This window comes from Rhizobium sp. CB2179, from assembly GCF_057653455.1.
The window spans coordinates 3,087,845-3,200,499 of record NZ_CM172781.1 but is presented as its reverse complement, the minus strand read 5'-3'; the positions used below and the strand labels follow the sequence as shown (position 1 = coordinate 3,200,499).

Genomic DNA, 112,655 nt, shown 5'->3' with positions numbered 1-112,655 from the left:
CCGATGCAAAGGGCGAGGTGGTGGATCTCGTTGGCGGACTTGCCGACATTGAGACGCGCAACATCCGCTTCATCGGCGATGCCGCAAGGCGTATTGCCGAGGATCATTTGCGTATCCTGCGCTTCTTCCGTTTCTTTGCCTATTACGGTTCCGGGCGGCCGGATGCCGAGGGGCTGAAGGCGTGTTCCCTCGCGCGTTCGAAACTGACGACGCTTTCGGCAGAACGCGTCTGGTCTGAGTTGCGAAAGCTGCTTGGCGCCGACGATCCTGGTCGCGCGCTGCTCTGGATGCGGCAGGTGGCGGTGTTGACGGAAATCCTGCCGGAATCGGAACGATGGGGGATCGATGCGATCCCTTCGCTGATCGCCACCGAAAAGGCGCTCGGCTGGACACCGGATCCATTGCTGCGCCTTGCGGCGATCGTGCCGCCCGATGCCGCTCGCATGGAGGCGCTCGCAGCCCGGCTCAAGCTCTCGAATGCGGAAGCGGCCACCCTCAAGGCTTGGGCCATGGCAGCGCCAGTCAATGACGACATGTCATCGGCGGCTTTCGAACGGTTGCTTTATCGCAACAGCACCGACGGCATCACGACACGGCTGAAGCTGGCACTTGCGGTTGCGCGCGGCAAGGCTGAAAGCGATTTCGACGAAATGGCGCGGTCTGCGCGGCTCAACAAGCTGCTGGATAAGGCAACGCACTGGAAGAAACCACAGTTTCCGCTGAACGGCGGCGACGTGATTTCGGCAGGAATCGCGTCTGGCCCGCGCGTCGGCGAGCTGCTTGCCGGTCTGGAAAACCAGTGGGTGGAGGAAAATTTCGTTTCCGACCGGGCGGCGCTGCTCGCCCGGCTCCAGGAACGCGTGCAATAATCAGGCTGCGTTCACCTCGTCGCGGATTCGAGCCTTGATATTATCCACCATGTTCTCGCGGATCGTGGTTTCACCGTGAGCGTCTTTCATGTGTTCAACGGCACGGCGGACCACCTCGGCGTCGCTATCTGCCCGTGTATGCCAGGCGCAGCCCGGAACGAGAGTGCCGCATTCGAAAAGTCGCATGGTCTTCTCCTCTGTTCGAAACACAACGAAGATCGCGATCTTACGCGATTCATGAATGTGCGGGGGGAGGGAAGGTTCCGGCCGGCATCGACATGCCGGCCAGTAAAGGCCGTGTCAGTCGGGCATCGCCCAGGCTTTGTAGGTATCCAAAAGGTGGCCGGGCATGTTGCTGTTGGCGGCCGCTGCTTCGTTCTGCAGCTGTTCCGGCGACTTTCCGCCGGCCAGTTGCAGCTTGACCTGCTCGATGAAGCAGGACAGCGGCAGATCCGAGCCGCTCTTGGTCCGCAGTTTCTCGGCAATGCGCGTCAGAAACTCGGATGTGTCGATCGTGCGGGATGTTTCCTGGACATCCGTGGACGCTGGCGAGCCACTTTGTATCGTCATGACAATCCTCCTCCGATTGTTACGCACATACATATAAAGTTAGGACGCACTGAGTTTTCGTGAAGGTCTATCACCTCGAATTTATCGATGAGATATCACAGTTTCATGGCCAGCGGACGACGGGGGGCAACGAAGAGAGAATGGATTCAACGTTGCCGCCGGTCTTCAGGCCGAAGATCGTGCCGCGATCATACAGCAGATTAAATTCGACGTAGCGGCCCCGGCGGATCAATTGTTCGTCGCGATCGGCCTCTGTCCACAATTTATTGAAGTTGGAGCGGACGATTTTTGGATAGACCATGGCGAAAGCCCGGCCGACATCACGCGTGAAGGCGAAATCGGCGTCCCAGCCGCCGGCTTCCTCGCTTGAATGCAGCCAGTCGTAGAAGATGCCGCCGATGCCGCGGGCCTCGTTGCGGTGTTTCAGGAAGAAATATTCGTCGCACCAGGCTTTGTACGCATCATAATCGGCGACGGCATGATTGCGGCACGCGATCTCCATGGCTTTGTGGAAGAGCTGGCTGTCCTCGTCCTCCTGCGTGCGGCGGCGCGACAGCACCGGCGTCAGGTCGGCCCCGCCGCCGAACCAGCGGCTGGTGGTGACGACCATGCGGGTGTTCATGTGCACCGCCGGAACGTGTGGGTTCACGGGATGGGCGATCAGCGAGATGCCGGAGGCCCAGAAACGCGGATCGTCCTTGGCGCCGGGTATCTGGGCGCGGAAATCCGGGGCGAATTCGCCGTAGACAGTGGAGGTATGGACGCCGACCTTTTCGAAGACGCGGCCTTCCATCATCGACATCCGGCCACCGCCGCCAGCACCATTTTCGCGTGACCAGTCCTTGGCGACGAAGCGGCCGGGCTCCTGGTCGGATAGCGGCCCTTCCAACTCGTCCTCGAGGGCCTCGAAGGAGGCGCAGATCGTATCGCGCAATCCCTCGAACCAATTGCGGGCTGCGGCCTTCTTCTCTTCGATATCGTCAGGCAAGCCGATCGGCAGTTCCGGTCTTTCCATTTACGCCTCCGACGGTCGGCATCTCCATCGGAGGCGACTCGCTCATTCTTCATTCACGCCATGATTAGCAGTTGGTGCTGCATCTCGCCAAGCCGAGGCAAGCACCCGGCGCCTCCAAGATTCGACTCGCAAATCGAGAATTTCGATATTACCTTTTCCGAGGAGGTAGATTGATGAAAAAAGTTCCAGGGCCTCCGTCCTTCGACGGCCTGAAGCGCAGGATAGCGAGACATCGGGCGGAAAATCCCCCGAGCAAGAAAGACCATTTCGTGCGTGAGACATATTGCCTCGGCCTCACGGACGCACGCGCCAAGGCGCGCGAATGGTTCGACGAATATCCGAAAGCCGCTTACTGGACCGAGGTGGAAAGCTGGCGCCAGCTCGACGGCGACCAGATCGAATTCACCATGCGCCGTCTGCCCTCGGCAGACTGACCGTCACTTCGCAGTGGCGCGCACGCGGCTTTCGATCAGCAGGCCGTTTTCATCCATGATCGGATGCGCCACCGAGACGATGTGGGCGTTGAGGCGCTTCAGATCGCGCAGCATGTCGAGATGCAGCGAACTCGTTTGCAGGCTGTCGGCGCGACCATCACGCAGGCGTTCGAGGTGGCGCTCGGCAGACTGCTTCTCCATCCGGCGCACCTCGACCTTCACCTCCATCATCTGGCGCGCCAGATTGAAATCGCGGGTGACGAAGATTGTCTGGGCGACGCGCAGATTGTCGATCGTCAAATCGAACAGCTTGCGCAGTTCCTGATGACCGTCCTCGGAAAATTTCAGGCCAAGGGAGATCTTCTTTGCCACCTGCTCCAGCAGGCCCTTCTCGATGATATCGCCCATATGTTCGAGGTTGATCGCATAATCGATGACGACGATCGAGCGGCGGGCGTTCTCGTCGCTGAGACCCTCGCGGCCGAGCTTCGAGAGATAGACCTTCACCGCCTGCTGCAGCCGGTCGACGCGCTCTTCGAGGGTGGATATCTCGGCAAGCTTCGATGCGTCGTTACGCTCGAAAGCTTCGGAGACCCGGATCAGCATCCGCTCGATCAGATCGCCGACGCCGAGCACTTCGCGGGTAGCGCTGGCGAGGGCCACGACCGGCGTCGAAAGCTCCTGCGCATCCAGATATTTCGGCGCGCTGTCGGGTTCGGCTTGATCAGGCACCAGCCGGGCCATCAGGGCAGCGAGCGGCCGGGAGAATGGCCAGGCCAGCGCCGCCAGCAGAAGGTTGAAGGCAAGATGCGCGTCGACCGGCAGCTTGGCAGGACCGAAGGGCAACATTTGGATGAGTTCCGCGCCATATCCCGCCAGCGGCAGGGCGATAAGGCAGCCGAGCGTGCGGACGGCGAGATTGCCGAGGGTGACGCGCCGTGCCGAAACCGGGCCGGACAATGTCGCGACGACAGGCGGTATCGCCCCGCCGAGATTGGCGCCGAGTACGAGCACGATGACGAGTTCGGCGGAGACCACGCCGGCCGAGGCGAGCGAGAGGATGAGCACCACCACCGCAAGGCTCGACGAGGACGCGAAGGCAAGTGCTGCCGAGACGATCATCGCCACGGGCAGGGCGTTATCCAGCAGGCCGATGAAGGCGGCGAGTGCGGGGGAGGCGCGCATCGGTTCCGTCGCAAGGCCAAGAAGGTGCAGTGACAATAGCATCAGCCCGATGCCGATCAGCGCCGTGCCGCCGCCCTGGCTGGCGCTGGAACGGCCGCGGTAGAGCACAATGCCGGCAAGAATCAGGAGCGGAGAGAGCCATTCGATGCCCGTTGCCACGATCCAAGCGGTGATTGCCGTGCCGACATTGGCGCCGAGCAGGACGATCTGCGCCATGCGCGGCTTGATCAGGTCACGCTCGACGAAGGAGGCCGTCATCAGCGCCGTCGCTGTGGAGCTTTGCAGCGCGATTGTCGCGACGAGGCCTGACAGGAAAGAACGAAGACCGCCGCGCGTGCCGGTCGCCAGGCCTGTTCTCAGGCGGGCGCCGAAGGCTCTGGATACGCCATCCTTTACCTGCGCGAGGCCGAACAGCAGCAGAGCCACGGCGCCGAACAGGTTGATCATGATGATTGTAGAGTCCATTTTATTGTTTTTATTCTTCTTTCACAGATCTGGAGAAGTGCTGTTTTCCTCACATGACCGTTCCAAACTTATTGGAATCATGGAGGCCAATGCTGAATTTTTGATTGCCCGGCTAATAAATATACGCCGGTTTGACGGATAGACAACGTTATTTTGCGACATATTCCGGAGCGGATCGGCAATTTCGCGGGCTTTTGCTCTGCCAGCGCCGGTGTCCGTCAGGCCCAGACGGTTTGGCGCATCGCCTCGCCGACGATCATCGCGGCGGAGACGGCGACGTTGATCGAGCGCTGGCCTTCGACCATCGGGATCAGCACGCGCGCATCGGCCCTCTCATGCACCTGATCCGGCACGCCGGCGCTTTCGCGGCCGAAGAGCAGGACATCGTCGGGGCGGAAGGTAAGATCGGTGTAGCGCTCCGCAGCTTTGGTCGAGGCGAGGATCAGGCGGCGGCCGGTGGTCAGACGCCACGCCTCGAAGCGGTCCCAGTTGACATGGCGGGTGAGGGCGGCGGCGGCGATGTAGTCCATGCCGGCCCGTTTCAGGTTGCGGTCGGAGATGTCGAAGCCGGCGGGCTCGATCAGATCGACGGCAAAGCCGAGGCAGGCGGCAAGACGCAGGATGGTGCCGGTATTGCCTGCTATATCCGGCTGATAGAGTGCAAGTCTGAGTGAGGTCATGACGCGCCCTTTTCCCGCTTTCGCCGCTTAGGACCTAATGCAACTGTGATTTCGGCGCAACAGGGCGCATTTTGACATGGAAACGTTCAATTTACGGCAATACGGGGCTGGAAATTTCGCGATTTTCGCGTTATCCATGCCTATCTTCAATCGCCAGCAGGGAGGGTCACAATGAATATTTTGCTCGATATGCGCCTTCCCGCCGTGATGCCGATTAAGGCGACACGCCGCCGCTAGTGCGTATTTCTTCCTGAAATCCCTCTTTTGATCCATTGTGCGGCTGTTTCAGCCTCGCCCCTTGAACGTTCGGTTCCCATATGTGCTTGCATAGCGCTGGGATGGCGCGAAGCCGGGAGCCGGAACGCTGACGTTTCGGAGCAATTTCATGTTTGGCTGGTTCGAACAGCGACTCAATCCCTTTCCAAGCGAGGATCCCGTCGTCCCGCCGAAAGGTCTCTTTGCCTTCTGCTGGCACTACAGCAAGCCGGCCGCGCCCTGGCTCGGCCTGATGGCTGTGCTGACCGCGCTGATCGCGATCGGCGAAGTGGCGCTTTTCCAGTTCCTTGGCGACATCGTCGACTGGCTGACCAATGCCGACCGCGCCACATTCCTGGAGAGAGAAGGCCACAAGCTTTTCTGGATGGCGGCGCTGGTGCTGATCGGCCTGCCTTTGGTAGCCGGGCTCGATTCGCTCATCATGCACCAGATGATGCTCGGCAATTATCCGATGATCGCACGCTGGCAGATGCACCGCTTCCTGCTGCGTCACAGCATGTCGTTCTTCGCCAACGAGTTTGCCGGGCGTGTCGCCACCAAGGTGATGCAGACCTCGCTTGCGGTGCGCGAAACGGTGATGAAGATCCTCGACGTCTTCGTCTATGTCGTCACCTACTTTCTGACGATGATCATCGTGATTGCGGCAGCCGACTGGCGGCTGATGATCCCGATCCTCGTCTGGCTCGCGGTCTATATCAGCATCGTCGCCTATTTCGTGCCGCGGCTTCGCAAGATCGCGGCGGCGCAGGCGGATGCGCGTTCGATGATGACGGGGCGCGTGGTCGACAGCTATACGAATATCGCGACGGTCAAGCTGTTTTCGCATGCGGGCCGCGAGGAGGTCTATGCCAAGGAAGGCATGGACGAGTTCCTGCAGACCGTGCACAAGCAGATGCGCAAGGTGACGCTCTTCCACATCTTCGTCTACGTGAACAACTGCGTTGCGCTCTTCGTCATCTCGGGCATGTCGATCTGGTTCTGGCTGAACGGGGCGATCTCAGTCGGCGCCATCGCCATCGCCATCGGTCTTGCCATGCGCGTCAACGGCATGTCGCAATGGATCATGTGGGAAGTCTCGGCGCTGTTCGAGAATATCGGCACGGTCTATGACGGCATGGAGATGATGAGCAAACAGCACGACATCGTCGACAAGCCGGGCGCACCCACCCTGACGGCGAAGAAGGGCGCGATCCACTATGACCGCATCCGCTTCCACTACGGCAAGAGCAAGGGCGTCATCGACAACCTGTCGCTCGACATCAAGGCCGGCGAGAAGGTTGGTCTGGTCGGCCGCTCCGGCGCCGGCAAGACGACGCTGATGAACCTGTTGCTGCGCTTCTACGACCTGGAGGCCGGCCGCATCACAATCGATGGGCAGGACATCGCCGGCGTTTCGCAGGAAAGCCTGCGTTCGCTGATCGGCGTGGTGACGCAGGACACTTCGCTGTTGCATCGCTCGATCCGCGACAACATCGCCTATGGGCGCCCCGAAGCAACGGACGACGAGGTGATCGAGGCCGCCAAACGCGCCAATGCCTGGGAGTTCATCGAAGGCCTGGTCGACATGCAGGGCCGCGCGGGGCTCGACGCGCAGGTCGGCGAACGCGGCGTCAAGCTCTCCGGCGGCCAGCGGCAGCGCGTCGCGATCGCCCGCGTCTTCCTGAAGGACGCGCCGATCCTGGTGCTCGACGAGGCAACCTCGGCACTCGATTCGGAAGTCGAGGCGGCGATCCAGGAAAACCTCTTCGCCCTGATGGAGGGCAAGACGGTGATCGCCATCGCCCACCGGCTGTCGACGCTGACGGAGATGGACCAGCTGATCGTGCTCGACAAGGGCCGGATCATCGAGGCCGGCTCGCACAGTGAGCTGATCGCAGGAGGCGGCATCTATGCCGACCTCTGGAACCGTCAGTCCGGCGGCTTCCTCTCCGATCACGCCGACGAAGCGGAAGTGGCGGCGGAATAATAAGAGTAATGAGGCCCTCCCTGCGAAAGCGGAGAGGGCCTCGTGAATTCTTAGGGGGGTTCCAGCTTGCCGACCGTTGCTGAAGATCTGAGCGCGTTTGCGTCCTATCCGATCAAAGGCTGTCGGCCCAATCGATCACGCGGTGAGTTTCGACGACGACCATTGTGTGGGCGGCGGCGATCGTGCGAAGCGCGACGAGGCGGCGGTGCTCCTCCTGATCGATCCAGGTGGTAATGGCCTCGGCGACGATCTCGTCGCGCGGCAACCCCAGGGCGAATGCCAGGGCATCCAGCCTTTCTGCAAGCGGAAGCGGAACATGCACATCGAGCATTTTCGTTTCCATGGATATGGTCTCCGGTAAAGCGCGATCGTAACGTGAGATTGTGACCGGTTCGGGGGCATTCAATGGGTATGCCGCCGATGTTACCGATAATTACCAAAATATAACATTCTGTCCGCTTTTCATTCCCTTTGCCGGCACGGCTAATCCGCCTATATCGCTTCTATGTTGCTGCACCCCATCCTCCGCCGGTTCGAAACCTGGATCGATCCGTTCCGCCCACGCGCCAATCTGCAGCCGCCGCGCTCGACGCTCGGATTCATCTGGTTCTATATCGGCCAGGCGAGGATGCCGTTCATCGCCATGCTCGTTCTCGGCGGCACGTCGGCGGCGATAGAGGCCGCACTCTTCTGGTTCGTCGGGCGGTTGGTCGATATCCTCGGCAGCATCACGCCGGGGGCCGGCTGGAGCGGCCTTCTCGCTGCCCATGGCGGCGAATTGTTCGGGATGCTCGCCCTCATCGGGCTGGTGCGCTTCGTCATCGCCTTCCTGATCGCGCTCGTCGACCAGCAGGTGATCACGCCTGGCTTCTACAATCTCGCACGCTGGCAATCCTATCTCCATGTCTCCAGGCAGTCATTGTCGTTCTTCCAGAGCGATTTTTCCGGGCGCATCGTCACCAAGGTCTGGTCGGCCGGACAGGCCACCGGCGATCTCGTCACCTCGCTGATGGAAAGCGTCTGGTTCGTCGGCATCTATGCCGTAACGACGCTCGTGCTCGTCGCCCGGCTGGACTTTTCCCTTGCCGCCGTCGTGCTGTTCTGGCTTGGCGCCTTCAGCCTGCTTGCCCGCCACTTCGTTCCGCGGATCCGCCAGCATTCCCGCGAGACGGCGGAAGCCGGATCGATGCTGAACGGCCGGATGGTCGACTCCTACAGCAACATGCAGACGCTGAAGCTGTTTGCCCGCGACGAGGAGAGCGACCGCTACATGCGTCAGGGCTTTGATATCTATCAGGATACGGTGTTGCGCTTCACGCGGTTCATCACCGGCGTCCGGGCCTCGATGGCGCTGCTCTCCGGCCTGATGATCGTAACGATGGCGGGGCTGAGCGTCGATCTCTGGCTGCGCGGCCTGGTGAGTTCCGGCGCCGTGGCGTTTTCGCTGGCGCTGGTGCTCAGGCTGAATTTCCTGCTCGGACGGCTGATGACGCAGTTCAACGGCATCATGCGCAATCTCGGTACCATCCAGAACGCCGCCGAGCTGATCTCCCAGCCTCTGGGGCTCGTCGATCGGCCGGATGCGAAGTCCCTGGTGATCCGACAGCCCGGCATCCGCTTCGACGATGTTTCGTTCCGTTACGGCAAGGGTCATCAGCCGGTCGTCGAGAATTTCTCCCTGACCATCCGCCCGGGCGAAAAGGTCGGGATCGTCGGCCGTTCGGGTGCCGGGAAATCGACGCTGATGAACCTGCTGCTGCGCCTCTACGATATTCAGGACGGCCGCATTCTCATCGACGGCCAGGATATTGCAGCGGTGACGCAGGAATCTCTCAGGATGCAGATCGGCGTCGTCAGCCAGGACACCTCGCTGCTGCATCGTTCCGTGCGCGACAATATCCTGTTCGGACGGCCCGATGCCGGCGAGGAGGGGCTGGTGGAGGCGGCAAGGCGCGCCGAAGCCATCGACTTCATCGAACGTCTGCAGGATCAGCAGGGTCGTAGAGGTTTCGATGCGCATGTCGGCGAACGCGGCGTCAAACTGTCAGGCGGGCAGCGGCAGCGTATCGCTATTGCCCGGGTCATGCTGAAGGACGCGCCGATCCTCGTTCTCGACGAAGCGACGTCGGCGCTCGATTCGGAAGTGGAAGAGGCGATCCAGTCCAATCTCCATCGGATCATGGAAGGCAAGACAGTGCTTGCGATCGCCCATCGGCTGTCGACGATCGCCGCGCTCGACCGGCTGATCGTCATCGATCTCGGGCGGATCATCGAGGAAGGCAGCCATGACCAACTGCTTCGCCACGGCGGGCTCTATGCCGAACTTTGGGCGCGCCAGTCCGGCGGCTTCCTTGCTACAGACGAGGATGCGGGCTCAAGGGTCGATGACGAATTCCGCCATGAGGCCAAAATGATTTGACCCGAAGCCATTCTCGATGCGGCGAACCGATTTCAGCCGCAGCGGCGCCCGGGTAAAGATATGATCGATCGGAATGCCGAAGGCGCCGGCGCGGATCGGCCATGTCGCGGGTTCCAGCGATACCGTGCCCAGGGCTTGAGTGCGCATGAGATACTGCACGTCGGGCGCGAGAATCGACGTATTGAAATCACCGGCGAGAACGAGTGGTCCCGAAAGGGTAGGGATGATCTCCGCGAGATCCCAGATTTCGAGGCCGTGGAATTCGTCGTAATAAGGTTTGGTCAGGTGCGCGGCGAGGAAATTGACCTTCTGGCCATCGAAATCGATCGTCGAGATCGTCAGCCGGTTGCGCCAGAGCAGGCCGAGATTGCGGATGCGGGGTTCGATCAGCGGACGTTTCGACAGCACCAGCGTGTCGCATTGCTCCATGCCGACGCCGCAGCCGACGTAATAGGGATAGGTCTTCAGCAACCGTGGCAGTTCCGACAGCAGCGGTTCAGCCTCCAGGATGTTGACGGCGTCCGCACCCGAGCCAATGACCATGTCGGCGATGTCAGGGCCGTTTGCAAAATTATCGTTCTCGATATTGAAGGACATCAGCCTGAACAGGGCCGGGCGGCTCTCCTCGACGGATGGTTCGACGAATTCGCGCATCATCACGACACCGTGGACGGCAAGGACCACCGATATTGCGAGGGTCAGCAGGCCATACCAGTGCCGCTTGACGAGAAGGGCAGCGACCGAGGCCACAGTGCCGGCCACCGCCAGATGGACCTGGAAGCTGTAAAAGAAAGATAGCAGATAGAAATCGGTGACGTATCGCAGGGAGATAATGGCGAGAACGAGGGTCGTGAGAACGCTGAATACGCAAAAAATCGTGTCTCTCATCCGCTCCGGTCCGGCTCACTGGCATGGCTTGGACTGCGCCTATCACGAGGGCGTTTTTGTTGCAATGCAACATAATGGCAAGCGCGTGTTTGCCTTAAAAAATTCATCCGAAATTTCCCGCGACATTGTGCCCTCATCCCCTTGCCAAGGCTGGACATAATTTGCGATCAAGCATAGAACGCGCCGGATTGCCGGGGAATCTATGGCCGAATTGTGTCCAGAGAGATTCGCCGGTAGAGGGGGCAGGGCGGAATTCCGCGAAAATTGCGCAGAGGATGTTAGCCGTGAGCGAACACGAAACGACAAGCGAGGGCATGGGCGAACCCACTCGCCGTGATTTCCTTTATCTCACCACTGGTATGGCAGGCGCCGTCGGCGCCGTCGCGGTCGCTTGGCCGTTCATTGATCAGATGCGTCCTGACGCTTCGACGCTTGCTCTCGCCTCCATCGAAGTCGACGTTGCCAGCCTCGAGCCCGGCATGTCCCTGACGGTTAAATGGCGCGGCAAGCCGATCTTCATCCGCAACCGCACGCCTGAGGAAGTGGAAGCGGCAAATGCCGTCCAGCTTGCTGATCTGAAGGACCCGGTCGCGCGCAATGCAAACCTTCCTGTCGACGCTCAGGCAACGGGTGTTGACCGTTCGGGCGGCAAGGGCAAGGAAAACTGGATCGTCATGATCGGCACCTGCACGCATCTCGGTTGCGTGCCGCTCGGCCAGGCCGGCGAATACAATGGTTGGTTCTGTCCCTGTCATGGCTCGGTCTACGACACGGCCGGCCGCATCCGCAAAGGCCCGGCGCCGCAGAACCTGGCGATTCCGACCTTTTCATTTTTGTCCGATACCAAGATCAAGATCGGTTGAGGGGAGACTGATTAATGAGTGGCCATTCCAGCTACGAGCCATCAACCGGCCTCGAGAAATGGGTCGATGCGCGCCTTCCGCTGCCGCGCATGGTCTATGACAGCTTCGTCGCCTATCCGGTTCCGCGTAACCTGAACTACGCCTACACCTTCGGCGCCATGCTCGCCGTTATGCTGGTGGTGCAGATCCTGACGGGTGTTACGCTCGCCATGCACTATGCGGCCGAATCGTCGGTTGCCTTCAACTCCGTCGAAAAGATCATGCGTGACGTGAACCACGGTTGGCTGCTGCGCTATATGCATGCCAACGGCGCATCCTTCTTCTTCGTCGCGGTCTACCTGCACATCGCCCGAGGCCTCTATTACGGCTCCTACAAGGCGCCCCGCGAAATCCTCTGGATCCTCGGCGTGGTCATCTACCTCCTGATGATGGCGACCGGCTTCATGGGCTATGTTCTGCCCTGGGGCCAGATGTCCTTCTGGGGCGCCACCGTCATCACCGGCTTCTTCTCCGCCTTTCCGCTGGTCGGCGAATGGGTGCAGCAGTTCCTACTCGGCGGCTTTGCGGTCGAAAACCCGACGCTGAACCGCTTCTTCTCGCTGCACTACCTGCTGCCCTTCATGATCGCCGGCGTCGTCATCCTGCACATTTGGGCGCTGCACGTCGTCGGCCAGACGAACCCGACGGGCGTCGAGGTCAAGACGAAGACGGACACGGTGCGCTTCACGCCTTATGCGACGATGAAGGATGCGCTCGGCGTCTCAATCTTCCTGATGGTCTATGCCTATTTCGTCTTCTACCTGCCGAACTTCCTAGGCCATGCCGACAACTACATCCCGGCCGACCCGCTGAAGACGCCGGCCCACATCGTTCCGGAATGGTACTTCCTGCCGTTCTACGCGATGCTGCGCTCGATCACCTTCAACGTCGGCCCGATCGACTCCAAGCTCGGCGGCGTGCTCGTGATGTTCGGCGCGATCATCGTGCTGTTCTTCCTGCCCTGGCTCGATACCTCAAAGGTCCGTTCCGCCGTCTACCGCCCCTGGTACAAGCTGTTCTACTGGCTGTTCGTGATCAACGCGATCATCCTCGGCTGGCTCGGTTCGCAGCCGGCGGAAGGCTTGTTCACCACGATCTCGCAGATCTGCACGCTCCTCTACTTCGCTTTCTTCCTGGTCGCGATGCCGGTTCTCGGCTTGGTGGAAACACCGCGTCGCATCCCGAACTCGATCACCGAAGCGGTGCTCGAAAAGCGCAACAAGACCGTAGCGGTCAAGGCATAAGCGAGCGACGGAAGGGAATAGAAATATGAAAACGCTTGTTACAAGCATTCTCTCGCTCGCATTTGCCGCCGGTCTCGGCAGTGCGGTGCTGGCCCAGGAGGCGACGCCCGCCAACGGTGCGGCTCCGGCCCATCACGCGGAAAGTGAGACGCCGCACTATCCGCTGAAGGAGCCGAAGGAGGAGGAATGGACTTTTGCCGGTCCGTTCGGCCACTACGACAAGGGTCAGCTTCAGCGCGGCCTCAAGGTTTACACCGAAGTCTGTTCCGCCTGCCATTCGATGAACCTCGTGCCCTTCCGCATGCTTGATGAGCTCGGTTATTCCGAGGCGCAGGTGAAGGCTTTCGCCGCGAACTACGAGGTCCAGGACGGCCCGAACGCCACCGGCGAGATGTTTACCCGCAAGGCGGTCCCCTCCGACCACTTCCCGGCGCCTTTCGCCAATGCGGAGGCCGCTGCTGCCTCCAACAACGGTGCGGCTCCGCCTGACTTTTCGCTGATTGCAAAGGCTCGCGAGGTCGAGCGCGGCTTCCCGCAATTCGTCTTCGACATCTTCACGCAGTATCAGGAAGGTGGCCCGGATTACATCCACGCGCTGCTGACCGGCTATGAAGAGCCGCCGGCCGGCTTCCAGGTGGCGCAGGGTTCACATTACAATCCTTATTTTCACGCTGCCGCCGTCCTTGCCATGCCGAAGCCGCTCTCCGACGGTCAGGTGACCTATGACGATGGCGCGCCGGCGACGGTCGACCAGTATTCGAGGGACGTCTCCGCCTTCCTGATGTGGGCCGCCGAGCCGCATCTCGAGGAGCGCAAGCGCACGGGCTTCATGGTCATGATCTTCCTGGCGATCTTCACGGTGCTGATCTACCTGACGAAGCGCTCGATCTACGCCAATAAGGAACACTGAGCGGTTCCCCGCCAGATTTCGAAAGGCGGCCTGCGGGCCGCCTTTTTTGTTGGTTCCGCCCCTGGCAATTGATAAAGTCCGGCCAGTTTCATGCCTTCGCAGATATGGATTTTCCATGAACAATACGACTTCGGAGCTTGCAGCCAGCATCCGCTCCATTCCCGACTACCCCAAACCCGGCATCATTTTCCGCGACATCACCACACTGCTCGGCAACCCACGCGCTTTCCGCCGGGCGGTCGATGAGCTCGTGCAGCCCTATGCAGGCACGAAGATCGACAAGATCGCCGGCATGGAGGCGCGCGGCTTCATCCTCGGCGGCGCGGTGGCGCACCAGCTCTCCTCAGGCTTCGTGCCGATCCGCAAGAAGGGCAAGCTGCCGCACGAGACCGTGCGCATCGCCTACAGCCTGGAATATGGCGTCGACGAGATGGAGATGCATCGCGATGCTGTCCAGCCCGGCGAGAAGGTGATCCTGGTCGACGACCTGATCGCCACCGGCGGCACGGCGGTCGGCGCGACGAAGCTGCTGCGCCAGATCGGCGCGGAAGTGGTCGGCGCTTGCTTCGTCATCGATCTGCCGGACCTCGGCGGACGCAAGAAGCTGGAAGAGCTCGGCGTCGTCGTGCACACGCTGGTCGAATTTTCCGGCCACTGAGCCCTCGTCCTCGTGCCTGCAGCGTCAGTCGAATTCGAGCACGCCGCTTTCGAAGCGGATAACGGTATCGCCGTTTTGATTGACGCCCTCGCAGAGGATGGTGTTGAGGTGCCATCCCGGCCGCGACGCGAGCGCCCGGCTGGAGAGGAAGGCGACGGAATAGGTCACGACGTCGCCTGCGAAAACCGGCCGCAGCCATTGCAGTTTCTGGAAACCGGGTGAGGGGCCGAGGTTCGGTGACGTCTGGCCCTTTTGCGCGAGTGCGGCGCTTTGCCTTTCCCAAAAGGCGAGGAAGGTCCGCATCCAGGCGGCGGCGGTGTGCCAGCCCGAGGCGCAGAGATCGCCGAAGAGGGTGTCTTTGGCGGCTTCTTTGTCGACGTGGAAACGCTGCGGATCGTAGCGCGTCGCGAAACGGATGATGTTTTCCTCGGTAAAAGTGTACTTGCCGATCTCGGCCTTCTCGCCAACCGCGTAAAGCTCGGACATCCTCATGCTGATGTCTCCGGGCTTATGCCGATATCCGCGGGCCGGGCACGCATGCCGAACATGACTGAATTCTCCGAGACGCAGACGAGTTCGCCGCGCTGGTTTTCTACCTCGTGGCGAAACTTGACGATGCCTATGCCAGGGCGCGAGCGCATCGGCCGGGCTTCAAGCACGGTCGAATGGCCAGATAGCGTGTCGCCGGCAAGCACCGGCTTTCGCCATTCCATCAGATCGACGCCCGGCGCACCTTCGCAGAGCGAATGCAGCACATAACTGTCGGCCATCATGCGCATGAACATAGAAGAGGTATGCCATCCGGAAGCGGCAAGGCCGCCGAGAATGCTGGCGCGGCCGGCAGCCTCATCGATATGCATCGGTTGCGGGTCGAATTCGCTTGCGAACTCAATGATTTCCTCGGTGGTCACCAGCTTCGGGCCAAGCGCGAAGCGGCGGTCGAGCTGGAAATCCTCGAAGGAAAGCTTTTCTGCCGACATTCGTTCCTCCCGCCATATGCAGCGCACAATGCTTACAATAGCATCCGCCCGGGCTCAATGATTCCGGGGAGATAAACCGGCATGACTGAACTAAGGTCGATACTTGACGAGGCCGTGCGCCAGGAGCTGATTTCGCCGGAGGCGGGCGGGCGGCTTTTGCCGTTCCTGATGGAGCGCGGGGTCGCCGTCGTCGGGGGCGGCGTCGCTGAGGCACAGCCGGCAATGGCGGCGGAGGGGCAGGCCTGGTCGGATACAGAGACGCCAAGCTTCGTGCGCGGCTTCCACGACGTGCTGATCACCATCGGCGTCGTGGTGGCGCTCGGCGGCCTCTGGGGGCTTGCCGCACTTTATGCCGTACTGCCTACGATCATCGTGCTTTCGGAAATCCTGGTGCGCCGCCAGCGGCTTGCCCTGCCGGCCGTCAGCCTGACGATCGCGCTGTTCTGCTGGACATTCCTGCTGATGTCCTTCTTCTTCAAACCGGGAACATCAGCCTTCAATAATATTGGGGCGGAGGCGACGCAGTTCGTCGCCGGCTTCCCGATCGTTCTCGGCCTCTATTATGCCCGGTACCGCGTGCCGCTGTCGCTGGCGCTCTGCATCACCTCGGCCCTTGCACTGGTGTTCACCTTGCTATTGCGCCTCATGCAATGGGCGAGTGGCGATCCGCAATTCTTCTCCAACCATCCCCTCCTGTTCGCGGTGGTCTTCCTCGTTTGCGCGCTCGGGCTGTTTGCAACGGCGCTCTATTTCGACCTCGGCGACCGGTTGCGCCGGACGATACGCTCCGATATCGCCTTCTGGCTTCATCTGGGTGCGGCACCGGCACTGCTCTTCAGCGTAAGGCTGCTGATGTCGTTCGACGGCAATTTGCTGGATGTTGCCCGGGCCGTGTCGATCAAGACGCCCATCATTGTCATCAGCGTGGCGGTGTTGATGCTGATCGGCCTTGTCATCGACCGGCGCGCCTTCGTCACGTCAGGCCTGCTGTCGCTCGGTTTTGCGATCTACGGCATTTTCCGCCAAGGGAGTGCGACTGTTGATACCTATATCTTCACGACGCTGATCGTCGTTGGAGCGATCGTGCTCATCATCGGAACAGGCTGGATGCCGCTGCGCCGTATCGTGCTGCGGGCGCTGCCGCTGGTAATCTCGCAGAGATTGCCGCCTGCCGTCGCGGGGGCGGTATCGTAGACCTTATGATTTCGCCCAAACCGCCGAGCAGTTTGGGCGAGATGCATTGGTCGAGACAGCAGCGGTCTGCGATCAGGTGTTGAAGCGGAAATGGATGACGTCGCCGTCTTGGACGACGTATTCCTTGCCTTCGTCGCGCGCCTTGCCGGCATCCTTGGCGCCGACTTCGCCGTTGTATTTGATGTAGTCGTCATAGGCGATGGTGTTTGCGCGGATGAAGCCACGCTCGAAATCCGAATGGATGACGCCGGCGGCCTGTGGCGCCTTGGTGCCGCGCTCGATCGTCCAGGCGCGCGTTTCCTTCGGGCCGACAGTGAAATAGGTGATGAGGTGGAGCAGCTTGTAGCCGGCCCGGATCAGCCGGTCGAGGCCGGCCTCGTCAAGGTCGAGGGCGGAGAGGAATTCCTTGGCTTCTTCTTCGGGAAGCTGGGCAACCTCCGATTCGATCGCCGCCGAGATGACGACGGTTTCGGCACCCTGTTCCTTCGCCATGACGGCAACAGCCTCGGTGAATTCGTTGCCGGTCGAAGCATCGCCTTCGGCGACGTTGCAGACGTAGAGCACCGGATGCGAGGTCAGAAGATTGAGGCTCTTGAGGATGACGATTTCTTCCGCATCGAGCGTCGACAGCAGCGTGCGAACCGGCTTGCCTTCGTTGAGCAGCTTCAGCGAGGCATCCATGATCGGCAGCATCGCCACCGATTCCTTGTCCTTGCCGGTGGCGCGCTTGCGCGTCTGCTCGGTGCGGCGCTCCAGGCTTTCGAGGTCGGCAAGCATCAGCTCGGTCTCGATCGTCTCGGCATCGGCGACCGGGTTGATGCGCCCCTCGACATGCGTGATGTCGCTGTCTTCGAAGCAGCGTAGCACATGGACGATGGCGTCGACTTCGCGGATATTGGCGAGGAACTGGTTGCCGAGGCCTTCACCCTTCGAGGCGCCGCGCACCAGGCCGGCAATGTCGACGAAGGAGATGCGGGTCGGGATTAGTTCCTTGGACTTGGCGATGTCGGCAAGCTTGCGCATGCGCGGATCGGGAACGGCGACTTCGCCGGTGTTCGGCTCGATGGTGCAGAAGGGATAATTCGCCGCCTGTGCCGCCGCCGTCTTGGTGAGCGCGTTGAAGAGGGTCGATTTGCCGACATTCGGCAGCCCGACGATACCGCATTTGAAGCCCATCGCTAAAACCTGCTGTTCTTGAATTCCTTGCTGGTGCCTATGGGATAAAGGAGCATTATGGTCAAGTCTTAGAGAGCTTTTAACGTCGCTCACTTGCCGATGGATCGGTGCTGGCCTATTCTTGAAAGCGATGGAGATTTCGACATATTGCTGATTTCATCAGAATGCCGGTCGCTGTTCGCATGGACGCAGTTGCCCCTCTCAGTATCGAAGCCGGCGACCTGCCCCTGCCTGTTTGAGGCCGGGAGCCGCGCCGGTTGACCGTCGAAAATTCGTCATCGACAATGATTAGCTGGTTTTGAAGATTACCAACTCCATGTCATCAACGGGTGGATTTTTCCGATGAGTGACAATGACATTGCCCTGAAACCGAAGACCAAGGTGAAGCCGAAGCTGGATAAGCCGAAGCTCTACAAGGTCATCCTCGTCAATGACGATTATACGCCGCGCGAATTGGTGATCATGATCCTGAAGGCCGTCTTCCGCATGAGCGAGGAGACCGGCTACCGGGTGATGATGACGGCGCACAAGCTCGGTTCATGCGTGGTCGTGGTCTGCGCCAAGGACATCGCGGAGACCAAGGCCAAGGAGGGCATCGACCTTGCCAAGGGCATGGGCTATCCGCTGATGTTCACCGCGGAGCCGGAGGAATAGGCATTTCGGGTTCAGGGCCGGCGGATCTGATAGCCGGTCTTGTCCTGAACGAAGCCGCAATTCTCGTAGAAGCGCAGCGTCGCCGGGCTCTTCGAGCCGGTGAGCAGCATCACCTTGTAGCAGCCGGCCTTCCAAGCCTGCGTCACTGCATGGCCGATGACGGCGCCGGCATAACCGCGCTGGCGGTGATCGGCGTGGGTGACGACGTTTTCAATCAGCGCATAGGAGGCGCCGTTGCGCGTCATGTTCGGCACGACGATCAGGGTGGCGGTTGCAACGGCGAGATCGCCGGCGAAGCCGATGAAAACGGTCATGCCGGGCTGGGCGAGGATGATGGAGAAGCGCTCTTCAGCCAGGGCCCTGTCGAGAACCGGATCGGTCTGGTTCAAGTGCTGGTAGAGGATGGTCAGCCCGGGAAGGTCGCCGGCGGCTGCGGCACGGATGGCGAAATCTTCGTGCGGCACCGGTCTCATTCCCCCTTGTTGCCGAACATCTTCTTCAACATGTCGGCCATCGGGCCGGAGGCCGGCAGCTTCGGCTGATTGTGGTTGCGGGCCTGATGGATATGCGACTGGCCGGCCGGCTTCTTCTCGGCGTCCTTCTTTTCCTTCGCCGGTTTCTCCTCCTCGGCCTTGCCGCCGAGCGCCAGCGCGATCTTGTTCATCAGCTGCGAATCCTCGTTTCGCACCAGCATGTCGGCATTGTCGGCGAGCGTGTCGAGAAGCGGCTCCAGCCAGGCCTTGTCGGCCTTGGCGAAATCGCCGAGCACATGGTTCTGCACCATTTCCTTGATGCCGGGATGGCCGATACCGAGGCGCAGCCGGCGGTATTCCCTGCCGCAATGCGCATCGAGCGACTTGATGCCATTGTGGCCGTTATGGCCGCCGCCGGTCTTCAGCCGCGCCTTGCCCTGGGGAAGGTCGAGTTCGTCGTAGATCGCTACAAGATCGGTGGGCTGGAGCTTATAGAAGCGCATCGCCTCGCCGACGGACTCACCGGAGAGGTTCATGAAGGTTTGCGGCTTGATCAGCAGCACCTTCTCGCCGGCGACCTCGCCCTCGGCGATCTCGGCCCGGAACTTCTTCGACCAGGGCGAGAAGCCGTGGCGCCGATGGATGGCGTCGACGGCCATGAAGCCGATATTGTGGCGGTTGCCGGCGTATTTGCCGCCGGGATTGCCGAGACCCGCGATGATCAGCATGGCCTGTCTTTCCTCGCTAAAGCATGTCGTGCAAAAGTGTGCAGCGGTTTTGCGACAACGACATGCGTAAAAACAAAGACCTAAGGCGCGATAAGCGAATCTGAAAGATCCCGACGCGCTTTAGAACTTACCGCCGTTCACCACCGCGAAATGAAAGCAAAGTCAAGCGGAAAGGGCAGTTGTCGCCAGGGTCATTCCGACAGGTTCATGCCGTATTTTAGGAAGATCTGCTTCTGGTCGCCATCGGCGATCAGCTTGTCGAGGGCAGCCTGCATCCTGGTGAGCAGATCGTCTGGAAAGTTCTTCTCGCAGGCGATGCCCATCGGCTGGGAGGAGAGCACGGTCACTATCTCCACCGGCTGGTCGACCCGCAACTTCTCGAAATAGAGTTCGGAGATCGGCATCATGTCGATGCGCCCGCCAAGCAGTTTGCGCAGCGTCGCGTTGAAGTCGCTGGCGACATCGAGCTTGGTGAAGCCTTTCTCTTTCAGGATCGTCTCGGTGTAATCCTCGCGCTGCGTGCCGACCGTATATTTCTTCGCCTTGTCCAGATTGTCGGCGGTGACGCCCGAGCCCTTGCGGGTGATCAGGATGTTGCGGTCGATGAGCAGCGGCTCGACCCATTTGAACAACGGGTCGCGTGCGCCATTGTGGGCGGTCGCGAAGACACAGGTCATCGGCGCCGTGCGGGCAAGGCTAAAAGCGCGCGCCCAGGGCATGATCTCGATCGTGTAATCGACGCCGATCGCGGCCATCACCTTTTCGACTTGCTCGACGGTCGCGCCTTTGATCTCCTTGCCTTCGCGATAGTTGAAAGGGGCATAGTCCTCGGTCGTGAACGTCACCGTTTGCGCATGGGCGGTGCAGGGCAGCGCCAGACATGCGAGAAGCAGGAGCTTTTTCATCTGTATCATCTCCTTGGTTCGTCGTTTACGAGGCGCGTGCGACGGCCGACTGCAAGGCCATCAGTTGCTCGATCAGCGTGGCTGCGTGCTGTGGACGATGGAAGAGATAGCCCTGACCATAGTCAAGCCCCATCTGGTGGAGCGTGCGGCATTCCTCTTCGGTCTCGATGCCCTCGGCAATGACGGTGCAGTTCATCTTGTGGGAAAGCGTGGTGATGCCTTCGATCAGCATGCGGCTCTTCTGGCGCACGTCGTCGTCGCCGTCGTTGATCGCGCGGGTGAAGGACTGGTCGATCTTGATGATGTCGACGGGGAAGCGGTTGAGGTAGCTCAGCGACGAATAGCCGGTGCCGAAATCGTCAAGCGCGATGCGGCAACCGAAGCGACGAAGCTCCGTGACGATCATGCGGATCTGCGGGTTGTCGTGCATCAGCACGGCTTCGGTGATCTCGACGACGATGCGCTCGGGGCGGATGCCGTGGCGACCGACGATGGCGGCAAGACGGGCCGGCAGCGCCGGCTCGAACTGCAACGGCGAGAAGTTGATGGCGAGATAGGTATCCTGCATGCCTGATATGCGGGAAATCTCCGCGAGGTTGGCGATCGCCTTTTCCATGATGACGTTGCCGACGCGGACGATCTTTGCCGTTTCCTCGGCGACGCTGATGATCTCGGCCGGCGGCATCAAGCCCTTCTGCGGATGGTTGAGGCGCATCAGCGCCTCGAAACCGGCAATGCCTCGGCCGTTCAGGGTAACGATCGGCTGCAGAAAGGCTTCGAACCAGTTGTCGACGAGGCCGGCTTCGATATTGGCCTCGATTTCGGCGCGGCTGCGGGCACGGTCGAGCATGGCATTGTCGAAGAGCTGCGCGCCGTTCTTGCCGTCGCGTTTCTTGGCATACATCGCCATGTCGGATTTCTGGAGCAGTTCGGCCGCGGTTGCGGCATGATGCGGATAGATGGCGATGCCGACGGAAGCGCTCAGATGCATGTCGGGGGCGAACGGCGTTTCGAAGATCGAGGCAATCTGCTCGCACATCACCTTGGCGCGTTTTTCGGCGTCCTTCGCCGGCAGCAGGATGGCAAATTCGTCGCCGCCGAGACGGGCGGCCTCGTCGGAGGGGGCAAGATGGGTCTTCAGGCGCTCGACGAGCTCGATCAGCGCCATGTCGCCGGCGGCGTGGCCCATATTGTCGTTGATCCACTTGAAGCGGTCGAGATCGACGAAGAGGCAGGCGAGTTCGTGGCCGGCAGCGTCGGCGGCGGCGATCTTGTTGTCGAGTACGGCTTCGAAGCCCTGGCGATTGAGAAGACCGGTCAGGTGATCGGTGATTGCCTGGCGGTGGTTGCGGTCCTCGGAGGCCTTGAGTTCGGTCACATCGGCCATGACCGATAGCGAGAGGCGGTCTTGAGCGCCAGCGCCCGCCTCCGATTCCATAATAAGGACGTCCATGGTGCGGCCATCCAGGCAGATGAACTTGACGGTGACGGTCATGCCGCTTTCGCCCTGGCGGCGCTTGACGAATTTGTCGCGGGTCGGGGGAGTGACGAGATCGGCGAAGTTGCGGCCGATGATGGCGGCGCGGTTGTAACCCGTGGCAAGCAGCCAATAATCGCTGACGGCGGTGATGCGGTCTTCCTCGTCGAGCGAGAAGAGCATGGCGGGCGTCAGATTGTAGATGTCGGTGGCGCGGCGGTGGGCAAGCTTCAGCTCCTTTTCCTCGCTTTCGAGCTTGGTCTGCATCTCGTTGAAGCTATGGGCAAGCCGCCCCATCTCGTCGTTCGACTGCCAGTCGACATGGTGGCGGGAGCCCAGCTGGCGGGTGGCCTCGATCGCCGCCGTCAGCCGCATCAACGGCTGGATGACGAAGAAGCGGTTGCCGATCAGCGCCGTGCCGAAAACGGTCAGCACCGCGAAGATGAAGATCGAGATGAAGACAACCTCTTCCTGCTTCAGGCCGGAAAACAGGCCGAGCGCAGGATAATAGACGCTGATGCTGCCGAGGTTCTTCGGACCGTCGACGGTGTTGTAGATGATGGCGCGCGACACCTGCACCAGCTTGCCGTCGAAGGAGCGCGGAATGGTGGACTGGCTGACGTCGAGCTGGCCTGACTGGTCACGCACTTCGACCTTGACGATGGCGCCCTGGGAAACGACCGTCGCGCTGATCTGAGTGACGCTCTCCTCATCGAGATCCCACAGCGGTTTGGCCAGCGCCTGGGCATTGGCGACAAGAAGAACGGAGATATGGTCGCGTATTTCCTTGTCGGCCCGTTCCGAGGAAAGAAATAGGAAGAGAACAAAGAGGGGAGCGACAAAGACGAGCAGCGCTCCGCAAACTATCGCAAAAAATCTGTTCTCAACGGAATTGTTCATGGTTCCGTCTACTCCCCCAGGCCGGCCATATTTGCTGTCGCGCGTTGAGGCGGGCTTCTTCGCAGCTGACGAAACATGCTTTCACGAATTTGTTAAATGTTGCTGAAACGGGGCGTTTCCGGACAATGAAAAGCCCGCTTTCCAGGGGAAAGCGGGCCATATGCTTTACAAATTGGTCGAAGCGATCAGGCTTCGGCTCCACCTTCCGCAGCACTCTCGTCAATGCCGCCAGCCGGGGCAATGATGGTCGCGATCGTGAAGTCGCGGTCGATCACAGGAGTGACACCCTTCGGCAGGGTGACTTCCGCGATATGGATGCTGTCACCGATCTTCTTGCCGCTGAGGTCGATGTTGAAGAACTCAGGGATTGCATCGGCCGGGCAATGAACTTCGACTTCATGGCGAACGATGTTCAGAACACCGCCGACCTTGAGGCCCGGGGACTTCTCTTCGTTGATGAAGTGCACGGGGATTTCGACGGTCACCTGGGTGTTGCCGGAGACGCGCAGGAAATCGACATGCATGGTGAAGTCACGGACCGGATCGAGCTGGTAGTCCTTCGGCAGAACCTTGTGCTTCTTGCCGTCGACGTCGATCGTCGCCACGGTGGTCATGAAACCACCGGCGTGAATGCGCTTCGTCACCTCATTGGTGTTGAGAGCGATAGCAATGGGGGCCTGCTTGTCACCATAGATGACAGCGGGAATCAAACCGTTGCGGCGAAGTTCACGGGCGGACCCCTTACCAACCCGTTCGCGCGCCTCGGCCTTGAGCTCGTAAGTTTCCTGGCTCATGGCTATTCCTTTCGAGGTTATTTGGAGAGTTCGGCGGCGGGCAAAAGCCTTGTTCCGACGAACCGGAGGCGGTATGACCCGACCTCATCCGCGTTGCCTCCAAGGGTGTCTACACGGACCGGTGGCCTATATTATAAGTCGATCGGAAACGCAAGTTGCGGATTTGGGTTGTTTTTCGCCCATATACACGCTTTCGCCAAGGTTTAACCATCGAAAACGAAATCGGCGGCGATTAATAGATCCTGCGTTTGCCGGCCAATATAAGCAGGGCCGTCTCAATTTGCCGGTTGCCTCTCATGTTGCGTGTCCTTTCCTGCATCACCGTCGAACACAGCCTTCCGCATCTGATCTTCGCCACCGTTATTTGTGTGCTCGGATCGATGCTGTCGATGCGCCTCTTCACCCGGGTGCGCCGATCGCAGGGGTTGCAGAAAACCAACTGGTTGTTTCTCTCTGGTTTTGTTGGCGGCTCGACCATCTGGACGACGCATTTCATCGCCATGCTCGGTTACCAGACGCCGGTGGCGAACGGCTATGAGCCGACGTTGACGCTGCTGTCGCTGTTTGCCGCCGTCGCGACGACGATGACCGGCTTTACCATCGCGTCAATCGCGCAGAAGAGCCCGCTTATCGAGGCAGGCGGCGTTATCGTCGGCCTCGGCATCGCGGTAATGCACTATGTCGGGATCGCCGGTTACGAGATCGAGGGTCGTCTCGAATGGCAGACCTCTTATGTCGTCGCCTCGCTGGTCTTCGCCGGCTTGTTCGGCGCAGTCGCCACCAATCGCGTCTGCCGGCCGATCACGCGTTTCTGCCGCCACGGGGCTGCCCTTTCGCTGATCCTTGCGATCGTGCTCACGCATTTCACCGGCATGGCGGGGCTGACGATCCTGCCGGATGCCACTGTTGCGGCACCCACCGAGATCATCTCGGACGGCATCATGACCGGTCTCGTCAGCGCCGTCATGATCATCATCCTGGTGCTGGGCGCCTCCACCTATATTATCGACATGCAGTCGACGCAGGCAGCCGTCGAGCGTTATCGCCATCTGTCGCTGCATGACCCGCTGACCAATCTTGCCAATCGCGCCGCCTTCAACGAGCATCTGTCGGCGCTGGTCAACAAGCCGAAGGACATGACGGCCAATATTGCCGTGCTCTCCTTCGACCTCGACCGTTTCAAGGAAATCAACGACGTTCACGGCCACGCCGCCGGCGATGCCGTGCTGCGCGCCGTCGCCGAACGGCTGTCCAAGATCATGCTGAACGGCCAGTTCGTGGCGCGGGTCGGCGGCGACGAGTTCGTCGCCGTCATGTGCGATTATTTCGTCCGTTCGGACGCCAAGGGACTGGCACAACGCATGCTCGACGAGATCGCCCGGCCGATCGAATGGAACGGCCATGCGCTGACCGTCGGCTCCAGTATCGGTATCTCCACCTATCCCGGACAGGCGGACACTTTGGACGACCTGCTGTCACAGGCCGATATCGCCATGTATCGGGCAAAATCGACAGCGACCAACAGCATATGCTTCTACGAGCCCTCGATGGATCAGGCAGCGCGCGAACGCAACGCGTTGGCGAGCGAGATGCGGGAGGGATTGGCGCGCGGCGAATTCGAGCTGTTCTACCAGCAGCAGAATGACACGGTGACGCGCGACATCGTTGGCCTGGAAGTGCTCCTGCGCTGGAGACATCCTGTGCGCGGCTACATCTCACCCGTCGAATTCATTCCGATCGCGGAGAAGACCGGCTTTATCATTGAGCTTGGTGAATGGGTGCTGCGGGCCGCTTGCGCGGAAGCGGCGACATGGAAGAACCCGTTACGCATCGCCGTCAACGTCGCGCCGCAGCAGCTCGGCGACAACCGCCTACCGCAGATCGTGCATCAGATCCTGCTTGAGACCGGCCTGCCGGCGGCGCGACTCGAGATCGAGATCACCGAATCCGGCATCATCGCCGATCATCAACATGCGCTTCAGGCCATCCGCCGGCTGAAGGCGCTCGGCGTCAAGGTGGCGATGGACGATTACGGCACCGGTTATTCGTCACTGTCGACACTGCAGAGCTTCCCGTTCGACAAGATCAAGATCGACCGCGCCTTCGTCGACGGCGTCGTCACCAACAAGCAGTCTGCGGCAATCGTGCGTTCGACGCTTATTCTTGCAGCAAGCCTCGACATACCGGTGCTTGCTGAAGGCGTCGAAAACGAAGACCATATCGACTTCCTGCGACGGGAAGGCTGCCTGCAGGTGCAGGGCTTCCTCTTCGGTAAGCCGGGACCGCGCTCGGGCATCGAGGCGATCGTCAACGGCGAGGTGCCGGCCGCACAGCAGGAAACGGTTCTTGCGCCGGCCGTGAAAAAATCCGCGGCCGCGTGAGCGGCAAATTGCCATTCTCTGCCGCAGCTGAGGTTGACATCGGCGCGCTTCGCATCTTTGGATGGCCCGCATTCAAAAAAGCGGCTGAGGAGAAATCGGACTATGCGTCTCAAACTTGTCACGGCAACGAGCTTGCTGGCACTTTGCCTTGTCACCACGGCCCAGGGTGTCGAGATCAATCAGGATGGCGCCAATGCGGTCAAGGACACGCTGACGAAGCTGCTTCCCGAGGATCTGGCCAAGAGCGGCCTGATCACCGTCAATCCGGCGGGGGCGCGATACGAGATCATTTACGATCTGGCGAAGCTGCTTGCCAAAGCCGATCCGGCGACATTCGCGATCAACGGGCTGACGCCGTTCTCGATGTTCGCCACGCCGCTCGATAGCGGGCTCTGGAACATCGAGGGTGACAACAACCTCAACGTTTCCGGCCATTTCAAAGGCCCCGACCAGAAGCCGACGGATTTTTCCTACTCCATCGCTTCGCTTGTCTATACCGGCGTCTTCGACCCGGCGATCAGCTATCTGCGCTCCGGCACCTTCACCGGCAAGGACATCAAGGTCACCAGCAAGTCCGACACCGAGGAAGTCCATGCCAGCATCGCCGCGATCGACCAAAAGCTGAGTTCGACGGACAGCGCAGGCGGCAACGGGCGTATCGATTTTGCGGGCAGCGGCTCGATGTCGACTTTCGTCGAGCAGGTTTCCGGCCTGCAAATGCCGCCTGTCGAAATCCGTGCCGATTCGATCGATTTCGATGCGAAGGTGAACGGCCTGCCGGCCAAACAAATCCGCGAGATCGTCCTTTTCGTTCTCGACCATCTCGAGGAGAAGGAACTAGGCCCGGAGAATAGCGGCAAGATTAAGGGAATGCTGAAGGAAGCCTTCCCGATTCTTGCCTCGTTCAGCGAGACGATCGGGGTCAATAATCTGACCATCAGCAGCCAGATGGGCAATGGCGGCGTCAAGGCGTTCGGTTACAACCTGGCCATCGATGGGCCGAGCGACGCCATGCGTTTCGGCTTCGGCATCAATGCGCAGGACATCAGCCTCGACAGCCCGCTGATTCCGCCAAGCTATTCGCCTTTCATGCCGACCAGCTTCGAGCTGCAACTCGCCATGCCGAATCTGGATTTCGCCACCTTCGGCGAAGCCCTCATGGCGATGGATTTCAATGACAAGGCGCCGGAGACGAGCGGCGAGGAGATGAGCAAGAAGCTCTTCCGCGACGGCCGGCTCGCCGTCGAGTTTCCGAAGGTCAGCGCCAAATCCGACGTCTACGACCTCGATATGACCGGCAAGATCGAGGGGCGGGTCGACACCGAAAAGGACTATTCCATGGAGGCGACGATCCTTGCCCGTGATCTCGACAAGACGATTGCCGCGGTTCAGGAGCTTGCCAAGACGGATCCCGATCTCAACCAGGTCTCCTTCGGCATCATGATGGTGAAGGGTTTCGCGAAGACCGATGCAGATGGTCGTTCGCGCTGGGACATCAGCGTCGGCCGCGACGGCGCGATCGCCGTCAACGGCCAGGTGGTCAAGGGGCCGGATGGTCCGGATCAAAATCAAGATCAGGGGCTGGAGCCAGACCAGGAGCAGGAACCGGATCAGGGTCAGGACACGGTACCTGCGCCGCCGCAGCAGCCTTGAGCCTTATCAATTGGGATCAGAAATGAAAGGAAGCCGGCCTTGTGCCGGCTTTTTTGTGCCCAACGATCGCAACGGCGGTTTATTCTGGGCTTTCGTTGTCACCGAACGCGGCTCGGCGACAATCAACGGGCCAGCAATTCATGCGGCTTGGAGAAATGCCCGGTAATAGCTTGGTCCATCTGATGCAGAAATTGAAAGAGCCGGTCGAATGCCGGCTCTTTTTAATCGAACAGGCTAGAGACGGACTCTTCCTGAGCCGTTCGGCTGATGGCTTCGCCGATCAGAGGGGCCGTGGTCACGATGCGGATATTGTGCGCCGAGAGAACCGCCGTGGTCGGCTGGATCGAATCCGTGATGACGAGTTCGCGAAGCTTCGAGGAAGTGACGCGGGTGACTGCGCCGCCCGAGAGAACGCCGTGGGTGATATAGGCGGTGACACTGGATGCGCCCTTGGCCAACATCGCGTCGGCCGCGTTGCAGAGCGTGCCGCCGGAATCGACAATGTCGTCGATCAGCAGACAATCTTTGCCGGTGATGTCACCGATGATGTTCATGACTTCGGATTCACCCGGCCGCTCGCGACGCTTGTCGACGATGGCCAGAAGACAGTCCAGCCGCTTGGCCAGCGCGCGGGCGCGAACCACACCACCGACGTCAGGCGAGACGACCACGACGTTGCTGAGGTCATAATGGCTCTTGATGTCGCGCGTCAGCACGGGCATGGCGAAGAGATTGTCGGTCGGGATATCGAAGAAGCCCTGGATCTGCCCGGCATGGAGATCGAGCGTCATGACACGGTCGGCGCCGGCTTCGGTAATGAGGTTTGCAACCAGCTTGGCGGAGATCGGTGTGCGGCCTGAAGCACGACGGTCCTGACGGGCATAGCCGAAATAGGGTAGGACGGCGGTGATGCGGCGGGCCGATGAACGACGCATCGCGTCGATCATGATCAGCAATTCCATCAGGTGGTCGTTGGCAGGAAAGGCGGTGGGCTGTACGAGGAAAACGTCCTCGCCGCGCACATTTTCCTGGATTTCCACGAAGATTTCCTGATCGGCAAACCTCCGGACACTGGCTTTCCCCAAGGGAACATTGAGATAGTTGCAGATCGCTTCGGCGAGTTGCCGGTTCGAATTGCCTGCGAAAACCTTCATTTTGGTCCGCCTGTTACGCGCTGATAGCCGCGCTTTTTAGTCAGCTTCCCCGTGAATGCAAGGGCAAAGGCGCCACAGGCTTCCATATTTGCAAAAAGTTTGTGACTAGCCGCCCTTTGTCTGCCGCCAGGAGGAGAATTCCGCGATGGTTTTTGAGCCGATTTGCTGCATCACCGAGGCTGGAACACCCGCCCAGGGATCGGCCGCGGCCGTCGGCACGCTTTCCTGGCCCTGGATGCGGTGCAGGCGGGCGCCGCCGCTGTCGAGAACGTCCCAGACATAGACCACGGTAACCTTGCCGGCATCGCTGAAGGCGGAGAGATAGCCTTTGAGGATGTAATCGCTGCTCCCATCGGTCGAGCTCTTGATGGAAAGGCCATGCGAGCGCGCCTCGGCGCCGAGCTGGCGCGAGAGTGGTGTCACGGCCTGCACCGGCGCGCCGATGATCGGCAGGAAGCGTACGGTATTGCCGCGGGCGGTGGAGGAATTGGGGGGGAGAGCGGCGGTCTGCTGCGGCTGTTGCGCCTCGGCCGGCGGAGCCGGCTGTGCGGCAAGCTCACCACTGGCCGCCGACGGGGGCAGCGATTGTCCGTCGATCGGGGCAGAGGCGGCCGGTGAGGAGCCGCTTCTCGACAGGGCGTCTGCCTGTTCCTGCATCGTCGTCGGCGCCGCGCCGGTGCCGGGCCGATAGGCCCGCTGCGACTGATCATAGGCTGGATGGTAGCCGCCCTGCTGCGAGCTTCCCGAGAAACGCGGCTGGCGGGTGCCTGCCAAACTCTCGGCTTCGCTCTGCGTCACCGGGCTCGACGGGGCGTCCCCGGAGGAATTGCCGATATCGACCTGCGGCGTAAGCGCATCGGTCGTGTTGCAGGCTGTCAATAGAGCCATGACGAACAGGAGCGTGGGCACAATCGCAGCTCGCGTCATCCCTTGGTCCGTCCTTCCCGCAATCGCAATCAGCCCCACCCGAATTTATGCGGGTGGGGACGGTCGTCTGTCAATTCCGGATTCTCACCGGTCAGAGCCCGATGAAATCGAGCGGATGGCGGGATAGCGCGCGCGGCGCATCCGCTGTCGTCAGATAGGTCTGGCCGAGCGTCATCGCCGTGCCCGTATCTGAGTCGGCGATGATCATGTGCACGAAGAGCGACATGTTCGGCTCGATCGGCTGCGGATTGCCGACATGGAACATCTGATGCTCCATCCAGGAGGGCGAGAAGCGGGCGCCGAGCGAATAACCGCAGGCATTCAGCCGGTGGCGAGCCAGGCCGCGCTCGTCGATGATCCTGGCATGCATGTCGAAGACATCGCCAAAGGTCTGGCCGGGCTTCAGCACGGTTTCGATCGCCTCGATGGTTTCGCGGCAGGCGTTGTAAAGCTCGCGGTGGCGATGCGTCGGCTCGCCGATGACGATCGTGCGCATCATGGCGGCATGGTAATGCGCATAGGCGCCAGCCCATTCGAGCGTCAACTGGTCGTTGGCGTCGAGCTTGCGGCGGCCGGCCTTGTAGCGGCAGAGCAGCGCGTCGGCGCCGGAGCCGATGATAAACTCGTTGGCGGGATAGTCGCCGCCGCCGGAAAAGATCGCACCCTGCATGGCAGCGAGGATATCCGCCTCGTCGGCGCCGGGCTTTGTCAACCGGATCGCGGCATCGAGCGCATCGTCGGCGAGAGCGGCGGCGCGCTCGACATAGGCGACCTCCGTCGGGCTCTTGATCAGGCGCAGCCGGCTGACGAGGTAGGAGGCGTCGACGATCTGGCCGAAGGTGGTCAATTGCGCGTCGAGCAGCCGGGCGACGCGGCCGGTCATGCCGTGGGTATCATATTCGATGCCGATGCGGGCGCCGAGCAGGTCCAGCTCAACCAGCAGGTTCTTCAGGTCGAGCGTCGGGTCGGCATTGACCCGGTCGACCCAGATATGGATGTCCTCGAGGATCGAGGTATGCCTGGCCTGGCGAAGATCAGCCGAGCGGGTGATCAGCGCCATGGTGCCGTCGCTCTTGACGACCAGCGTCTGGAAGAAGCAATAGCCGAAGGTGTCGTAGCCGGTCAGCCAGTACATGCTTTCCTGGGCGAAGAGCAGCAAGGCGTCGAGCTTTTCTTCCTTCATCTTCTCGGTGAGGCGCGCAAGCCGGCTTGCGAATTCGGCCTTTTCGAAATGCAGTGCCATTCTGCTCAAGTCTCCCTGATTGATATCGCGGAAATCTGGCGGCCGTAATCCGGCTCCTTGCGATGTGTCGTCCTGCGGTAGGAAAAGAAGCGCTCGTTGTCCGGATAAGTGCAGAGGCCGAGGCTTTCGGCACGCACGCCGGCTTTCGTCAGCCGGTCGACGGTCAGTGCCGGCAGGTCGAACATGGCGCGGCCAGGCGTTGTGGAAGGCACGAAAAAGCGCTCGTCGTCCGGGTTTTCGGCGACGAAACGCTCGACGAATTCGGGACCGACCTCATAGCTTGTCTGGCTGATCGAGGGGCCAAGGCAGGCGACGATGCTGGCGCGGTCAGCACCCAGCGCCTCCATGGCAGCGACGGTATTTTCGAGCACGCCCGTCAACGCGCCCTTCCAGCCGGCGTGGGCGGCACCGATGACGCGATTGTCCGGGTCGGCAAACAGGATGGGTCCGCAATCGGCGGCGAGCACGCCAAGCGCAATGCCAGGGGTGCGCGTTACCATCGCATCCGCGTCGGGGCGGGCGCCGTCGTAATCGGCGCCAATAGTCACGACATCGGGGGAATGGACCTGATGCACGGTTGCCAGCCGCTCGACCGGCAAGCCGAACCAGGCGGCGACGCGACGGCGGTTTTCCAAGACCTTGTCGCGTTCGTCGCCGGAGCCGAGGCCGACGTTAAGGCCACGATACAGCCCTTCGGAAACGCCGCCGGTCCGAGTGAAATAACCGTGCCGGATCGTGGCGCCCGCCGCTTCGTTCAGCAGCGCGCTTTCGATCGGTGCGGGAGAGGCCGCGTCCTGCATCTGTGATTCCGGGGTTTTCGAGGGGTTTGTTGTTATCCCAAGCGCATCGCATATGCGGCGCGCTTCAAGTTCTTGTTTCGGGCGGATGTTGAACCAGCCGCGTGCGCCCTGTCAATCCACCGGACGAAAGGGCATGAGATCGATGGCGGGATAAGAGACCGCCATCACCTTGAAGAGTTCGCCCATCCGGCCTTCACCGGCGCCGGCAAGCCTTTCGACCGCCGCCTGGATGACCTGCTGGGTGTGCGGCTCGCGATCACGGCCGAGAGCGGTTGCGCGCTCGAGGATGCCGAGGCCGGTCAGAAAATCACCTTGGTGCAGGGCGCCGTTCAGATAGAGGCCAGCCGCAAGCGCTGTTTCGGCGAGTTGCTGGAAGTCGACATGGCTCGTCAGATCGGCTTCGCCTGGATGCGCGAGCGGCGGGTCGAATTCATGCATGCGCACGGCCTGCAGCGTATCGCCGAAGCCGGTGACGAGATGGCCGTAGTCGATCGCAAGCGCCGTGCCGCCGAAGGCGCGCAACCGCTCGCAGATCGCCATCATCACCGCCTGGCGGGCAGGCGAGATCTCGAAGAGTGTGCCGACCGGCACGTTCTGCACCGGTTCGGGAAGAAGCGTGGGATCGATGCCGGCGACGCCGGGGGCGAAGGTCAGCTCGCCGTCGGCGTCGATGCCGACCATGCGCTCGCGAAAACCCGTCGCCATGCGAACGAACTGGCGGATCGGGATGGCGTCGAAGAGTTCGTTGGCGGCAATCAGCGTGAAGCCGGGAGGTACTTCGTCGAAGCCATTATGCCAGGTGATCTTCTCGCCGTGGGGTTCGAGCGTCTGGCTCTGGACATCGCGCAGCCGCTCGCTGGTTTCGACAAGATGCACGGTCATGACGTCGAAAAGCGGTGGAGCGATGCGGGAGATGACGCGCAGCATGTCTGATATCATGGTGCCGCGGCCGGGGCCGATCTCGACGAGGCGGACGTCTGTCGGTGTGCCATGGCGCTGCCACGCATGGACGATGAAGACGCCGATCATCTCGCCGAAGATCTGGCTGACCTCGGGCGCGGTGACGAAATCACCGGAACGGCCGAAGGGCTCGCGGGTGCGGTAATAGCCGTGTTCGGGGTCCGCGAGGCAGAGCGAGAAATAATCGGTGACGCTGATCGGGCCGTTGGCCTGGATAATCGCCTTGATCTTTTCGCCTAGAGCGGTGGTCATGTCGCGTCCTGCCGTTTCAGAGCTGCAGCGCAGCCTGGCGGCGAGCCCGCAGCATCGCCCAGAGGCCAAGCAGGATCATCGGGGAGGAGAGCACCATGCCCATGGTCAGCCAGTTCGTGCCGAGGAGGTAACCGAGCTGGGCGTCAGGCTCGCGGAAGAATTCGACGAAGATGCGCGACAGCGCATAACCGCAAACGAAGACGCCTGTAATGAAGCCGGGGCTTTTCAGTGCGCGCATGCCAAAGATGAAAGCGGCCAGCCCCAGGAGCAGAACGATGCCTTCGAGGCCGGCTTCGTAGAGCTGGCTTGGGTGGCGGGCGAAGGGGCCGCCGGTCGGGAAGACCACGGCCCAGGGCACGTCGGTCAAACGGCCCCAGAGCTCGCCATTGATGAAATTGGCGATGCGGCCGAAGAAGAGGCCGAAGGGAACGACCGCGGCGACGATGTCGAACAGGCTCCAGATCGGGATGGCGTTGCGGCGGGCAAAGAGGATCATGGCGATCGTCGTGCCGGTCAGGCCGCCATGGAAGGACATGCCACCGTTCCAGATCTCGAGCGCACGGACGGGACTGCGCAGGACAGCGGGGAGATCATAAAAGAAAATATAGCCGAGACGACCGCCGAGGACGACACCAAGCGCTGCCCAGACGATGAAATCGTCGAGCTGCACCTTTGTTATCGGCGAGACGTTGCCGGGCCAGAGACTTTCATTGGCGGCGAGGCGGCGCGCATAGGCCCAGCCGAGCAGGATGCCGGCAACATAGGCGAGACCATACCAATGAATCGCCAGCGGACCGATCGAAAAGGCGATCGGATCGATATCCGGGAAAGGCATGATGGCAAGGAGATCGGCTGCTGTCGGCAAGGTTTTCCACCTGTTGAGTTGCGCGGAACATGCCGTTGCGATCCCGGACGGTCAAGTCCATTGTTCGTGATGGCCCATTCCCGGCCTGTTCCGGCAAGCTTATCCCGTGCAAAGCGCTTGCATCGTCGATGGCGAAGCCCTACCTCAATCCTCGAGGCCCCGAAGGGCTGAATTCACCTCATGCGAAGGGAGAAAAACGCCATGACGACCGGAACGAACCGCATCATGGACGAATTCGCCAAGCTGATGACCGATGCGGCCGGTGCCGCCCAGGGCGTCCGCAAGGAGATCGAGACCGCCTTCAACGCCCAGGCCGAGCGTTGGCTGAACAGCATGGACATCGTCAAGCGAGAGGAGTTCGAGGCCGTGCGCGAGATGGCGATCAAGGCACGCGACGAGAACGAGGCACTTGCCGCCCGCATCGCAGCACTCGAGGCAAAGCTTGCCGGCGAGGGCACTTAAGTCCCGATACGACACAGATGCGGCGTGGCCTTCATGCCACACGCCGCATCTTCCGTAAAAAAACCAGGTGAGTTTTCCACCTGTGGACACTGCCAAAAAAGCCAATTCGCAGAGTCGCTTATTCTCCCTTCTGAATTGAATTTCGAAGAGCCTTTCCACAGTGGCCGGTCCTATTTTCCGTTCAGGGGGCTGGCAGGGGACCAGGGGCGCTATACACTGATTTTAAATGATGATTCGAAGCGACGTGGTAAGCTCCGGGCAGGTTATCTGCGTTAAGTCTGGCAGCGGTTCAACGATCATCCGAGTGGTGGTTCCGGTATTTTGCGTGTGTCTTGCTTGTGTTCGTACACCAAGTTAGGTCGCATTCGTTCCGGTCAAGAAGGTGCTGCATGAACCTGATGGAATTGGAAGTCGAGCGTCAGTCGAACCCGGTCGATATGATCGAGTATGTTGCCTCCAACAACGACTGGTCGTTCGAACGGTCCGGCGAGGACGAGATCGCAATGACGGTCGAGGGCCGCTGGACGGACTACCACGTCTCCTTCTCCTGGATGGAGGAATTCGAGGCGCTGCATCTTGGCTGCGCCTTCGATATCAAAGTTCCCGACATCAGGGTCAACGAGGTGGTCAAGCTGCTCTCGGCGATCAACGGGCAGGTGCTGATGGGTCATTTCGACCTCTGGCGCCAGGAAGATGTCGTCATTTTCCGTCAATCGCTGCTGCTTGCCGGCGGCGCGGAGCCTACCAATCGCCAGGTGGAGGTGCTGCTTTCCAGCGCGCTCGACACCTGCGAAGCCTATTTTCAGGCATTCCAGTTCGTCGTCTGGTCCGGCATGGAAGCGACGAAGGCGATGGAAGCCGTGCTGTTTGAAACGGTTGGCGAGGCATAAGATGCCGACGGCCGCTTTCTCCTCGATACATCCCGTCGTTCTGATCGGTGCCGGAAACATGGGCGGGGCGATGCTCTCCGGCTGGCTGAAAAGCGGCGTTCCGGGCTCGGCCGTCATCGTTGTCGATCCCGGTCCGTCGCCTGCGATGCTTTCGACGATCAGCGAGGCTGGCGCGACCCATCTGACCGCGCTTCCCACGGATTTGAAGGCAAGCGTGCTTTTCCTCGCGGTCAAGCCGCAGGTGATGGAGGCGGTGCTGCCGGCGGTGAAGAGTGCCGTCGGGCCGGAGACGGTCGTCGTCTCGGTCGCGGCCGGCAAGACGCTCGGTTTCCTCGAGAGACATTTCGGCAAGGCCGCCATGGTGCGTGCCATGCCGAACACGCCGGCCATGGTCGGGCGCGGTGTGACCGGCGCTTTTGCCAATTCGGGGGTCAGCGATGCGCAACGCGAACGCGTCCATTCCCTACTGCGCGTCTCCGGCCCGGTCGAATGGGTGCCGGCGGAAGCCGATATCGATGCCGTGACGGCGCTTTCGGGCAGCGGTCCGGCTTATGTATTCTATCTCGTCGAATGTATGGCGGAGGCAGGCCGTAAACTCGGCCTGCAGGCGGACCTCGCCATGCGTCTTGCGCGGGAAACAGTCGCGGGGGCTGGTGAACTCATGCACCAGTCCCCCGACGACGCTTCGCGGCTGCGGGAGAATGTGACCTCTCCCGGCGGCACGACGGCGGCGGCGCTCGCCGTGCTGATGGCCGAAGACGGCATGCAGCCCTTGTTCGACGCAGCCCTTGCGGCGGCGCGCAAGCGGGCCGAGGAACTGGCCGGCTGACGGAGACCATATGGCAGAAGAGATCACCTACCTCGATTTCGAGCGTGTCGATATTCGTGTCGGCACGATCATCGAGGCCGGTCCCTTTCCGGAGGCACGCAAGCCGGCGTTTAAACTCCTGATCGATTTCGGTCCTGAGATCGGCACGAAAAAATCCTCAGCGCAGATCACCGTGCATTATACGCCGGAAAGCCTGATCGGCCGGCAGGTGCTCGGCGTCGTCAACTTCCCGCCGCGCCAGATCGGGCCATTCCGCTCGGAAGTGCTGACGTTGGGTTTCGAGGACGAGAACGGCGCGATCGTGCTTGCTGCGGTCGAACAGCCGGTGCCGAACGGCCGAAAGATGATGTGAGCGTGAGCTCGCATCAGATACTCCGAGGTTTGATCTCCTGCAGGAATGGATTGCTTCGCCGCTCGTCGCCGATGCGGCTGCCGGGGCCGTGGCCGCAGATGAAGCCGACGTCGTCGCCGAGCGGCAATACCTTGTCGCGGATCGAATCGAGAAGCTGCTGATGATCGCCGCCGGGCAGGTCGGTGCGGCCGATCGAGCCGTTGAAAAGCACATCGCCGAGATGAGCGAAATTCTGCGCGCGGTTGAAATAGATGACGTGGCCGGGGGCATGGCCGGGCGTGTGATGGACCTCGAATTCATGGGCGCCGAAAGAAATCTTGTCGCCGTCTTTCAGCCAGCGGTCGGGCACGACGTTACGCAATCCTGACATGCCGTATTTTTCAGCCTGGGTTTCGATCCGCTGCAGCAGCGGCAGGTCGTCCTGATGTGGGCCGATCACGTCGATGCCGAGAGCTTCCTTCAATTCACTGGCGCCGCCGGCATGGTCGAGATGGCCGTGTGTCAGCCAGATTTCCTTGATGGTCAGGCCGTTCTGGGCAATCGCCTGCAGGATGAGTGGCACGTCGCCGCCGGGATCGACGACGACGCCTTCCTTGGTGTCGGGATCGAAGAAGATCGTGCAGTTTTGCTGGAAGGGTGTCACCGGAATGATGCCGGCCTGGAGCATGCCCATAAGTGCCTCGCTTGGTGTCTCTGCTGCTTCGGGTATAGTCCGAAACCGCGGCAAGGACAGCCGGAATCTTGTGACATTGGCGGTGTGCCTCACGGTAAAAAGACGGACTGCAACAAGAATTTATGCCCTCTTCGCCATCGTCGCAGGGCGAGAAAATCGAGCTTTTCTCAATTCTTCCAAACGTTTGCATGAAGTCCCCCGCAAGTAGTGTTTCGCTGGGCGGCGCGCATGGGAACATCGTGGAAGCCCGCGCGTTGTCAGCCCATCGAAACCAAGGAGACGCTCACATGACCTTGAAGAGAAACATACTGTTGGCTGGAGCCGTGCTCCTGGCGAGCGGCGGTCTTGCGCAGGCGGAGATGATGGCGACGACGGTCAACGATCTCAACGTCCGTGCTGGCCCCGGCCCACAATATCCCTCGGTCGGTCTTGCCACCCGCGGTTCCACCGCAGTGCTCGACGGTTGCATCGAAGGCAGCCGCTGGTGCCGTGTCGACGTCAACGGCATGCGCGGCTGGGTCTATGCCGATTATCTGCAGGTCGATCACGGCGGCAGCTCTGTTATCGTCGAGCAGCACCGCGCCGAGATCGGCGTTCCCAGCGTGACTTACGAGTCGACCGCGAGTGTCGTTCCGGTCGATCCGCAGCCGGCGCCGGGGGACGAGTTGCTCGGCCCCGTCGGGTCGGTCGAGACTATCACCCCGCCGGAGACGGTGCGCACCTATATCGACACCAATCCGGGTGAGACGGTGCAGCTTGGCGGCGATGTCGTCGTCGGCGCAGAGGTGCCTGCTGACGTCACCTTCCAGACGATTCCCGACTACGAATACCGTTATACGAGGATCAACGATCGGCCGGTACTGGTCGATCCCGGTACACGCCGGATCGTCTACGTCTATCAATGACGTGATCGATAGAAACTGAGGTCGAGGCGGACGTTGGGCCGCCTCGTTCCGGGGCGCTTCTCGCTGCCTTAATCCCGCATCGGTTGATTTTTCTTAACGCTTTCCTCCAAAATATGATAAAATACTAATATGCCGAAGGTCGGCATGGATCGGCGATCGGGGAGATCGCCAGAGGAGGAAATCATGGAAGCGCTACTTCCGCTCATCACACAATTGATTGCCGGTGCAATCGGCGGCAACGCCGCGAGCGCCGCTTTGAAGCAGCAGGCGATCAATGTCGTCGCTCGGACGATCGCCGGTGCGATCGGCGGCGTCGCCGGCGGTATGCTGCTCAGCATGGTCGGTGGAGAAGCGGCTATGACCGGCCTGATCGCCGACGGCATCGGCGGCCTGATCGGCGGCGGCATCCTCTCGACGCTCGCCGGACTGGTCATGGCACGGGCGCATAGATAAACGGCCCCACGGGTCTGTATCTACAGCGTCGCGCGTCTTTTGAGACGCGCAAAGGACGCTGTAGCACTTTGAACTACTGCATAATTTTAGCCTTAAATAGATTCCGATTTAAGGAATTATGCAGTGGCCAGACCGATTGCGTGAGGACTTTATTCGGCGGCGATTGCCGCCGGATAGACTTCCTTCATGTAGTCGTTCATCGAACATCATCGCATCGGCTTAGCTCTCGGCTTCGGCGGCGTGCTTGGAAATGGTGCAGATCATGTAGAGACCGGCAGCCTTGGAGGCGCAGGGCGCCGTCTTCGGATCGGGACGGCGGCATTCGGCGATATCGAGGCGGATGCCCTTCAGCTTTTCGGTCGGGTTGAAATAGCTGCCCTTTTGCCAGATGGCGATGGCGACATTGATGCGGTTGGCCTGCGCCCCCGTCCAACTGATCCAAAGGGATCGAAGCCATTCCCAAAATCCTCCGGCGCTTCAAGCGCCATGCCTGTTGATTGTTGTCCCCATTACGTTTTATCCACAGACGCAAGGGAAAACGCGTATTGCGTCGGAGTGCCGGACGGGTCTTGGTTTCCCGGGAAGTGCCAGGGAAATGAGAGACCGTGCGGGGCTCCCGCAGAGTTCGCGGAAGCTGATAGCGACGCAAATTTATATCAATAAAGCTGGCATATTTTCGCGAAAGTTTCCCGCCGCGCGCGGACAAAGAAAGGAAATGCCGAGTGTCACGACAGACCGGCCCGAAAGCAGGCAAGCCAGAGCCGCTGGCCACGCCGATGGAAGATACTGATATCATCGATTTCGAGATCATCGAGCTGTTCTTCTTCGCCTATCGCGACTTCGTTTCCGATCCTGACGCCATCCTCGAAAAGAGCGGCTTCGGCCGGGCGCATCACCGCGTCGTGCATTTTGTCAACCGCAATCCCGGCATGACGGTGGCCGATCTTCTCGATACGCTGAAGATCACCAAGCAGAGCCTTGCAAGGGTGCTGAAACAGCTGATCGATTCAGGCTATATTCGCCAGGTGGCAGGTCCCGAGGACCGGCGGCAACGCAAGCTTTATCCAACGAAATCGGGACGAGAGCTGGCGCTTGCCCTTGCTGAGCCGCAATCGCGCCGCATTGAGCGGGCATTCGAAGGGGCTTCTGCGGAGGTGCGGGAGGGCGTAAAAGCTTTCCTCAGCGGAATGCGGGACAGACAGAGGGCGGATTGAATGGCGGTCAAGACAGGTATTTCCGACGATGCGGCGCACTTGCTGGTGGTCGATGACGACTCCCGCATCCGCGCGCTGCTCAATCGTTATCTCGCCGAGAACGGCTTCCGCGTTACCGTCGCCGCCGACGGCGCCGAGGCGCAGCGCAAGCTTGCGGGTCTCGATTTCGACCTCATCATCATGGACGTGATGATGCCTGGCGAATCCGGCATCGACGTCACCCGCGGACTTCGCGCCATCAAGAACGTGCCGATCATCATGCTGACGGCGTTGGCAGAATCGGGCAACCGCATCGAGGGCCTCGAGGCAGGCGCCGACGACTATCTTTCCAAGCCCTTCGACCCGCGCGAACTGGTGCTGCGCATCAACAACATCCTGCGTCGCAACGCCGGCGGCGAGGGACCGAAGATCGAACAGGTGATGTTCGGCCCCTACACCTTCTCGCTGACCCGCAAGGAACTGAAGAAAGCCAGTGAGGTGATCCGGCTCACCGACCGCGAGCAGGAGATCATGCTGCTCTTTGCGCGCCGTGCCGGCGACACGATCCCGCGCCATGAACTGATCGGCAACGATACCGAAGTCGGCGAGCGGACGATCGACGTGCAGATCAATCGGCTACGGCGTAAGATCGAGGATGATCCCGCCAATCCGGTCTGGCTGCAGACCGTGCGCGGTATCGGATACAGGCTGAGCATCGACTAAACTCAAGGTTCGGGACCGGCGCTGATGGTGACGATCGACAGTTTGCGGCGGGAAGACCGCACTTCTGCGCCGGGCTGGCGTTCGATCGTCCGCTGGCTGCGCCGGCGGCTGCCGACCGGACTTTACGCACGCTCGCTGCTGATCATCATCATTCCGATGGTGCTCTTGCAATCCGTCGTCGCCGCCGTCTTCATGGAGCGCCACTGGCAAATGGTAACGGAGCGGCTGTCGCTTGCGGTCACCCGTGACATCGCCGCGATCATCGAGATCATCGAGACCTATCCGCAGAATTCGGACTATAGCGAAATCATCCGCATCGCTCGCGACCAGCTCAGCCTGCAGATCTCGATCGAGCCGGATGGCGACCTGCCGCCGCCGCGCGTCAAACCGTTCTTCTCGATCCTCGATGGCATCCTCAGTGACGAGATCACCGACGAGATCCATCGGCCTTTCTGGATCGACACGGTCGGCAACTCGAACCTCGTCGAGATCCGCATTAAACTCGACAACAAGATCCTGCGGGTGCTGACCAAGCGCAGCCAGACCTATGCCTCGAACACGCATATCTTTATCGTCTGGATGGTCGGCACCTCGCTGGTGCTGATCGGCATCTCTATCCTCTTCCTGCGCGGGCAGATCCGGCCGATCCTCACCTTGGCGCGCGCCGCCGAAAGCTTCGGCAAGGGGCAGAAGCCCGATAATTTCTATCCGCGCGGGGCTGACGAGGTCAGGCGCGCCGGTCTTGCCTTCATCCTAATGCGCGAGCGAATCGAACGGCAGATCGAGCAGCGTACCGCGATGCTCTCCGGCGTCAGCCATGATTTGCGCACCATCCTCACCCGCTTCAAGCTGCAGCTGGCACTGGCCGGCGACAATCCCGACCTGCATGGCCTCAACGATGACGTCAACGACATGCAGACCATGCTGGAGGCCTACATGGCCTTTGCACGCGGCGAGGTCGAAGAGGGTGTCGGCGAGCTGAAACTCAGCGAGATCTTCGCAAAGCTGGAATCCGATTTCGCCCTGTACGGTAAAAAATTCAGCTATTCGATCGAAGGCGATGACGATATTTCCGTCAGACCGAACGCCTTCATGCGTCTCGTCACTAACCTTGCCTCGAACGCGCGCCGGTATGCCGATAGTCTCGACATTGAGGCCAAGCACAATGCCAAATGGCTGACCGTCATCTTCGACGATGACGGGCCCGGCATTCCCGAAAAGAACCGTGAGGACGTGTTCAAGCCGTTCTTCCGGCTGGATACGGCGCGCAACCTCGATGCATCAGGGACCGGGCTCGGCCTTGCGATCGCCCGCGACATTGCCCGCAGCCACGGCGGCAACGTCACGCTCAGTGACAGCCCGCTCGGTGGGCTGAGGGCAACGATCCGCATCCCGGCTTAGGCAGGGGCTGCGCCAAATCGGCGGCATATCAGGTGGACCGCAGCGATACATTGAGCGACATGAGAAACTGTCTTTTCGCGGCCTCGAACGATGCCGATGCCCGATCACGCTTTCTCGGCAGGTCAATGCCGATCTCCTCGAGAATGCGACCGGGCCATGGTCGCATCACGATAATTCGGTCGGCGAGGACAAGCGCCTCGTCAATATCATGCGTCACCAGCACGAGCGTTGGGCGCGTTTCGGCCCATATGTCGAGCAGGTGATCCTGCAGATCGGCGCGCGTGAAGGCATCGAGGGCCGAAAAGGGCTCATCCAGCAGCAGCACTTCCGGTCGGGTAATCAGCGCGCGGGCGATTGCTACTCTCTGGGCTTGGCCACCTGACAACTCCTTCGGCCACCGTCCGCCCAATTTCCCGAGGCCCACCTTTTCCAATGCAGCCTCTATCTGCTGCCTGCGATTATCGCCTTCGAGTTCGGCGAGGCCGAAGCCAACATTGTTTGCGACACTTAGCCATGGAAATAGGCGCGGCTCCTGAAAGATTAGATTGATCAGCGGATGCGGCTTGGTAACCTTTTCGCCGTTCAGCTCGACTGTTCCTTGCGTGGGAATGTCGAGGCCGCTGATCAAGCGCAGCAACGTGCTCTTGCCGCAGCCGGATCCGCCGATGACGGCGACGATTTCTCCCGGAGCCAGCCTGAGCGAGAAACCCTCCAGAGCACGAACCCCATTTGCATAGGTTTTTTCCAAATTTCGCAGCGTCAGCATCAACTCATCCCTCACGCCTGTAACTGTCCTGCCAGGTCAGGAAAGGTGTCGTCGCCGCAAGCAGCAGACTGTCCGTCAACTTGCCGACGACCGCGAAGGCGATGATGGCAGCCATGATCTGGTCCGGCTTGCCCATTTGCTGGCCATCGACGAGAAGATAGCCGAGGCCCTCCGAAGCGCCCATGAATTCCGCTGCGACGACGAACATCCAACCGAGACCGAGGCCGGATCGCAAGGCAGTCACATAGGCCGGGAAGACCGCAGGCAGCATGACCCGCCGCACCAGCGTGAAGCCGGAAAGCCTGAAGATGCGCCCGACCTCGACAATCTTGCGATCAACCGAGAGGATTGCGCCCGAGATGCCGAGATAGACCGGAAAAAAGACTCCCACGGCGATCAAGGCCACTTTCGATGTCTCGAAGATCCCGAACCAGAGAATGAAGAGCGGTACCCAGGCGATTGACGGAATGGAGCGGAGCGCCTGAAGCGATGGATCGATCAGTCGACGGGCGAGCCCAAAATATCCAGTTATAGCGCCGGCGATCGTGGCCGTGACGGCGCCGATCGCAAATCCGAAAAACACCCGTACCGTGGTGATGCCGATATGATTGAGCAGTTCACCAGACTTCAAGAGCACCCATAGCGTCGCGGCGACCCTGGATGGCGGTGGCATGAGACGGCCTGAGAACCAGCCGGCCGCAATGGCAATCTCCCAGAACAAGAGCCCGAGCGCCGGTAGCAGAACAGCCACTGCCACCTTGTTGCTCACTCCATAAAAGATAGACGCCGCGACCAAGCGCAGCGTCCTCGTTTCCGTCTTGATACCGGTTTCGGTCAAGTCCGTCATCGCGATGATCTATGCTCTGTTATTGGGTTTTCCCGACCGCAAAACGATCGTCGATCAGCTCGTTCGTGACTTTGGGAATGTCGACGTCTGCTGGCAGGACACCGGCGCTTTGCAGGGCGATGCCCGCTTTCGAGATCGTATCGCGCTGCAGATCGCCGATCGTCGATTGCGATATGTCCGTCCGCTCCAGCTGCTTGGCGATCACGTCGTCCGGCAGCTTTGCCGCTTCCACCAGTGCCGCCTTGAGTGCCGCAGGATCGGCGAGCGCCTCCGCCCGTGCCTGCTCATAGACGGCGATGACGCGCTTGATGATATCGGGATGGTCCGCGGCAAAGGTCTCGGTCGTATTGAGCACGCCCCAGCTGTTGTTTTCCGGCTTGCGATAGAAGAGCTTTGCCTTGTCGTCCACTTCGGCGGCCGCCATCAGCGGATCGAGCCCGGCCCACGCATCGACATCGCCGCGCAGAAGCGCCAGCTTGCCATCGGCATGCTGCAGCAGGACCAGCTTCACGTCCGATTGTTTCAGGCCGGCATCGGCCAGGGCACGGACGAGAAAGACATGCGGATCGGTGCCGCGGGTCACCGCGATCGTCTTGCCCTTCAGATCCTGAACGGTGGAAATCGGACTGTCGGCGCGGGTGACCAGAGCCGTCCATTCGGGGCGCGAATACACATAGATGGATTTGATCGGATTGCCGTTGACCCGCGCGATCAGTGCCGCCGCACCCGCCGTCGAGCCGAAATCGATCGATCCGGCGTTCAGGAATTCCAGCGCCTTGTTCGAGCCGGCGGACTGCACCCAGCGAATGCTGATATTGTCCTTGGCGAATTCCTTTTCGAGCAGGCCTTCCTTTTTCAGAAGAACGCTGACGGGATTATACGTCGCCCAGTCGATCCTGATTTCCGAAAGATCGGCAGCCTCAGCCGATGACAGCCCCAGTCCCAAGGCAACCGCGGCACCGATTATCGCCGAACGAAACACGCCCATAACTTATTCCTCTCCCTACGATTGCCATCGATACGTTCTACGGGCACTGGTGACGGGCGAGAAACTTATAACTTCTATTTCTATGGAATTTGTAGAAATATTTTTCCTCGGCCGCGGGGACGCGTGGTGCGGTGCGCAATGTCGAGAAAGCGGAGGGTCGGGAGAGGCCAATTGACGGTTCGACAGAAAGAAAGCGGCGGTCCGCAGGCCGTCATGTTACAAAATTGACACGGAAGGCAGATCCCATTGAAGAAAAATAGTCCGACGATTATCCGGGCCGCCGAAAGCGGCAACGACCCGGATAGACTAGCGCACTTCCTTTCGACTTCGGCATCGTCGGTGACGGTCGAGCCCTTGGATCAAGGAAAGCTGTCTTTTCGTTGTGACATGGTCAGCCTTGGACCGATGACTCTGATAAAAGCCGCCTATGAAGGGCGCATGCGCAACACCAGACATGCGGAGGGGGATAAACTGCTTGTCGTTCTCCCGGACGAAGGCACTGCAAATATACGGGGTCTTTCCGAGGACTTCGCATCAGCTCCGGGAAAAGGAGTTATAATTGACGCGGTGCATAATAGAGGCTTTGACATCGCCGAGCGGCGCAGGCACCTGACCGTAGCTGTCGATCGAACCGAAATGCAACGTCGGCTTTCTGTCATCCTGGAGACATCAGTGGGAGACAATTTCGCGTTTCATCCCGAGATCGACCTAAGCAATGGTGCCGGGTGTCTGCTCGGCCAATTGGCCAATTTCATCTTCGAGGGTGGGTCAAATATTGCGTCGCTGCCACCAAGCGTGTTCGCCAACCTTTCGGACGCATTCTTCAACCTCGCGCTCGGCTCGCTACAACACTCCTTCTCCGATCGATTGCATGCCGGGGGGGCGACCGCGTCACCTCGCCAAGTAAAAAGGGCAATCGAGTTTATGCGCGCTCACCTGCACGAGGTCCTTACTTTGGAGCAAATCGTGCAGGCATCAGGGGGCAGCACGCGTGCATTACAACTAGGTTTCCAACAATTTAAGTTCACGAGTCCAATGCGTTATCTTAAGGATCTCCGACTGGAAGCCGTTCACAAAGAACTCCTGACGGGTGACAATGTGAGAACGATTGCTCAGGTTGCCCAAACGTGGCAATTTTTCCAATTGGGTCGTTTCGCAGCAGACTATCATTCCCGATTTGGCGAATTGCCTTCTCAAACCTTTTCCAAGAGAGGCTAGCGCATCGATCCGAAAATCGGCATCGATTTTCGGAAAACGCGATGCGAGGATTGAAAGAGTTGGAACGTCCTTTGTTTGTCAGAAAGGACGCACGGCGCTCTAAGGACATTTCGGGAGCGTGGGCGATCCCCTCACGTCTGGTTTTACGAGATCGCTTTCAAGGTGAACCGGCCCGCCATGTCGGCCTGATCAAGCATCACCCAACCGGCCTGCATTATCTCTCGAGTGAGCTGCCTTTGTCCCGTTTAAGATTGTGATCTCTTCCCGGTCAGTGACGAGCGCTCGAAGCGCCGACTGCACAAGTTTCTGCGCTTCAAGTTCTACGCAAAGAGTTATTTGAGGGATTAGTTGTCGCGCTGGTCCAGCTGTTCACTCGCGTATGACGAAACGAGCGCAACGCATGTCTATTCGACAGACGCAGGCTCTGTCCGCTAAGCGCATCTTTCGTTTCAATCATAGATTCTGCGCGCAGTCGTTAACCGTGAGGAGCGAGTTAATCGGCTTTCGTTCGAGATCACCAGCGGCGGTGCCACCACCTTGAGAGAACCCGCAGCGGAAGCGAACTGCAAAAGCATAGAGAGGCTAGATCGTGCAAAGACCGAGTATCAAAGTGGCCATGGTTGGCATCTTCTTCTTATTAGGATGTCTCGTCGCGGCATTCGGATACGCCGCCATCAGCGGCATGCGGATACTCAACGAGCAGACCGAGGAGTTTAGCGAGAGCTACCTTCCAAGTGTGCATCAGGCTCATCAAATTGCTCAGGCGAGATTCGAGCTAGGCATCTTGGCGGCCAACCATCTGTTGCAGGCAACGCAAGACCAGAAGAAATTTGCTGAAATGCTTGTCTCCTCCCAGAAGACGAAACTGAACGAAGAGATCAAGGCATACGAGCCCCTGATTACGACGCCGCACGAGAGAGAAATCTTTGAAAAAATGCAAGCAGTCGCGAAGGACTATGACAAACCTCTGCGGGAAATGATGGATTATTCTTATGAAGGCAACGGACAAGCCGCCACAGGCGTCTTTGCGACCGATGTTAAGAATATCGCTGATAAAATGACTGCGTTAGCCAATGATCTGGTGAAATCCGCCATGGAAAGAGGTCAGCAGGCTCACCAGACCAGCCTTCAGGTTTATGGCTCGACCCTGAATTTCACTTTCATCATTCTTTTGGTCAGCCTGATCTTGGTCGCAGCCGCCGCGGCTTTTGCCGTGTACGCCATCGCCGACCCGGCCACGAAGATAACGGCGGCGATGCGCAAGCTCGCATCCGGCGACACCAGCGTGAAGATTCCCTTCGCGGGGCGCGCCGACGAGATTGGCGCCATGGCCGCGGCGGTCGAAGTATTCCGCCAGGCCGCGATCACCAATGCTCGCTTGGAAGAAGAAGCTGAGACTGGCCGCAATCTCCAGGAAGCAAATCGCATCGCTGTTCAGCAGTCGGCCGAAGCGGCAGCCAATGAACGTCTCAGGGCGGCAACTTCGGGCATTGGCGGGGGCTTAAAGCGGTTGGCCGCGGGGGATCTCGCCTTCCAGTTGGAGGAAGCATTCGCTCCTGATTTCGAGCCGTTGCGTCACGATTTCAATCAATCGGTGCAGCAGCTCGGGACCGCTCTTTCAGCAATCGTAGACAGCATTTCAACGATGGATAGCGGGACGTCGGAAATTGCGTCAGGCGCTCATGATCTCGCAAAAAGAACCGAACAACAGGCCGCCTCCTTGGAAGAGACCGCAGCAGCCCTGGATGAGATCACGGTCAACGTCGGCTCATCTGCCAAGCTCACGGAGGAAGCACGTCGGGTCGCAACGCAAGCCAATCACAGCGCTGCGAAATCTGCCGAGGTCGTCTCCGACGCTGAGGATGCCATGCGTCGGATCGAGGAAAGCTCGCAACAGATCTCCAACATAATTGGGGTGATCGACGAAATCGCGTTCCAAACGAACCTACTGGCGCTCAACGCCGGCGTGGAAGCCGCGCGCGCGGGCGATGCGGGGAAGGGGTTTGCGGTGGTTGCACAAGAGGTGCGAGAACTCGCCCAGCGCGCTGCACGAGCCGCCAAGGAGATCAAAGGCCTGATTCAGAATTCGTCCACGGAAGTTCAAAGCGGCGTTAAACTCGTCCGCGATACGCGTCAGTCGCTTGACTCGATCGGCGGGCTCATCGGCCAGATCAATACTCATATGGACGCAATCACTGTCGCGGCAAAGGAGCAATCCGTCGGGCTGTCTGAGGTCAACACCGCGGTTAATACGATGGATCAGGTGACGCAGCAGAACGCCGCCATGGTGGAAGAGTCCACAGCAGCTGCCGCTACTCTTGCCCAGGAATCAGCGAAGCTGAAGCAACTGGTCGCGCCCTTCAAGGTCGCTGCGGTTATTCGGCAGGGGTCAACGGGTCCGCGCGTCTATGTTGCGGAGGCGCGGAGCCCGCAGGTTGATTCTCCCGCCAGAGTGTTGGGAAGCAGGGTCGCGAAGGCATTCGGAGGTGGGAGCCAAGCGTCAAGCGTGGCATTGAACGACTGGCAAGAGTTCTGACGTTTGCCTCGTTTCGCGATGGTTGCGGTGCTTCCATCGCGAAAGTGTTTCTTTGAACCGCTCCATAAACACCACCAAATCAGGCCCGATGCCTTGCTGGTATCGATCGTTTGAGCATTGAGCATTGCGACGCGGACACGCTCTATTCCTTCGAATTGCGCATATTGCTTTCCGAAGTCGATTCGATTTTCGGTGTCATGGGCTGGAAAACATCAGCCGACGGGTAGACAAAAAGAACGCGCCGCTGAGAAGCGGCGCTTGGCATTGAGGATATCGGGAGATCAGCCGGCGGTGCAGAAGTGGCTGCGGCCGTCATTGCCGATATAGGTGCCGCTGCGCGGATCGAAGGAGCGGTAGCGGTAGGAGCAGTAACGCTGCCATTGCGGCGACCAGGGCTCTACCGCCGTGCGGACCGGCGCGTAATATTCCGGCTGATCGACATAGACGCGGCGCGGCGCGCGATAGACCGGAGCGGGCTCGTAGTAATCCGGCTCGTAGGCTGGGTCGATGTAACGGCGCTCTTCGTAAACCGGACCGTTATTGGCATTGGCGATGGCCGAACCGACGATCAGCCCGGTGGCAAGGCCGACGGCGCCGCCGACCCACGCATCGTTGTTGCCGTGATTGCCATGGCGCCAGTGGCGGTCGCGGGCCGACGCTTCACCGATGGTGGAAAGCGTGAGTGCGGCAGCGGTTGCCGTCAGCAGAAGGGTCTTGGCGAGCCTGTTCATCATCATAATCCTAATCCCGGGAACCGAACGCCGGTTCCTTTCTCGATGGTCACAGTCGTAGAGATTTGTAGCTGAACCAAGGCTGAACGACAAAACCCGGCATTGCTGCCGGGCTTCAACTCGAATTCGCCAGCCTTGTTAAGGGTTCAGCCCGCAATCTGCAGATTGACGGCCTTCGGGCCCTTGCCGCGGCGATCCGGCTCCGTGTCGAAGCTTACCTTCTGGTTTTCCGTCAGACCGGCCAGGCCGGAGGCCTGAACGGCAGAAATGTGAACGAAGATATCGGCGCCGCCCCGGTCCGGCTTGATGAAGCCGAAGCCTTTGTCGGTATTGAAGAATTTTACAGTGCCAGTCTCTGCCATGCCTCAGGTCCTTTTCTCTCTGCCCGCCATCCACACGGGCAGCATCATAGCATTGCCCTCCTTGCGGGAGGTGTTGGCAGGCAATTCTTGAAATTTGAGAAAAAGGTCCCCTCTACCTCGACCTGTTCCAGGCAGGACTTTCGCCCGCCATTTTCGGAACCGGCTGACCGGGATATTAGCGTTCCCGGCGCGCAAATACTTAAGGACTTCCCATGCTCGCAAAATGCCCGAACACGCTGAGAGTGCTGCGTTTAAAGGACTTTGGCAAGCAAAAGTTTTTTAACGTGTCGTTCCTGGCACATCCCTGCCGATATCCAATTTGCGCAAAAACGCAAAATTTCCTTCGCCGATAGGGAATGATTAACGTTTTATATTGTCTGCAATATAAATTCCGAGCAGATTTTCCCAAAAATGCAACGTGAACGCGTCTCCCGCATCCGATAATTTTTTTTCCGATGTGTGACTCACCCATATTTGGACGCGTGTTCACGTGGCTGGCAGGCGTCGGCGGGTCAATCCGGGCACGAGCTCGACCACAAGCATAGAGATAAACATTAGTGCGCAACCTGCATAACCTGTTACCGGCATCGTTTCGCCGAGCAGCAGGGCTGCAAGCGAGGCGCCGAAGAGCGCTTCGGAAGAAAGAAAGATCGCGGCCTGCGAGGGCGTCGTGTAGCGCTGGCCGATCACCTGCAGCACGAAAGCCACGCCCGAGGAGAAGATGCCGACATAAAGGATCTCCGGCGCCGCGGCCTGTATTGCCGAAAGGCTGACCGGTTCGACGGCTGCCGCAACGGCCAGCGCACAGACTGCGGTGACGGCAAATTGCGTGGCGGAGAGTGCGAGCGGCCTTCCGGTCTCGGAAACGGTCGTGCCGGCAAGGGTGATCTGAATCGCCCAGAAGACGGCACAGACGACGGTCAGCAGATCGCCAGGTGTCAGCGCCGAGAGATGGCCGCCGGACAGGAGATAGATGCCGGTGACCGCCATCAGCGCCCCCGGCCAGATGATCCAATGCGGGGCACGGCGAAGGAAGAAGACGGCGATAACAGGTACGAAGACGACATAGAGGCCGGTGATGAAGCTGGAATTCGTCACCGTCGTCGTCTGCAGGCCGACCTGTTGCGTGGCTGCGCCGCCGAAAAGGGCAAGGCCGATCAGGATATAGAGCTTGGCATGGCGTGCGCTGGTCTTTTCCTTTGCCTTGCGCGCTTCAAAAAGGACGAAGGGCAGTACGGCCAGCGTGGCGACGGCAAACCGCAGGCCGATGAACCAGAAGGGGCCGATCGCCTTCATCGCCGTCGACTGCGCGACGAAGCCGCCGCCCCAGATGGCGGCTGCAAGCAATAGGAGGAGGTTCGCCTGAACGCGCGTCATGTCGTCCTCGAGGGGAAGGGAGATGTGCCCAAGCGGTTAGCAGTTGCGTTTCCTTTCGGCAAGGGTGAAGACTTCGTGCCGGTTGACGGAGGTGAAGACATGCGAGGCGAAGAACGGAAGCCGGCCGGCGGTGCGGTGGCGCCTGGGACGGTAGGCTATTCCGGCACGCCGCTCGCCAGGAAACTCGGTCTTGCAGAGGGGCAGGCAGCCGCACTTCTCGGTATTCCCGAAACGATCGGCGACATCAATGGTTTCGACGGTTTTGCTTCGGTCGTCCACACGCTTCCCGAGATGCCTCACCGTGCATTCGACTATGTGCATCTGTTTACGACAGAACGGGCGGCACTGGAGGCCATCGCGCCCGCGCTTTTTCTCGTCCTCAGACCGGACGGGATGGTCTGGATATCCTGGCCGAAGAAGAGTTCACGGGTTTCGACCGATATCACCGAGGACGTGCTGCGGGAGGTTCTGCTCCCAACTGGCCTGGTCGACGTCAAGGTCTGCGCCGTCCACGAGATCTGGTCTGGGTTGAAATTCGTCATCCGCAAGGAACTGCGCGGCTCGCTATGACGTCTCAGCCGTTGCGGGCTTGCGCTCGGGATATCCTGAGCAGCGCGCCGTTGTCCTCATCCGTCACCATCAGCAGGGCGCCGTCGGGGGCGACGACGACGTCGCGGATGCGGCCGTATTCGCCCTCGAACAGGCGCTCTTCGGTGACGAAGGCGCCGCCGTCGTCGCGCTGCATGCGCGAGAGCAGTTGGAACTTCAGCGCCGCGACGAGGAAATTGCCGTCCCATTCCGGGAACATGGCGCCACGATAGACGACGAGGGCGCCTGGTGCGATCGAAGGATCCCAGTAATGGAGCGGCTGTTCCAGCCCGTCCTTGGCGGTGCCTTCACCGATCTCGGCACCCGAATAGTCGCGGCCATAGGTGATGATCGGCCAGCCGTAATTCTTGCCGGCCTCGGGCTGGTTGATCTCGTCGCCGCCGCGCGCGCCGTGTTCGACAGTATAGAGCTTGCCATCCTTGGCGTCGAAGGTGATGCCCTGCGGGTTGCGGTGACCTTTCGACCAGATTTCCGGCAGCGCCTTGCCGCCGTCCTTGAATGGATTGTCGGCAGGGATGCTGCCATCGGCATTGATGTGGATGATCGAGCCGGCATCGTCCTGCCAGTTCTGCGAGCGGTCGCGGTTGCCGCGATCGCCGACGCTGATGAACAGCGTACCGTCTGAGGCAATCGCGATGCGCGAGCCGTACTGGATATTGCCCGAGGTGAAGCGCCGCATGGTGAAGATAGGCCTCACGGCGTCGAGTGTCTTCTCGTCAGTGGAAAGCGCGGCGCTGAAGGCTTCGGTGCCGGAGCCCTGGCTGTTGGCGATGGCGGCGGTGAAATAGAGTTTGCGAGATGTCGCAAAGTCCGGCGCGAGCGCCACGTCCATCAGGCCGCCCTGACCACGAGCGCTGACCTTGGGTACGCCGCCGATCGGCTCGGAAACCTTGCCGTCGCGGACGATGCGCATGCGGCCCGGCCGCTCGGTGACGAGATAGGCCCCGTCGGGCAACACTTCGACCGCCCAGGGATGTTGGAGGCCGTCGGCGAGCTTGTCGACACGGACGGCGAGATCCTGCGTGTTGACGGTGTCGGCCGCATCCGCGGACATGGCGCCGAACAGGACCAGCGCTGCGGCGAAATGGAAGGCGGATATTCTCTTCATCTTGCTCCCCGTCGTTTCTCCATGTGGAACGTGGAGCGTGCAGGGAAGGGCTTCAACCCTCATTCGACCTGCAATAACGGCTTTGTGTTTACCGGTTGAACCGAGCCCGTCGCCTGGTCGTCGACCAATTCTGCCTCAAGGATGTAGCGCAGCGGCCCGCGTTCGGTGGCATTGAAGGGCCAGCAGGTGGTCAGCACCAGGCGGTGGCCATCGGAGGAGGGATCGATGCCGTTGGCATCCCACGGGGCGATGCGGCCCTCGCCGGCCTTGAAGGTCAATAGTTTGCCGTCGCGGCGGGTGACCTCGATCGTATCGCCGGGCTTTATGTATTGCAGCCAGCGGAAATGCGTGTCGCGATGGGCGGCAATGACGGAGGTGCCTTCCTCGCCGGGCTGCGGCGTGTTGACGAGCCAGGCCGGACCGAAGGCCAGAGCCTCGCCAGAGGCGCCGGAGAGCACGATCGCCTCCTTGCCGAGGCGCGGCGCGCGCACCTTGGCCTCCGTGGTGAAATCCGCCCAGGGCCAGGGTTTTGTCTCCTTCCCCTGCAACTCCGCGGCGAAGGCGCTTTTCAGCAGGATCTGGGAGAGCTCCGCTTTCGCCTTCAGCAGGAAACCGTCGCCGATCAGTGCCAAGCCATAGAAGGCAAGGCCGGCGATGGCAAAGGCGATCGTCTTTTCGATCGAGGAAAGACGCCAGAGGAAGAACCCCTTCCGCCGGCGAGGCTTCGGCCTGTCATAGGCCGTGGCGGCGGCCATGGCGAGTTCCAGATAGGTCGGAAGCGGCTCGAATTCTGCCGCCTCCTCGTTCTGGCTTGCAGAGAGCCTAGAGACCATCGCGCTTGGCTCCGACCGTGATAATGCGCTTGAGGCGCCGCCGCCAGACGGCCAGCCCGCTTGCCGCCGTCAGCGCCAGGAGCAGCATGGTAAGCCCGCGGATGATCTGCTCGTCGGCGCGCGTCGCCGTCTGCGGCAGGTTCACGGTCGAGCTCTTCTGCGCGATCATGGTGGCCGCCTTGGCAGTCGGGGCTGCGGCCATCATGTTTGCGATCTCAGGCGATGCGACAAGTGCCTGTGTTTCGGCCTGCTCCGGTCCGGCGTTTCCAGCCGGCGTGGCCGAGCCATGGCGTTCCGCGCCGCCAAGAGGGGCAGCGTTTTCGCCGGAGACTTTATCGAAGTCCCAACCATCCGGCAGGTTGAGCGGCAGCTTGGCCGAGCCGAGCGGCTGATCGGCCGGGCGCGACGGAGTGACATCGACGGCGACCAGGCTGGTGACGCGGGAGACGAGGTGATGGGCGAGCGCCACCGTCTCGATATCCTTGTCGAGCGCGGCCGGATCCTGACGCTCATAGGCGCGGGCCTCGAAATCGTCGATCTTGCGGCGCGCCCAGAGCTTGGAAATGCCGCTGCCGTCGGCGGCGTTGGCGATATCCATCTCGACGCGCCAGGGCTGGTCGCCTGTCTTGCCGATGATCTGCAGCTTGCCAGCATTGTTCTCGGGCAACTGCGCGGTCAGCACGACGGGCTCACCGCTATAGAGGTCCGGCATCGGGTTCGGCGTGATATCTTCGGCTTTGATGCCTTCGAAGGTGGCAGCGATATCGGTCATGGCTGGGTTCTGCAGCTTGGCGAAAAGCTCGCCCATGCGGCTTGCCACCTGATCGGTCGAGCCGATCGCCGTGAAGGTGCCGCGGCCCATCTCGGCGGCCTTGGTCATGAAATAGGTGTTCGGCGCCGAACCGATGCCGACGGTGAAGACCCGGGCATCGCCGCGATTTGCGGTGATTTCCTGGAAAAGCTGCTGTTCGTTGCCGATCGCGCCATCGGTCAGGAACACGACCTGGCGCAGCGCTCCGCTTGCGACCGGTCCCTGGTTGCGCAGCGCAGCCTGCAAGGCAGGCAGCATTTCCGTTCCGCCGTCGGCGGTCAGGCCTCTGACATAGCCGATCGCCTTTTCGCGATTGTCAGGGGTGGCAGTGACGAGACCCTTGAAATAGTCAGTCATCGTATCGTCGAAACGGATGACGTTGAAGCGGTCGTCGGGGTTCAGCTTGGAGATGGCAAGCGCCAGGCTCTGGCGGGCCTGCTCGATCGACGGGCCGGACATGGAGCCGGAATTGTCGATGACAAAGACCACCTCGCGTTTTGCCGGCGGCACTGCCGTGTCCGGGGCCGTGGGCGGGGTGACGAAGGCAAGCAGATAGGTCTTACCATCAATCACTTCGCGGAAGAGGCCGGCACTCGGCATCTTGCCGGCGGCGGCCTTCCAGGTGAGCTCGAAATCCTTGTCGGCGGGAACGGTGTCCGCCTTCAGGCTGATCGTCCTCGCCTGGTCGCCATCCTGGCTGATATCGACCGCATGGAAGGACGATTTGACATCGCCGAGCGGGAAACCAGCCCGGAGGTCGACGGTCAGCGAAACCGGATTGATCCTGGCGTTCTCACGCGGATCAAGCACGGGGGCAGCGATCTTGTCGCGGTTTTCCACCGGGTCGCGCGGCGTCGCAAAACCGGCGCCGTTGTTGAACTCGACAGTCTGGACGATCGGCGCCGGATTGTAGCGCGGGGCGACGACCATCGGGAAGCGCAGCGAGAACTCGCCACCCGACTGGTGGATGGTCTGCTGGTATTCGATCTGGACGACGATGGTTTCGCCGGGACCGATATTGGCGACCTGGTTGGTGAAGATGTTCGGCCGCTGCTGTTCGAGCAACGCCGTCTTCTTGCCCTCGGCCTTGGCCTGCTCGTAGATCTCGCGGGCCTCCTGGCGCGGCTTGATCTGGCCTTCGATGAAGCGTTCGCCGATCTGCATTTTCAGCGCGTCGACGGCGGAATTTTCGGGCAGCGGGAAGACGTAGGTGCCTTCGACCCAACCCTGGCTCGGATTCTGGAAGCGCTGCGTCACCTTCACCCTGGCGATCGGGCCGGAGACATCGATGGCGACATCGGTCTTCAGCCGCGGCGCTTCGACATAGAAGCCCGGCTCCTTCGACGGAAAGAGCAGCGAGCCGCTGTTGACATCGTTCGGCCGGACAAGCGCTGCGAGCTGGGCGGATGCCTGCGGCGTCTGCCCGGCGCGGGCAGCGGAGGCAAGCCCCAGCATCGCGGCGATGCAGGCGGCAAAGGCGGTGACGGCAATAAGGACTGAAACGGAAATTCGGCGCGCACGAATGCGCCCTACGGCAAACTCATCTTCCAGAAACATTGGCATACCCTCAATAACCAATTTCGGATGCCGGATGATGCGGCTTCGATCTCGGCGCGCTCGCGACCGAATTGCGGCGTGGCGCAGCATTTGTTGCGGCTTATTCGTGGCAATGGCCCAATTCGGCGATGCCACTGATTTCAGGGGATAAATCCGGATGACTTCAGAGATTGATTCAAGATCTGCGCATGGCGTTTCGACCGCGTGACGCAAGCCTCTCCGAAGGGGACGGCGTGCCGGGCGGGTGGCGCGGCGAACCGATCAATAAGAATCATGCCACCATGACGCCTTTCCGCTTGAAATGCCGTCATACATTGGACATAGAGCTAACCGCAGAACTCCGGTCCCGGCTTTCTGCCCGTTTCAACCATTAGGACCGTTATCATGGCTTTCCTTGCCGATGCTCTTTCCCGTGTGAAGCCTTCAGCCACCATCGCCGTCTCTCAGAAAGCGCGCGAGCTGAAAGCAAAAGGACGTGACGTCATCGGCCTTGGCGCGGGTGAACCGGATTTCGATACGCCCGATAATATCAAGACGGCCGCCATCGACGCGATCAACCGCGGCGAGACGAAGTACACGCCGGTTTCCGGTATCCCGGAACTGCGCAAGGCCATCGCCGCCAAGTTCAAGCGCGAGAACGGCCTCGACTATTCCTGGGAGCAGACGATCGTCGGCACCGGTGGCAAGCAGATCCTTTTCAACGCCTTCATGGCGACGCTGAACCCCGGCGACGAAGTCGTCATCCCGGCGCCTTACTGGGTTTCCTATCCTGAGATGGTGGCGCTATGCGGCGGCACACCGGTTTTCGTTTCGGCCACCCAGGAGCACAACTTCAAGCTCCAGGCCGCCGATCTCGAAAAGGCGATCACGCCGAAGACCAAGTGGTTCATCTTCAACTCGCCGTCCAACCCGACGGGGGCAGCCTATACGCAGGACGAACTGAAGGCGCTGACGGATGTGCTGATGAAGCATCCGCAGGTCTGGGTGCTGACCGACGACATGTACGAGCACCTGACCTATGGCGACTTCAAGTTCGTCACGCCCGTGGAAGTCGAGCCGAAGCTCTACGACCGCACGCTGACGATGAACGGCGTCTCCAAGGCCTATGCGATGACCGGCTGGCGCATCGGCTATGCGGCCGGTCCGATCCAGCTCATCAAGGCCATGGACATGATCCAGGGTCAGCAGACCTCGGGTGCGACGTCGATCGCCCAGTGGGCGGCCGTCGAGGCGCTGAACGGCACGCAGGACTTCATCCCTGCGAACAAGAAGATCTTCGAAGGCCGTCGCGATCTCGTCGTTTCGATGCTGAACCAGGCCAAGGGCATTGTCTGCCCGGTACCGGAAGGCGCCTTCTATGTCTATCCGTCCTGCGCCGGCCTGATCGGCAAGACGGCTCCGTCGGGCAAGGTGATCGAGACGGACGAGGATTTCGTTTCCGAGCTTCTGGAAACGGAAGGCGTCGCCGTCGTTCACGGTTCGGCCTTCGGTCTCGGCCCGAACTTCCGCATCTCCTACGCGACTTCGGAAGAGCTGCTCGAGGAGGCCTGCCGCCGCATCCAGCGCTTCTGCGGCGCCTGCAGGTAAGCGGTTTTTAAAAACACCAATCGAAGGCCTGCTGGCGACGGCGGGCCTTTTTCTTTGCGGCGACGTTGACGATGTAGCTGCATGTAGCTACATTTGCCTTCATGAAGACCGTTTCGATCCGTGATGCGAAGAACCGCCTGACCGAACTCGCTCGTGAGGTCGAGGAAGGTGAAACCATTGTCGTGACACGCAACGGTCGGCCGGTGTTCGATCTCGTGCCGCATCAAAAACGCGGCGGTTTGAACCTGGAGGCCGGCGAAGCCTATCTTCGTTCCAAGGGTATCACGCGGACGGAGATGTATATCGCCGACGACTTCGACGATCCTTTGCCGGAAGATTTTCTTCTCAAACCGCTGCCGTGATCATGCGTGTGCTACTCGACACGCATATGATCATCGCAATCGTCCAACGAAAGTTGACCGACCGTTTTCCTGATGTCCAACGCGTGCTTTTGCACGCTACGACCAAAGGTTTCGTCAGCGTCGCGAGCCTTTGGGAAATCGCGATCAAGACACGACTTGGCAAGTTGCAGCCGGGACTAACCCTGGACGTTATTCCAGCCTACCTGCAGGGCACGGGGCTGACGATCCTGCCCATCGGTATCGCGCACGTCATCACCGCCGCCGACCCCGAGCCGGAGACGCGCGATCCCTTCGATCGCTTGCTGCTCGCTCAGTGCAAGGTCGAGGGACTGCAGCTTGCGACAGTCGACCGACTGCTCGTCGATCATCCATTGGCGCTGCGGCTCTAAGTTCACGTTCCGATTCAATATGCTCCTCATCTGAATCCGCTTTGCCTCGCAAGTCGTTGAATTCCGATTCAAAACGTGACGCAGAGTGACGGTCCGGCGGGTGATCTGCGGTTGCGGGTTGGCATCAAACCAACTAGATATCCGGCATTAAGTCTAAGTTGCCGCTTCGGGAGGCCGGGATTTTGCAGCAGAGTGCCGTCATCGTCTGTTCGGATGTCAACATGCTGCCGGCCGCCTGCTGCACCCTGCTTTCCGTCAAGCGCAATCTCTCAGGTCCTGCGGTGGAATTTCTGCTTCTCGGCATCGACCTCAAGCCGAACGAGATCGCCGAGGTCGGAAATTTCGCGCGCCTGCACGGCATGACAATCAAGGTGCTGCCCTACAATACGCCGGATACGCTGCAGGCGCGGGGCCGCTGGTCGGGCGCGACGCTGGCGCGGCTCTACATGGATCTGTACATTCCCGATCATGTCGAGCGGCTGCTCTATCTCGATGCCGATGTGCTTGCGGTTGCGCCGGTCGACGACCTCTTCGCCATGGATTTGCAGGGCAAGGCGCTTGCCGCCATAGACGATTATGTCATGGCCTTTCCCGAGAAGGCCGGTGCACGGCAGCGGAAGATCGGCATGCGCGAGGGTGGTCGTTATTTCAATGCCGGCGTGCTGCTGTTCGACTGGTCAGCCTGCCGGGCGAGGGGGCTTTTTGCCAGGACACGGGAGATTTTCGAGGAGCGGTCGTATCTTTTCGAGAATAACGACCAGGATGCGCTGAACGTCACTTTCGATGGCGACTGGCTGGTGCTCGACCCGCGCTGGAACACGCAGACCGGCCTCCTGCCTTTCGTCGGCCAGCCGGCGATCATCCATTTCACCGGCCGGAAAAAACCGTGGCAGGCGACTGTGCCGTGGGTGCATCGCCGGATGGCCAAGCGTTATGTCGAGGATCTCGCCAATACGCCGTGGGCTTCCTTCTGCAGGCAGCCGTCGATGACGGGCCGGATGGCGGGGTTCCTTTCGCATTTGGGAAAGCGGATCGGCGGGCTGGCGCGGCTGGCACGAACACGCGCTTATTTCAGCAACAGCTAGTCGGGCGGCAGAGCGCATCGTCCTTGGAAAGTGCATGTGAGCCGATATGGAAGCAATCCCCAGCGACACGCAGACCATGGCCGCCTCGGATAGCGGCTTCAATTCTCCGACGCCGGAGGCGTGGAAAGCGCTGTTGTCGCACTATTCCCACATTGTGCTGGTGGCCAACAGCGAGGCCGTCGATTTCAAACGGCTGCGAAGCGAATTGCCGGAGACGGCGCTCTACGTCTTCTTCAACAATGTCTATAAGGTGCTCGACGAGCCCTTCGCCGGCCATGCGGTGCTGTTTGCCCGCAGCGGCGTGATGGGCGCCAATATCGTCCACCGGCGCGAGGCGGCGGAAGTCCTACGCTTTTTTGCCGGCGACGATTTTTTGGGCGTCGTCAACATTCGAGTCTCTCCGGAGGAAAACTTCAGCGAGGAGGGCCGCTTCGAAGGCGCTGAAACCCGTCACCTTGATCTGACGAAAATGCTCGTCGATCTCTATCCGGTGGGCAAGATCGCGACGAGTGGTTTTGCGGTAGCGCTGTGGCTCGCCGAGTTGCAACTGCCGGGCAAGGTCCTGCTTGCCGGTTTTTCGGCGAAGAGGAGCGAGAAGTGGAAGGTCTTCGACGTGCACGACTGGACGTTCGAGCAGATCTTCCTGCGTCTCTTTGCACGGATGGGCACGATCTCGATGATGGGCGGCGTGGATGCCAGCCCCTATGCGGCAATTGCCAGACGGTTTCCACAGGTGCCGCCAATCGAGATCGCGATGACGGCGGCCGAAGTCCTGTCGGAGCGGCTCCACAACGCAAATAGCCAGATCGACAGGCTCATGTCCGTCACCAAATCCATCCGCGCCATCGAGGGTTTCTTCCGGCGCTTCAAGCCGAAAACCCGCAAGCAGCGTTTCCTCGAAAAGTCGAAGGAATGACTGTCGAAAGCTCTCCTCAAAAGGTGGGCTGTCAGGCTGCTCTGTGAGTTGACGTTACGCGTGCGGATAACTGCTCTCCGTCCCCTGTCGGGAAGACGAAGCCTTCAAAGCCCCAGCGCGGTCAGCATGACGAAGGTGGCGAAGAGGATGAAATGCGTCATGCCCTCGATGGCGTTGGTCTCGCCGTCGTTGAGGTTGATCGCCGCGGCAATCAGCGTGATAGCCACCATCACCGTCTGTACCGGGGTCATCGCCATGATGAAGGGCTGGCCGGTATAGAGCGCGATCACCTCCATGACGGGCACCGTCAGGATGACCGTCGACAGCGAGGCGCCCATGGCGATATTGACCGTCGCCTGCATGCGGTTCCTGAGTGCCGCCCTCAACGCGGTCAGGATTTCGGGGGCGGCCGAAATCGCTGCGACGACCACGGCGGTGACGGGGATCGGCGCACCGCTGTCGCGCAGGCCTTCGGTCATGAAGGCGGCCATGAACTCTGCGAGCAGGCCGATGATGACGACGCCGACGAGAATGGTGGCGATCGAGATCGCGGCCGACTCGTCGGGGCCATGCTCGTCCGGACTTTCTTTCTTCCGTTCGGAGCGCGGATAGCTGTAACTGAAGAAATAGCTGTGCTGGCCGACCTGCATGCGCAGAAAGAGGCCATAAAGCGCGATCATTGCGACGATGGTGAAGGCGGAATAATAGTGCCATTTGTCGCTGGGCACGAATTCCGGCACGATCATCGAAATGCCCATGGCGGTGAGGATCATCACGCCATAGGTCTTGCCGGAATTGTCGTTATAGGGCTGTTCGCCGTGCTTGAGACCGCCGAGCAGGGCGGCCAGGCCGAGAATGCCGTTGATATCCAGCATCAAGGCCGAATAGATCGTGTCGCGCACCAGCGTCGGCGAGCTTTCGCCGCTCATCATGATGGCGAGGATGATGACTTCGACGGCGACGGCCGAGAGCGTCAGGATCATCGTGCCATAGGGATCGCCGACCTTGACGGCGATCAGCTCGGCATGATGGGCAACGCGGATCGAGGCGAGCACGATCGTGCCGACCAGGCCAGCGGCGGCAATCAGCGCGACGCCGCGCCCCATCCCGATCACCGCGTGTTCCAAGAGATAGGCGATCGCTGCAACGACAAGTGCGGCGACCAGAAACTTTTCCTCTTTAAAGCGTGACGCGATCCTCAAGCCTTAGCTCCTGTCCCGATTCATGCGTTCTATCTAAGTCACTGATTTCGCCTATCAAGCAAGTGCTGGTCGAGTGCCATTTGCAGTCTTCGGCGTTTAATGGAATACTGAACCTCATCGGGGCCGGAAAGCAGATCGCGGCGTCCTCGAATTCTCGTCAAGCGGCCGCGATGATCCGGATCTTTTCCGGAAGCGTGCGAATGCGCAACAAGAAGATGAGGAGACGGATGCATGATCAAGGTGGTCTACGAAGTCGTGCCGCATGACGGCGGCTGGGCCTACAGGCTGGGAGGTGTCTATTCCGAGGCATTCCCGACCCATGCCGACGCGCTTGAAGCTGCGCGCATCGTCGCGGCCGAACAGCAGGTCGGCGGCGATTCCGCCGAGATCAGTTGGCAGGACGAGAACGGCAAGTGGCATGAGGAATATGCCGAAGGCGGCGACAGGCCGGAAACCGAGGTGGTGGACGGCCAGTGGAAGGATCGCCCGGCCGAGGCCTCGCAAGGCATCGGCAGCTAACTATCTCCCGCCACTGCCCGTGCGACGATCGCATCGACGAATTCGCGCTTATGCGCAGTATAGCCGTCGCCGTCCATCCGGAATTCGGCCGCCAGTCTGCGTTTGAGAGCGGCATAATCGGCCGCCGCCAGTGGATGTGCGATGAGATAATCCCGGAAAGCCAGCCTGTTTCGATGCGTGCCGTTGCCGGAAGGGCAAAGGTAGACCCGTTCTGCCGGCACCGAACCTTTCGATAGAAACGCCCAGACCTCGTCGTCATAGCGATTGCCGCGTGGCTCGTAGCCTTCGGCCAGAAGCACGCCTGTGGCGTCCTCGATGTGCTCGAGGCCGGGAAGAACGATGTCGATATCGATGAGCGGCTTGGCGATCATGCCCGGTATGGATGTGCTGCCGATGTGATCGATGAAAAGCGCCTGCGGCAGCAAGGCCAGCAACCTGTTGCGGATTCGTCGGAAGGATTGCGGCCATTGCGGATCGTTGGGTACGAGTTCAACCGGATTGTGTATTCTCATTTCCCGTCCCGCTCGAGCGCCGCCCGTCCGATAGGATGCGCTCAGAACGCTCCGCTATTCTGTAGTATGCGCATGATTCTTTCCGAAAATCGATTTCGATTTTCGCGGTCACGCACTGGTCGAATGTCGATGATAGTCCTGCAGGCCCTTGACCAGCGCGTCGAAAGTGGCGCGGCAGCGCGGCGAAGTCTTCAAGCTCTCATGCATCGCCACCCACGTGCCGAGCGGAATGGCGAAGGCATCGGGCAGGACGTGCACCAGGTCAGGGTTCCCCCGGGCAAGTCCGATCTGGCAGAGACCGATGCCGACGCCGGCGCGGATCGCCGAGAGTTGGGCAAGATTGCTGTCGGTCCGGTAAGAGAATTTGATGTCAGGCACTGCATAGCGTTTCATCGCCATGCGCACATAGGCCGTCTGCCGGTCGAAGCCGATGAGCCGGTGGTTTGTGAGGTCAGCCAGGGTTTGCGGAATGCCGTGTCGTTCGAGATAGCGGCGATGAGCATGAAAGCCGAGGGGGATATCGCCGATGCGGCGCACGACGAGTGCAGCCTGCTGCGGTTCGGCCATGCGCACGGCAATATCGGCCTCGCGATTCATCAGGTCCTCGATCATATCGGATGCCGAGAGCTCGATCTGCAGTTCGGGATAGGTCTCCTGTAGCGGTCCGAGAATCGCCGGCAGCACTTCGACGGCGATGACCTCGCTGGCGCTGACCCTGACCGTTCCTGCCACGTGCTCGCGCTGGCCGGATGCGGTACGCAAAAGCGCGGCCGCGGTTGCAGCCAGCGTCTCGGCATAGGGCTTCAGCGCCAGTGCGGCGTCGGTCGGCAGCAGGCCGTTCGGTGAGCGGGTGAAGAGTTCGGCGCCGATCGCCAGTTCCAGTGCATCGACATGGCGGCCTATGGTCGGCTGCGTCAGCCCCAGTTCGCGGGCGGCGGCCGAAAGCGACCCCTGCTGAAGCACGGTCAGAAAACTGCGGTAGAAATCCCAGCTCGGTTCCACGCTCATATATTTTTGTATAATAGATACATTTCTTTCGTCAATTTCGTTTATGCCATTCTGATGGCATGATCCTCTCATCCGATCGAAGGAGATGATTATCATGAGCAGCGAAATGAAGACGACCGCCCTCGTTCTCGGCGCGACCGGCGGTATCGGCAGCGCGGTTGCCCGCAAGCTGCTTGCGCGCGGCTGGAGCATCCGGGCGCTCAACCGTGACGTCGCCAAGGCGTCGAGGAGCGAGCCGGCGTTCGAATGGGTGCAGGGCGATGCGATGAATGCCGGTGACGTCCTGAGGGCGGCCGAAGGCGTCAGCCTGATCGTCCATGCCGTCAATCCGCCCGGCTACCGCGACTGGGAAACACTGGTGCTGCCGATGCTCGACAATACCATCGCGGCTGCTCGCGCTGTCGGCGTGCGCATCGTGCTGCCGGGCAACGTCTATAATTTCGGTCCCGACGCCCTGCCGGCGCCGACGGAAGAAAGCCCGCAGCATCCGGTAACGAAGAAGGGGGCGATCCGGGTCGAAATGGAGAAGCGGCTGAAGGCGGCGTCACAGTCCCGTGCCGGCGTCATCATTGTCAGGGCGGGGGATTTCTTCGGCCCAGGCACGACGGCCAATAGCTGGTTTTCGTCTGGCCTCGTGACCCCAGGCAAGCCGGTCGGCACGATCAGGAACCCAGGTCGGCGCGGTGTCGGTCATCAATGGACCTACCTGCCAGACATGGCGGAAACCATCGCCCAGCTCATCGAGCGGGCCGATCTGCTGCCGGACTTCGCCGTCTATCACATGGAGGGCTTCTGGGATGCGGATGGCATGCAGATGGCCGAAGCGATCAAGCGCATTGCCGGCGGCAAGGCGAAGATCGGTGGCTTTCCCTGGTGGATCGTGCCGTTTGCCGCTCCTTTCGTTCCTGTGATGCGGGAGATCAAGGAGATGCGCTATCTCTGGAAGGTGCCGCTGCGGATGCGGAACGCCAGGCTTACGGCTGAACTCGGCAGGGAACCGCAGACACCGATCGACGAGGCGGTTCGGGCCTCGCTCGTGGCGCTTGGCTGCCTGCCCGAACTGCATCGCGAGACGACCGCTGCCTTGATCAGGCAGTTGCCTGAGAGCGCGGGTTAGGTCTGAAGTTCGGCCAGGGCGATCCGGGCGACCGTCAACGCCGTCTCGGCCTGCTGAATGTTCGGATCGCCGAGGAACCAGGCAGCGGAAAGGCCAGAATAGGCGGCGATCCATTGCAAAAGCCGCTTCGGCTCCAGCTTCGCCTCCGCCGAGACGACGGCGAGCTGGCGGCGGAAACGGGCGGGATCGGTGATGGTGGGCAGTTCCTCGTTGGCGAAGATATTGGCGAAATCGAAGCCTCGCTCGCCGTGGAGCCGCTTGGGATCGATCGCCAGCCAGCCGCGCGCCTCGAAATCGAGGATATTGTCGTGGTGGATGTCGCCGTGGAGGATGGTGAGATCACGCTGATCGGCAAGGAGGACGTTGGCTATCGCCGAGCAATCGGCAAGCGTGCCGCCATGCTTGCCTGCTGCCGGCTCCAGATCACGGAACCAACGGGTAAGGGAGATGGGATCGGGAAGCGGTTTTTCTCGCGGCGCATGCAGCCGGGCCGCGGTGCGGCAGAGGATGCGGCTTGCCTCATCGTCCGCGCCGTTCATCGCCATGGCAAGCAGCGAGCGTTTTCCCGTCGCCCTTTCGAGCAGCACGGCATCGCCTTCATGGGCATAGACATAGGCTGCGCCGTCACCGTCCCACCACTGCATCAGAAGCGCGCCGTATCGTTCGTCGATATCGGCCGCCACTTTCAGCATGGCAGGTCTGTCCTGCCAGAGGACCGGCAGCAGGCGGCTGGAATGGGTGATGATGGGCTCGCCGTCTGATATCAGCGACCAGCGATCAAGATAGGGAGCAAACATGGCGGCACCCTACAAAAACGCGTCGAAGATGGAAATCCCGCCTTTCGGCGGGATTTGCGTTCGCGTGAAGGTCAGGCGACCTTTTCGAGAATGGGATAGTCGATATAGCCCTTGCCGGTGCCGCCATAGAAGGTCGACTGGTCGGGCGTGTTGAGCGGCAGATTGTGTACCAGGCGCTCGACGAGATCGGGATTGGCGATGAAGGGCTTGCCGAAGGCGACGAGATCGGCGCGACCGCTTTCGACGGCGTCGATCGCCAGATTGCGATCGTAGCCGTTGTTGACCATCCAGTCGGCCTTACCGCCGGCCTTTTCATAGGTCTGGCGCAGCGCTTTGTAATCGAAGGCGGGATTGTCGCCCTGCTTGTAGTCGCGGTCGCCGCCGGTCTGGCCTTCGATGACATGGATATAGGCGAGATCGTATTTGGCCAGTCCTTCGACGACATTTGCGAAGGTCGCTTGCGGATTGGAATCGTAGCTTTCGCCTGATGGCGTCACCGGCGAGATGCGGATTGCAGTGCGGCCGGCGCCGATTTCCTTGACCACGGCATCGACGACTTCGAAGGTCAGACGGGTACGATTTTCGATCGAGCCGCCATATTGGTCTGTGCGGTCGTTGATACCGTCGCGGATGAACTGGTCGAGCAGATAGCCGTTGGCGCCGTGGATCTCGACACCGTCGAAGCCGGCGTCGATCGCCGCCCGGGCAGCCTTGCGGTAATCCTCGATGATGGCGGGGATTTCGGCGGTTTCGAGCGCGCGCGGCTCGGAGGTGTCGGCAAAGCTGCCGGTGCCGTCGGCATTGACCAGATAGGTCTTGGCCTTGGCGATGCGGTTGGTCGAGGAAACCGGCTTGCCGTCGTTCGGCTGCAGCGTCGTGTGCGAGATACGGCCGACATGCCACATCTGGACGACGATCTTGCCGCCGGCTGCGTGAACGGCGTCGGTCACGCGCTTCCAGCCGTCGAGAGCCTCTTTGCTGTAGAGACCAGGCACGTTAGCATAACCCTGGCCCTGATGGGTGATCGCGGTTGCTTCGGTGATGATCAGGCCTGATGTGGCGCGCTGGCGGTAATATTCGACGTTGAGGTCGTTGGGGATTGCGCCCGGCGAGCGGTTACGGGTGAGTGGCGCCATGACGATGCGGTTCTTGACGGATATGTCGCCGACTTTCGTGGGTTCGAAAAGCTTGGCCATGATGGTCCTTTCTTTTGCGGGAGGATCACTCGGCAGGGGCGAGGGCAGCCCGGCCCCTGGCGGAGAGATAGGTGAGCGCCGTCGCCCCGAGGCCGATCAGGGCCATCAAGGCCGCGGCGAGCGGAACGCGGGTCAGATCGAAGCCGGCGTCGATGACCAAGCCACCCACCCAGGCGCCGAGCGCATTGCCGGTGTTGAAGGCGCCGATGTTGATCGTCGAGACGAGGTTCGGGGCGTCCTTGCCGAAGCCGACGACGCCGACTTGCAGCGCCGGTACGGCGGCAAAGCTCGCTAGTGCCCAGAGGAAGAGGGTGATTTCAGCCGGGATGAAGAAGCGGCTCGTATAGCTGAAGGCGATCGAAGTGATGGCGATCGCGGCAAAGACCCCGGCTAGCGTCGCGCCGAGCCGCCAATCGGCAAGCTTGCCGCCGACGAGGTTGCCGATGGTCAGCCCGAGGCCGATCAGGAACAGCGTCCAGGTGACGCCTTTCGGCGAAACGCCGGTGACGTCGCGCAGCAGCGGCGCGATATAGGTGAAGAGGGTGAACATAGAGGCGGCGAAGAAGACGGTGGTGGAGAGTGCTAGCCACAGACCGCCATTCCTGAGTGCCGCAATCTCGCGCAGGATGCTGCCGTTTTCTTGCTGCTTGTCCCTTGGCAGGATGGCGATCAGGCCTGATATGGTGAAGATACCGATGACGGTGACGACGCCGAAGGTGGCGCGCCAGCCATAGGCCTGACCGATCGCGGTGCCGAGCGGCACGCCGAGAACGTTGGCGAGCGTCAGGCCAGTGAACATCAGCGCGACGGCTCGGGCCTTGCGGTCTTCGGCGACGAGGCCGGCGGCGACCACCGAGCCGATGCCGAAGAAGGCGCCGTGGCAGAGTGCTGTCACGACACGGGCGATCATCAGCACCCAGTAGTCGCTCGCCAGAGCGCACAGCAGGTTGCCGGCGATGAAGAAGGCCATCAGCGCAATCAGGGCGGTACGGCGCTTCAACTTCGCGGTCGAAATCGCCATCACAGGGGCGCCGATCGCGACCGCCAGGGCATAACCGGTCACCAGCCATCCGGCCTGCGGGATGCTGACCGAGAGATCGGCGGCGACCTCCGGCAACAGACCCATGATGACGAATTCAGTGGTGCCTATCGCAAATGAGCTCAAGGCAAGAACGAGGAGGGCGAGGGGCATTCTAAAGATCCTGCGTCAGTTGCTTGAGGAAGGCGGCGATGGTTTCCTCGTTGCGCTTGTAAAAGATCCACTGGCCGACGCGTTTGGTGGTGACGAGGCCGGCGCGATGCAGCGTGCCGAGATGGGCCGAGACAGTCGACTGCGACAGGCCGCAGCGCTCGAACTGGCTGGCGCAGACGCCCATTTCGAAAGGATGCTCCTGCGAGGGGAAATGCTCCTCGGGATTTTTCAGCCAGTTGAGAATGTCCATCCGGGCGGGATGGGCGAGCGCCTTAATAATTTCGTCTTTGTCCATCGTCGTTCGCCGAACTATAAATCGTGTCTGACCGATATATCGATCGTCAGCCTTCGATATGCAAATCACGGAGGCGTGAGGCTGCGGTGTTTAGTGAGTGCGCAAATTTTAGGCAAAAAAAGAGGGCCACCGGAAAACCAGGGCCCTTGTAATTGTGAAGGTCAAAAACCTCCAGAGGGGAACAGCTAATGCGGTGGTACTGGGAGAGAAACCACAAGATGCATCAGCTGAGAGAGATATGGTGCTTCCTTGAGCAGGTTTCAATGCTTTTTTGTGCATGTCTGCTATGCGTCGCACAATTTTTTTGCGGTGCGGCATTTATCGAGGGAGCAAGGGGAAAAAAAGAGGGCCACTGGAAAACCAGGGCCCTTATAAGTGTGAAGGTCAAAAACCTCCAGAGGGGAACAGCTAATGCGGTGGAACTGGGAGGAAAAGCCACCATGTGCATCAGCTATGTGCGATATGGTGGTTTAATGGGCAAACGGCAACCCTCATTTGTGCATGCCAGTCATGCGTGTTCTGCATAGTCGGCAATTCATCAATAAAACCAGGCTTAAAAGTTCCAGTTTCTGGCCTTGCTGACGATGAAATCGCGGAAGGCTTTCAGCTTGGCGGCGTTCTTGATCTCGTCGGGATAGCAGAAATAGGTGTCGAAGGAGGGTACGTCGGCATTGATCGCCAGCTGAATCAGGCCGGGGTCGCGGCCGACGATGTAATCCGGCAGGCAGGCGACGCCGATGCCGAGCAGGGCGGCGCGCTTGATCGAGGTCTGGCTGTTGATCTGCAGATGCGGAATACGCTTGTTGTCGGACGAGCGGCCGGCGACCTCAAGCCAGTTGACATCGAGCAGGTAACTCGGCGCCGGCTCACCGAAAGTGATGATGCGGTGATTGTCGAGATCCTCGACCTTCTGCGGCTCGCCGTGGCGGTTGATGTAGGACGGGGCCGCATAGACATGCATGTGCACGGTGAAGAGTTTGCGCTGGATGAGGTCGGACTGTTGCGGCTGGCGCAGGCGGATCGCGCAGTCGGCATGACGCATGTTCACATCCACTTCCTCATTGTCGAGGATCAGCTGGATCTGCACATCGGGATAAAGCTGCAGGAATTCCTGGATCTTGTCGGTCAGCCAGCCCTGGCCGAGACCGACCGTCGTGGTGACGCGCAGTTTGCCAGACGGGGTTTCCGTCGTTTCGGTAAGCTGCATCTTCACGGTTTCGAGCTTCAGCAGCACGTCATGGGCGGTGCGGTAAAGCAGCTCGCCCTGTTCCGTCAGAATCAGGCCGCGCGCATGGCGGTGAAACAGCTTGGTGCCGACATCGTGCTCCAGCGCGCTGACCTGGCGGCTGATGGCGGATTGGGACAGATGCAGTTTATCCGCCGCATGCGTGAACGAACCCGCCTCGGCAGCTGCGTGAAAAATACGCAGCTTGTCCCAATCCAATGGCATTCCCCCACCCCTCATGCCGATCTTACTCCGCGGCCACGGCGACGGGCATGTGGCCCGTCAGATATCGCTCGGCTTCAAGCGCTGCCATGCACCCCAGGCCGGCGGCAGTGATCGCCTGGCGGAACGTGTCATCCGTCACGTCGCCCGCGGCATAGACGCCGTCCAGGCTGGTTGCAGTCGAATCCGGCGCGGTCCAGAGATAACCATTGTCCTTCAGCTTCAGCTTGTCTTTGAAGAGCTCGGTTGCCGGCGCATGGCCGATGGCGACGAAGACGCCATCGATCACCATGTCGGTGATCGTGCCGGTTCTGACGTCGCGCAGGCGCGCGCCGGATACGGATTGCGGCATCGGCGGCTTGGCCGGAGTGCCTGTTATTTCGGCCACTTCGGTATTCCACAGAACCTTGACATTGTCCTTGGAGAAAAGACGCTCCTGCAGGATCTTCTCGGCTCGGAAGAAGTCGCGGCGGTGCACTAATGTGACCGACTTGGCGATGTTGGAGAGATAGAGCGCCTCTTCGACGGCGCTGTTGCCGCCGCCAACCACGATCACATCCTTGTTGCGATAGAAGAAACCGTCGCAGGTGGCGCAGGCCGAAACGCCGAAGCCCTGGAAATGCTGCTCGCTCTCGATGCCGAGCCACTTGGCCTTGGCGCCGGTGGCGATGATCAGCGTATCGGCGGTCCAGACCTGGCCGCTGTCGGTGCGGGCGACGAAAGGACGCTGATTCATGTCGACTTCGGTCACGAGGTCGTTGACGATCTCGGCGCCGACGTGTTTTGCCTGCTGCAGCATCTGTTCCATCAACCAGGGACCCTGGATTGGATCGGCAAAGCCCGGATAGTTCTCGACATCGGTGGTGATCATCAACTGGCCGCCCTGTTCGAGACCGGCGATCAAAACCGGTTTCAGCATGGCGCGCGCGGCATAGACCGCGGCGGTATAGCCCGCAGGTCCGGAACCGATGATGAGCACCTTCGTATGGCGGGCGGGCATGTCATTTCCTTTCGACTGGCAGGAGGGCGGCGGCTAAATAGCGATTGCGGCCGTTTCGCGTCCCTGCGCCATTTATGAACGTCCAATGCTTTTATTCAAGGGCAGCCTTGCGTTACCAACAAGGCAAATCGCCCGGATGTGCAAGAATCCGTTAGCGGCGTGAAACTTTCTTGCGTATTCCGCGGCTTTATATAGAAGCTCCCCGCGGAGAATTAAAGAAAGGCAATGATGTGGGTCGTGCGGAACTCGACGTCATCGACATAAAGATCCTCCGGGAGCTGCAGGCCGACGGCCGCATGACCAATGTGGAGCTTGCCGATCGCGTCGGCATCTCGGCGCCGCCTTGCCTGCGCCGGGTGCGCAAGCTCGAGGAAGCCGGTATCATCGAGGGCTACCACGCGATGCTGAACAGCCCGAAGCTCGGCTTCGACCTCGTCGCTTTCTGCATGGTCGGCCTCAAGCACCAGTCGGAGGGAAATCTCAAAGCCTTCGCCGCTGCCACCGCCGAATGGCCGCTGGTGCGCCAGGCCTGGATGGTTTCCGGCGACAGCGATTTCCTGCTGCATTGCGTGGCGGAGAATCTCACCCGCTTCCAGGATTTCGTTATCGAGGTGCTGACGGCGAACGAACATGTCGATACCGTGCGCACCATGCTGACGATCCGGCAGGTGAAGAAGCTGGGACTGGTGGAAGTCTAAAGCCACTCGGCAGATAGACCGTCATCGCCAACTACTTGCGCGAGATATAGCCGCCCCGGTTGATGCCGTGGCGCTGAAGTTTGTCATAAAACGTCTTTCTCGGAATGCCGAGCGCCTCGATGGTGCGGCGGACGTCGCCGTCATTGGCCGACAGCGCGTCGCGAATGATCTCCGCCTCGTAGCGTTCCAGCCGTTCGGGAAGCGTCGCATCCGTTGGCTGCGGAGGGACCGCTGCCGCTCCGCAGCCTTCCACCCCAAGCACCACGCGTTCGGCATAATGCGAGAGCTCGCGGACATTGCCCGGCCATGTGTGCGAGGCGAGATGCCGCCGCACGTCGGGTGAAAGCGGCGGGACATCGCGACGGAAGCGCTCCGCGGCGCGAGCGGCGAAGTGGGAAAACAGCAGCGGAATATCGTCGCGACGTTCTCTCAGCGGCGGAATGGAGATCGTCACGACATTCAGCCTGTAATAGAGATCCTCGCGAAAATCGCCGCGCACCGAGGGATCCCCGAGGTCGATCTTCGCAGCCGCGACGACGCGAAGATCGACGGGGCGCACCTCATTGGTGCCGAGCGGCGTGATCTCTCGCATCTCCAGTACCCTCAGCATCTTCACCTGCGTGGCGGCCGGCATGCTTTCGATTTCGTCGAGGAAAAGCGTGCCGCCGCTTGCGTGTTCGATGCGGCCCGTGCGGCGCTTCTGAGCGCCGGTAAAGGCGCCGGCCTCGTGGCCGAACAGCTCACTTTCGATGACGGTTTCGGGCAGGGCGCCACAGTTCAGCGCCACGAAATTGCCCTTCCGACGGTGGCTCCATTGATGCAGGATCTGGGCAACCACTTCCTTGCCGCTGCCCGTTTCGCCGGCGACGAGCACGTCCACATCGGTATCGGCGATGTGGCGAAGAATGTTTCTGAGGTTTTCCATGACAGGCGTCTGGCCGATCAGCGGCAAATTCTCCTGCGCATCTTCGGCTGCCTTCCGCAGCATGCGGTTTTCCAGAACAAGCCGCCGCTTCTCGCTTGCGCGACGCACGCTCTGCACGAGCCGATCGGCTGCGAAGGGCTTGGCGATGAAATCATAGGCGCCGTCCTGGATCGCCTGAACGGCCATGGGAATATCGCCATGGCCGGTCATCAGGATCACCGGTAGGTCGACATCCATGCCTTGCAGCGTGGCGAAGAGCTGCAGTCCGTCGATCTCCGGCATGCGGATATCGGTGACGACGGGGCCGGCAAAGTCCGCCGACAGATCCGCCAGCGCGGCTTTCGCACCATCATAGGCGGAAACGGAGAATCCGGCGAGTTCGAGCGTCTGCGCGGTGGCGCGGCGCAGATCTTTGTCGTCGTCGATCAGCGCAACGGGCATAAGTGTGTCCATGACCTCAAGCCTTCCTCAACTGAACGATGAACCGGGTTCCGTCGCTGTCGCTTGCAACCTCCATCCGGCCACCATAGTCGCCGACGATATCCTTGGAGATGACCAAGCCGAGGCCGAGACCGCTTTCCTTCGAGGTATTGAACGGCGTGAACAAGCCTTTGCGAATATCAGGCGGAATACCGGGGCCGTTGTCGGCGACCGTCACCGTTACCATCCCTGCATCGGTTGATGTTCTGATCTCGACGCGCCCCTCTCCGGCCTTCGGCGCCACCGCCTCCAGGGCGTTCTGAAGCAGGTTGATGAGCACCTGCTCGAGACGAATCCGGTTTCCCATCACCTGCAGTTCGTCGGGCGGCAGGTCGATGTCGAGCGTATCCATCCGCCCGGCAAACCGGCTGCGCAACAGCATCACCGCCCCCTCGATGACGTCTTTCAGTCCGGTTGGTTCGGCGCTGCCTCGGCCTTTGCGGGCAAAGGTCTTCAGCTCCTCGGTGATCGAACCTATGCGCTCCGTCAGCGCCGCAATGCTCTCGAGATTTTCGCCGGCAGGCGTCGTCTGGCCGCGCTCGAGGAAGGTGCGGGCGTTATCCGCATAGGCACGAATGGTTGCCACCGGCTGGTTGATCTCATGGGCGACACCGGCGGCCACTTGACCCAGGATAGCCAGCCGGTTGGCCTGCACCAGATCCTGTTGTACGGCCTGCAGCTTCTGCTCCGTGCTCTTGTGGCCGATGATTTCAGCCTGCAGCCGATCCCGCGCCTGGCTGAGATCCAGTGTGCGCTCGCTCACACGCCGTTCCAGTTCCTCTCGAGCTTGCTGTTCGCGGGAGATGCGCTGGGTGATCACATGGCGACGGCGCAACAGGAAGGCTGCTCCGGCCAGCAGTGGCAAGAGCATGAGCAAGGCCAGCATGCGGGCTTCGCGAATCCCCGCATCGACGGACGGCCCCAGCGCCACGAGATGCTGCAAATGCCATCCGGTCGCCGGCACCGACGTTGCGACATCGAGAAACCTGGTTTTCCCGGCATCGCCGGGCATGACGATCTCGACGACATCGAGCCCTTCGCCGAGGTTTCGAACCATGTCGAGAGGCAGGGGTTGAAGTGGCGCAGCGCCGAATTGAAGGCTTTCGCGGATCGCCGTCAGCCGGTCTTCGGCGATCCGGCCGATCGTCATGAACCGCCATGACGGAAGACTGGTGATGAGGACAATGCCGCGCTCGTCAACGACGTAGGATGGGGTCCCCGAGGCGTTCCAATCCGCCTCGACGTCGTCGAATTCGACCTTGACTACAACGACACCCAGCAAGCCATCGCTGCCCGAAATCCGCTGGGAGATATAGAGACCCGGTTTCTTGCTGACCGTGCCGAGCGCGAAGTGCTCGGCCCGTCCTCGTTCGACCGCCCCCTGAAAGTACTCCCGGAATCGGTAGTCGTTGCCGACGAAGCTCGTCGGTTCGCGCCAGTTGCTGGCCGAAACCGCCATGCCGTCCTTGTCGATGACATAGATGACGGCAGCCTTGGTGCCCGCCGCCAAATTTTCCAGCTTCTGACTGAGCCGCTCGAACGCGCCGGCATCGTTTCCCGCCAGCGCCGCGGCGAGCGCGGTATCCTGTGACAGCACGAAGGGAAGCGCCCGGTATTTTTCGAGAACCGTGCGCAGCAAAGCCGCATTCAGCCTCGCATCCATGCGGGCCTGCTCCTCGAGGGCAGCCTCCGCCCGGTGCCGGCCGATCTCGCCGCTAGCCCACAGGCTTGCGGCGACAGCGACGAGGGCGATCACGGCATAGGCCCACCACATCCGGCGGATGCGGTGTTGCACGGGTAGGGAAGGCCACAATTTCTGCGACACGGACATGGCGGATTTGTGCATTTTTCTGCACGAAACGCAAATGGATTTGTGCGGATTTCCGCATTGCTTAATTAGTTATCAGCAGTTCTTTAAATTTTTCCTCAATAAATTCAAGATGTTGGAGGGTGGCGTAAAACTGGCACGCCGATTGCGAAGGAGGTGGCAACAACGGCTGAGCTGTTGGACTTGAAGCGAACGGCTCGGGAGGCCGGAGTTCGTTCCGGACGAGCCATTAGGAGGACATCATGATCGCAGCACCACTCGATGCAGTCGCAGGCAGCAAGGGCAAGAAGCCCTTTTATAGCCATCTTTACGTTCAGGTTCTCGTGGCCATCGCTGCGGGTATCCTTCTCGGCCATTTCTATCCCGAATTCGGCACCCAGCTGAAGCCGCTCGGCGATGCCTTCATCAAGCTCGTCAAGATGATCATCGCACCGGTCATCTTCCTGACGGTTGCGACCGGCATTGCCGGCATGAGCGACCTGCAGAAGGTCGGCCGCGTCGCCGGTAAGGCGATGCTTTACTTCCTGACATTCTCGACATTGGCGCTCATCATTGGCCTGATCGTCGCCAATGTCGTCCAGCCCGGCGCCGGCATGAACATCGATCCTGCCTCGCTGGATCCGGCCGCCGTCGCCGGCTACGCTGCAAAGGCGCATGAGCAGAGCATCGTCGGTTTCCTGACCAACATCATCCCGACCACGATCGTCGGTGCCTTTGCCGATGGCGATATTCTGCAGGTGCTGTTCTTCTCGGTGCTCTTCGGCATCGCGCTTGCCATGGTCGGCGAAAAGAGCGAACCGGTCGTCAATTTCCTCAATGCCCTGACGGCGCCCGTGTTCAAGCTCGTCGCCATCCTGATGAAGGCTGCCCCCATCGGTGCCTTCGGCGCCATGGCATTCACCATCGGCAAGTACGGCGTCGGATCGATTGCCAATCTCGCCATGCTGATCGGCACCTTCTACCTCACCTCTCTGCTCTTCGTCCTCGTCGTTCTCGGCGCTGTCGCCCGTTACAACGGCTTCTCGATCGTGGCGCTGCTGCGCTACATCAAGGAAGAACTGCTGCTGGTCCTCGGCACCTCGTCTTCGGAGGCCGCCCTTCCGGGACTGATGAACAAGATGGAAAAGGCCGGCTGCAAGCGCTCGGTCGTCGGCCTCGTCATTCCGACAGGCTATTCCTTCAATCTCGACGGCACCAACATCTACATGACGCTGGCGGCCCTGTTCATTGCCCAGGCAACCGGTATTGATCTCTCCTGGGGTGACCAGATCCTGCTGCTCTTGGTGGCGATGCTGAGCTCCAAGGGTGCCGCAGGCATCACCGGCGCCGGCTTCATCACGCTTGCCGCAACGCTCTCCGTCGTTCCCTCCGTGCCGGTCGCCGGCATGGCGCTCATCCTCGGCATCGACCGCTTCATGTCGGAATGCCGGGCGCTGACCAACCTCGTCGGCAATGCGGTTGCGACGATCGTCGTGGCACGTTGGGAAAATGAGCTGGATACGGCACAGCTTGCTGCGGCACTGGGCGGCCAGACCGGAGAGGATACTTCGGCTGCGGGGCTGCAGCCGGCCGAATAGTTAGCCGCTATTCCCTTATCCTTAGAATCCCTGCAGCGGCCCGTCATCCAACGGGCCGTTTCTCTTTTCTGCCTCAGCTTCGATTGTCGCCGAGAAGGCTGTTGTAGACGGCGCCGATCGCACTTGCTTCCTTCTCCAGCGCGAAATTCGCCCTGACATGCCGCAGCGCATTCTCGCCATGGGCGACCGCCAGAGCGGGATCGGCGATATAGGGCGCGATTGCCCGCGTCAGCGCCTCGCCATCGCCGGCGGCGACGACCGAGCCCGTCTCGCCCGTGACGATGAGTTCGGCATAGGCGCCGGCGTCCGATGCCACCACCGCAGTGCGCGAGGCCATCGCTTCGAGCGGTGTCAGGCCGAAACCCTCGTTGCGGGAGGGGGCGACGTAAAGCGTCAGGCGACGATACCAGACCTTGATGTCAGGCACTTCGCCGAGGAAGAGGATACGGTCGCTGAGCCCGGCGGCCGCGACATCCGCCTTGAGTTTGTCGCCAAATGCCGCGTGTTCGGCCGTCACCCGGCCGGAGACGATCGCCGTCCACTCAGTATGCTGCGGCAGCAGATCGATCATCGCCCTGACGAAAAGATCGGTGCCTTTCTGATGGCGCACACGGCCGAAGCAGCCGACGAGATGGCGGCCGGGCAGGCCGGTGGCGGCGATGCCGTCCTCTGCAGTTTCCGGCGGATGGAACAGGGCAAGGTCGACTCCGTGCTGGATCACCGTGTGCGGCACCTCGAGGAACGAGCCGGATCGATCGCTGGTCGCGATGACAGCGTCCATGCGACGGATCAGCCATTTCGTATAGGCGGTGTGCCGGCGTTGCGCGGCCGAGGTGAAGAGAAGCTTCAGCGGCATGCGCAACAGATGGCGCAGCAGGATGCCGACAGCCATCTCGTTGTTGCGGCGAGCGTGCCAGACACGCTGGCGCCGGCGCGCCGGTGGGCGCCAGAGGCCGAGGAGCTGCCGTCCCTTAAGTTTCGGCAGGCCGTCCGGCAGGCCGGGGCCGAGTGTCGCGATCTTGATACCGAGCCGGATCTGGCATGGGATGAGCTGAACGATAGTTGACGTGACGCCGGAGAGCCGGCGCTTGAAATTGGGCGCAATGATCTCGACGTCACGGATATCAGGCAAGGGAGGGGTCTCGCGGCTGGCGGGCGATCAGCCCCAGGAAACCTGGAGGATTTCGTAGGCCTTGGAGCCACCCGGCGCATTGACCTCGATGGAATCGCCGACTTCCTTTCCGATCAGCGCGCGGGCGATCGGCGAGGAGATGGAGATGCGGCCGGCCTTGACGTCGGCTTCCTGGTCGCCGACGATCTGATAGGTCTTTTCTTCGTCGGTGTCCTCGTCGATGAGCTTCACCTTGGCGCCGAACTTGATCTTGTCGCCCGACATCTTGGTGAGGTCGATGACCTCGGCGCGCGCCGTCAAGTCTTCCAGCTCACTGATGCGGCCTTCATTATGGCTCTGGGCTTCCTTGGCGGCGTGGTATTCGGCGTTTTCGGAAAGGTCGCCATGGGCACGGGCTTCGGCGATCGCCTCGATGATTCGGGGACGCTCCTCCTGCTGACGCCAGCGCAGCTCTTCCTGCAGCTTGACGAAACCGCCCGGTGTCATCGGTACCTTTTCAACCATTTTTCTGTCCTTCAATCCTTGTATCCGCATAATCAGCGGCGAACACAAAAGAAAACAGGTCCCGAAGGGGAGCTTCGGAACCGTGCCACAATCTTAGTCGGACGCTTATAGCAGATCGCCAAGCCCGATTTCCAGAAAATTCGCATGAAAGAAACGCGGCCTGCTCCAACAGCCGGTGATGCAGCTTGAAAATGGGCAGAAATCGGATCGCTCCGATTGACTTCAGGCGCAGGAACATATAGTGAACATACTAATGAAGAAGTCGCTAACAGAACGCTTGGCCATCCTTTCCGATGCCGCGAAATATGACGCTTCCTGCGCTTCCAGCGGCACGGTGAAACGTGATTCCCGCGCAAGTGGCGGGCTCGGTTCGACCGAGGGATCCGGCATCTGTCATGCCTATGCCCCGGACGGGCGGTGCATTTCGCTTTTGAAAATACTGCTGACCAATTTCTGCATCTACGACTGCGCCTATTGCGTCAATCGCTCGTCGAGCAATGTCGAACGGGCGCGCTTTACGCCCGAGGAGGTCATCTGGCTGACGCTGGAATTCTATCGCCGCAACTATATCGAGGGCCTGTTCCTTTCCTCCGGCATTATCCGTTCGTCCGATTACACAATGGAAGAGATGGTTCGCATCGTCCGCGAACTGCGTGTGACGCATAACTTCCGCGGCTATATCCATCTGAAGTCGATCCCTGAAGCATCGCCGCGTCTGATCGAGGAAGCGGGGCTTCATGCCGACAGGCTGTCGCTGAATATCGAGCTGCCGACCGATCACGGCATCACCCGTTTCGCGCCGGAAAAGAAGCCTGCCAATATCCGGCGATCGATGGGGGATCTGAGGCTGAAGATCGAGGCCGCCGGCGAACCGACGCTGCAGACGAAGAAGCGTCAGCGTTTCGTGCCGGCCGGCCAGAGCACACAGATGATCGTCGGCGCCGATGGTGCGAACGATGCGACGATCCTTGCGACCAGTGGCCGGCTTTACAGCAGCTACGGGCTGAGGCGCGTCTACTATTCCGCCTTCAGCCCGATCCCGGACTCGTCGAAAAACCTGCCGCTGATCAAGCCGCCGCTGATGCGGGAACACCGGCTCTACCAGGCTGACTGGCTCTATCGATTCTACGGTTTCGGCATCGACGAGATCACCGCGAACCAGGCGGATGGCATGCTTGATCTCACCCTCGACCCCAAACTTGCCTGGGCGCTCGCCAACCGGGCCGAGTTCCCCGTCGATATCAACAAGGCCGAGCGTGAACGGTTGCTGCGTGTGCCCGGCCTCGGCACCAAGACAGTCAAAGCGATCGTTTCGGCCCGTCGTTTTCGCCGCCTTCGGTTGGACGATCTTTCGCGGCTCGGCATTTCGATCAAGAAAGTCCAATCCTTCATCTCGGCGGACGGCTGGTCGCCGCGGCGATTGATCGAGCGCCCCGACCTTCGCGCCATGTTCGAACCGAAACCCGAACAATTGTCGTTGCTGTGATGCGCCGGGTCGTGCTTTCAGGACGCGGGGAGCTTGCCGAATGGCGTGACGCCGCGCGCGCTTTCGCGGCTGCCGGCATCCTGCCGGAAGAGATCGAGTGGCGCGAAAAACGCGCTGAGCCGGGTTTTGCGTTTCAACACGACGCCATGCCGCCTCCGTCTGCCGCAGCACGCAAGCCGATGACGGTGCCGCCCGCCTTCCTCGAGCTCGCGGAGACAGTTCTCTGCCATTCCGACCCGGCGCGCTTTTCCCTGCTTTACCGGCTGCTCTGGCGGCTGCAGCTGGACCGGCAACTGCTTGAAGTGGCCTCCGACGAGGATGTCGCCCGTGCCAGGCTGATGGCGAAAAACGTTCGACGCGACGCGCACAAGATGACGGCCTTCGTCCGCTTCAAGGAGGTTGGTGCGGTGTCGGCGGGCCGTCGAAAATTCCTCGCCTGGTTCGAGCCAGATCACCATATCGTCGGGCGCACAGCGCCCTTCTTCCAACGGCGCTTCACCGACATGGACTGGCTGATCGCGACGCCCAAGGGATCGGCCGCCTGGGACGGCGAGCGGCTGACGATGAGCGACGAACCGTGTGAAAAACCCAATCTCACAGATGCTACCGATGACCTCTGGCGCACTTACTACGCCAGCATTTTCAATCCGGCGCGGTTGAAGTTGAAGGCGATGCAGGCGGAGATGCCGAAAAAATACTGGAAGAACCTGCCGGAAGCCGATCTCATCCCTGGGCTGATTGCATCGGCGGAGAGCAAGGTGCGGGCCATGGCCGCCCGGGAGGCGACCCAATCGTTGCCCTTTCACGATCGCCTGCAGGAAGCCGCGCGCAGCATTCCAGCTGAACCCGAAGCGCCGGCGGGCACGCTGGAAGCACTGGGCGCGGAAGCTGCCGCCTGCACCCGCTGTCCGCTTCATGCGAAGGCGACGCAAACCGTATTCGGGGAGGGGCCGCGCGATGCCGAGGTGATGTTCGTCGGCGAACAGCCGGGCGACCAGGAGGATATATCAGGGCGCCCCTTCGTCGGTCCCGCCGGCAGGCTTCTCGATCAAGTGATCAGTGAAGCGGGCATCGACCGCTCAACGCTTTACGTCACTAATGCCGTCAAGCATTTCAAATATGAGCCGCGCGGCAAACGTCGCATCCATCAGAAGCCCAATATGGGTGAAGTGAAGCACTGCCGCTGGTGGCTCAATCTGGAGATGGCGCTGATCAAGCCGAAGCTGGTGGTTGCGATGGGGGCGACGGCGCTTTCGGCGCTGACCGACACGAAACAGCGGCTGCAGGACGTCAGGGGGAAAGCGATCGCGATCGACGAGAGGCGAACGCTCTTCGTAACGGTGCATCCATCCTATCTGCTGCGTATTCCCGACGAGCGGCTGAAAGCGGAGGAACTGGCACGATTTCGCGAAGATATGCTGACAGTTCAGCGCCTTATGCTGGCAGTTGCATAAACTGATTCAGAAGCCTCCGGCGATGCCCAATGGCAAGGCAGGTGCCATCGCTGATCTAGCGATGGCGTTCCGTATCTCAGGCGAAGTAGCTCTGCAACGGCCGCACTTCCAGATTGCCGGCTTTCAGCGCCTTGATCGCCTGGGCGGCGGCCTCGGCGCCTGCCATCGTCGTGTAGTAAGGCACCTTCTGCATCAGCGTCGCACGGCGCAACGACTTGGAGTCCGAGATCGCCTTGTTGCCATCGGTGGTGTTGATGACGAGCTGGACCTGGCGGTTGCGGATTGCGTCCTCGATGTGCGGACGGCCTTCGAGCACCTTGTTGATCTTCGTGGCGGTGATGCCGTTTTCGCCGAGGAAGCGGGCGGTGCCGCCGGTTGCCAGCACTTTGAAGCCCTGCTCGACGAGGATGTGGATCGCCGGCAGCACGCGCGGCTTGTCCGCGTCGCGGACGGAGACAAAGACCGTCCCGTCACGCGGCAGCTCGACGCCGGCGCCGAGCTGCGACTTGGCGAAGGCCAGCGCAAAATCGGTATCGAGGCCGATGACTTCACCGGTCGAGCGCATTTCCGGGCCGAGCAGCGTGTCGACGCCGGGGAAGCGGGCGAAGGGGAAGACGGCTTCCTTGACGGCGATGTGCTTCAGCTTGCGCGGATCGGGCTTTTCGCCGTAGGCGGCGAAGGTGGCATCGAGTTTCTCGCCGGCCATGACGCGGGCGGCGATCTTGGCGATCGGCGCGCCGATGGTCTTTGCGACGAAGGGCACGGTGCGCGAGGCGCGCGGATTGACTTCGAGCACGTAGACGACATCGTCCTTGATGGCGAACTGGACGTTCATCAGGCCGCCGACATTGAGGGCTTTGGCCATCGCCTTGGCCTGGCGCTCCAGCTCGTCTAGCATCTCGTTGGAGAGCGTGCGCGGCGGCAGCGAGCAGGCGCTGTCGCCGGAATGGATGCCGGCTTCCTCGATATGCTCCATGATGCCGGCGACATAGACGTCGGTGCCGTCCGAGAGGCAGTCGACATCGACTTCGATGGCGTGGCTGAGGTAGCTGTCGAAGAGCAGCGGGTTCTTGCCGAGCAGGGTGTTGATCTGGCCGGTCTTGTCGTTGGGATAGCGCTGCTTGATATCCTCAGGTACCAGTTCAGGCACGGTATCGAGCAGGTAGCTCTGCAATTGTCCTTCCGAATGCAGGATCTGCATGGCGCGGCCGCCGAGCACGTAAGAGGGACGCACGACCAGCGGGAAGCCGATTTCGGTGGCGACCATGCGGGCCTGCTCAACCGAATAGGCGATGCCGTTGTTCGGCTGGTTGAGGTCGAGCTTCATCAACAGCTTCTGGAAGCGGTCGCGGTCCTCGGCAAGGTCGATCATGTCAGGCGCGGTACCGAGGATCGGGATGCCGTTCTTTTCCAGTGCCTCGGCAAGCTTCAGCGGCGTCTGGCCGCCGAACTGGACGATGACGCCGACGACTTCGCCCTTTTCCTGTTCTGCCCGCAGGATCTCGATCACGTCCTCGGCCGTCAGTGGCTCGAAATAGAGGCGGTCCGAGGTATCGTAGTCGGTCGAAACGGTTTCCGGGTTGCAGTTGATCATGATCGCTTCATAACCCGCATCCTTCAAGGCGAAGGCAGCGTGGCAGCAGCAATAATCGAACTCGATGCCCTGGCCGATGCGGTTCGGGCCACCGCCGAGGATGACAACCTTCTTGCGGTCGGAGACTTCAGCCTCGGAGCGGGCGGCGCCGACGAAAGGCGTCTCATAGGTCGAATACATGTAGGCGGTCGGCGAGGCGAATTCGGCCGCACAGGTGTCGATGCGCTTGAAGACGGGGCGGACATTCAGCTTGTTACGGAATTCGGCGACTTCCTTCGGGCGCTTGCCGGTCAGCGTCGCCAGGCGCGCGTCGGAGAAGCCCATGGCCTTCAGCATGCGCAGGTTTGTGGCATCCTGCGGCAGGCCGTGCTCGCGGATGCGGGCCTCCATCTCGACGATCGCCTTCAGTTCAGCGATGAACCAGGGATCGATCTTGCAGCCTTCGTGGACTTCAGCTTCGCTCATGCCCTGGCGTAGCGCCTGGGCGACCATGCGCAGGCGATCGGGCGTCGGTGTGCCGATTGCGGCGCGGATAGCGTTCTGGCTGGATTCGCCCTCTTCGAAGCCGGGGATCTCGATCTCGTCGAGGCCCGTCAGGCCGGTTTCCAAGCCACGCAGTGCCTTCTGCAGCGATTCGGCAAAGGTGCGGCCGATCGCCATGACTTCACCGACCGATTTCATCGCGGTCGTCAGCACCGGCGAGGCGCCGGGGAATTTCTCGAAGGCGAAACGCGGGATCTTGGTGACGACGTAGTCGATCGACGGTTCGAAGGAGGCAGGCGTTGCGCCGCCGGTGATGTCATTATCCAGTTCGTCGAGCGTATAGCCGATCGCCAGCTTGGCGGCGATCTTGGCGATCGGGAAACCGGTGGCCTTGGAGGCGAGCGCCGACGAGCGCGAAACACGCGGGTTCATTTCGATGACGACGAGACGGCCGTCCTTCGGATTGACGGCGAACTGGACGTTCGAGCCGCCGGTCTCGACCCCAATCTCGCGCAGCACCGCGATCGAGGCGTTGCGCATGATCTGGTATTCCTTGTCCGTCAGCGTCAGCGCCGGCGCGACGGTGATCGAATCGCCAGTATGGACGCCCATCGGGTCGATGTTCTCGATCGAGCAGATGATGATGCAGTTGTCCGCCTTGTCGCGGACGACCTCCATTTCATATTCCTTCCAACCTAGCACCGATTCTTCGACCAGCACTTCGGTGGTCGGCGAGGCATCGAGGCCGCCGCCGACGATCTCGAAGAATTCCGAGCGGTTGTAGGCGATGCCGCCGCCAGTGCCGCCGAGCGTGAAGGAGGGACGGATGATGGCGGGCAGACCGACATGGTCGATCGCCTGGGCGGCAATTGCCATGGCATGGCTCATGTAACGCTGCTTGCGGTCGCTCTCGCCGAGGTTCCACTGGTTTTCCAGCTCGTCCAGCGCCTTGTCGAGGTCGGATCCGGAGAGGCTTTCGCGCAGCTTGATGCGCTCGGCCTCGTGCGTCTTGCGGTCGAGGTCCTTGATGTCGGTGGCGTTCGCCAGCATCGAGCGCGGGGTTTCGAGGCCGATACGGGCCATCGCCTCGCGAAACAGCGCGCGGTCCTCGGCCATGTCGATGGCGGCGGGCTTGGCGCCGATCATCTCGACATTGTAGCGGTCGAGCACGCCCATGCGCTTCAGCGAAAGCGCCGTGTTCAGCGCCGTCTGGCCGCCCATGGTCGGCAGCAGCGCATCCGGGCGCTCCTTGGCGATGATCTTGGCGACGACTTCGGGGGTAATCGGCTCGACATAGGTGGCGTCGGCAAGACCCGGATCGGTCATGATCGTCGCCGGGTTGGAGTTGACGAGGATGACGCGGTAGCCTTCCTCCTTCAGCGCCTTGCAGGCTTGGGTGCCGGAATAGTCGAACTCGCAAGCCTGGCCGATGACGATCGGTCCCGCGCCGATGATAAGGATCGATTTGATGTCTTGGCGCTTCGGCATGGGTGCTTCCGTTTTCTGGCTGCGCAGAAAACCGGCCAGGGTGGGAGATCACCGGGTCGGGTCGCGCATGCTGGGTCTTTTCAGGCTAGAAGCGGCTTATAGGCAAATGTATTTGCAAACGGAACCCCATAAATCGCGGAATCGACAGGAATCCAACACGGCGCGAAGGGCTATTTCCCGTCAGACACGACCGCCACCTGGATTTCGCCGCCGCCCTGCTTCCGGAAGAGCGTAAACGGGAGTCCTGTCAAGCGCTTGGCGCGCCTTCTTTACGTGAAGCGGCGGCGCACTTCCCCGGCATAGCTACGGCTGACCGGGATTGCCTTGCCGTCGCGGGTGAGGATCAGCAGCCTGCCATTGTCGCGTTTCAAGCTTTCGACATGGGCGTCGGCCACCCAGTGCGAGCGATGGACGCGAAGGCCCGGCGTCGCGGCGGTTTCCCTAAGCGCATCGGCGAAACGTAAGAGCACCAGTTCGCGCCCGCGGCTGGTCACCACCTCGGTATAGTGGTCCTGAACGGAAAGGCGCAGCAGCGAGCCACGATTCTCAGGCTTCAGCCGGTCGAGGATCGAGGCGCCGGGGCTGGTTTCCTGAGGCGCTGCGGCTTCGGCGATTTTCTGGCTCATCGCCATGTAGGTCAAAAGGCAGAAGAGGGCGCAGAGCGGCACCGCAAAAAGCGCGCGCTGCAGGCCGCTTTCGAGCGTGGTCGCTTCGCCGGTGAAGACATAGTCGACGAGGCCGATGGCAAAACCGATCGGCAGGGCGGCTATGAGCGAACCCGCCATCATCCGGGCGAACATGGAAACGATCAATCCCCGCAGCAGTCTTTCGGCCGCAACCGCGCAGAGGATGGCGATCACCCAGGCAAGGGCATGCAGGCTCAGCCAATAGGCGAGGCGTTCGCCGAAGGCCATGTTTTCCATCGTGCCGTAGGGGCCGGTGACGGCAAAGAGCAGGACGATCGCGGCAAAGGTTCCCCAGAAACGCCGGGAGTGGAGAAAGACCTGCAATTCGCGAAGCGTGGATTGCAAGAAGAGGTGAATCACGAAGTTTTCCTGCCGTTCGCGCGGTTCGGATTGAGGCAGATGCAGTCTTGGCGGAAAGAGCGATCGAATTCAACCGGATGCCGCTGATGACCCTCGAACCGCTCCTCGATGCCCCGTTCGCCGTTCAGATCCATGTCGCCGCTGTTACACCGGCGGCACTTCTCGGCGCCTATATCCTGCTGCGCCCCAAGGGCACGCCGCTGCACCGGCTGCTCGGCAGGATCTGGATGGCGCTGATGGTCATGACGGCGATATCGAGCTTCTTCATTCATGAGCTCGATCTCTTCTACGGGTTCAGTCCGATCCATCTTCTGTCGATCGCAACGCTGGTCGGCAGCTGGAACGCGATCGCGGCGGCCCGCCGCGGCGATATCCGTCTGCACAAGCGCATCGTCGCCGGCCTTTATTTCGGCGGCATCGTCCTTGCCGGCCTGTTCACTTTCGTGCCTGGCCGGATCATGCATGCGGTCATCTTCACCGGCGCGGAATGGCCGGCTGTCCTTGCTGCGGCGGTGATCGGCTCGATCCTGATCGCAATCGCGCTGCGTCGCCGACGCGGGCGCCTGATTGCCCGTTGAAGTCGCTGGAATTCCGGCGGCCGACGGATATATAACTCCTTGAGCGCAAGCACAGGCATTGCCGGGGAGAGCGAAGATGGAATGGAAAGGCCGGCGTCAGTCCGACAATATCGAGGATCGCCGCAGCGATCCGACCGGCGGCGGTTTCGGCCGCGGCGGCGGCTTCAACTTTCCTTCCGGCGGCGGTGTTCGCCGCGCCGGTGGCGGCCTCAGCATCGGCACGATCGTCTTCCTCATCGTCATCTATTTAATCTTCAAGATGATGGGCATTGATCTGCTGCAGATGCTCGATACCGGCGGCACGACAAGCGGTCCTGGCTACGAGCAGAGCCAGTCAGGCGGAACACGCACGCCCGCCAACGACGAGATGACCGCATTCATGCGCACCGTCCTTGCCGAGACCGAGGATACCTGGAAGGGCATCTTCCAGGCGCAGGGCCAAAATTACGAAGAGCCGCGTCTCGTGCTGTTCTCGGGCTCGACGGCATCGGCCTGCGGCTCCGCATCATCTGCAACAGGCCCGTTCTACTGCCCGAGCGACCACAAGGTCTATCTCGATACCGAATTCTTCCAGGAGCTTTCCGACCGCTTCGGCGCGTCGGGTGATTTCGCCGAGGCCTATGTCGTAGCTCATGAGGTCGGCCATCACGTGCAGAACCTGCTCGGCATCCTGCCGAAGTTCAACCAGGCCCGCCAGCGCATGAGCGAGGCCGACGCCAACAAGATGTCGGTGCGCGTCGAGCTGCAGGCCGATTGCTTTGCCGGCATCTGGGGCAAATATACCCAGCAGAAGGGCCTACTTGAGTCAGGCGATCTGGAGGAAGCGCTGAACGCAGCCCAGCAGATTGGTGACGATTCGCTGCAGAAGCGGTCACAGGGTTACGTCGTCCCGGAAAGCTTCAACCACGGTACCTCGGAGCAGCGGGTCAGATGGTTCAAGCGCGGTTTCGACAGCGGCCAGCTGTCGGCCTGCGATACGTTCTCCGGCCCAATTTGAGGAGAGAGGAGGGGCGCGCACGGCACAAAGCCCATCGCTGCCCCTTCCATCCCTTGCTTACTTCTCGCTGTCCATATGCTGCAGCATATGCTCGGGATAACGCCCACCCACGGCCGCGTCTTTCGGCACGGCGTGTTCGATGATGGCGAAATCTTCTGGCGACAGGTCGATGGCGCGTGAGCCGAGCGCCTCGGTTAGCCGGTCGCGGCGGCGGGCGCCGATGATCGGGACGATGTCCTTGCCCTTGGCGGCGACCCAGGCGATGGCGATCTGGGCGACCGAGACGCTCTTTGCCTGGGCGATCTCGCGCAGCTTCTCCACCAGAGCGAGGTTCTGCTCGATATTGCCTTCCTGGAAGCGCGGGCTGTAGGCGCGAAAATCGCCGGCCGTCCCACCCTGGCCCTTTTGCCAGTGGCCGCTGATCAGGCCGCGCGAGAGCACGCCGTAGGCGGTGATCGAAATGCCGAGTTCGCGTGTCGTCGGCAGGATCTTCTTCTCAATGCCGCGCGAGATCAGCGAATATTCGATCTGCAGGTCGACGATCGGGGCGACAGTGGCGGCGCGGCGGATCGTGTCGGCGCCGACTTCCGACAGGCCGATATGCCTGACATAACCTGCCTTGACCATGTCGGCGATGGCGCCGACCGTGTCCTCGATCGGCACGTTCGGATCGAGGCGAGCGGGGCGGTAGATGTCGATATAGTCGACGCCGAGGCGCTGCAGCGTATAGCTGAGGAAGTTCTTCACCGCGACCGGGCGGGCGTCGATGCCGCTCCAGCCGCCGACGGGATCGCGCAGGCCGCCGAATTTGACGCTGATGACGGCGTTTTCGCGCCTGCGACCCTTCAATGCCTCGCCGATCAGCATTTCGTTATGGCCCATCCCGTAGAAATCGCCGGTGTCGAGCAGGTTGATGCCGGCATCGAGCGCGGCATGGATCGTCGCGATGCTTTCTGCGCGATCGGAGGGGCCGTACATGCCCGACATGCCCATGCAGCCGAGGCCGATGGCCGAGACATCGGGTCCGGTCTTTCCCAAACGATAGGTCTGCATTGTCTTCTCCTTCATTTGCGCCGCGCGGCCGGATCGGGCATCCGCGCCGAGTGGCGTTGCCGGACGCCGTTCTACCGCTTTCGCATTCGGGCGATAATTGGACAGCATCGAACAGGCTGTGCGGGGAAATGCACAATGACCGGTCTTGTCTTCTGATCTGGATGCCGTCGCGGCGATTGCAAGGGAACGCATCGCCCGGCGATCCGCTGGGCGGCTGGCGATTTTCGGAAGCTGGAACAACAGCGTGCGCCCACCGGTTGAGGCCTCCCATAAATTTCCCGTTGAACATTATCAAAAACTTTGAAATGTTCACGGATTGTTTCGGTTTCTTTTCTGAGCTATGTCACTTTCTCGGCGACGAGATCGTCTTTTCAGAACCAACCGCTGTAGAGATGCCTCATGCTTGACCCGAAATTCGTTCGCCGCGGCCTTTTCCTGGTCTTCATCATCCTTTTCCTCGACATTATCGGCATCGCCATCATCATGCCGGTGCTGCCCGCCTATCTGGAGCAGCTGACCGGTGGCAGCGTCAGCGATGCGGCGATCGACGGCGGCTGGCTGATGCTGGTCTATGCCGGCATGCAATTCCTGTTCGCGCCGCTGCTCGGAAACCTGTCCGACCGTTTCGGCCGCCGGCCGATCCTTTTGCTTTCGGTGCTAACCTTCGCGATCGATAATTTCATCTGCGGCATCGCCACCAGCTTCTGGATGCTGTTCGTCGGCCGTGTGCTTGCCGGCATCAGCGGCGGCAGTTTCGCCACCTGCTCGGCCTATATCGCCGATATCAGCACGGAGGAAAACCGGGCGAAGAATTTCGGGCTGATCGGCATCGCCTTCGGCGTCGGCTTCACCGTCGGCCCAGTCGTCGGCGGTGTCCTCGGCGAATTCGGCCCGCGTGTGCCGTTCCTCGGCGCGGCTGCGCTGTCGGTTGTCAATTTCATCGCCGCCTGCTTCCTGCTGCCGGAAACGCTGGAGGCGAAGAACCGCCGCCGGTTCGAGTGGAAACGTGCCAATCCGCTCGGCGCGTTGCGCCAGATGCGCCATTATCCCGGCATCGGCTGGGTCAGCCTCGTTATGTTTCTGTTCTTCCTGGCGCATGCCGTCTATCCCTCGGTCTGGGCGTTCGTCTCGACCTATCGCTACGGCTGGAGCGAGGGGCAGATTGGCCTGTCGCTCGGCATTTATGGCATCGGCGCCGCGCTCGTCATGGGGCTGGTCCTGCCGCGGATCGTGCCGGTGCTCGGCGAGTGGAAAACCGCTCTTCTCGGACTCTGCTTTTCAGCTGCAGGATTGACCGGCTATGCCTTCGCCTGGGAGGGCTGGGTGGTTTACGTCGTCATCGTCGCGACCGTCATCGAAAACGTCGCCGACCCGCCGCTGCGCAGCATCGCCGCCGGCATGGTGCCGCCTTCGGCGCAGGGTGAGCTGCAGGGCGCGCTTACCAGCCTCAGCAGCATCACCACCATTGTCGGGCCGCTGATCTTCACCCAGATGTTTTCCTATTTCACGCGGCCTGAGGCGCCTGTCACTTTTGCCGGCGCACCCTATCTTGCCGCCGCGCTGTTCATCCTGGTGGCCGCCGGTGTGTTCCTGCTGCGGGTCCGGGCCCGTGAGCCGGCCGAGGCGCTGGAAGCGGCCGGTTGATCGATCAGAAACGCTGATGCGATGATGAATTTTTCATCATCTGCCTCATTTGGGGTAGTTCTTTGCAGGGCTTTGATCTAAGCCCGGATGATATTTCGCCGCAAGCTGCGGCGACGCATATTTCAATCACAGGACTGGTGTCATGGACACGCCGATCGACGCGCGCAGGCTTGCGCCGACAAACGATAATCGTTGGGGCGCACATTTCCGTGCCACGCTGGCGCTCGGCATTCCGCTGATCGGCGCGCAGCTTGCCCAGCTCGGCATCAACACCACCGATGTGATGATCGTCGGCCGCCTCGGCGCCGAGCATCTTGCGGCAATGGTGCTTGCGGCGCAGTTCCTGTTCACGATCCTGATCTTCGGCTCGGGCTTTGCCATCGCCGTCATTCCGATGGTGGCGCAGGCCTATGGCCGCGGCGACCTCGTCTCGGTGCGACGGTCGCTGCGCATGGGCCTGTGGGTGGTGATCGCATACTGGGTCATCATGCAGCCGGCCTTCTTCAATTCGGAGCAGGTCCTCCTCTTCGCACAGCAGAAGCCCGAGGTGGCCAAGCTCGCCCACGGCTACATCATGATCGGCCAGTTCGGCGTGCTGCCGGCGCTGCTCTTCAACGTCATGCGCTCGCTCGTCAGCGCCATCGGCAAGGCTGGCATCATCCTCAACGTCACCATCGCCACGCTGGTGATGAACGCGATCTTCGCCTATATCCTCGTGCTCGGCCATTTCGGCTTTCCGGCGATGGGGCTCGAGGGCGCGGCGATCGTTTCGGTCGCCGTGCAGACGGCCGGCTTCCTCTTCATCCTGGCTTTCGTGCAGCGGCGCGAAGAGACGCGGCGCTACGAGATCTTCGTGCGGTTCTGGAAACCCGACTGGCACGCGCTACTGGAGGTCATCCGGCTCGGTTTCCCGATCAGCGTCACCATCCTTGCCGAGGTCAGCCTGTTCACGGTGGCTTCGCTGCTGATGGGCTATATCGGCACCATCGAGCTTGCGGCTCATGGCATTGCCCTGCAATGGGCCTCGATCGCATTCATGATTCCGCTCGGCCTCAGCCAGGCGGCAACGGTGCGCGTCGGTGTCGCCCACGGGCAGGGCGATTATCAGGGGCTGGTGCGCGCTTCGATCACCGTGCTCATCCTCGCCTGCGCCATTTCGGCGGTGGGCAGCGTGCTCTTTGCCTCCATGCCGCAATTCCTCGGCAGCTGGTTCCTCGACGTCAACTCGCCCGAGGCGCCTGAGGTACTTGCCTATGCCGGGCCGTTGATCGTCGTTGCCGGGCTTTTCCAGCTTGTCGACGGGCTGCAGGTGATCGCCAATGGATTGCTGCGTGGCCTCAAGGACGCACGCGTGCCGATGATCATGGCGTTGATCGCCTATTGGCCGATCGGCTTCTTCCTCGCCTGGGCCTTTGCCTTCCCGCTGGGTTTCGGTGGCATCGGCATCTGGTTCGGCTTTCTCGTCGGGCTGGCGGCCGCCGCCGTCATGCTCTGCGCGCGCTTCTACCTTCTCCTTCGCCGGGAGGCGGAACTGGCCCACGCCTGAGCCGGCCGCCTCCGCCTTCAGGCCGCGACAGGCTTGTAGCCGGCGATATCGGCGTGAATGCCGAGACGCGCAAACATTTCCTGCGGATCGAAATTGGCGGCCCTGTGGGCCGCAGCGACGGCGGCCCGCGCGCGCTCGACGACTTCGGTATTTTCCCATTCGGCAATCGTGACGAAATTGAATTCGCCCGGACCGGCGACCTGCTCCAGCACCCTGTGATCGATGAAACCGTCCTGCGCCTCCAACACCTTGTGGGTCATCATCACTTTGACGAGAAATTCCTCGCGTGCCGCCGCCGGCACGATGAACTTGTCTACACGAAAGAAAGCTCCGCTCATCCAGTTTTCTCCTGCATCAGATGTCTGCAGGCAGATCTGTAATTCCTCAAGTTAAGCTGAGGTCAATAGGCGGATAAAGAAAAAGGCCCGCCTGGGCGAACCTTTGGGCTACTGACAAAGCGGCCAACTCCTCTTTCGTCATGCTCGGGCTTGTCCCGAGCATCTGCCTTCGGTCGATATGTGGCAGATCCTCGGCACAGGGCCGAGGATGACGAAGAGTGAGGTTTGTCAACAAGTCAAAGGCCAACCTTGGCGGTCGGAAATCGCTAGAAATCAGCGTTCGGCGAGCGCCGGTTCGCCCTTCTTCTCGCGCACCATGTTGATGAAGCGGCGGAAGAGGTAGTGGCTGTCCTGCGGACCGGGAGAGGCTTCCGGATGGTGCTGGACGGAGAAGACCTGCTTGCCGAGGACGCGCAGGCCGCAATTGGTGCCGTCGAAAAGCGAAATATGAGTCTCTTCAACGCCATCCGGCAGCGACTTCGAGTCGACCGCGAAGCCGTGGTTCATCGAGACGATCTCGACCTTGCCGGTCGTATGGTCCTTGACGGGGTGGTTGGCGCCGTGATGGCCCTGATGCATCTTCTCGGTCTTCGCGCCGAGTGCCAGGCCCAGCATCTGGTGGCCGAGGCAGATGCCGAATACCGGGATATCGGTCTTGATCAGTGTCTTGATCACAGGCACGGCATAGTCGCCGGTTGCCGCCGGATCGCCCGGGCCGTTCGACAGGAAGATGCCGTCCGGCTGCATGGCGAGCACGTCTTCGGCGCTCGTTGCGGCCGGCACGACAGTCACTTTGCAGTCGAGGCCGGCAAACAGGCGCAGGATGTTGCGCTTGACGCCGTAATCGAGGCAGACGACGTGGTATTTCGCGTCTGTCGCCTTGAGTTCACCGTAACCTTCATTCCACACCCACGGCGTTTCGGTCCATTGCGAGGACTGGCCCGACGAGGCGATCTTGGCGAGGTCGAGACCTTCAAGGCCGCTCCAGGCTTTAGCCTCGGCCTTCAGCGTCTCGATGTCGAAGACACCGTTCGGATCGTGGGCGATGACCGCGTTCGGAGCGCCGTTCTCACGGATCCAGGCGGTCAGCGCGCGCGTGTCGATGCCGCAGAGACCGATGACGCCGCGAGCCTTCAACCATTGGTCGAGGTGCTTGGCGGCGCGGTAGTTCGAGGGCTCAGTGATGTCGGCCTTGAAGATGACGCCGACGGCGCCGTGGCGGGCGGCAGGCGTCAGGTCCTCGATGTCTTCATCATTGGTGCCGATATTGCCGATATGCGGGAAGGTGAAGGTGACGATCTGGCCGAGATAGGAGGGGTCCGTCAGGATCTCCTCATAGCCGGTGAGCGCCGTGTTGAAGACCACCTCGGCCGGCACCTTGCCGGTGGCGCCGATGCCCTTGCCTTCGATGACCGTGCCGTCGGCAAGAACGAGCAGGGCGGTCGGCTTTTCGATTGTCCAGGGTGCTGTCGCGGTCATCTTCATCCCGTTTCCGGCAGGTGGGCGCGTTGTCGCGCTCGTCGCCATTTGATTTCGCAGGCGTGTGGACACGGCAATGCCGCGCGCTTCAGGCCTGATCACGAATTTTGGTGCAGGTGGCGGTAAATAGCCACGCAATCGCTTAGCGTCAATCTTTGTAGCCGAGATCGCGGCCGTTTTCCTGCGCTTTATCGCGCTGACCGCGCAATTTATTTGATCCGCCGCATCAGCGTGGTTTATGAAGTGGCATCAAAACAGGAGTGAAGACCATGCTGCGCGATCAACTCGCCACCCAGCTGAAAGAGGCGATGAAGGCCAAGAATGCGGAGCGGCTTTCCACCGTCCGGCTGATTCAGGCCGCGGTCAAGGACCGCGATATCGCCAACCGCGGCACCGGTAAGGAGCAGGCGAGCGACGACGAGATCCTGCAGATTCTCGCCAAAATGGTGAAGCAGCGTGACGAATCGGCAAAGATCTACGAGGAGAATTCCCGGCCGGAGCTTGCCGCCAAGGAGCGCGCCGAAATCATCGTCATCCAGGATTTCATGCCGAAGCAGCTTTCGGACGGCGAAGTGCGCGCCAATGTCTCGGCGATCATCGCCGAGACCGGTGCCGCGGGCGCCAAGGACATGGGCAAGGTAATGGCGGCGCTGAAGGAGCGTTATGCCGGCCAGATGGATTTCGCCAAGGCATCGGCGACCGTCAAGGAACTGTTGAACGGATAAGCCTCAGATAACCCGTCTTGCCTGCGGTTCGTCACGGACCGCAGGCCCGAGCACCGCTTCGGCGGCGGCATCAATGATGGCGAATTTCGCCGCCTGATAATTCCAATATTCGCGGATGAAGTGGCCCGACAGCCAGAAGTCGCCCTTGCGGGAGGGTTCGGTCCAACCAATGCTCTCCATGGTCGCTGCCTGCATCAAAAGCCGCTTCAGATGGGTGTTGGAGATCATGAATTGTTCGCGGATTTCCCTGAGCGACAGAGGGCCGAGCACGACGCGATCGGCCGTCCTTGGAAATTCGGGAAGGCGCGAGATCATATAGTCCATCACCAGCCCGCCGGAGTTTGCCCAGTTGAAGAGGTTGAAGGTGGCGCCCGGATTGCGCACCGCTTCACTTCCTATGATCGCCCTTGCGATCAGCGGCTGGATCGCTGCCATCATCGCCGAGGGGTCGGCGGTGATCTTATTGGCGCGCTCACCGTCGTCGAGGCCGTCGAGGATCATCATGTGGGCGACGAGCCATCGGGTGAAATGCTGCTCGGCGATTTCGGTGGGCTCGAGGTAACGTGTGCGCTTATCGGGGCCGGGAACCGGTCGCAGGAAGCGATAGGCCAGCATTTCCTGCATGAAGGCCGCGGCCGTGTTGCGGCTGGCGATGTTGTTCCTGACCGCAAAATCGATGAAGCGGCCGGAATAGAGGCCGCCGCTCTTCCCGTCGTCGGAATACCCGTAATGAAGCGCAAAGCCGGCATGGGCCATCAGCCAGCGCTGTTGTGCAGCGAAGATCGAGGCGATGCGTGGGCTCTCGCGATAGATGGCGAGCATCTGATCGGCGCAATGCAGGATGGCAGCGAGAAAGCGATCGTCTGCTGCAAGATTATCCGCGGTAAAAGCCATTTGGAGAGGTCCAGGGAGTTCGGCGCATACATCTTTCATGCAGGCGCCGCCTGTCAACGGTTTTATCGATAAGCGGTTAATTTTAAAGGGAGAGTTGTCGCAAGAGAGCCAAAAATTTAAGAAGGCAGGAGCTGGGGGCGCTCCTGCCTTCTTGCTCTTTGCGTCCACCGGCACGCAGGGCCGAAGCCCAAGCCGGAGGGTATTTGCAAAGGCACCCTTGCGAAGCGGCGCCGGGGGTAGGGATGGTGCTTCGCTCGGGGATCGCTTTGTTGAGATCGAACCTATTGCGGTGCGGCGGCTTATTCAAATTACAAAAAAATAATAATTGCCGGAATCGGCGGTTTGGGAGGGGTCGAAGCGGACGCTCGGGAGGCGGCGTCGAGGATGACGAAGCGTAATCATTAGAGGTAATAATCCTTTGTTTCAAAAAGATATTCCTGGGTTCTGTCAAGGGGCGCCGCTCTTGTTGAAGCGTTTATGACGGTGGAATTCCGGCCCCTCTGAGGACAATAATGTCGCACCCTGTCGCAGGGGGCGATAACGCGTTGTTGATTGGATAACCGGGAGCCGCCGATGACGGCCACATAGCCTGTGAATAGCGGGTTTTGATGACAAGTTTCGTGGCATGGAGCGGAAAAGCAGCTTATATGGAGATTGGCCAAGAGGTATAAATGCGCTTTTCCAACACCTTCCTCGATGATATTCGCGACCGCGTTCCGATTTCGAACGTGATTGCGCGCCGCGTCAGCTGGGACAAGCGCAAGACCAACGTGTCGCGCGGCGATTACTGGGCCTGCTGCCCGTTCCACGGCGAGAAATCGCCGAGCTTCCATTGCGAGGACCGAAAGGGCCGCTATCACTGCTTCGGCTGCGGCGTCACCGGCGACCATTTCCGCTTTCTCACCGAGCTGGAGGGCCTGAGTTTCCCCGAGGCGGTGCAGCAGATCGCCGATATGGCCGGCGTGCCGATGCCACTGGCCGATCCTGTGATGGAGAAGCGCGAGAAAGAGCGCGGCTCGCTGATCGACGTCATGGAAATGGCGACGCAATTTTTCCAGGATCAGCTGCAGACGTCGAATGGGGCGAGGGCGCGCGCCTATCTGCGCGACCGCGGATTGACGGGGCGCACCATCGAGACCTTCCGTCTCGGCTTTGCGCCCGACAGCCGCAATGCGCTCAAGGAATTCCTCGCCGGCAAGGGTGTCTCCAAGGATCAGATCGAGGCCTGCGGTCTGGTTGTCCATGAAAACGTGCCGGTTTCCTACGATCGTTTCCGCGACCGCATCATGTTCCCGATCCTGTCGTCGCGGGAAAAGGTGATCGCTTTCGGCGGCCGCGCCATGTCGGCTGACGCGCCGGCGAAATATCTGAACTCCAACGAGACGGAGCTCTTCCACAAGGGCAATGTCCTTTACAATTTCGCCCGTGCGCGGCGCGCGATCCAGGGACCGGGCCGCGGCGACCCTCAGGACGATAATGCGACCGGCACCATTATTGCCGTCGAAGGCTATATGGACGTGATCGCGCTGCATCAGGCGGGCATCGAGAATGCCGTCGCGCCGCTCGGCACGGCGCTCACCGAAAACCAGCTCGAGTTGCTCTGGAAGATGGTGCCGCAGCCGATGCTCTGCTTCGACGGCGACGGCGCCGGCATCCGCGCGGCCAATCGCGCCGCCGAACTGGCGCTGCCGCATCTGAAGCCCGGGCGTTCTGTTCGCTTCGCGCTTCTGCCCGACGGCAAGGATCCCGACGATCTCGTGCGCGATGACGGGCGCGCGCCTTTCGACAAGGTAATGAGCCAGGCAAAGCCGCTCTCCGAGATGCTGTGGAGCCGGGAGGTCAACACCGGCAAGTTCGACACGCCGGAGGCGCGCGCCGAGCTCGAGGCGCGGCTGAAGCAACTGGTCGCCGTCATCGCAGACGAGAATGTGCGTCGCCACTACCAGCAGGATATTCGCGATCGGCTGAACGCCTTCTTCCAGCCGCAGTTCCAGAACCGCAACAATGGCGATCGCCGCGGCGGCTTCAACGGCAATGGCAATTACCGGACGGGCCGCGACAATGCGGGCAAGGCAGGGCCGAAAAGCCCCAGCGTCATTTCAGAAAGGCTCGCCCGCTCAGGCCCCGTGCGCGGCCACCAGAACAATACGGCGCTGCGCGAATGCGTGCTGGCGCTGACCGTCGTCAATCACCCTTCGCTGATGATCGACGATTATGACGAAATAGCCGCGATTGAATATGACAGCCGCGAGCTGCAGCGGCTCTGGTCGGCGATGCTGGGAGCAGCCGCGGCCGTCGCCGGCCCGCATCTGACGCGCGAATATCTGACCGAAAGACTGGAATTCGAAGGCTTCGGCCCGCTCATCAAGAGCCTCGACCAACAGGTGCGCAATGCCCGGCTGTGGATCGCGACCGAGGAGGCGGCGATGGAAGATGCGCGTGAGGGATACCGCCAGGCGCTGGCCTCCCATAAGCGGGCGAAGGCGCTACGCCGGCAGAAGATCGAGCTCGAGCGCGAGATCGCGCTGGCAACCGAAGCCGGCGACGGCGAGGCGATCGTTCAACTGATGCGCGCGCAGCAGGAAGTGCATTTTGAAGGGGTGCGCCTTGAGAACCAGGAGGCCATCATCGATGGCTTCGGCGTGCTTTCCGGCCGCGTCAAAGGGGCGGCGAACCACTGATGTCGTTGACCGAACGAAACGAACCGGGCTTTTCCGCTTCCGGCGCGCTGTTTTCTTCCGGCCGCTCGCCGCTCGATATCCTCAAGCAGGTCTACGGCTATTCCTCCTTCCGCGGCAAGCAGCAGCAGGTGGTCGAGCATATGGTCTCCGGCGGCGATGCGGTCGTGCTCTTTCCCACGGGCGCCGGCAAATCCCTGTGTTTCCAGATCCCGGCACTCTGCCGCGACGGCGTCGGCATCGTCGTTTCGCCGCTGATTGCGCTGATGCGCGATCAGGTGGAGGCGATGAAGCAGCTCGGCATCCGCGCCGCAGCACTTAATTCCTCGCTGTCGCGCGAGGAGTTCGTCGAGGTTCGCCGCGCGCTTTCGGCAGGCCAGCTCGACCTTCTCTACGTGACGCCCGAGCGCATTTTGACCGATGGTTTCCGCGAGCTGATCGCCAACGAGAAGATCGCGCTGTTTGCCATCGACGAGGCCCATTGCGTCTCGCAATGGGGCCATGATTTCCGACCGGAATATCGCGAACTCGGCCGGCTCGGCGAGCAATATCCCGGTGTGCCCAGGGTGGCGCTGACGGCGACGGCCGATCCGCATACGCGTGACGACATGATCGAGCGGCTGGGTTTGGATACAGCCCGGATCTTCACCACCAGCTTTGACCGACCGAATATTGCCTACGAGATCGTCGAGCGTGACCAGCCGCGCCAACAGCTGTTGCGGTTCCTGTCCGGCCACAAGGGCGACAGTGGCATCGTCTATTGCCTGTCGCGCGCCAAGGTCGAGGATACCGCCGAATGGCTGAACGGGCAGGGCATCCGCGCGCGCGCCTATCATGCCGGCATGGACAGGGCGGTTCGTGACGCCAATCAGGATGCCTTCCTGAAAGAAGAGAACCTTTGCCTGGTCGCCACCGTCGCCTTCGGCATGGGCATCGACAAACCGAACGTGCGTTATGTCGCCCATCTCGACCTGCCGGGTTCGGTGGAAGCCTATTATCAGGAGACAGGCCGCGCCGGACGCGACGGCCTGCCGTCTGAGGTCTGGATGGCCTATGGCATGGCCGACGTCATCCAGCGCGGCCGGATGATCGACGAGGGCAGTGCCGCCGCCGAGATCAAGCGGGTCGAGCGCGCCAAGCTCAACGCATTGCTGGCGATCTGCGAGACCGCCTCCTGCCGCCGCCAGGCAATCCTTGCCCATTTCGGCGAGGCGCATGCCGGACAATGCGGCAATTGCGACACCTGCCTGAAGCCGGTCGAGACCTGGGAGGGCACGGAGGCGGCGATCAAGGCGCTGGCGGCGGTCTACCGCACCGGCGAGCGTTTCGGCGCTGGCCATGTCGTCGATGTCCTCCTCGGCAACGTCAACGAAAAGACCGAACGTTTCGGCCATGCCGAAATGCCGGTCTTTGGCGCCGGCAAGGATATTCCAGCGCGCGTCTGGCAGTCGGTCTTCCGCCAGTTGCTCGCCATGGGATTGATCCGCGTCGACCACGAGGCCTTCGGGGCGCTGAAGCTCGAGCCGGAGGCGCGCTCCGTCTTCAAGCACGAGCGGCAGGTGTTCTTCCGCAAGGACCGGCCGGCCTCGGAACGGCGCACGAAGAAGGCGGAGCGCAGCGAGCGCAAATCGGGATTATCGGGCGCCGACGGCAGTCTCTTCGAGGCGCTCAGGGCCGAGCGCATGGCGATTGCGAAATCGCTCGGCGTGCCGCCCTATGTCGTCTTTCCCGATACGACGCTGATCGCCTTTGCCACGGAGAAGCCACGCAGCCGCAAGGAATTGCTCGCCATATCAGGCGTCGGGCAGGCGAAGCTCGAACGCTACGGCGATGCCTTTTTGGAGATCATCCTGGCGCAGGACAACGGCTGAGCGGACTGGTCTGATCCTTGAGATCGGACGAGGGGGCATGGTAGATGCTTGCCTCTACAGCGCCGCGCGTCTTTTTTCAGACGCGCAAAGGACGCTGTAGCACTTTGAATTGCTGCATAATTTTCTCCTGAAATCGATGCCGATTTAAGGAACTATGCAGTAGGGAGGAGCGCCGATGGCCCAGAATATATACGACCGACCGGAATTCTTCGTCGGATATAGCGGCATGAGACGATCCGTCCACGGGCTTGACGGAGCATCCGAGTGGCCGGCCGTGCGTGCGCTGCTGCCCGATCTTGCCGGCAAGCGTGTTGTCGATCTCGGCTGCGGCTTCGGCTGGTTTTCGCGTTTTGCCGTGAGCCAGGGTGCTGCAAGCGTGTTGGCGCTCGACATCTCGGAAAAGATGATCGCCAGAGCGAGGGCAGATATGACTGAAGCAGCGATCACCTACGAGATCGCCGATCTCGAGCATCTCAGGCTTGCTCAAGCCTCCTTCGATTTCGCCTATAGCTCGCTGGCGCTGCATTATATCGAGGATTTCGCCGGTCTCGCCGCGACCGTCTATCGCGCGCTTTTGCCGGGATCGCAATTCGTCTTCACCATCGAACATCCGATCTTCATGGCGCCGACCAATCCCGCCTGGGCAACCGATGCCGAGGGGCGGCGTATCTGGCCGCTCGACCGCTATTCCGTCGAAGGTCCGCGCACCACCGACTGGCTCGCCAAGGGTGTCGTCAAACAGCATCGCAAGCTCGGCACGACGCTCAACACCTTGATCGCGGCCGGTTTTGCCATTCGCCATGTCGAGGAGTGGAGCCCGAACGAAGATGAGCTCCAAGACAATCCAGACTGGGCGGAGGAGATGGACCGGCCGATGTTCCTGCTGATCTCGGTCCAGCGCTGAGAAGACAAGCCGGCGGCAATATGCTAACCCGGCGGTAGCGCATCGGCCCGAAAATCGGAATCGATTTTTGGAAAGCACGATGCGCAGATTAAAAGTGTAACAGCGTCCTTTGCGCGTCTGATAAGACGCGCGGCGCTGTAGGGAAATCTCTGGGAAAGGCCGTCCATGACCTCGCAATTTCTCTCCCATCTCAGCAACGAGATTTCGGCGCTGAAGGATGCCGGTCTCTACAAATCCGAGCGCGTCATCAGCTCCAAGCAGGCGGGCGAGATCGCGATTTCCACCGGCGAGCGGGTGCTGAATTTCTGCGCCAACAACTATCTCGGCCTTGCCGACAACGAGGAACTGGCCGAGGCCGGCAAGCAGGCGCTCGACCGATACGGCTATGGCATGGCCTCGGTGCGTTTCATCTGCGGCACGCAGGAAGAGCATAAGCAGCTCGAGACGCGCATCTCCTCCTTCCTCGGCATGGAAGACACGATCCTCTATTCATCCTGCTTCGACGCCAATGGCGGCCTGTTCGAGACGCTGCTGTCGGAAGAGGACGCGATCATCTCCGACGCGCTGAACCACGCCTCGATCATCGACGGCGTCAGGCTTTCGAAGGCCAAGCGCTTCCGCTACGCCAACAACGATATGGCAGCGCTCGAAGAGGAGCTGAAGAAAGCCGAAGGCAGCCGCTTCAAGTTGGTCGCCACCGACGGTGTCTTCTCGATGGACGGGATCATCGCCAATCTCGGCGGCGTCTGCGATCTTGCCGAGAAATACGGCGCGATGGTCATGGTCGATGACAGCCATGCTGTCGGCTTCGTCGGCAAGAACGGCCGTGGGTCGCCGGAATATTGCGGCGTCGAGGGCCGGATCGACATCATCACCGGCACGCTCGGCAAAGCGCTCGGCGGCGCCTCGGGCGGTTATACTTCGGCGAAGGCCGAGGTTGTGGAGTGGCTGCGGCAGCGCTCGCGGCCCTATCTGTTCTCGAATACGCTGGCGCCCGTTATCGCCGCCGCCTCGCTCAAGGTGTTCGACCTCATCGAAGACGGCGATACCCTGCGCAAGCGGCTTTCGGACAATGCCAATCTCTTCCGCAGCGAAATGACCAAGCTCGGCTTCACGCTCGCCGGCGAAGGCCATCCGATCATCCCCGTCATGCTTGGCGATGCCAAACTCGCCCAGGATATGGCAAGCCTGATGCTGAAGAAGGGGATCTATGTGATCGGCTTTTCCTTCCCCGTCGTGCCGAAAGGCCAGGCCCGCATCCGCACGCAGATGTCGGCGGCGCATTCGCGAGTGGATGTGGAGCGGGCGATCGCGGCCTTTGCCGAGGCAGGGCGGGAACTGGGTGTGATCTGAGTTTGACGGCGTGCCGTGTCGCCCCCTCATCCGCCCTACGGGCACCTTCTCCCCGCTTGGGAGAAGAGGGGATAGCAAAGTCGGGCGCCAAGTAAGGGTGGATATTGTCGATGTCGAACATGATGAAGGCGCTGGTCAAAGCAAAACCCGAGGTCGGGCTTTGGATGGAGAATGTGCCGATGCCCGAGGTCGGGCCGAACGACGTGCTTATCCGGGTGAAGAAATCGGCGATCTGCGGCACTGACGTCCATATCTGGAACTGGGACCAGTGGGCGCAGAAGACCATTCCGGTGCCGATGGTGGTTGGCCATGAATTCTCCGGCGAGATCGCCGAGATCGGTTCGGCGGTCACCCGCTATCATATCGGCGAGCGGGTCTCCGGCGAGGGGCATATCGTCTGCGGCAAGTGCCGCAACTGCCGGGCGGGCAGGGGGCATCTCTGCCGCAACACGCTCGGTGTCGGCGTCAACCGCCCGGGTTCGTTCGGTGAGTTCGTCTGCATTCCGGAAAGCAATGTCGTGCCGATCCCGGATGATATTTCCGACGAGATCGCCGCGATCTTCGATCCGTTCGGCAATGCCGTGCACACCGCGCTTTCCTTCGATCTCGTCGGTGAGGACGTGCTCGTCACCGGCGCCGGGCCGATCGGCATCATGGGCGCGCTCGTCGCCAAACGATCCGGCGCCCGCAAGGTCGTCATCACCGATATCAATCCGCACCGGCTGGAGCTGGCGCGCAAGCTCGGCATCGACCACGTCGTCGACGCATCGAAGGAAAACCTCGCCGACGTGATGAAGGCGATCGGCATGACGGAGGGTTTCGACGTCGGGCTCGAAATGTCGGGGGCCGCACCTGCCTTCCGCGACATGATCGACAAGATGAACAATGGCGGCAAGATCGCCATCCTCGGCATCGCGCCGGCGGGCTTCGAAATCGACTGGAACAAGGTGATCTTCAAGATGCTCAATCTCAAGGGCATCTACGGCCGCGAGATGTTCGAGACCTGGTACAAGATGATCGCCTTCGTCCAAGGCGGCCTCGATCTCGCGCCCATCATCACCCACCGGATCGGCATCGACGATTTCCGCGACGGCTTCGAGGCTATGCGGTCGGGCAATTCCGGCAAGGTTGTGATGGACTGGATGTGAGGAGACGACATGCTCTATGAAGGAAGCTGCCATTGCGGCAACGTGGCTTTCGAGGTCGAAGGCGAATTCACCGAGGCGCTCGATTGCAATTGTTCGCTTTGCCGCAGGCGCGGCGGACTTCTCGCCTTCGTGCCGCGCGAGAAGCTGGTGCTGAAAACGCCGGAGGACAATGTCTCGACCTATACTTTCAACCGGCATGTCATCCGGCATCACTTCTGCGCCAATTGCGGCATCGCACCGTTCGGCGAGGCTGTGGGTCCGAACGGCGCGGCAATGGCTTCTATCAATCTGCGCTGCATTCCCGCGGTCGATATCGGCGCGCTGACGGTGAAGGCGTATGACGGCGCGGCGCGTTAGCCGATATCCGTCAGGCAATGGCGAACAGATCCTCGGCGCAACTGCGAAAGTGGTGGAAACGACTGGTGCGGCGGGCAAAATATTTGCTGCCCTTGTCTTTTGTTCGCCGCATCTTAAATAAGGGTTCGCAATCGCTGCCGCGGTTCAAAGCCTGTGGATAAGGCTTTTTCCGTATTTTTGTGGGCTTTTTTTCCGGAAAAGCTTGACGAGAACAAAAAATGTGGGAATCACCGTTCGACTTGTTGAATGGTGAACTGGGTCAAGGCGGATCGCGCAACCATGGCCGGAAATCCAAGAGCAAGAAAGCTTTGCTGTCCGGTGCCGGTAATCGTGGTTAATCAGGCTTTAAATGTCATCCCGTTAGGTGGGCAAAGGTGATTCGAGGGCGGCGCGTGCGGCGCGTCAGGCCCTGAGACAGCCCGTTCACCGTAGCGAGATTGGATAGCGTCAGGAAGGCGACGATATAAATGGCAACCAAGGTCAAAGAGAACGAAGACGCGGAAGTCGAACGCGACGGCGCAAGCGACGGCCCTCTTCTCGATCTTTCCGACGACGCGGTCAAGAAGATGATCAAAGCCGCCAAGAAGCGCGGCTATGTGACCATGGACGAGCTCAACGCAGTCCTGCCGTCCGAAGAAGTGACGTCCGAGCAGATCGAAGACACGATGTCGATGCTGTCCGACATGGGCATCAACGTCATCGAGGACGAGGAAGCCGAGGAAGCTGGTGCTTCCGGCAGCAGCGATGACGATGACGCCGGCAGCGACGAGGAGAGCGAAGGCGGCGAACTCGCGCCTTCGAGCGGCACGGCGCTGGCGGCCGCCAAGAAGAAAGAACCGACCGACCGTACCGACGATCCGGTTCGCATGTACCTGCGCGAGATGGGCTCGGTCGAGCTTCTGTCCCGCGAGGGCGAAATCGCGATTGCCAAGCGTATCGAGGCCGGCCGCGAGACGATGATCGCGGGCCTCTGTGAGAGCCCGCTGACCTTCCAGGCGCTGATCATCTGGCGCGACGAACTCAACGAAGGCACGACGCTGCTGCGCGAGATCATCGATCTCGAAACGACCTATTCCGGCCCTGAAGCCAAGGCTGCGCCGCAGTTCCAGAGCCCGGAGAAGATCGAAGCCGATCGCAAGCTAGCAGAAGAGAAGGAAAAGACCCGCCGCGCCCGCTCCGGCGACGACGACATCACCGATGTCGGCGGCGAAGGCCTGCCTGCCGAGGAGGAGGAAGAGGACGAGGACGAATCCAACCTTTCGCTGGCGGCAATGGAAGCCGAGCTTCGCCCGCAGGTGATGGAGACGCTGGATACGATCGCCGAGACCTACAAGAAGCTGCGCAAGCTGCAGGACCAGCAGGTCGAGCAGCGCCTGTCGGCTTCCGGCACGCTGTCCACCGCCCAGGAGCGCCGTTACAAGGAACTCAAAGATGAGCTGATCAAGGCCGTCAAATCTCTGTCCTTGAACCAGAACCGCATCGACGCCCTGGTCGAGCAGCTCTACGACATCAACAAGCGCCTCGTTTCCAACGAGGGCCGCCTGCTGCGTCTGGCCGAATCCTACGGCGTCAAGCGCGACTCTTTCCTGGAGCAGTATCAGGGCGCCGAACTTGATCCGAACTGGATGAAGTCGATCGGCAATCTGGCCGCCCGCGGCTGGAAGGAATTCGCCAGGGGCGAAAACACGACGATCCGCGACATCCGCCAGGAAATCCAGAATCTGGCGACCGAGACTGGTATCTCGATCTCGGAATTCCGCCGCATCGTGCATATGGTGCAGAAGGGCGAGCGCGAAGCGCGCATCGCCAAGAAGGAAATGGTCGAAGCGAACCTTCGCCTGGTCATCTCCATCGCCAAGAAGTATACGAACCGCGGCCTGCAGTTCCTCGACCTCATTCAGGAAGGCAATATCGGCCTGATGAAAGCGGTCGACAAGTTCGAATACCGCCGCGGCTACAAGTTCTCGACCTATGCGACATGGTGGATCCGTCAGGCGATCACCCGTTCGATCGCCGACCAGGCTCGCACGATCCGCATTCCGGTGCACATGATCGAGACGATCAACAAGATCGTCCGGACGTCGCGCCAGATGCTGCACGAGATCGGCCGCGAGCCGACGCCGGAAGAACTGGCCGAAAAGCTGGCCATGCCGCTCGAAAAGGTCCGCAAGGTCCTGAAGATCGCCAAGGAGCCGATCTCGCTCGAAACCCCTGTTGGTGACGAAGAGGATTCGCATCTCGGCGACTTCATCGAGGACAAGAACGCGCTGCTGCCGATCGACGCCGCCATCCAGGCGAACCTGCGCGAAACGACGACCCGTGTTCTCGCCTCGCTGACGCCGCGCGAAGAGCGTGTGCTGCGCATGCGCTTCGGCATCGGCATGAACACGGATCACACACTCGAAGAAGTCGGCCAGCAGTTCTCGGTCACCCGCGAACGTATCCGCCAGATCGAGGCGAAGGCGCTGCGCAAGCTGAAGCATCCGAGCCGCTCCAGAAAGCTGAGAAGCTTCCTCGACAGCTAAGGCTTCGGCCACGCCGTTCTGATTGGAAAAGCCGGGCTTCGCGCCCGGCTTTTGCTTTTCGTGATTAATACCAATGATCCCGGCATCTTTCTTGTCCCTCCATGGTGACAAGCCTATAATCCGGCCACGGGAAGGGATCGATCGCCGCGCGCGAGCGAGAGCTGACGTGTGGCTGTATAGACCGATCCTCCATTCGGAGGTGCGACATGACCACTTACATTCTTTTGATCAATTGGACGGATCAGGGCATCCGCAATGTGCGCGACTCGGCAAAACGGCTCGATGCCGCGAAGAAATTGCTCACCAGCGTCGGAGGCTCCATCAACCAATTCTACCTGACGATGGGCGGGCATGACATGGTCGCCGTCTGCGAGGCGCCCGATGACGCCGTCATGGCGCATTTTACCCTTTCGCTGGCGATGGGCGGCAATGTCCGCACGGAGACGCTGAAGGCATTCCCGGAGGCCGCCTACCGGGATCTCATCGGCTCGCTCGGGTAGCCGGAAACGGCGATTGTCGATCTTGAAGGTTGCGGAGCATTGGCTGCGCTGGCAGTGTCGCGGCGTGCTTCAATTTCCGCGGCAGGCTCCGGCCCGACTTTTCGGCAAGCTCATGATGAAAGCGCTCCTCAGTTTCATGATCGTCATCGATCGTCCGACCGCCGCTTGCTGACCGATGGAACTGGCGGCGGGCAAATGGGATGACGGGATCCAGCAGGGCGCTGCGGCGTCGTTCGCGCTGCATGCCATCGCGATCCTGCTCCTTCTGCTGCTGTTGCCGAAGGCCGAGCCGCCGTTGCCATTGCCGGATGACGGTCTCTCGGTGGAGATCGTCCCGCAGGCTGTGGAATCGCTAAAAATGCCCGAGCCCGCCAGGACGCCTTCGCCGGAACAGGCAAAGCCTGAGGCGGCAAAACCCGAAGCCGAGCCGGCGGCGCCGGTTGCAAATCATCCGCCTGCTGCGGCAATGCCCTCCGCGGCACCGATCGCTCCGCCGGCGCCTAAGCCGACGGAATTCGTCGAGGCAAGGCAGTTGTTTTCCGACAAGGTCCTTGCCGATCCGCGCAGCCGCCGCGCCCGCGAGGCACTGCGTGGCCTTGCCGGCAGCGAGCGCAATCTGCAGCTCTGTGATCTCGAGGCGCTGGAGCAGGTCCGCCGGGCGCAGCCGGCCATGGCGCCGGATGCGCTTGCGCCCTATGCCATGGCGGCGGAGAAGGTCAGTGGCAACAGCGTCGAGGTGAAGGGCGGCGCCTTCCGCAGCAAACGGAAATGGTACAACATCCAGTTCAAATGTGAGTTGGATGCCGGCTCCGGCAAGGTCGTGTCCTTCGCCTTTCTCGTCGGTGACGCCATTCCGCAAGATGAATGGCAGGAGCACAATCTGGTGGCCGACGATGGAGCGGCCGACCAATAACCCTCATCGCTGCTCGATCACGCGGTTTTTTTCTTTTGTGGCTTGATGCTGCCGGCTTTAGAGGCCACATCGCTGCTGTGACAGAAGAAGACGTAGAGCCGGCGGAAGCGCAGCACGAAACGGGAAAGCAGCGGCCTGAAATCCGCTGGGGCGTCGTCGCGTCCGTTGTTGCGCACATTCCTATCATTGCTCTTCTCATCTTCGGGCTGCCGAAGATCGAGCCGAAACCTGTCGAAGACGAGACTGTGAAGGTGGAACTCGTCCCGCCGCCGGAGGAGAAGAAGCCGGAGCCCAAGGAAAAGCCACCGGAGCCGAAGCCGCCGGAAGAGGCGAAGAAGGAACCGCCTCCACCGCCACCTCCGCCGCCACCACCTCCGCCGCCACCACCTCCGCCGCCTCCGCCTCCGCCTCCGCCGGCCAGTAAGACTCCCGAGCAAGCTAAGCCGAGGCCTATGCCGACTCTGAGCCCTGTCATCGAGTTTGGCGACAGGAATAGCGGCCCCGAAAAGTCGCTGGCGGGAAATTCTCCTCAGGGCGAAACCAAACCCGCAACAACTCCGCCGCAGCACGATGCCGAACCGGCGCAGATGCCGACAAAGACTGCTGCAGAAAAACCAAAAACTGAGGAGCCTCCGTCAAAACCGGTGCCGGACGACGTGATGCTTCCTGAGGTCGCGACGACTGACGTTTCCCCAGAGCGAAATGGGCCACCGACAGACGTCTCTGGCGAAGCCAATACAAGCATCGAGGAGGCCAAGCGGCCGGAGCAGCAGACGGCTGAGAAACCGAAAGTGATAGCTAAGGACGATCTGCCCAAGGCAAAAACTCTGTTTTCACGGACGGAAGATGGCAGTTTGTTTGCGCAAACTGCGGTCAGTGGTCTTCCGCGCAAAGAGCGAGTGGCCACGCTTTGCACCACCGAGCTTCAGGGCCAACTCGTTCACGGTTCGCCGCCTTATTTCCCGTCCGCATTGCCTAGTTTTGGATTGCGAACCGGTACCATCCTTGATGTAAGAGATGCCGCCTTTGGCACAGTTAAGGGCTGGTACCAGGTTCGTTTCCGCTGCGAGGTGGATGAGGAAGCGACGAAAGTCGTGTCGTTTGCCCACGAAGTTGGTGGATTGATCCCCCGCAGTCAGTATGCGAAATATGAAATTCGTGACTAGTCCTCGTGATCCTGGATTGCGTCTCACCGGCAACAGCCACGCGCAAGCAACCCTGCCTAGCTTCCTCCCATGGCCGTGATGATCCGGTGAAGAAGAGGACAATGATATGTCGAACGAAATCGAGCGTTTCTTTGAGCGTCAGGACGAAGCCGTCAGCGCGCTGTTCCTGGAAAACAAAGGCGACGAGCTGACCGATATTCTGGTGGCTGCTCTGGAAGAGGCTTTCGAAATTCTTCTCGAAGCCGCGCCCGCCGAAACCGTTCATTGAGGTCGGAGAAGGCGTCGAGCACCGATATGCGCTGACTGATCGTGCCGCTTGCGCTGTCCCACCCTGTCGGGATAATGCGGCTGCATCAATGGCCTAGATATCATGTCGATTTTCCAAGAGGATCAACCGCCGTCGGCGGGCGCGCTTGATGCCCGTCTGGCCGGCTACCGGTTCGAACGCGATGCGCTCGGCCGTTCCGCCGCGAGCGTCTTCCGGCTGGAAGCTCTCGGATTGCCGACGCTTTACTTGAAGGTCGAACAAGCCGGCCCTTTTGGCGAACTCGCTGACGAAGCAGGCAGGCTTCGCTGGCTCAAGGCTTCCGGTCTGCCTTGTCCCGATATCATTGCAGAGGACAGCGACGGTGTGCACAACCGGCTGCTGATCAGCGCGCTACCCGGGAGTGATCTCACCAGCGCATCAGCGCTGACGCCGCCTGCGCGGGTCGAGCTGCTGGCTATAGCCCTTCTTGACCTGCATCGCTTGCCGATCGCATCCTGCCCGTTCGATCATCGGCTGGAGAGGCGCATCGCGGCGGCAAAAGCGCGGATGCAGGCCGGCATCGTCGACGAGACCGATTTCGATGAGACGTGGGTTGGAAAGAGTGCTGAGGCACTGTTTGCCGAACTGGAAAGTGGGAGGCCTGGCCGCGAGGATCTCGTCGTCACCCATGGTGATGCCTGCCTGCCGAATTTCGTCGCGTCGGAAGAGGGATTTTCGGGTTATATCGACTGCAGTCGTCTCGGCGTCGCCGACCGCTATCAGGATATCGCGCTCGCCTGCCGCAGCATCGACTATAATTTCGGCGAGGCGCTGGTGCAGCCCTTCCTTGATCGCTACGGCATGCCGGCCACGGATCCGGCAAGGCTCAATTATTATCCGCTGCTCGACGAGTTCTTCTAGGCAGGCATCCTAGCCGCAATGATTGCGTCATCTCACGGCGGCTGGCAGAGTGGCCGGGATCGGACCTGCGGGCAGAGAATGGCGAAAAACCAGTTCAGGATGTTGCGCTCGGCGCTATCAGGCGTCGAAGCGGTGGAGGCGGAAACGCATCACAGCTTTGCGCGCCATACGCACGAGCAGTTCGGCATCGGTTTGATGTCCGCCGGGGCGCAGTCGTCGCTCAGCGGCCGTGGCATGGTGGAGGCTGAGGCCGGCGACATCATCACGGTCAATCCGAACGAGGTGCATGACGGCGCGCCGATCGGCGAGGGCCGGTCGTGGCGCATCCTCTATTTCGATCCCGCCATCGTCAGGGGTGTGTCGCAAGAGATCAGCGAAGATGGGGTAGGGCGATCGGAAATTCCGCATCCCGTCATCCGCAGTGCGGCGATCGCCACCCGCTTCGAAACGCTGTTTGGCGCGGTGACCGGCGGCAGGGCGGCGGCGGAGCTGCTTCGCGACGAACTGCTTCTGCAACTCGTCGCCGATGTCATGCGCGAGCGCTCTGGCACCGAAGAGCGGCCACTGGTGCCGGCGTCGATCCGCGCGGCTCGAAACCTGATCGACGACGATCCGCTTGCCGCCGTCTCGCTTGCCGATCTCTCCAGGGAAAGCGGACTCAGCCGCTTCCAGGTGCTGCGCGGTTTTGCCAAGGCGACCGGCCTGACGCCGCATGCCTATCTCGTCCAGGCCCGCATCCATATCGCCCGCCGGCTGATCGCGCAGGGCATGCCGCTTGCGGAAGCGGCCTTTGCCAGCGGCTTTGCCGATCAGAGCCACATGACGCGGGTCTTCGTGCGCAAATACGGCCTGTCGCCGCGTCTCTATGCCGGCGCCTTTCTCTGAGCAGCTGCTTTGCACCTGCAATTTCGTTCAAGACCCCGACAGGCTCCTGCTGTTTTCTCGGCGCATCCAACAGGAGACGCTGAATGTCGAGGCAGGTTCAAGGTTATGTCTATCTGGCGCTGGCGATGCTGACGGTCGGAAGCACTGTGATCTCAAGCAAGCTGATCGCTTCGGGCGTGCCGCCGTTCAGCGCCACCGCATTGCGCTTCGCTATCGCCTTTCCTGTCCTTCTCCTGCTGATGCGGGCGACCGGCGCGCGGCTGCCGAGGTTTTCCCGGCATGACCGCCTCATCCTCGTCATTCAGGCCGGGGCCGGCAGTGTTGGTTACACGACGCTGCTGATCTCCGGCCTCAGCCTGACCTCGGCGGCCGATGCCGGCGTCATTATCGGCACGCTGCCGGTGGTGTCGGCAGCAATCTCCATCCTGCTGCTGCGCGAACGGCCGCAGCGTGCCCTGCTTCTCGCCGTGGCGCTTGCGACAGCAGGCGTGCTGTCGATCGCTTTCACGCAGGATGCCGCCGGAGGATCGCTCTCCGGCAATGCACTGATCTTCCTGGCGGTCGTCTGCGAGGGACTGTTCATCCTGCTGAACAAACGGCTGAAGACGGAGGTTGCGCCGCTTGCCCTGTCGACGCTGATGGCCGGCATCGGCTTCATCGTTGCCGCCATCCCGGCTATTTTCGAAGCGCCATTCGCAGATGGTATTTCGGCAAGCGCTGTCGCCGCCGTGGTCTATTATGCGCTGGTGCCGACAGTCGGCGGATTTCTGCTCTGGTATGCGGGGGCAGAAAGGGTGAGCGGCACGGAGGCCGCGCTCTTCACGGCGCTGGCGCCGGTTTCCGCCGTCATGCTTGCCTTCATCATCCTTGGCGAGCCGGTCGGGCTCAGCCAGATCGCCGGCATCGTCTGCGTACTTGCGGCCGTGCTCGGGCTTGCCTTTGCCGGGAGCCGTTCATTGAAACCTGCCGGGGGAAGATAGACCATGCAGTTCAGCCATTCCGATGCCATGTGGCAGGCCTTTCCGGAGCTTCGCGCCGGCGCGCTCCATTCCGAAGGCATCCATGCGGATGCCGATGTCGAGGCGGCGATCGCAAGCTTCAGCGCAATCGCCGAGGCCCGGCTGGCCAAAGCGCAGGAAGGCGAATTCCCCGAAATCCAGGCCTGGCGGCGCGGCTTTTCCCGCATGGGCCTGAAGCCGACGCAATATCGCTGCGCTTCCGAGGCGCTACTGCGCCGCTTCCGCCAGGAACATGCGCTGCCGCGCCTGCATCCGCTCATCGATCTCTGCAATTCGATTTCGCTCGCCTTCGCCATTCCGATCGCCGTCTTCGACACTGAAAAGATCGCTGGCGATCTCGAGGTCCGGCGAGCCAAGGGTGACGAGACCTATCTGACTTTCGCCGGCGAAAGCGAGCATCCGGAGACGAACGAAGTGATCTTTGCAGACGCGGAGGACAGGGCACATGCACGGCGCTGGACGAACCGGCAGAGCGGGCTTTCGGCGGTGCGGGAGACGACGCACTCGGTGCTGATCGTTGTCGAGGCCCTGCACGTCTCCGCCGGCGACGACATCGCCAGGCTGGTCGAAACAGTTGCGGATGCGCTTACGCGGCACTGGCCGGCGGCGCCGAAAACGGCGATGCTGAGCTTTGTATCGCCGCGTTTCGAGTTCTAAGGGCGCGCAGCATTTCAGGGAAAGCTGCGTTCGAGGACTTGGGCTGGCGGCATGCCCGCCCTATCTCCATGCGATCGATATCTCCTGGAGACGAACCCGATGTCAGACAAGTCGATCAAGATTCCGGGGCCTGATCATCCGATCACCGTCGAGCACAATCCTTCCCGCGTCGTCGTCACGCTCGGCGGCAAGACGATTGCCGATACGCGCGATGCGCTGACGCTGTGCGAGGCCTCCTATCCGCCGGTGCAATATATTCCGCGCAAGGATGTGGACATGTCGCTGCTTCAACGCACCGACCATAGCAGCCATTGCCCCTATAAGGGCGACGCCTCCTATTACAGCATCATTTCGGGCGGGGAGCGCTCGAAGAATGCCGTCTGGACCTACGAGGCGCCGAATGCCGCGGTCAGCAACATCAAGGATCATCTCGCCTTCTATCCCGACCGCGTCGACGGTATCGAGGAAATGGCCTCTCCGGAAGCCGGCGCCTTTTGACGGTGCGCACGACCTGAAACCCGTTCCGGCGGAACATGTTGTCCGCCGGTCCGTTAGGGTCATCTAGCGGGGGGATATGCCGTGCCGAAATTCTACTTTCAACTTTTCGATCGTGATGGCGCCGGGACGACCGAGACGGCCTATGATTTTGAATCCATCGAAGCCGCGAAAGCGGAGGCGCGGCGCGTGTTGGCGGAGATGGCCACCGAAGGCTTGCCGACTGCACCTTTGAATATGATGTCGGTGGAACTCTTCGATGAAAGCCGTAGGCCGCTCGCGGAAATCCGGCTCATTCTCGAAGAAATCGCCAAATAGCCGCGATAAGGATGCCGGCCCTGTGAATGGCCGTCGATCGCACGCAAAGCAATCAAAAGACTATGTCAAATTTAATTGCCGGCTATGAAGGCGGGTCTTAGCGTCGCGCCCATCGATCGAGTCGGATTGATGCGTAGGAGTGACCGCGGCAGCCCTTAAACGGCGGCCGCTATCGTAAGACGTCGAGCCATTCATTGTTGAAGACGAGGCTGGCAACCGTGACCGGATCGCCGCTCTCGTCGCGAACGGTAATGGCGATGGTCATGCGATCACCCGCGGGCAGTTCGTCGCGGGCCACATCCAGCAGGATGCGGGTCAACTCTTTCGGAATGTCTTCGCGAGATTTGAGCTCGGTGCCGTGCTCGTCGCGTGTCGGACCTTCCCCATTGTGTAGATCGAAATAGTAGCGAGCCATGGTCTTTCCTGCGCGTCAAAGGAGAAATCACAGATGAAGACAATTGTTCCCGAGGCTAGGCATTGATTCTTATAGAAAATACAGGTCGC

108 protein-coding genes and 1 pseudogene (1 of these 109 cut by a window edge) are annotated in these 112,655 nt (G+C 61.0%); 57 read left to right on the top strand and 52 right to left on the bottom strand.

Features of this window, described 5'->3' with window-relative positions; translation table 11 throughout:
• Positions 1–869 carry the 3' portion of a CCA tRNA nucleotidyltransferase gene (locus AC244Q_RS16040; RefSeq protein WP_128405963.1) on the top strand. It extends 385 nt beyond the left edge of the window, so 869 of the gene's 1,254 nt are visible here — the last part of the coding sequence; its start codon lies off the left edge, out of view; its stop codon occupies positions 867–869.
• On the opposite strand, the gene AC244Q_RS16035 is transcribed toward AC244Q_RS16040, so the two are convergent.
• The 3 genes from AC244Q_RS16035 to hemF form a co-directional block, all read right to left on the bottom strand.
• The gene (locus AC244Q_RS16035; RefSeq protein WP_012758467.1) at positions 870–1,055 is read right to left on the bottom strand and encodes a DUF1059 domain-containing protein; all 186 of its coding nucleotides are present in this window, start codon (positions 1,053–1,055) and stop codon (positions 870–872) included.
• A 114-nt stretch (positions 1,056–1,169) separates the two neighbouring features.
• Positions 1,170–1,439 (bottom strand): hypothetical protein, encoded by a 270-nt coding sequence (locus AC244Q_RS16030; protein ID WP_026157439.1) that lies wholly within the window; start codon positions 1,437–1,439, stop codon positions 1,170–1,172.
• Positions 1,440–1,542: 103 nt separating this feature from the next.
• On the bottom strand, positions 1,543–2,454 hold the full coding sequence (hemF, locus tag AC244Q_RS16025; protein ID WP_012758465.1) for an oxygen-dependent coproporphyrinogen oxidase: 912 nt from the start codon (positions 2,452–2,454) through the stop codon (positions 1,543–1,545).
• A gap of 173 nt (positions 2,455–2,627) precedes the next feature.
• Between hemF and AC244Q_RS16020 the strand changes: the two genes are divergently transcribed.
• Positions 2,628–2,888 carry a hypothetical protein gene (locus AC244Q_RS16020; RefSeq protein WP_012758464.1) on the top strand — a complete coding sequence of 87 codons (261 nt, stop codon included), beginning with the start codon at positions 2,628–2,630 and terminating at the stop codon, positions 2,886–2,888.
• Positions 2,889–2,891: 3 nt separating this feature from the next.
• Here the strand turns inward: AC244Q_RS16020 and AC244Q_RS16015 are convergent, their stop codons facing one another.
• Both AC244Q_RS16015 and AC244Q_RS16010 read right to left on the bottom strand, forming a co-directional pair.
• Complete coding sequence (locus AC244Q_RS16015; protein ID WP_113545301.1) at positions 2,892–4,538, bottom strand: Na/Pi cotransporter family protein; 1,647 nt, start codon at positions 4,536–4,538, stop codon at positions 2,892–2,894.
• Between the two features lie 218 nt (positions 4,539–4,756).
• The gene (locus AC244Q_RS16010) at positions 4,757–5,218 is read right to left on the bottom strand and encodes a tRNA (cytidine(34)-2'-O)-methyltransferase (RefSeq protein WP_128405962.1); all 462 of its coding nucleotides are present in this window, start codon (positions 5,216–5,218) and stop codon (positions 4,757–4,759) included.
• A 385-nt stretch (positions 5,219–5,603) separates the two neighbouring features.
• Between AC244Q_RS16010 and AC244Q_RS16005 the strand changes: the two genes are divergently transcribed.
• A complete protein-coding gene (locus tag AC244Q_RS16005; RefSeq protein WP_012758461.1) occupies positions 5,604–7,460 on the top strand; it encodes an ABC transporter ATP-binding protein in 1,857 nt (618 codons plus the stop codon).
• Between the two features lie 112 nt (positions 7,461–7,572).
• Here the strand turns inward: AC244Q_RS16005 and AC244Q_RS16000 are convergent, their stop codons facing one another.
• Positions 7,573–7,803 carry a CopG family ribbon-helix-helix protein gene (locus tag AC244Q_RS16000; RefSeq protein WP_012758460.1) on the bottom strand — a complete coding sequence of 77 codons (231 nt, stop codon included), beginning with the start codon at positions 7,801–7,803 and terminating at the stop codon, positions 7,573–7,575.
• 162 nt (positions 7,804–7,965) lie between these two features.
• Here AC244Q_RS16000 and AC244Q_RS15995 point away from each other — a divergent pair, with 162 nt between their 5' ends.
• Entirely contained in the window at positions 7,966–9,879 is a 1,914-nt protein-coding gene (locus AC244Q_RS15995; protein ID WP_012758459.1) for an ABC transporter ATP-binding protein, read from the top strand.
• Here the strand turns inward: AC244Q_RS15995 and AC244Q_RS15990 are convergent.
• On the bottom strand, positions 9,835–10,767 hold the full coding sequence (locus AC244Q_RS15990; RefSeq protein WP_012758458.1) for an endonuclease/exonuclease/phosphatase family protein: 933 nt from the start codon (positions 10,765–10,767) through the stop codon (positions 9,835–9,837). The two genes, AC244Q_RS15995 and AC244Q_RS15990, sit on opposite strands and share 45 nt — an antisense overlap.
• Before the next feature lie 284 nt (positions 10,768–11,051).
• Between AC244Q_RS15990 and petA the strand changes: the two genes are divergently transcribed.
• The 4 genes from petA (at position 11,052) to AC244Q_RS15970 (ending at position 14,481) form a co-directional block, all read left to right on the top strand.
• The gene (gene petA / locus AC244Q_RS15985) at positions 11,052–11,630 is read left to right on the top strand and encodes a ubiquinol-cytochrome c reductase iron-sulfur subunit (protein ID WP_012758457.1); all 579 of its coding nucleotides are present in this window, start codon (positions 11,052–11,054) and stop codon (positions 11,628–11,630) included.
• 14 nt (positions 11,631–11,644) lie between these two features.
• Positions 11,645–12,913 carry a cytochrome b gene (locus AC244Q_RS15980; protein WP_012758456.1) on the top strand — a complete coding sequence of 423 codons (1,269 nt, stop codon included), beginning with the start codon at positions 11,645–11,647 and terminating at the stop codon, positions 12,911–12,913.
• Between the two features lie 25 nt (positions 12,914–12,938).
• Positions 12,939–13,823, top strand: a complete 885-nt coding sequence (locus tag AC244Q_RS15975) for a cytochrome c1 (protein ID WP_012758455.1) — start codon at positions 12,939–12,941, stop codon at positions 13,821–13,823.
• Positions 13,824–13,938: 115 nt separating this feature from the next.
• A complete protein-coding gene (locus tag AC244Q_RS15970) occupies positions 13,939–14,481 on the top strand; it encodes an adenine phosphoribosyltransferase (RefSeq protein WP_003561340.1) in 543 nt (180 codons plus the stop codon).
• A 24-nt stretch (positions 14,482–14,505) separates the two neighbouring features.
• On the opposite strand, the gene AC244Q_RS15965 is transcribed toward AC244Q_RS15970, so the two are convergent.
• Positions 14,506–14,973, bottom strand: a complete 468-nt coding sequence (locus tag AC244Q_RS15965) for a MaoC family dehydratase (RefSeq protein WP_012758454.1) — start codon at positions 14,971–14,973, stop codon at positions 14,506–14,508.
• A complete protein-coding gene (locus tag AC244Q_RS15960) occupies positions 14,970–15,461 on the bottom strand; it encodes a MaoC family dehydratase (RefSeq protein WP_012758453.1) in 492 nt (163 codons plus the stop codon). The genes AC244Q_RS15965 and AC244Q_RS15960 overlap by 4 nt, the downstream gene beginning before the upstream one ends.
• An 81-nt stretch (positions 15,462–15,542) precedes the next feature.
• On the opposite strand from AC244Q_RS15960, the gene AC244Q_RS15955 reads away from it, so the two are divergent.
• Complete coding sequence (locus AC244Q_RS15955) at positions 15,543–16,655, top strand: hypothetical protein (protein ID WP_012758452.1); 1,113 nt, start codon at positions 15,543–15,545, stop codon at positions 16,653–16,655.
• A gap of 72 nt (positions 16,656–16,727) precedes the next feature.
• On the opposite strand, the gene ychF is transcribed toward AC244Q_RS15955, so the two are convergent.
• Complete coding sequence (gene ychF, locus AC244Q_RS15950) at positions 16,728–17,831, bottom strand: redox-regulated ATPase YchF (protein ID WP_012758451.1); 1,104 nt, start codon at positions 17,829–17,831, stop codon at positions 16,728–16,730.
• 342 nt (positions 17,832–18,173) lie between these two features.
• On the opposite strand from ychF, the gene clpS reads away from it, so the two are divergent.
• Positions 18,174–18,485, top strand: a complete 312-nt coding sequence (gene clpS / locus AC244Q_RS15945; protein ID WP_012758450.1) for an ATP-dependent Clp protease adapter ClpS — start codon at positions 18,174–18,176, stop codon at positions 18,483–18,485.
• Between the two features lie 11 nt (positions 18,486–18,496).
• On the opposite strand, the gene AC244Q_RS15940 is transcribed toward clpS, so the two are convergent.
• The 5 genes from AC244Q_RS15940 to AC244Q_RS15920 form a co-directional block, all read right to left on the bottom strand.
• Positions 18,497–18,958, bottom strand: coding sequence for a GNAT family N-acetyltransferase (locus AC244Q_RS15940; RefSeq protein WP_128405961.1), 462 nt, complete (start codon positions 18,956–18,958; stop codon positions 18,497–18,499).
• Complete coding sequence (pth, locus tag AC244Q_RS15935; protein ID WP_012758448.1) at positions 18,955–19,686, bottom strand: aminoacyl-tRNA hydrolase; 732 nt, start codon at positions 19,684–19,686, stop codon at positions 18,955–18,957. The genes AC244Q_RS15940 and pth overlap by 4 nt, the downstream gene beginning before the upstream one ends.
• A gap of 191 nt (positions 19,687–19,877) precedes the next feature.
• A complete protein-coding gene (locus AC244Q_RS15930; protein ID WP_012758447.1) occupies positions 19,878–20,591 on the bottom strand; it encodes a substrate-binding periplasmic protein in 714 nt (237 codons plus the stop codon).
• Between the two features lie 25 nt (positions 20,592–20,616).
• Positions 20,617–22,968 carry an EAL domain-containing protein gene (locus AC244Q_RS15925; RefSeq protein ID WP_012758446.1) on the bottom strand — a complete coding sequence of 784 codons (2,352 nt, stop codon included), beginning with the start codon at positions 22,966–22,968 and terminating at the stop codon, positions 20,617–20,619.
• A gap of 185 nt (positions 22,969–23,153) precedes the next feature.
• Positions 23,154–23,762, bottom strand: coding sequence for a 50S ribosomal protein L25/general stress protein Ctc (locus tag AC244Q_RS15920; RefSeq protein WP_012758445.1), 609 nt, complete (start codon positions 23,760–23,762; stop codon positions 23,154–23,156).
• Positions 23,763–24,058: 296 nt separating this feature from the next.
• On the opposite strand from AC244Q_RS15920, the gene AC244Q_RS15915 reads away from it, so the two are divergent.
• On the top strand, positions 24,059–26,143 hold the full coding sequence (locus tag AC244Q_RS15915; protein ID WP_012758444.1) for a putative bifunctional diguanylate cyclase/phosphodiesterase: 2,085 nt from the start codon (positions 24,059–24,061) through the stop codon (positions 26,141–26,143).
• Between the two features lie 102 nt (positions 26,144–26,245).
• Positions 26,246–27,796: a hypothetical protein gene (locus AC244Q_RS15910; protein WP_012758443.1), complete on the top strand. Its 1,551-nt coding sequence runs from the start codon at positions 26,246–26,248 to the stop codon at positions 27,794–27,796.
• Between the two features lie 221 nt (positions 27,797–28,017).
• On the opposite strand, the gene AC244Q_RS15905 is transcribed toward AC244Q_RS15910, so the two are convergent.
• The 6 genes from AC244Q_RS15905 to lgt all read right to left on the bottom strand — a co-directional run bounded on the left by AC244Q_RS15905 (position 28,018) and on the right by lgt (position 33,997).
• Positions 28,018–28,950: a ribose-phosphate pyrophosphokinase gene (locus AC244Q_RS15905; protein WP_011652946.1), complete on the bottom strand. Its 933-nt coding sequence runs from the start codon at positions 28,948–28,950 to the stop codon at positions 28,018–28,020.
• A gap of 105 nt (positions 28,951–29,055) precedes the next feature.
• Entirely contained in the window at positions 29,056–29,877 is an 822-nt protein-coding gene (locus tag AC244Q_RS15900) for a hypothetical protein (protein WP_012758442.1), read from the bottom strand.
• Between the two features lie 91 nt (positions 29,878–29,968).
• On the bottom strand, positions 29,969–31,120 hold the full coding sequence (locus AC244Q_RS15895; RefSeq protein WP_128405960.1) for a M24 family metallopeptidase: 1,152 nt from the start codon (positions 31,118–31,120) through the stop codon (positions 29,969–29,971).
• Positions 31,121–31,125: 5 nt separating this feature from the next.
• A complete protein-coding gene (gene pgeF / locus AC244Q_RS15890) occupies positions 31,126–31,920 on the bottom strand; it encodes a peptidoglycan editing factor PgeF (protein ID WP_012758440.1) in 795 nt (264 codons plus the stop codon).
• A 111-nt stretch (positions 31,921–32,031) separates the two neighbouring features.
• Positions 32,032–33,132 (bottom strand): class I SAM-dependent methyltransferase, encoded by a 1,101-nt coding sequence (locus AC244Q_RS15885; RefSeq protein WP_012758439.1) that lies wholly within the window; start codon positions 33,130–33,132, stop codon positions 32,032–32,034.
• Positions 33,133–33,148: 16 nt separating this feature from the next.
• Positions 33,149–33,997 (bottom strand): prolipoprotein diacylglyceryl transferase, encoded by an 849-nt coding sequence (gene lgt, locus AC244Q_RS15880; protein ID WP_012758438.1) that lies wholly within the window; start codon positions 33,995–33,997, stop codon positions 33,149–33,151.
• Positions 33,998–34,198: 201 nt separating this feature from the next.
• Here lgt and AC244Q_RS15875 point away from each other — a divergent pair, with 201 nt between their 5' ends.
• The 4 genes from AC244Q_RS15875 (at position 34,199) to AC244Q_RS15860 (ending at position 36,530) form a co-directional block, all read left to right on the top strand.
• Entirely contained in the window at positions 34,199–34,459 is a 261-nt protein-coding gene (locus AC244Q_RS15875; RefSeq protein ID WP_012758437.1) for an accessory factor UbiK family protein, read from the top strand.
• Between the two features lie 389 nt (positions 34,460–34,848).
• Entirely contained in the window at positions 34,849–35,349 is a 501-nt protein-coding gene (locus AC244Q_RS15870; protein ID WP_003541709.1) for a type III secretion system chaperone family protein, read from the top strand.
• 1 nt (position 35,350) lies between these two features.
• The gene (gene proC, locus AC244Q_RS15865; RefSeq protein WP_017994808.1) at positions 35,351–36,178 is read left to right on the top strand and encodes a pyrroline-5-carboxylate reductase; all 828 of its coding nucleotides are present in this window, start codon (positions 35,351–35,353) and stop codon (positions 36,176–36,178) included.
• A gap of 10 nt (positions 36,179–36,188) precedes the next feature.
• Positions 36,189–36,530: a tRNA-binding protein gene (locus tag AC244Q_RS15860; protein WP_012758435.1), complete on the top strand. Its 342-nt coding sequence runs from the start codon at positions 36,189–36,191 to the stop codon at positions 36,528–36,530.
• A gap of 13 nt (positions 36,531–36,543) precedes the next feature.
• On the opposite strand, the gene AC244Q_RS15855 is transcribed toward AC244Q_RS15860, so the two are convergent.
• Positions 36,544–37,203, bottom strand: a complete 660-nt coding sequence (locus AC244Q_RS15855; RefSeq protein ID WP_012758434.1) for an MBL fold metallo-hydrolase — start codon at positions 37,201–37,203, stop codon at positions 36,544–36,546.
• 287 nt (positions 37,204–37,490) lie between these two features.
• On the opposite strand from AC244Q_RS15855, the gene AC244Q_RS15850 reads away from it, so the two are divergent.
• Entirely contained in the window at positions 37,491–38,108 is a 618-nt protein-coding gene (locus AC244Q_RS15850) for a DUF1236 domain-containing protein (RefSeq protein WP_026157437.1), read from the top strand.
• Between the two features lie 183 nt (positions 38,109–38,291).
• Positions 38,292–38,561 (top strand): hypothetical protein, encoded by a 270-nt coding sequence (locus AC244Q_RS15845; RefSeq protein WP_003541697.1) that lies wholly within the window; start codon positions 38,292–38,294, stop codon positions 38,559–38,561.
• A 222-nt stretch (positions 38,562–38,783) separates the two neighbouring features.
• Here AC244Q_RS15845 and AC244Q_RS15840 read toward each other — a convergent pair.
• Positions 38,784–38,999, bottom strand: a pseudogene (locus tag AC244Q_RS15840) (branched-chain amino acid aminotransferase); the annotation flags it as partial.
• 284 nt (positions 39,000–39,283) lie between these two features.
• Here AC244Q_RS15840 and AC244Q_RS15835 point away from each other — a divergent pair.
• Genes AC244Q_RS15835 through AC244Q_RS15825 form a run of 3 tightly spaced genes read left to right on the top strand, consistent with a single transcriptional unit; the run spans position 39,284 to position 41,878 of the window.
• Complete coding sequence (locus tag AC244Q_RS15835) at positions 39,284–39,775, top strand: MarR family winged helix-turn-helix transcriptional regulator (protein ID WP_012758431.1); 492 nt, start codon at positions 39,284–39,286, stop codon at positions 39,773–39,775.
• Positions 39,776–40,477 carry a response regulator gene (locus tag AC244Q_RS15830; RefSeq protein ID WP_003581129.1) on the top strand — a complete coding sequence of 234 codons (702 nt, stop codon included), beginning with the start codon at positions 39,776–39,778 and terminating at the stop codon, positions 40,475–40,477. It abuts the gene before it with no gap.
• 24 nt (positions 40,478–40,501) lie between these two features.
• Positions 40,502–41,878, top strand: coding sequence for an ATP-binding protein (locus AC244Q_RS15825; RefSeq protein ID WP_017994806.1), 1,377 nt, complete (start codon positions 40,502–40,504; stop codon positions 41,876–41,878).
• A 28-nt stretch (positions 41,879–41,906) separates the two neighbouring features.
• On the opposite strand, the gene AC244Q_RS15820 is transcribed toward AC244Q_RS15825, so the two are convergent.
• From AC244Q_RS15820 to AC244Q_RS15810, 3 genes are read right to left on the bottom strand one after another with little or no spacing between them, the layout of a single operon-like run.
• Positions 41,907–42,644: an ABC transporter ATP-binding protein gene (locus AC244Q_RS15820; protein WP_128405959.1), complete on the bottom strand. Its 738-nt coding sequence runs from the start codon at positions 42,642–42,644 to the stop codon at positions 41,907–41,909.
• Between the two features lie 4 nt (positions 42,645–42,648).
• Positions 42,649–43,491 carry an ABC transporter permease gene (locus AC244Q_RS15815; protein ID WP_012758428.1) on the bottom strand — a complete coding sequence of 281 codons (843 nt, stop codon included), beginning with the start codon at positions 43,489–43,491 and terminating at the stop codon, positions 42,649–42,651.
• Between the two features lie 19 nt (positions 43,492–43,510).
• Positions 43,511–44,479, bottom strand: a complete 969-nt coding sequence (locus tag AC244Q_RS15810) for an aliphatic sulfonate ABC transporter substrate-binding protein (protein ID WP_128405958.1) — start codon at positions 44,477–44,479, stop codon at positions 43,511–43,513.
• A gap of 246 nt (positions 44,480–44,725) precedes the next feature.
• Between AC244Q_RS15810 and AC244Q_RS15805 the strand changes: the two genes are divergently transcribed.
• Positions 44,726–45,697 carry an AraC family transcriptional regulator gene (locus AC244Q_RS15805; protein WP_080635459.1) on the top strand — a complete coding sequence of 324 codons (972 nt, stop codon included), beginning with the start codon at positions 44,726–44,728 and terminating at the stop codon, positions 45,695–45,697.
• A 616-nt stretch (positions 45,698–46,313) separates the two neighbouring features.
• Positions 46,314–48,233 (top strand): HAMP domain-containing methyl-accepting chemotaxis protein, encoded by a 1,920-nt coding sequence (locus AC244Q_RS15800; RefSeq protein WP_017994800.1) that lies wholly within the window; start codon positions 46,314–46,316, stop codon positions 48,231–48,233.
• Between the two features lie 281 nt (positions 48,234–48,514).
• On the opposite strand, the gene AC244Q_RS15795 is transcribed toward AC244Q_RS15800, so the two are convergent.
• From AC244Q_RS15795 to AC244Q_RS15785, 3 genes are all read right to left on the bottom strand, one after another.
• Positions 48,515–48,970 carry a BA14K family protein gene (locus tag AC244Q_RS15795; RefSeq protein ID WP_206641042.1) on the bottom strand — a complete coding sequence of 152 codons (456 nt, stop codon included), beginning with the start codon at positions 48,968–48,970 and terminating at the stop codon, positions 48,515–48,517.
• Between the two features lie 140 nt (positions 48,971–49,110).
• Entirely contained in the window at positions 49,111–49,326 is a 216-nt protein-coding gene (locus tag AC244Q_RS15790; RefSeq protein ID WP_003561293.1) for a cold-shock protein, read from the bottom strand.
• Positions 49,327–49,812: 486 nt separating this feature from the next.
• Positions 49,813–50,703, bottom strand: a complete 891-nt coding sequence (locus AC244Q_RS15785) for a DMT family transporter (protein WP_128405956.1) — start codon at positions 50,701–50,703, stop codon at positions 49,813–49,815.
• A gap of 99 nt (positions 50,704–50,802) precedes the next feature.
• On the opposite strand from AC244Q_RS15785, the gene AC244Q_RS15780 reads away from it, so the two are divergent.
• Positions 50,803–51,273 carry a DUF3052 domain-containing protein gene (locus tag AC244Q_RS15780; RefSeq protein ID WP_128405955.1) on the top strand — a complete coding sequence of 157 codons (471 nt, stop codon included), beginning with the start codon at positions 50,803–50,805 and terminating at the stop codon, positions 51,271–51,273.
• Positions 51,274–51,277: 4 nt separating this feature from the next.
• On the opposite strand, the gene AC244Q_RS15775 is transcribed toward AC244Q_RS15780, so the two are convergent.
• The 3 genes from AC244Q_RS15775 to AC244Q_RS15765 are packed head-to-tail and all read right to left on the bottom strand — an operon-like array spanning position 51,278 to position 55,621.
• Positions 51,278–52,420 (bottom strand): PQQ-dependent sugar dehydrogenase, encoded by a 1,143-nt coding sequence (locus AC244Q_RS15775; protein ID WP_128405954.1) that lies wholly within the window; start codon positions 52,418–52,420, stop codon positions 51,278–51,280.
• A gap of 59 nt (positions 52,421–52,479) precedes the next feature.
• A complete protein-coding gene (locus tag AC244Q_RS15770; RefSeq protein WP_128405953.1) occupies positions 52,480–53,253 on the bottom strand; it encodes a class GN sortase in 774 nt (257 codons plus the stop codon).
• Positions 53,243–55,621 carry a marine proteobacterial sortase target protein gene (locus AC244Q_RS15765; protein ID WP_128405952.1) on the bottom strand — a complete coding sequence of 793 codons (2,379 nt, stop codon included), beginning with the start codon at positions 55,619–55,621 and terminating at the stop codon, positions 53,243–53,245. The genes AC244Q_RS15770 and AC244Q_RS15765 overlap by 11 nt, the downstream gene beginning before the upstream one ends.
• Before the next feature lie 384 nt (positions 55,622–56,005).
• Here AC244Q_RS15765 and AC244Q_RS15760 point away from each other — a divergent pair, with 384 nt between their 5' ends.
• From AC244Q_RS15760 to AC244Q_RS15740, 5 genes are all read left to right on the top strand, one after another.
• Positions 56,006–57,208, top strand: coding sequence for a pyridoxal phosphate-dependent aminotransferase (locus AC244Q_RS15760; protein WP_017994794.1), 1,203 nt, complete (start codon positions 56,006–56,008; stop codon positions 57,206–57,208).
• Positions 57,209–57,309: 101 nt separating this feature from the next.
• Complete coding sequence (locus tag AC244Q_RS15755; protein ID WP_011652922.1) at positions 57,310–57,570, top strand: type II toxin-antitoxin system Phd/YefM family antitoxin; 261 nt, start codon at positions 57,310–57,312, stop codon at positions 57,568–57,570.
• Positions 57,571–57,572: 2 nt separating this feature from the next.
• Positions 57,573–57,959 (top strand): type II toxin-antitoxin system VapC family toxin, encoded by a 387-nt coding sequence (locus AC244Q_RS15750; RefSeq protein WP_026157432.1) that lies wholly within the window; start codon positions 57,573–57,575, stop codon positions 57,957–57,959.
• A 182-nt stretch (positions 57,960–58,141) separates the two neighbouring features.
• The gene (locus tag AC244Q_RS15745) at positions 58,142–59,044 is read left to right on the top strand and encodes a glycosyltransferase family 8 protein (protein WP_017994792.1); all 903 of its coding nucleotides are present in this window, start codon (positions 58,142–58,144) and stop codon (positions 59,042–59,044) included.
• 46 nt (positions 59,045–59,090) lie between these two features.
• A complete protein-coding gene (locus AC244Q_RS15740; protein WP_017994791.1) occupies positions 59,091–59,960 on the top strand; it encodes a hypothetical protein in 870 nt (289 codons plus the stop codon).
• Positions 59,961–60,064: 104 nt separating this feature from the next.
• Here AC244Q_RS15740 and AC244Q_RS15735 read toward each other — a convergent pair whose 3' ends face one another.
• The gene (locus AC244Q_RS15735) at positions 60,065–61,162 is read right to left on the bottom strand and encodes a calcium:cation antiporter (protein WP_012758414.1); all 1,098 of its coding nucleotides are present in this window, start codon (positions 61,160–61,162) and stop codon (positions 60,065–60,067) included.
• A 231-nt stretch (positions 61,163–61,393) separates the two neighbouring features.
• On the opposite strand from AC244Q_RS15735, the gene AC244Q_RS15730 reads away from it, so the two are divergent.
• Complete coding sequence (locus AC244Q_RS15730) at positions 61,394–61,681, top strand: DUF2188 domain-containing protein (RefSeq protein ID WP_012758413.1); 288 nt, start codon at positions 61,394–61,396, stop codon at positions 61,679–61,681.
• On the opposite strand, the gene AC244Q_RS15725 is transcribed toward AC244Q_RS15730, so the two are convergent.
• Positions 61,678–62,193: a GrpB family protein gene (locus AC244Q_RS15725; RefSeq protein ID WP_128405951.1), complete on the bottom strand. Its 516-nt coding sequence runs from the start codon at positions 62,191–62,193 to the stop codon at positions 61,678–61,680. The two genes, AC244Q_RS15730 and AC244Q_RS15725, sit on opposite strands and share 4 nt — an antisense overlap.
• A gap of 108 nt (positions 62,194–62,301) precedes the next feature.
• Positions 62,302–63,201: a LysR family transcriptional regulator gene (locus AC244Q_RS15720; RefSeq protein ID WP_128405950.1), complete on the bottom strand. Its 900-nt coding sequence runs from the start codon at positions 63,199–63,201 to the stop codon at positions 62,302–62,304.
• Positions 63,202–63,295: 94 nt separating this feature from the next.
• Here AC244Q_RS15720 and AC244Q_RS15715 point away from each other — a divergent pair, with 94 nt between their 5' ends.
• Positions 63,296–64,318, top strand: a complete 1,023-nt coding sequence (locus AC244Q_RS15715) for an NAD(P)H-binding protein (RefSeq protein ID WP_128405949.1) — start codon at positions 63,296–63,298, stop codon at positions 64,316–64,318.
• Here the strand turns inward: AC244Q_RS15715 and AC244Q_RS15710 are convergent.
• From AC244Q_RS15710 to trxB, 6 genes are all read right to left on the bottom strand, one after another.
• Entirely contained in the window at positions 64,315–65,115 is an 801-nt protein-coding gene (locus AC244Q_RS15710) for an aminoglycoside phosphotransferase family protein (RefSeq protein ID WP_113545274.1), read from the bottom strand. The two genes, AC244Q_RS15715 and AC244Q_RS15710, sit on opposite strands and share 4 nt — an antisense overlap.
• 71 nt (positions 65,116–65,186) lie before the next feature.
• On the bottom strand, positions 65,187–66,311 hold the full coding sequence (locus AC244Q_RS15705; RefSeq protein ID WP_128405948.1) for an alkene reductase: 1,125 nt from the start codon (positions 66,309–66,311) through the stop codon (positions 65,187–65,189).
• Positions 66,312–66,336: 25 nt separating this feature from the next.
• The gene (locus AC244Q_RS15700; RefSeq protein ID WP_128405947.1) at positions 66,337–67,503 is read right to left on the bottom strand and encodes an MFS transporter; all 1,167 of its coding nucleotides are present in this window, start codon (positions 67,501–67,503) and stop codon (positions 66,337–66,339) included.
• Between the two features lies 1 nt (position 67,504).
• Complete coding sequence (locus AC244Q_RS15695) at positions 67,505–67,798, bottom strand: ArsR/SmtB family transcription factor (protein WP_033180208.1); 294 nt, start codon at positions 67,796–67,798, stop codon at positions 67,505–67,507.
• Positions 67,799–68,351: 553 nt separating this feature from the next.
• The gene (locus tag AC244Q_RS15690; protein WP_003561253.1) at positions 68,352–69,248 is read right to left on the bottom strand and encodes a LysR family transcriptional regulator VtlR; all 897 of its coding nucleotides are present in this window, start codon (positions 69,246–69,248) and stop codon (positions 68,352–68,354) included.
• Between the two features lie 22 nt (positions 69,249–69,270).
• Complete coding sequence (trxB, locus tag AC244Q_RS15685) at positions 69,271–70,245, bottom strand: thioredoxin-disulfide reductase (protein WP_029873321.1); 975 nt, start codon at positions 70,243–70,245, stop codon at positions 69,271–69,273.
• Positions 70,246–70,475: 230 nt separating this feature from the next.
• Here trxB and AC244Q_RS15680 point away from each other — a divergent pair, with 230 nt between their 5' ends.
• Positions 70,476–70,943 (top strand): Lrp/AsnC family transcriptional regulator, encoded by a 468-nt coding sequence (locus tag AC244Q_RS15680; protein WP_003541645.1) that lies wholly within the window; start codon positions 70,476–70,478, stop codon positions 70,941–70,943.
• A 31-nt stretch (positions 70,944–70,974) separates the two neighbouring features.
• On the opposite strand, the gene AC244Q_RS15675 is transcribed toward AC244Q_RS15680, so the two are convergent.
• Positions 70,975–72,321 (bottom strand): sigma-54-dependent transcriptional regulator, encoded by a 1,347-nt coding sequence (locus tag AC244Q_RS15675; RefSeq protein WP_128405946.1) that lies wholly within the window; start codon positions 72,319–72,321, stop codon positions 70,975–70,977.
• A gap of 4 nt (positions 72,322–72,325) precedes the next feature.
• Positions 72,326–74,194, bottom strand: coding sequence for an ATP-binding protein (locus tag AC244Q_RS15670; protein WP_128405945.1), 1,869 nt, complete (start codon positions 74,192–74,194; stop codon positions 72,326–72,328).
• A 224-nt stretch (positions 74,195–74,418) separates the two neighbouring features.
• On the opposite strand from AC244Q_RS15670, the gene AC244Q_RS15665 reads away from it, so the two are divergent.
• Entirely contained in the window at positions 74,419–75,753 is a 1,335-nt protein-coding gene (locus tag AC244Q_RS15665; protein ID WP_128405944.1) for a dicarboxylate/amino acid:cation symporter, read from the top strand.
• Positions 75,754–75,826: 73 nt separating this feature from the next.
• Here the strand turns inward: AC244Q_RS15665 and AC244Q_RS15660 are convergent, their stop codons facing one another.
• Together AC244Q_RS15660 and greA are read right to left on the bottom strand one after the other, a co-directional pair.
• Complete coding sequence (locus AC244Q_RS15660; RefSeq protein ID WP_128405943.1) at positions 75,827–76,885, bottom strand: glycosyltransferase family 4 protein; 1,059 nt, start codon at positions 76,883–76,885, stop codon at positions 75,827–75,829.
• Between the two features lie 27 nt (positions 76,886–76,912).
• Complete coding sequence (gene greA / locus AC244Q_RS15655; protein ID WP_012758398.1) at positions 76,913–77,389, bottom strand: transcription elongation factor GreA; 477 nt, start codon at positions 77,387–77,389, stop codon at positions 76,913–76,915.
• 253 nt (positions 77,390–77,642) lie between these two features.
• On the opposite strand from greA, the gene AC244Q_RS15650 reads away from it, so the two are divergent.
• Together AC244Q_RS15650 and AC244Q_RS15645 are read left to right on the top strand one after the other, a co-directional pair.
• Entirely contained in the window at positions 77,643–78,875 is a 1,233-nt protein-coding gene (locus AC244Q_RS15650; RefSeq protein WP_017994782.1) for a putative DNA modification/repair radical SAM protein, read from the top strand.
• Entirely contained in the window at positions 78,875–80,329 is a 1,455-nt protein-coding gene (locus tag AC244Q_RS15645; RefSeq protein ID WP_128405942.1) for a UdgX family uracil-DNA binding protein, read from the top strand. The genes AC244Q_RS15650 and AC244Q_RS15645 overlap by 1 nt, the downstream gene beginning before the upstream one ends.
• 76 nt (positions 80,330–80,405) lie before the next feature.
• On the opposite strand, the gene carB is transcribed toward AC244Q_RS15645, so the two are convergent.
• Entirely contained in the window at positions 80,406–83,894 is a 3,489-nt protein-coding gene (gene carB, locus AC244Q_RS15640) for a carbamoyl-phosphate synthase large subunit (RefSeq protein WP_012758395.1), read from the bottom strand.
• A gap of 269 nt (positions 83,895–84,163) precedes the next feature.
• Positions 84,164–84,940: a LytTR family DNA-binding domain-containing protein gene (locus tag AC244Q_RS15635; protein ID WP_012758394.1), complete on the bottom strand. Its 777-nt coding sequence runs from the start codon at positions 84,938–84,940 to the stop codon at positions 84,164–84,166.
• A gap of 47 nt (positions 84,941–84,987) precedes the next feature.
• Here AC244Q_RS15635 and AC244Q_RS15630 point away from each other — a divergent pair, with 47 nt between their 5' ends.
• Both AC244Q_RS15630 and ypfJ read left to right on the top strand, forming a co-directional pair.
• Complete coding sequence (locus AC244Q_RS15630) at positions 84,988–85,518, top strand: DUF2306 domain-containing protein (RefSeq protein ID WP_128405941.1); 531 nt, start codon at positions 84,988–84,990, stop codon at positions 85,516–85,518.
• Positions 85,519–85,594: 76 nt separating this feature from the next.
• Entirely contained in the window at positions 85,595–86,515 is a 921-nt protein-coding gene (gene ypfJ, locus AC244Q_RS15625; protein WP_012758392.1) for a KPN_02809 family neutral zinc metallopeptidase, read from the top strand.
• A 57-nt stretch (positions 86,516–86,572) separates the two neighbouring features.
• Here the strand turns inward: ypfJ and AC244Q_RS15620 are convergent, their stop codons facing one another.
• Positions 86,573–87,568 (bottom strand): aldo/keto reductase, encoded by a 996-nt coding sequence (locus AC244Q_RS15620; RefSeq protein ID WP_012758391.1) that lies wholly within the window; start codon positions 87,566–87,568, stop codon positions 86,573–86,575.
• 399 nt (positions 87,569–87,967) lie between these two features.
• On the opposite strand from AC244Q_RS15620, the gene AC244Q_RS15615 reads away from it, so the two are divergent.
• Positions 87,968–89,212, top strand: coding sequence for a TCR/Tet family MFS transporter (locus AC244Q_RS15615; RefSeq protein WP_128408137.1), 1,245 nt, complete (start codon positions 87,968–87,970; stop codon positions 89,210–89,212).
• 142 nt (positions 89,213–89,354) lie between these two features.
• The gene (locus AC244Q_RS15610; RefSeq protein WP_012758389.1) at positions 89,355–90,758 is read left to right on the top strand and encodes an MATE family efflux transporter; all 1,404 of its coding nucleotides are present in this window, start codon (positions 89,355–89,357) and stop codon (positions 90,756–90,758) included.
• A gap of 17 nt (positions 90,759–90,775) precedes the next feature.
• Here the strand turns inward: AC244Q_RS15610 and AC244Q_RS15605 are convergent, their stop codons facing one another.
• Together AC244Q_RS15605 and carA are read right to left on the bottom strand one after the other, a co-directional pair.
• A complete protein-coding gene (locus AC244Q_RS15605) occupies positions 90,776–91,096 on the bottom strand; it encodes an antibiotic biosynthesis monooxygenase family protein (RefSeq protein ID WP_012758388.1) in 321 nt (106 codons plus the stop codon).
• Between the two features lie 273 nt (positions 91,097–91,369).
• Positions 91,370–92,575, bottom strand: coding sequence for a glutamine-hydrolyzing carbamoyl-phosphate synthase small subunit (gene carA, locus AC244Q_RS15600; protein ID WP_011652894.1), 1,206 nt, complete (start codon positions 92,573–92,575; stop codon positions 91,370–91,372).
• 269 nt (positions 92,576–92,844) lie between these two features.
• On the opposite strand from carA, the gene AC244Q_RS15595 reads away from it, so the two are divergent.
• Positions 92,845–93,300 (top strand): GatB/YqeY domain-containing protein, encoded by a 456-nt coding sequence (locus tag AC244Q_RS15595; RefSeq protein WP_012758386.1) that lies wholly within the window; start codon positions 92,845–92,847, stop codon positions 93,298–93,300.
• Between the two features lie 3 nt (positions 93,301–93,303).
• Here the strand turns inward: AC244Q_RS15595 and AC244Q_RS15590 are convergent, their stop codons facing one another.
• Positions 93,304–94,194: a hypothetical protein gene (locus tag AC244Q_RS15590; protein WP_128408138.1), complete on the bottom strand. Its 891-nt coding sequence runs from the start codon at positions 94,192–94,194 to the stop codon at positions 93,304–93,306.
• Positions 94,195–94,865: 671 nt separating this feature from the next.
• On the opposite strand from AC244Q_RS15590, the gene dnaG reads away from it, so the two are divergent.
• The 17 genes from dnaG (at position 94,866) to AC244Q_RS15505 (ending at position 112,151) form a co-directional block, all read left to right on the top strand.
• A complete protein-coding gene (gene dnaG / locus AC244Q_RS15585; protein ID WP_128408140.1) occupies positions 94,866–96,875 on the top strand; it encodes a DNA primase in 2,010 nt (669 codons plus the stop codon).
• Positions 96,875–98,743: a DNA helicase RecQ gene (recQ, locus tag AC244Q_RS15580; protein WP_012758383.1), complete on the top strand. Its 1,869-nt coding sequence runs from the start codon at positions 96,875–96,877 to the stop codon at positions 98,741–98,743. The genes dnaG and recQ overlap by 1 nt, the downstream gene beginning before the upstream one ends.
• Positions 98,744–98,918: 175 nt before the next feature.
• The gene (locus AC244Q_RS15575; protein ID WP_128408141.1) at positions 98,919–99,647 is read left to right on the top strand and encodes a class I SAM-dependent methyltransferase; all 729 of its coding nucleotides are present in this window, start codon (positions 98,919–98,921) and stop codon (positions 99,645–99,647) included.
• 165 nt (positions 99,648–99,812) lie between these two features.
• The gene (locus AC244Q_RS15570) at positions 99,813–101,000 is read left to right on the top strand and encodes a glycine C-acetyltransferase (protein ID WP_128408142.1); all 1,188 of its coding nucleotides are present in this window, start codon (positions 99,813–99,815) and stop codon (positions 100,998–101,000) included.
• 110 nt (positions 101,001–101,110) lie between these two features.
• A complete protein-coding gene (gene tdh / locus AC244Q_RS15565; RefSeq protein WP_012758380.1) occupies positions 101,111–102,148 on the top strand; it encodes an L-threonine 3-dehydrogenase in 1,038 nt (345 codons plus the stop codon).
• Positions 102,149–102,157: 9 nt separating this feature from the next.
• Positions 102,158–102,505, top strand: coding sequence for a GFA family protein (locus AC244Q_RS15560; RefSeq protein ID WP_003561203.1), 348 nt, complete (start codon positions 102,158–102,160; stop codon positions 102,503–102,505).
• A 467-nt stretch (positions 102,506–102,972) separates the two neighbouring features.
• Positions 102,973–105,030, top strand: a complete 2,058-nt coding sequence (gene rpoD, locus AC244Q_RS15555) for an RNA polymerase sigma factor RpoD (protein ID WP_003561200.1) — start codon at positions 102,973–102,975, stop codon at positions 105,028–105,030.
• A gap of 206 nt (positions 105,031–105,236) precedes the next feature.
• Positions 105,237–105,530, top strand: a complete 294-nt coding sequence (locus tag AC244Q_RS15550) for a GYD domain-containing protein (protein ID WP_003541605.1) — start codon at positions 105,237–105,239, stop codon at positions 105,528–105,530.
• Positions 105,531–105,705: 175 nt separating this feature from the next.
• On the top strand, positions 105,706–106,443 hold the full coding sequence (locus tag AC244Q_RS15545) for a DUF930 domain-containing protein (protein ID WP_128408143.1): 738 nt from the start codon (positions 105,706–105,708) through the stop codon (positions 106,441–106,443).
• Between the two features lie 35 nt (positions 106,444–106,478).
• Positions 106,479–107,609: a DUF930 domain-containing protein gene (locus AC244Q_RS15540; RefSeq protein WP_113545256.1), complete on the top strand. Its 1,131-nt coding sequence runs from the start codon at positions 106,479–106,481 to the stop codon at positions 107,607–107,609.
• A 106-nt stretch (positions 107,610–107,715) separates the two neighbouring features.
• The gene (locus AC244Q_RS15535; RefSeq protein WP_012758376.1) at positions 107,716–107,877 is read left to right on the top strand and encodes a hypothetical protein; all 162 of its coding nucleotides are present in this window, start codon (positions 107,716–107,718) and stop codon (positions 107,875–107,877) included.
• A gap of 102 nt (positions 107,878–107,979) precedes the next feature.
• Complete coding sequence (locus AC244Q_RS15530; protein ID WP_128408067.1) at positions 107,980–108,777, top strand: APH(3') family aminoglycoside O-phosphotransferase; 798 nt, start codon at positions 107,980–107,982, stop codon at positions 108,775–108,777.
• A 78-nt stretch (positions 108,778–108,855) separates the two neighbouring features.
• On the top strand, positions 108,856–109,662 hold the full coding sequence (locus AC244Q_RS15525) for a helix-turn-helix transcriptional regulator (protein WP_113545254.1): 807 nt from the start codon (positions 108,856–108,858) through the stop codon (positions 109,660–109,662).
• An 83-nt stretch (positions 109,663–109,745) separates the two neighbouring features.
• Positions 109,746–110,642, top strand: a complete 897-nt coding sequence (locus tag AC244Q_RS15520; protein WP_128408066.1) for a DMT family transporter — start codon at positions 109,746–109,748, stop codon at positions 110,640–110,642.
• Between the two features lie 3 nt (positions 110,643–110,645).
• The gene (locus AC244Q_RS15515) at positions 110,646–111,338 is read left to right on the top strand and encodes a B3/B4 domain-containing protein (protein ID WP_113545252.1); all 693 of its coding nucleotides are present in this window, start codon (positions 110,646–110,648) and stop codon (positions 111,336–111,338) included.
• 99 nt (positions 111,339–111,437) lie between these two features.
• Positions 111,438–111,836, top strand: coding sequence for a DUF427 domain-containing protein (locus AC244Q_RS15510; protein ID WP_113545251.1), 399 nt, complete (start codon positions 111,438–111,440; stop codon positions 111,834–111,836).
• 81 nt (positions 111,837–111,917) lie between these two features.
• Entirely contained in the window at positions 111,918–112,151 is a 234-nt protein-coding gene (locus AC244Q_RS15505) for a DUF6894 family protein (protein ID WP_012758370.1), read from the top strand.
• A 169-nt stretch (positions 112,152–112,320) separates the two neighbouring features.
• Here the strand turns inward: AC244Q_RS15505 and AC244Q_RS15500 are convergent, their stop codons facing one another.
• Positions 112,321–112,566 carry a DUF6894 family protein gene (locus AC244Q_RS15500; RefSeq protein ID WP_012758369.1) on the bottom strand — a complete coding sequence of 82 codons (246 nt, stop codon included), beginning with the start codon at positions 112,564–112,566 and terminating at the stop codon, positions 112,321–112,323.
• Positions 112,567–112,655 lie beyond the last annotated feature (89 nt).

Coding starts and splice junctions, on each gene's coding strand:
- AC244Q_RS16030 (WP_026157439.1), bottom strand. CDS start 1,439: ATGACGATACAAAGTGGCTCGCCAGCGTCCACGGATGTCCAGGAAACA.
- AC244Q_RS15530 (WP_128408067.1), top strand. CDS start 107,980: ATGTCGATTTTCCAAGAGGATCAACCGCCGTCGGCGGGCGCGCTTGAT.
- AC244Q_RS15895 (WP_128405960.1), bottom strand. CDS start 31,120: ATGGCACTGCATTTCGAAAAGGCCGAATTCGCAAGCCGGCTTGCGCGC.
- AC244Q_RS15970 (WP_003561340.1), top strand. CDS start 13,939: ATGAACAATACGACTTCGGAGCTTGCAGCCAGCATCCGCTCCATTCCC.
- AC244Q_RS16020 (WP_012758464.1), top strand. CDS start 2,628: ATGAAAAAAGTTCCAGGGCCTCCGTCCTTCGACGGCCTGAAGCGCAGG.
- AC244Q_RS15650 (WP_017994782.1), top strand. CDS start 77,643: ATGAAGAAGTCGCTAACAGAACGCTTGGCCATCCTTTCCGATGCCGCG.
- AC244Q_RS15510 (WP_113545251.1), top strand. CDS start 111,438: ATGTCAGACAAGTCGATCAAGATTCCGGGGCCTGATCATCCGATCACC.
- AC244Q_RS15645 (WP_128405942.1), top strand. CDS start 78,875: ATGCGCCGGGTCGTGCTTTCAGGACGCGGGGAGCTTGCCGAATGGCGT.
- AC244Q_RS15825 (WP_017994806.1), top strand. CDS start 40,502: ATGGTGACGATCGACAGTTTGCGGCGGGAAGACCGCACTTCTGCGCCG.
- AC244Q_RS15920 (WP_012758445.1), bottom strand. CDS start 23,762: ATGAGCCAGGAAACTTACGAGCTCAAGGCCGAGGCGCGCGAACGGGTT.
- AC244Q_RS15820 (WP_128405959.1), bottom strand. CDS start 42,644: ATGCTGACGCTGCGAAATTTGGAAAAAACCTATGCAAATGGGGTTCGT.
- rpoD (WP_003561200.1), top strand. CDS start 102,973: ATGGCAACCAAGGTCAAAGAGAACGAAGACGCGGAAGTCGAACGCGAC.
- AC244Q_RS15715 (WP_128405949.1), top strand. CDS start 63,296: ATGAGCAGCGAAATGAAGACGACCGCCCTCGTTCTCGGCGCGACCGGC.
- AC244Q_RS15815 (WP_012758428.1), bottom strand. CDS start 43,491: ATGACGGACTTGACCGAAACCGGTATCAAGACGGAAACGAGGACGCTG.
- dnaG (WP_128408140.1), top strand. CDS start 94,866: ATGCGCTTTTCCAACACCTTCCTCGATGATATTCGCGACCGCGTTCCG.
- carA (WP_011652894.1), bottom strand. CDS start 92,575: ATGACCGCGACAGCACCCTGGACAATCGAAAAGCCGACCGCCCTGCTC.
- AC244Q_RS15810 (WP_128405958.1), bottom strand. CDS start 44,479: ATGGGCGTGTTTCGTTCGGCGATAATCGGTGCCGCGGTTGCCTTGGGA.
- AC244Q_RS15720 (WP_128405950.1), bottom strand. CDS start 63,201: ATGAGCGTGGAACCGAGCTGGGATTTCTACCGCAGTTTTCTGACCGTG.
- tdh (WP_012758380.1), top strand. CDS start 101,111: ATGTCGAACATGATGAAGGCGCTGGTCAAAGCAAAACCCGAGGTCGGG.
- AC244Q_RS15995 (WP_012758459.1), top strand. CDS start 7,966: ATGTTGCTGCACCCCATCCTCCGCCGGTTCGAAACCTGGATCGATCCG.
- AC244Q_RS15575 (WP_128408141.1), top strand. CDS start 98,919: ATGGCCCAGAATATATACGACCGACCGGAATTCTTCGTCGGATATAGC.
- AC244Q_RS15860 (WP_012758435.1), top strand. CDS start 36,189: ATGGCAGAAGAGATCACCTACCTCGATTTCGAGCGTGTCGATATTCGT.
- AC244Q_RS15545 (WP_128408143.1), top strand. CDS start 105,706: ATGGAACTGGCGGCGGGCAAATGGGATGACGGGATCCAGCAGGGCGCT.
- AC244Q_RS15750 (WP_026157432.1), top strand. CDS start 57,573: ATGCGTGTGCTACTCGACACGCATATGATCATCGCAATCGTCCAACGA.
- recQ (WP_012758383.1), top strand. CDS start 96,875: ATGTCGTTGACCGAACGAAACGAACCGGGCTTTTCCGCTTCCGGCGCG.
- AC244Q_RS15960 (WP_012758453.1), bottom strand. CDS start 15,461: ATGTCGGCAGAAAAGCTTTCCTTCGAGGATTTCCAGCTCGACCGCCGC.
- AC244Q_RS15795 (WP_206641042.1), bottom strand. CDS start 48,970: ATGATGATGAACAGGCTCGCCAAGACCCTTCTGCTGACGGCAACCGCT.
- AC244Q_RS16010 (WP_128405962.1), bottom strand. CDS start 5,218: ATGACCTCACTCAGACTTGCACTCTATCAGCCGGATATAGCAGGCAAT.
- AC244Q_RS15710 (WP_113545274.1), bottom strand. CDS start 65,115: ATGTTTGCTCCCTATCTTGATCGCTGGTCGCTGATATCAGACGGCGAG.
- AC244Q_RS15535 (WP_012758376.1), top strand. CDS start 107,716: ATGTCGAACGAAATCGAGCGTTTCTTTGAGCGTCAGGACGAAGCCGTC.
- AC244Q_RS15525 (WP_113545254.1), top strand. CDS start 108,856: ATGGCGAAAAACCAGTTCAGGATGTTGCGCTCGGCGCTATCAGGCGTC.
- AC244Q_RS15870 (WP_003541709.1), top strand. CDS start 34,849: ATGAACCTGATGGAATTGGAAGTCGAGCGTCAGTCGAACCCGGTCGAT.
- pgeF (WP_012758440.1), bottom strand. CDS start 31,920: ATGCAGGACGCGGCCTCTCCCGCACCGATCGAAAGCGCGCTGCTGAAC.
- AC244Q_RS15665 (WP_128405944.1), top strand. CDS start 74,419: ATGATCGCAGCACCACTCGATGCAGTCGCAGGCAGCAAGGGCAAGAAG.
- AC244Q_RS15800 (WP_017994800.1), top strand. CDS start 46,314: ATGGTTGGCATCTTCTTCTTATTAGGATGTCTCGTCGCGGCATTCGGA.
- AC244Q_RS16000 (WP_012758460.1), bottom strand. CDS start 7,803: ATGGAAACGAAAATGCTCGATGTGCATGTTCCGCTTCCGCTTGCAGAA.
- AC244Q_RS15675 (WP_128405946.1), bottom strand. CDS start 72,321: ATGGACACACTTATGCCCGTTGCGCTGATCGACGACGACAAAGATCTG.
- AC244Q_RS15875 (WP_012758437.1), top strand. CDS start 34,199: ATGACGACCGGAACGAACCGCATCATGGACGAATTCGCCAAGCTGATG.
- ychF (WP_012758451.1), bottom strand. CDS start 17,831: ATGGGCTTCAAATGCGGTATCGTCGGGCTGCCGAATGTCGGCAAATCG.
- AC244Q_RS15830 (WP_003581129.1), top strand. CDS start 39,776: ATGGCGGTCAAGACAGGTATTTCCGACGATGCGGCGCACTTGCTGGTG.
- AC244Q_RS15770 (WP_128405953.1), bottom strand. CDS start 53,253: ATGGTCTCTAGGCTCTCTGCAAGCCAGAACGAGGAGGCGGCAGAATTC.
- AC244Q_RS15605 (WP_012758388.1), bottom strand. CDS start 91,096: ATGAGCGGAGCTTTCTTTCGTGTAGACAAGTTCATCGTGCCGGCGGCG.
- AC244Q_RS15515 (WP_113545252.1), top strand. CDS start 110,646: ATGCAGTTCAGCCATTCCGATGCCATGTGGCAGGCCTTTCCGGAGCTT.
- AC244Q_RS15790 (WP_003561293.1), bottom strand. CDS start 49,326: ATGGCAGAGACTGGCACTGTAAAATTCTTCAATACCGACAAAGGCTTC.
- AC244Q_RS15785 (WP_128405956.1), bottom strand. CDS start 50,703: ATGACGCGCGTTCAGGCGAACCTCCTCCTATTGCTTGCAGCCGCCATC.
- AC244Q_RS15615 (WP_128408137.1), top strand. CDS start 87,968: ATGCTTGACCCGAAATTCGTTCGCCGCGGCCTTTTCCTGGTCTTCATC.
- AC244Q_RS15925 (WP_012758446.1), bottom strand. CDS start 22,968: ATGAACAATTCCGTTGAGAACAGATTTTTTGCGATAGTTTGCGGAGCG.
- ypfJ (WP_012758392.1), top strand. CDS start 85,595: ATGGAATGGAAAGGCCGGCGTCAGTCCGACAATATCGAGGATCGCCGC.
- AC244Q_RS15620 (WP_012758391.1), bottom strand. CDS start 87,568: ATGCAGACCTATCGTTTGGGAAAGACCGGACCCGATGTCTCGGCCATC.
- AC244Q_RS15845 (WP_003541697.1), top strand. CDS start 38,292: ATGGAAGCGCTACTTCCGCTCATCACACAATTGATTGCCGGTGCAATC.
- AC244Q_RS15590 (WP_128408138.1), bottom strand. CDS start 94,194: ATGGCTTTTACCGCGGATAATCTTGCAGCAGACGATCGCTTTCTCGCT.
- AC244Q_RS15780 (WP_128405955.1), top strand. CDS start 50,803: ATGCGAGGCGAAGAACGGAAGCCGGCCGGCGGTGCGGTGGCGCCTGGG.
- AC244Q_RS15915 (WP_012758444.1), top strand. CDS start 24,059: ATGTTGCGTGTCCTTTCCTGCATCACCGTCGAACACAGCCTTCCGCAT.
- AC244Q_RS15755 (WP_011652922.1), top strand. CDS start 57,310: ATGAAGACCGTTTCGATCCGTGATGCGAAGAACCGCCTGACCGAACTC.
- AC244Q_RS15905 (WP_011652946.1), bottom strand. CDS start 28,950: ATGAAGGTTTTCGCAGGCAATTCGAACCGGCAACTCGCCGAAGCGATC.
- hemF (WP_012758465.1), bottom strand. CDS start 2,454: ATGGAAAGACCGGAACTGCCGATCGGCTTGCCTGACGATATCGAAGAG.
- AC244Q_RS16015 (WP_113545301.1), bottom strand. CDS start 4,538: ATGGACTCTACAATCATCATGATCAACCTGTTCGGCGCCGTGGCTCTG.
- AC244Q_RS15855 (WP_012758434.1), bottom strand. CDS start 37,203: ATGGGCATGCTCCAGGCCGGCATCATTCCGGTGACACCCTTCCAGCAA.
- AC244Q_RS15560 (WP_003561203.1), top strand. CDS start 102,158: ATGCTCTATGAAGGAAGCTGCCATTGCGGCAACGTGGCTTTCGAGGTC.
- trxB (WP_029873321.1), bottom strand. CDS start 70,245: ATGCCCGCCCGCCATACGAAGGTGCTCATCATCGGTTCCGGACCTGCG.
- AC244Q_RS15965 (WP_012758454.1), bottom strand. CDS start 14,973: ATGAGGATGTCCGAGCTTTACGCGGTTGGCGAGAAGGCCGAGATCGGC.
- AC244Q_RS15910 (WP_012758443.1), top strand. CDS start 26,246: ATGCGTCTCAAACTTGTCACGGCAACGAGCTTGCTGGCACTTTGCCTT.
- pth (WP_012758448.1), bottom strand. CDS start 19,686: ATGCTGATCATCGCGGGTCTCGGCAATCCCGGCGGCAAATACGCCGGC.
- proC (WP_017994808.1), top strand. CDS start 35,351: ATGCCGACGGCCGCTTTCTCCTCGATACATCCCGTCGTTCTGATCGGT.
- AC244Q_RS15690 (WP_003561253.1), bottom strand. CDS start 69,248: ATGCCATTGGATTGGGACAAGCTGCGTATTTTTCACGCAGCTGCCGAG.
- AC244Q_RS15670 (WP_128405945.1), bottom strand. CDS start 74,194: ATGCACAAATCCGCCATGTCCGTGTCGCAGAAATTGTGGCCTTCCCTA.
- AC244Q_RS15570 (WP_128408142.1), top strand. CDS start 99,813: ATGACCTCGCAATTTCTCTCCCATCTCAGCAACGAGATTTCGGCGCTG.
- AC244Q_RS15990 (WP_012758458.1), bottom strand. CDS start 10,767: ATGAGAGACACGATTTTTTGCGTATTCAGCGTTCTCACGACCCTCGTT.
- AC244Q_RS15610 (WP_012758389.1), top strand. CDS start 89,355: ATGGACACGCCGATCGACGCGCGCAGGCTTGCGCCGACAAACGATAAT.
- AC244Q_RS15595 (WP_012758386.1), top strand. CDS start 92,845: ATGCTGCGCGATCAACTCGCCACCCAGCTGAAAGAGGCGATGAAGGCC.
- AC244Q_RS15520 (WP_128408066.1), top strand. CDS start 109,746: ATGTCGAGGCAGGTTCAAGGTTATGTCTATCTGGCGCTGGCGATGCTG.
- AC244Q_RS15695 (WP_033180208.1), bottom strand. CDS start 67,798: ATGGACAAAGACGAAATTATTAAGGCGCTCGCCCATCCCGCCCGGATG.
- AC244Q_RS15550 (WP_003541605.1), top strand. CDS start 105,237: ATGACCACTTACATTCTTTTGATCAATTGGACGGATCAGGGCATCCGC.
- AC244Q_RS15980 (WP_012758456.1), top strand. CDS start 11,645: ATGAGTGGCCATTCCAGCTACGAGCCATCAACCGGCCTCGAGAAATGG.
- AC244Q_RS15740 (WP_017994791.1), top strand. CDS start 59,091: ATGGAAGCAATCCCCAGCGACACGCAGACCATGGCCGCCTCGGATAGC.
- AC244Q_RS15940 (WP_128405961.1), bottom strand. CDS start 18,958: ATGAGACCGGTGCCGCACGAAGATTTCGCCATCCGTGCCGCAGCCGCC.
- AC244Q_RS15900 (WP_012758442.1), bottom strand. CDS start 29,877: ATGACGCGAGCTGCGATTGTGCCCACGCTCCTGTTCGTCATGGCTCTA.
- AC244Q_RS15930 (WP_012758447.1), bottom strand. CDS start 20,591: ATGAAAAAGCTCCTGCTTCTCGCATGTCTGGCGCTGCCCTGCACCGCC.
- AC244Q_RS15500 (WP_012758369.1), bottom strand. CDS start 112,566: ATGGCTCGCTACTATTTCGATCTACACAATGGGGAAGGTCCGACACGC.
- AC244Q_RS15700 (WP_128405947.1), bottom strand. CDS start 67,503: ATGCCCCTCGCCCTCCTCGTTCTTGCCTTGAGCTCATTTGCGATAGGC.
- AC244Q_RS15725 (WP_128405951.1), bottom strand. CDS start 62,193: ATGAGAATACACAATCCGGTTGAACTCGTACCCAACGATCCGCAATGG.
- AC244Q_RS16005 (WP_012758461.1), top strand. CDS start 5,604: ATGTTTGGCTGGTTCGAACAGCGACTCAATCCCTTTCCAAGCGAGGAT.
- AC244Q_RS15955 (WP_012758452.1), top strand. CDS start 15,543: ATGACTGAACTAAGGTCGATACTTGACGAGGCCGTGCGCCAGGAGCTG.
- AC244Q_RS15765 (WP_128405952.1), bottom strand. CDS start 55,621: ATGTTTCTGGAAGATGAGTTTGCCGTAGGGCGCATTCGTGCGCGCCGA.
- AC244Q_RS15705 (WP_128405948.1), bottom strand. CDS start 66,311: ATGGCCAAGCTTTTCGAACCCACGAAAGTCGGCGACATATCCGTCAAG.
- AC244Q_RS15760 (WP_017994794.1), top strand. CDS start 56,006: ATGGCTTTCCTTGCCGATGCTCTTTCCCGTGTGAAGCCTTCAGCCACC.
- AC244Q_RS15885 (WP_012758439.1), bottom strand. CDS start 33,132: ATGACCACCGCTCTAGGCGAAAAGATCAAGGCGATTATCCAGGCCAAC.
- AC244Q_RS15730 (WP_012758413.1), top strand. CDS start 61,394: ATGATCAAGGTGGTCTACGAAGTCGTGCCGCATGACGGCGGCTGGGCC.
- greA (WP_012758398.1), bottom strand. CDS start 77,389: ATGGTTGAAAAGGTACCGATGACACCGGGCGGTTTCGTCAAGCTGCAG.
- AC244Q_RS15850 (WP_026157437.1), top strand. CDS start 37,491: ATGACCTTGAAGAGAAACATACTGTTGGCTGGAGCCGTGCTCCTGGCG.
- AC244Q_RS15775 (WP_128405954.1), bottom strand. CDS start 52,420: ATGAAGAGAATATCCGCCTTCCATTTCGCCGCAGCGCTGGTCCTGTTC.
- carB (WP_012758395.1), bottom strand. CDS start 83,894: ATGCCGAAGCGCCAAGACATCAAATCGATCCTTATCATCGGCGCGGGA.
- clpS (WP_012758450.1), top strand. CDS start 18,174: ATGAGTGACAATGACATTGCCCTGAAACCGAAGACCAAGGTGAAGCCG.
- AC244Q_RS16035 (WP_012758467.1), bottom strand. CDS start 1,055: ATGCGACTTTTCGAATGCGGCACTCTCGTTCCGGGCTGCGCCTGGCAT.
- AC244Q_RS15975 (WP_012758455.1), top strand. CDS start 12,939: ATGAAAACGCTTGTTACAAGCATTCTCTCGCTCGCATTTGCCGCCGGT.